The 115,343-nt window shown below is 50.6% G+C and carries 110 protein-coding genes and 1 pseudogene; 1 reads left to right on the forward strand and 110 read right to left on the reverse strand.

Annotation, left to right across the window (positions count from 1 at the left end):
- Positions 1-55: 55 nt before the first annotated feature.
- The 95 genes and pseudogenes from IEY46_RS13210 to sucC all read right to left on the reverse strand — a co-directional run bounded on the left by IEY46_RS13210 (position 56) and on the right by sucC (position 98,409).
- Complete coding sequence (locus IEY46_RS13210; protein WP_308422796.1) at positions 56-1,012, reverse strand: dipeptidase; 957 nt, start codon at positions 1,010-1,012, stop codon at positions 56-58.
- 105 nt (positions 1,013-1,117) lie between these two features.
- Positions 1,118-1,384 carry a stage V sporulation protein S gene (locus IEY46_RS13215; protein ID WP_188992461.1) on the reverse strand — a complete coding sequence of 89 codons (267 nt, stop codon included), beginning with the start codon at positions 1,382-1,384 and terminating at the stop codon, positions 1,118-1,120.
- 147 nt (positions 1,385-1,531) lie between these two features.
- Positions 1,532-2,326, reverse strand: a complete 795-nt coding sequence (locus tag IEY46_RS13220; RefSeq protein WP_188992462.1) for a TIGR00282 family metallophosphoesterase — start codon at positions 2,324-2,326, stop codon at positions 1,532-1,534.
- 72 nt (positions 2,327-2,398) lie between these two features.
- On the reverse strand, positions 2,399-3,943 hold the full coding sequence (gene rny, locus IEY46_RS13225; protein ID WP_188992463.1) for a ribonuclease Y: 1,545 nt from the start codon (positions 3,941-3,943) through the stop codon (positions 2,399-2,401).
- Positions 3,944-4,141: 198 nt separating this feature from the next.
- Complete coding sequence (locus tag IEY46_RS13230; RefSeq protein ID WP_188992464.1) at positions 4,142-4,885, reverse strand: RecX family transcriptional regulator; 744 nt, start codon at positions 4,883-4,885, stop codon at positions 4,142-4,144.
- A gap of 150 nt (positions 4,886-5,035) precedes the next feature.
- Positions 5,036-6,088 carry a recombinase RecA gene (recA, locus tag IEY46_RS13235; protein ID WP_188992465.1) on the reverse strand — a complete coding sequence of 351 codons (1,053 nt, stop codon included), beginning with the start codon at positions 6,086-6,088 and terminating at the stop codon, positions 5,036-5,038.
- Between the two features lie 217 nt (positions 6,089-6,305).
- On the reverse strand, positions 6,306-7,556 hold the full coding sequence (locus IEY46_RS13240) for a competence/damage-inducible protein A (RefSeq protein WP_188992466.1): 1,251 nt from the start codon (positions 7,554-7,556) through the stop codon (positions 6,306-6,308).
- 86 nt (positions 7,557-7,642) lie between these two features.
- Positions 7,643-8,221, reverse strand: coding sequence for a CDP-diacylglycerol--glycerol-3-phosphate 3-phosphatidyltransferase (pgsA, locus tag IEY46_RS13245; RefSeq protein ID WP_188992467.1), 579 nt, complete (start codon positions 8,219-8,221; stop codon positions 7,643-7,645).
- Positions 8,218-9,549: a 30S ribosomal protein S12 methylthiotransferase RimO gene (gene rimO, locus IEY46_RS13250; protein WP_188992468.1), complete on the reverse strand. Its 1,332-nt coding sequence runs from the start codon at positions 9,547-9,549 to the stop codon at positions 8,218-8,220. Before rimO ends, pgsA begins: the two co-directional genes overlap by 4 nt.
- 143 nt (positions 9,550-9,692) lie before the next feature.
- A complete protein-coding gene (locus tag IEY46_RS13255; protein WP_188992469.1) occupies positions 9,693-10,184 on the reverse strand; it encodes a YajQ family cyclic di-GMP-binding protein in 492 nt (163 codons plus the stop codon).
- A gap of 120 nt (positions 10,185-10,304) precedes the next feature.
- On the reverse strand, positions 10,305-11,285 hold the full coding sequence (locus tag IEY46_RS13260; protein WP_188992470.1) for a helix-turn-helix domain-containing protein: 981 nt from the start codon (positions 11,283-11,285) through the stop codon (positions 10,305-10,307).
- Positions 11,286-11,302: 17 nt separating this feature from the next.
- On the reverse strand, positions 11,303-12,067 hold the full coding sequence (locus IEY46_RS13265) for a DUF3388 domain-containing protein (protein ID WP_188992471.1): 765 nt from the start codon (positions 12,065-12,067) through the stop codon (positions 11,303-11,305).
- 131 nt (positions 12,068-12,198) lie between these two features.
- Entirely contained in the window at positions 12,199-12,450 is a 252-nt protein-coding gene (locus tag IEY46_RS13270) for a DUF3243 domain-containing protein (RefSeq protein ID WP_188992472.1), read from the reverse strand.
- Between the two features lie 150 nt (positions 12,451-12,600).
- On the reverse strand, positions 12,601-13,332 hold the full coding sequence (gene ymfI, locus IEY46_RS13275; RefSeq protein WP_188992473.1) for an elongation factor P 5-aminopentanone reductase: 732 nt from the start codon (positions 13,330-13,332) through the stop codon (positions 12,601-12,603).
- A 14-nt stretch (positions 13,333-13,346) separates the two neighbouring features.
- Positions 13,347-14,633: an EF-P 5-aminopentanol modification-associated protein YfmH gene (gene yfmH / locus IEY46_RS13280; RefSeq protein WP_188992474.1), complete on the reverse strand. Its 1,287-nt coding sequence runs from the start codon at positions 14,631-14,633 to the stop codon at positions 13,347-13,349.
- 3 nt (positions 14,634-14,636) lie between these two features.
- On the reverse strand, positions 14,637-15,917 hold the full coding sequence (gene yfmF, locus IEY46_RS13285; RefSeq protein WP_188992475.1) for an EF-P 5-aminopentanol modification-associated protein YfmF: 1,281 nt from the start codon (positions 15,915-15,917) through the stop codon (positions 14,637-14,639).
- 142 nt (positions 15,918-16,059) lie between these two features.
- The gene (gene sleB / locus IEY46_RS13290; RefSeq protein ID WP_188992476.1) at positions 16,060-16,839 is read right to left on the reverse strand and encodes a spore cortex-lytic enzyme; all 780 of its coding nucleotides are present in this window, start codon (positions 16,837-16,839) and stop codon (positions 16,060-16,062) included.
- Between the two features lie 93 nt (positions 16,840-16,932).
- Entirely contained in the window at positions 16,933-19,614 is a 2,682-nt protein-coding gene (locus IEY46_RS13295) for an FtsK/SpoIIIE family DNA translocase (RefSeq protein ID WP_188992477.1), read from the reverse strand.
- A 133-nt stretch (positions 19,615-19,747) separates the two neighbouring features.
- Positions 19,748-19,972, reverse strand: coding sequence for a YlzJ-like family protein (locus tag IEY46_RS13300; RefSeq protein ID WP_188992478.1), 225 nt, complete (start codon positions 19,970-19,972; stop codon positions 19,748-19,750).
- Positions 19,969-20,715, reverse strand: coding sequence for a ClpP family protease (locus IEY46_RS13305; RefSeq protein WP_188992479.1), 747 nt, complete (start codon positions 20,713-20,715; stop codon positions 19,969-19,971). Before IEY46_RS13305 ends, IEY46_RS13300 begins: the two co-directional genes overlap by 4 nt.
- 236 nt (positions 20,716-20,951) lie before the next feature.
- Complete coding sequence (locus IEY46_RS13310; protein ID WP_188992480.1) at positions 20,952-22,631, reverse strand: ribonuclease J; 1,680 nt, start codon at positions 22,629-22,631, stop codon at positions 20,952-20,954.
- A 562-nt stretch (positions 22,632-23,193) separates the two neighbouring features.
- On the reverse strand, positions 23,194-24,072 hold the full coding sequence (gene dapA / locus IEY46_RS13315) for a 4-hydroxy-tetrahydrodipicolinate synthase (RefSeq protein WP_188992481.1): 879 nt from the start codon (positions 24,070-24,072) through the stop codon (positions 23,194-23,196).
- Between the two features lie 116 nt (positions 24,073-24,188).
- The gene (gene dapG, locus IEY46_RS13320) at positions 24,189-25,403 is read right to left on the reverse strand and encodes an aspartate kinase (protein ID WP_188992482.1); all 1,215 of its coding nucleotides are present in this window, start codon (positions 25,401-25,403) and stop codon (positions 24,189-24,191) included.
- Between the two features lie 82 nt (positions 25,404-25,485).
- The gene (locus IEY46_RS13325; protein ID WP_188992483.1) at positions 25,486-26,523 is read right to left on the reverse strand and encodes an aspartate-semialdehyde dehydrogenase; all 1,038 of its coding nucleotides are present in this window, start codon (positions 26,521-26,523) and stop codon (positions 25,486-25,488) included.
- Between the two features lie 166 nt (positions 26,524-26,689).
- Positions 26,690-27,277 carry a dipicolinate synthase subunit B gene (locus IEY46_RS13330; protein WP_188992484.1) on the reverse strand — a complete coding sequence of 196 codons (588 nt, stop codon included), beginning with the start codon at positions 27,275-27,277 and terminating at the stop codon, positions 26,690-26,692.
- A complete protein-coding gene (dpsA, locus tag IEY46_RS13335) occupies positions 27,274-28,173 on the reverse strand; it encodes a dipicolinate synthase subunit DpsA (RefSeq protein ID WP_188992485.1) in 900 nt (299 codons plus the stop codon). The genes IEY46_RS13330 and dpsA overlap by 4 nt, the downstream gene beginning before the upstream one ends.
- Before the next feature lie 260 nt (positions 28,174-28,433).
- Complete coding sequence (dut, locus tag IEY46_RS13340; RefSeq protein WP_188992486.1) at positions 28,434-28,877, reverse strand: dUTP diphosphatase; 444 nt, start codon at positions 28,875-28,877, stop codon at positions 28,434-28,436.
- Entirely contained in the window at positions 28,858-30,123 is a 1,266-nt protein-coding gene (locus IEY46_RS13345; protein ID WP_188992487.1) for a M16 family metallopeptidase, read from the reverse strand. The genes dut and IEY46_RS13345 overlap by 20 nt, the downstream gene beginning before the upstream one ends.
- A gap of 364 nt (positions 30,124-30,487) precedes the next feature.
- On the reverse strand, positions 30,488-31,483 hold the full coding sequence (locus IEY46_RS13350; protein WP_188992488.1) for a polysaccharide deacetylase family protein: 996 nt from the start codon (positions 31,481-31,483) through the stop codon (positions 30,488-30,490).
- A 277-nt stretch (positions 31,484-31,760) separates the two neighbouring features.
- Positions 31,761-33,863, reverse strand: coding sequence for a polyribonucleotide nucleotidyltransferase (gene pnp, locus IEY46_RS13355; RefSeq protein WP_188992489.1), 2,103 nt, complete (start codon positions 33,861-33,863; stop codon positions 31,761-31,763).
- A gap of 235 nt (positions 33,864-34,098) precedes the next feature.
- Entirely contained in the window at positions 34,099-34,368 is a 270-nt protein-coding gene (gene rpsO, locus IEY46_RS13360) for a 30S ribosomal protein S15 (protein WP_188992490.1), read from the reverse strand.
- A gap of 167 nt (positions 34,369-34,535) precedes the next feature.
- Positions 34,536-35,486 (reverse strand): bifunctional riboflavin kinase/FAD synthetase, encoded by a 951-nt coding sequence (locus tag IEY46_RS13365; RefSeq protein WP_188992491.1) that lies wholly within the window; start codon positions 35,484-35,486, stop codon positions 34,536-34,538.
- A gap of 35 nt (positions 35,487-35,521) precedes the next feature.
- Entirely contained in the window at positions 35,522-36,436 is a 915-nt protein-coding gene (truB, locus tag IEY46_RS13370; RefSeq protein ID WP_188993814.1) for a tRNA pseudouridine(55) synthase TruB, read from the reverse strand.
- Positions 36,436-37,449 (reverse strand): DHH family phosphoesterase, encoded by a 1,014-nt coding sequence (locus tag IEY46_RS13375; RefSeq protein WP_188992492.1) that lies wholly within the window; start codon positions 37,447-37,449, stop codon positions 36,436-36,438. Before IEY46_RS13375 ends, truB begins: the two co-directional genes overlap by 1 nt.
- The gene (gene rbfA, locus IEY46_RS13380; protein WP_188992493.1) at positions 37,446-37,802 is read right to left on the reverse strand and encodes a 30S ribosome-binding factor RbfA; all 357 of its coding nucleotides are present in this window, start codon (positions 37,800-37,802) and stop codon (positions 37,446-37,448) included. The genes IEY46_RS13375 and rbfA overlap by 4 nt, the downstream gene beginning before the upstream one ends.
- A 7-nt stretch (positions 37,803-37,809) precedes the next feature.
- Complete coding sequence (infB, locus tag IEY46_RS13385) at positions 37,810-40,578, reverse strand: translation initiation factor IF-2 (RefSeq protein WP_188992494.1); 2,769 nt, start codon at positions 40,576-40,578, stop codon at positions 37,810-37,812.
- On the reverse strand, positions 40,571-40,906 hold the full coding sequence (locus IEY46_RS13390; protein WP_188992495.1) for a L7Ae/L30e/S12e/Gadd45 family ribosomal protein: 336 nt from the start codon (positions 40,904-40,906) through the stop codon (positions 40,571-40,573). Before IEY46_RS13390 ends, infB begins: the two co-directional genes overlap by 8 nt.
- Positions 40,887-41,210, reverse strand: a complete 324-nt coding sequence (gene rnpM, locus IEY46_RS13395) for an RNase P modulator RnpM (protein WP_188992496.1) — start codon at positions 41,208-41,210, stop codon at positions 40,887-40,889. Before rnpM ends, IEY46_RS13390 begins: the two co-directional genes overlap by 20 nt.
- Before the next feature lie 59 nt (positions 41,211-41,269).
- On the reverse strand, positions 41,270-42,367 hold the full coding sequence (nusA, locus tag IEY46_RS13400) for a transcription termination factor NusA (RefSeq protein WP_188992497.1): 1,098 nt from the start codon (positions 42,365-42,367) through the stop codon (positions 41,270-41,272).
- Positions 42,368-42,450: 83 nt separating this feature from the next.
- Positions 42,451-42,912 carry a ribosome maturation factor RimP gene (gene rimP, locus IEY46_RS13405; RefSeq protein WP_188992498.1) on the reverse strand — a complete coding sequence of 154 codons (462 nt, stop codon included), beginning with the start codon at positions 42,910-42,912 and terminating at the stop codon, positions 42,451-42,453.
- Between the two features lie 371 nt (positions 42,913-43,283).
- A complete protein-coding gene (locus tag IEY46_RS13410) occupies positions 43,284-47,591 on the reverse strand; it encodes a PolC-type DNA polymerase III (protein ID WP_188992499.1) in 4,308 nt (1,435 codons plus the stop codon).
- A gap of 135 nt (positions 47,592-47,726) precedes the next feature.
- Positions 47,727-49,175, reverse strand: coding sequence for a proline--tRNA ligase (gene proS, locus IEY46_RS13415; protein WP_188992500.1), 1,449 nt, complete (start codon positions 49,173-49,175; stop codon positions 47,727-47,729).
- 8 nt (positions 49,176-49,183) lie between these two features.
- Positions 49,184-50,464: an RIP metalloprotease RseP gene (rseP, locus tag IEY46_RS13420; RefSeq protein ID WP_188992501.1), complete on the reverse strand. Its 1,281-nt coding sequence runs from the start codon at positions 50,462-50,464 to the stop codon at positions 49,184-49,186.
- 79 nt (positions 50,465-50,543) lie between these two features.
- A complete protein-coding gene (locus IEY46_RS13425) occupies positions 50,544-51,683 on the reverse strand; it encodes a 1-deoxy-D-xylulose-5-phosphate reductoisomerase (RefSeq protein ID WP_188992502.1) in 1,140 nt (379 codons plus the stop codon).
- Between the two features lie 14 nt (positions 51,684-51,697).
- Complete coding sequence (locus tag IEY46_RS13430) at positions 51,698-52,495, reverse strand: phosphatidate cytidylyltransferase (RefSeq protein WP_188992503.1); 798 nt, start codon at positions 52,493-52,495, stop codon at positions 51,698-51,700.
- A 26-nt stretch (positions 52,496-52,521) separates the two neighbouring features.
- Positions 52,522-53,274 (reverse strand): undecaprenyl pyrophosphate synthase, encoded by a 753-nt coding sequence (gene uppS / locus IEY46_RS13435; protein WP_229750383.1) that lies wholly within the window; start codon positions 53,272-53,274, stop codon positions 52,522-52,524.
- An 86-nt stretch (positions 53,275-53,360) separates the two neighbouring features.
- On the reverse strand, positions 53,361-53,915 hold the full coding sequence (frr, locus tag IEY46_RS13440; protein WP_188992505.1) for a ribosome recycling factor: 555 nt from the start codon (positions 53,913-53,915) through the stop codon (positions 53,361-53,363).
- A complete protein-coding gene (pyrH, locus tag IEY46_RS13445) occupies positions 53,915-54,643 on the reverse strand; it encodes a UMP kinase (protein ID WP_188992506.1) in 729 nt (242 codons plus the stop codon). The genes frr and pyrH overlap by 1 nt, the downstream gene beginning before the upstream one ends.
- Before the next feature lie 218 nt (positions 54,644-54,861).
- Positions 54,862-55,512: a translation elongation factor Ts gene (gene tsf / locus IEY46_RS13450; protein WP_188992507.1), complete on the reverse strand. Its 651-nt coding sequence runs from the start codon at positions 55,510-55,512 to the stop codon at positions 54,862-54,864.
- Between the two features lie 226 nt (positions 55,513-55,738).
- A complete protein-coding gene (gene rpsB, locus IEY46_RS13455; RefSeq protein WP_188992508.1) occupies positions 55,739-56,437 on the reverse strand; it encodes a 30S ribosomal protein S2 in 699 nt (232 codons plus the stop codon).
- Between the two features lie 215 nt (positions 56,438-56,652).
- Positions 56,653-57,279: a hypothetical protein gene (locus tag IEY46_RS13460; RefSeq protein WP_188992509.1), complete on the reverse strand. Its 627-nt coding sequence runs from the start codon at positions 57,277-57,279 to the stop codon at positions 56,653-56,655.
- On the reverse strand, positions 57,272-57,847 hold the full coding sequence (locus IEY46_RS13465; RefSeq protein WP_188992510.1) for a hypothetical protein: 576 nt from the start codon (positions 57,845-57,847) through the stop codon (positions 57,272-57,274). The genes IEY46_RS13460 and IEY46_RS13465 overlap by 8 nt, the downstream gene beginning before the upstream one ends.
- 33 nt (positions 57,848-57,880) lie before the next feature.
- Positions 57,881-58,210: a hypothetical protein gene (locus IEY46_RS13470; protein ID WP_188992511.1), complete on the reverse strand. Its 330-nt coding sequence runs from the start codon at positions 58,208-58,210 to the stop codon at positions 57,881-57,883.
- Positions 58,211-58,279: 69 nt separating this feature from the next.
- The gene (locus tag IEY46_RS13475) at positions 58,280-59,686 is read right to left on the reverse strand and encodes a flagellar assembly protein A (RefSeq protein WP_188992512.1); all 1,407 of its coding nucleotides are present in this window, start codon (positions 59,684-59,686) and stop codon (positions 58,280-58,282) included.
- A gap of 19 nt (positions 59,687-59,705) precedes the next feature.
- Positions 59,706-60,491 carry a FliA/WhiG family RNA polymerase sigma factor gene (locus IEY46_RS13480; RefSeq protein WP_188992513.1) on the reverse strand — a complete coding sequence of 262 codons (786 nt, stop codon included), beginning with the start codon at positions 60,489-60,491 and terminating at the stop codon, positions 59,706-59,708.
- A 4-nt stretch (positions 60,492-60,495) separates the two neighbouring features.
- A complete protein-coding gene (locus IEY46_RS13485) occupies positions 60,496-60,924 on the reverse strand; it encodes a hypothetical protein (RefSeq protein WP_188992514.1) in 429 nt (142 codons plus the stop codon).
- A gap of 1 nt (position 60,925) precedes the next feature.
- Positions 60,926-61,420 (reverse strand): chemotaxis protein CheD, encoded by a 495-nt coding sequence (locus tag IEY46_RS13490; protein WP_188992515.1) that lies wholly within the window; start codon positions 61,418-61,420, stop codon positions 60,926-60,928.
- Positions 61,417-62,001 carry a chemotaxis protein CheC gene (locus tag IEY46_RS13495; RefSeq protein WP_188993816.1) on the reverse strand — a complete coding sequence of 195 codons (585 nt, stop codon included), beginning with the start codon at positions 61,999-62,001 and terminating at the stop codon, positions 61,417-61,419. Before IEY46_RS13495 ends, IEY46_RS13490 begins: the two co-directional genes overlap by 4 nt.
- A gap of 37 nt (positions 62,002-62,038) precedes the next feature.
- Positions 62,039-62,500: a chemotaxis protein CheW gene (locus IEY46_RS13500; protein WP_188992516.1), complete on the reverse strand. Its 462-nt coding sequence runs from the start codon at positions 62,498-62,500 to the stop codon at positions 62,039-62,041.
- A 157-nt stretch (positions 62,501-62,657) separates the two neighbouring features.
- The gene (locus tag IEY46_RS13505) at positions 62,658-64,721 is read right to left on the reverse strand and encodes a chemotaxis protein CheA (protein WP_188992517.1); all 2,064 of its coding nucleotides are present in this window, start codon (positions 64,719-64,721) and stop codon (positions 62,658-62,660) included.
- A gap of 48 nt (positions 64,722-64,769) precedes the next feature.
- Positions 64,770-66,038: a protein-glutamate methylesterase/protein-glutamine glutaminase gene (locus tag IEY46_RS13510; protein ID WP_188992518.1), complete on the reverse strand. Its 1,269-nt coding sequence runs from the start codon at positions 66,036-66,038 to the stop codon at positions 64,770-64,772.
- Positions 66,039-66,065: 27 nt separating this feature from the next.
- On the reverse strand, positions 66,066-66,938 hold the full coding sequence (locus IEY46_RS13515; RefSeq protein WP_188992519.1) for a MinD/ParA family protein: 873 nt from the start codon (positions 66,936-66,938) through the stop codon (positions 66,066-66,068).
- Positions 66,931-68,280, reverse strand: coding sequence for a flagellar biosynthesis GTPase FlhF (gene flhF, locus IEY46_RS13520; protein ID WP_188992520.1), 1,350 nt, complete (start codon positions 68,278-68,280; stop codon positions 66,931-66,933). The genes IEY46_RS13515 and flhF overlap by 8 nt, the downstream gene beginning before the upstream one ends.
- A pseudogene (flhA, locus tag IEY46_RS13525) lies at positions 68,277-70,310 on the reverse strand (flagellar biosynthesis protein FlhA). The gene flhF and the pseudogene flhA overlap by 4 nt, the downstream one beginning before the upstream one ends.
- Before the next feature lie 40 nt (positions 70,311-70,350).
- On the reverse strand, positions 70,351-71,442 hold the full coding sequence (flhB, locus tag IEY46_RS13530) for a flagellar biosynthesis protein FlhB (protein WP_188992521.1): 1,092 nt from the start codon (positions 71,440-71,442) through the stop codon (positions 70,351-70,353).
- A gap of 19 nt (positions 71,443-71,461) precedes the next feature.
- Positions 71,462-72,250: a flagellar biosynthetic protein FliR gene (gene fliR, locus IEY46_RS13535; RefSeq protein WP_188992522.1), complete on the reverse strand. Its 789-nt coding sequence runs from the start codon at positions 72,248-72,250 to the stop codon at positions 71,462-71,464.
- 11 nt (positions 72,251-72,261) lie between these two features.
- Positions 72,262-72,531 carry a flagellar biosynthesis protein FliQ gene (gene fliQ / locus IEY46_RS13540; RefSeq protein WP_188992523.1) on the reverse strand — a complete coding sequence of 90 codons (270 nt, stop codon included), beginning with the start codon at positions 72,529-72,531 and terminating at the stop codon, positions 72,262-72,264.
- A gap of 25 nt (positions 72,532-72,556) precedes the next feature.
- Positions 72,557-73,309 (reverse strand): flagellar type III secretion system pore protein FliP, encoded by a 753-nt coding sequence (gene fliP, locus IEY46_RS13545; RefSeq protein ID WP_188992524.1) that lies wholly within the window; start codon positions 73,307-73,309, stop codon positions 72,557-72,559.
- A complete protein-coding gene (locus tag IEY46_RS13550; RefSeq protein ID WP_188992525.1) occupies positions 73,306-73,863 on the reverse strand; it encodes a flagellar biosynthetic protein FliO in 558 nt (185 codons plus the stop codon). The genes fliP and IEY46_RS13550 overlap by 4 nt, the downstream gene beginning before the upstream one ends.
- A 52-nt stretch (positions 73,864-73,915) precedes the next feature.
- Entirely contained in the window at positions 73,916-74,278 is a 363-nt protein-coding gene (locus tag IEY46_RS13555) for a response regulator (RefSeq protein ID WP_188992526.1), read from the reverse strand.
- A gap of 86 nt (positions 74,279-74,364) precedes the next feature.
- Positions 74,365-75,579 carry a flagellar motor switch phosphatase FliY gene (fliY, locus tag IEY46_RS13560; protein WP_188992527.1) on the reverse strand — a complete coding sequence of 405 codons (1,215 nt, stop codon included), beginning with the start codon at positions 75,577-75,579 and terminating at the stop codon, positions 74,365-74,367.
- Positions 75,569-76,570, reverse strand: coding sequence for a flagellar motor switch protein FliM (fliM, locus tag IEY46_RS13565; RefSeq protein WP_188992528.1), 1,002 nt, complete (start codon positions 76,568-76,570; stop codon positions 75,569-75,571). The genes fliY and fliM overlap by 11 nt, the downstream gene beginning before the upstream one ends.
- 41 nt (positions 76,571-76,611) lie before the next feature.
- Positions 76,612-77,094: a flagellar basal body-associated FliL family protein gene (locus tag IEY46_RS13570; RefSeq protein WP_188992529.1), complete on the reverse strand. Its 483-nt coding sequence runs from the start codon at positions 77,092-77,094 to the stop codon at positions 76,612-76,614.
- Complete coding sequence (locus IEY46_RS13575) at positions 77,091-77,318, reverse strand: flagellar FlbD family protein (protein WP_188992530.1); 228 nt, start codon at positions 77,316-77,318, stop codon at positions 77,091-77,093. The genes IEY46_RS13570 and IEY46_RS13575 overlap by 4 nt, the downstream gene beginning before the upstream one ends.
- A 57-nt stretch (positions 77,319-77,375) precedes the next feature.
- Entirely contained in the window at positions 77,376-78,197 is an 822-nt protein-coding gene (flgG, locus tag IEY46_RS13580; RefSeq protein ID WP_188992531.1) for a flagellar basal body rod protein FlgG, read from the reverse strand.
- A gap of 100 nt (positions 78,198-78,297) precedes the next feature.
- Positions 78,298-78,675, reverse strand: a complete 378-nt coding sequence (locus IEY46_RS13585; RefSeq protein ID WP_188992532.1) for a TIGR02530 family flagellar biosynthesis protein — start codon at positions 78,673-78,675, stop codon at positions 78,298-78,300.
- Positions 78,672-79,124 carry a flagellar hook capping FlgD N-terminal domain-containing protein gene (locus IEY46_RS13590; RefSeq protein ID WP_188992533.1) on the reverse strand — a complete coding sequence of 151 codons (453 nt, stop codon included), beginning with the start codon at positions 79,122-79,124 and terminating at the stop codon, positions 78,672-78,674. Before IEY46_RS13590 ends, IEY46_RS13585 begins: the two co-directional genes overlap by 4 nt.
- Before the next feature lie 50 nt (positions 79,125-79,174).
- On the reverse strand, positions 79,175-80,659 hold the full coding sequence (locus tag IEY46_RS13595; RefSeq protein WP_188992534.1) for a flagellar hook-length control protein FliK: 1,485 nt from the start codon (positions 80,657-80,659) through the stop codon (positions 79,175-79,177).
- A 55-nt stretch (positions 80,660-80,714) separates the two neighbouring features.
- Positions 80,715-81,617, reverse strand: coding sequence for a MotE family protein (locus IEY46_RS13600; RefSeq protein WP_229750384.1), 903 nt, complete (start codon positions 81,615-81,617; stop codon positions 80,715-80,717).
- A 147-nt stretch (positions 81,618-81,764) separates the two neighbouring features.
- Entirely contained in the window at positions 81,765-82,211 is a 447-nt protein-coding gene (gene fliJ, locus IEY46_RS13605; RefSeq protein WP_188992536.1) for a flagellar export protein FliJ, read from the reverse strand.
- A gap of 34 nt (positions 82,212-82,245) precedes the next feature.
- Positions 82,246-83,568 carry a flagellar protein export ATPase FliI gene (gene fliI / locus IEY46_RS13610; protein WP_188992537.1) on the reverse strand — a complete coding sequence of 441 codons (1,323 nt, stop codon included), beginning with the start codon at positions 83,566-83,568 and terminating at the stop codon, positions 82,246-82,248.
- Positions 83,558-84,382, reverse strand: coding sequence for a FliH/SctL family protein (locus IEY46_RS13615; protein ID WP_188992538.1), 825 nt, complete (start codon positions 84,380-84,382; stop codon positions 83,558-83,560). The genes fliI and IEY46_RS13615 overlap by 11 nt, the downstream gene beginning before the upstream one ends.
- A complete protein-coding gene (gene fliG, locus IEY46_RS13620; protein WP_188992539.1) occupies positions 84,375-85,388 on the reverse strand; it encodes a flagellar motor switch protein FliG in 1,014 nt (337 codons plus the stop codon). Before fliG ends, IEY46_RS13615 begins: the two co-directional genes overlap by 8 nt.
- An 11-nt stretch (positions 85,389-85,399) precedes the next feature.
- Positions 85,400-86,974: a flagellar basal-body MS-ring/collar protein FliF gene (gene fliF / locus IEY46_RS13625; protein ID WP_188992540.1), complete on the reverse strand. Its 1,575-nt coding sequence runs from the start codon at positions 86,972-86,974 to the stop codon at positions 85,400-85,402.
- Between the two features lie 43 nt (positions 86,975-87,017).
- Entirely contained in the window at positions 87,018-87,326 is a 309-nt protein-coding gene (fliE, locus tag IEY46_RS13630) for a flagellar hook-basal body complex protein FliE (protein WP_188992541.1), read from the reverse strand.
- 28 nt (positions 87,327-87,354) lie between these two features.
- Positions 87,355-87,804: a flagellar basal body rod protein FlgC gene (flgC, locus tag IEY46_RS13635; RefSeq protein WP_188992542.1), complete on the reverse strand. Its 450-nt coding sequence runs from the start codon at positions 87,802-87,804 to the stop codon at positions 87,355-87,357.
- Between the two features lie 5 nt (positions 87,805-87,809).
- The gene (flgB, locus tag IEY46_RS13640; RefSeq protein ID WP_188992543.1) at positions 87,810-88,214 is read right to left on the reverse strand and encodes a flagellar basal body rod protein FlgB; all 405 of its coding nucleotides are present in this window, start codon (positions 88,212-88,214) and stop codon (positions 87,810-87,812) included.
- A 238-nt stretch (positions 88,215-88,452) separates the two neighbouring features.
- Positions 88,453-89,223: a GTP-sensing pleiotropic transcriptional regulator CodY gene (gene codY / locus IEY46_RS13645; RefSeq protein WP_188992544.1), complete on the reverse strand. Its 771-nt coding sequence runs from the start codon at positions 89,221-89,223 to the stop codon at positions 88,453-88,455.
- 32 nt (positions 89,224-89,255) lie between these two features.
- A complete protein-coding gene (gene hslU, locus IEY46_RS13650; protein WP_188992545.1) occupies positions 89,256-90,662 on the reverse strand; it encodes an ATP-dependent protease ATPase subunit HslU in 1,407 nt (468 codons plus the stop codon).
- A gap of 41 nt (positions 90,663-90,703) precedes the next feature.
- Positions 90,704-91,246 (reverse strand): ATP-dependent protease subunit HslV, encoded by a 543-nt coding sequence (gene hslV, locus IEY46_RS13655; RefSeq protein WP_188992546.1) that lies wholly within the window; start codon positions 91,244-91,246, stop codon positions 90,704-90,706.
- Positions 91,247-91,300: 54 nt separating this feature from the next.
- Complete coding sequence (gene trmFO, locus IEY46_RS13660; RefSeq protein WP_188992547.1) at positions 91,301-92,647, reverse strand: FADH(2)-oxidizing methylenetetrahydrofolate--tRNA-(uracil(54)-C(5))-methyltransferase TrmFO; 1,347 nt, start codon at positions 92,645-92,647, stop codon at positions 91,301-91,303.
- A 41-nt stretch (positions 92,648-92,688) separates the two neighbouring features.
- Entirely contained in the window at positions 92,689-94,785 is a 2,097-nt protein-coding gene (gene topA / locus IEY46_RS13665) for a type I DNA topoisomerase (RefSeq protein WP_188992548.1), read from the reverse strand.
- A gap of 26 nt (positions 94,786-94,811) precedes the next feature.
- Entirely contained in the window at positions 94,812-95,948 is a 1,137-nt protein-coding gene (gene dprA, locus IEY46_RS13670; RefSeq protein WP_188992549.1) for a DNA-processing protein DprA, read from the reverse strand.
- 220 nt (positions 95,949-96,168) lie between these two features.
- Positions 96,169-97,101: a succinate--CoA ligase subunit alpha gene (sucD, locus tag IEY46_RS13675; protein WP_188992550.1), complete on the reverse strand. Its 933-nt coding sequence runs from the start codon at positions 97,099-97,101 to the stop codon at positions 96,169-96,171.
- A gap of 147 nt (positions 97,102-97,248) precedes the next feature.
- Complete coding sequence (gene sucC, locus IEY46_RS13680) at positions 97,249-98,409, reverse strand: ADP-forming succinate--CoA ligase subunit beta (RefSeq protein WP_188992551.1); 1,161 nt, start codon at positions 98,407-98,409, stop codon at positions 97,249-97,251.
- 514 nt (positions 98,410-98,923) lie between these two features.
- On the opposite strand from sucC, the gene IEY46_RS13685 reads away from it, so the two are divergent.
- Positions 98,924-100,492: a YifB family Mg chelatase-like AAA ATPase gene (locus IEY46_RS13685; protein ID WP_188992552.1), complete on the forward strand. Its 1,569-nt coding sequence runs from the start codon at positions 98,924-98,926 to the stop codon at positions 100,490-100,492.
- 107 nt (positions 100,493-100,599) lie between these two features.
- Here the strand turns inward: IEY46_RS13685 and IEY46_RS13690 are convergent, their stop codons facing one another.
- The 15 genes from IEY46_RS13690 to smc all read right to left on the reverse strand — a co-directional run bounded on the left by IEY46_RS13690 (position 100,600) and on the right by smc (position 115,287).
- A complete protein-coding gene (locus tag IEY46_RS13690; protein WP_188992553.1) occupies positions 100,600-101,004 on the reverse strand; it encodes a YraN family protein in 405 nt (134 codons plus the stop codon).
- On the reverse strand, positions 101,001-101,294 hold the full coding sequence (locus IEY46_RS13695; protein WP_188992554.1) for an EscU/YscU/HrcU family type III secretion system export apparatus switch protein: 294 nt from the start codon (positions 101,292-101,294) through the stop codon (positions 101,001-101,003). Before IEY46_RS13695 ends, IEY46_RS13690 begins: the two co-directional genes overlap by 4 nt.
- Positions 101,291-103,309: a flagellar hook-length control protein FliK gene (gene fliK, locus IEY46_RS13700; protein WP_188992555.1), complete on the reverse strand. Its 2,019-nt coding sequence runs from the start codon at positions 103,307-103,309 to the stop codon at positions 101,291-101,293. Before fliK ends, IEY46_RS13695 begins: the two co-directional genes overlap by 4 nt.
- A 192-nt stretch (positions 103,310-103,501) precedes the next feature.
- Entirely contained in the window at positions 103,502-104,113 is a 612-nt protein-coding gene (gene rnhB / locus IEY46_RS13710) for a ribonuclease HII (RefSeq protein ID WP_188993818.1), read from the reverse strand.
- A gap of 86 nt (positions 104,114-104,199) precedes the next feature.
- Entirely contained in the window at positions 104,200-105,075 is an 876-nt protein-coding gene (ylqF, locus tag IEY46_RS13715; protein ID WP_188992557.1) for a ribosome biogenesis GTPase YlqF, read from the reverse strand.
- Positions 105,076-105,088: 13 nt separating this feature from the next.
- Complete coding sequence (gene lepB / locus IEY46_RS13720) at positions 105,089-105,790, reverse strand: signal peptidase I (protein ID WP_188992558.1); 702 nt, start codon at positions 105,788-105,790, stop codon at positions 105,089-105,091.
- Positions 105,791-105,933: 143 nt separating this feature from the next.
- Positions 105,934-106,275, reverse strand: a complete 342-nt coding sequence (gene rplS, locus IEY46_RS13725; protein ID WP_188992559.1) for a 50S ribosomal protein L19 — start codon at positions 106,273-106,275, stop codon at positions 105,934-105,936.
- 198 nt (positions 106,276-106,473) lie between these two features.
- Positions 106,474-107,226 carry a tRNA (guanosine(37)-N1)-methyltransferase TrmD gene (gene trmD, locus IEY46_RS13730; RefSeq protein ID WP_188992560.1) on the reverse strand — a complete coding sequence of 251 codons (753 nt, stop codon included), beginning with the start codon at positions 107,224-107,226 and terminating at the stop codon, positions 106,474-106,476.
- A 4-nt stretch (positions 107,227-107,230) separates the two neighbouring features.
- Complete coding sequence (rimM, locus tag IEY46_RS13735) at positions 107,231-107,755, reverse strand: ribosome maturation factor RimM (RefSeq protein WP_188992561.1); 525 nt, start codon at positions 107,753-107,755, stop codon at positions 107,231-107,233.
- 180 nt (positions 107,756-107,935) lie between these two features.
- Positions 107,936-108,166: a KH domain-containing protein gene (locus IEY46_RS13740; RefSeq protein ID WP_188992562.1), complete on the reverse strand. Its 231-nt coding sequence runs from the start codon at positions 108,164-108,166 to the stop codon at positions 107,936-107,938.
- Positions 108,167-108,191: 25 nt separating this feature from the next.
- Positions 108,192-108,464: a 30S ribosomal protein S16 gene (gene rpsP, locus IEY46_RS13745; RefSeq protein ID WP_188992563.1), complete on the reverse strand. Its 273-nt coding sequence runs from the start codon at positions 108,462-108,464 to the stop codon at positions 108,192-108,194.
- Between the two features lie 294 nt (positions 108,465-108,758).
- The gene (gene ffh / locus IEY46_RS13750) at positions 108,759-110,132 is read right to left on the reverse strand and encodes a signal recognition particle protein (protein ID WP_188992564.1); all 1,374 of its coding nucleotides are present in this window, start codon (positions 110,130-110,132) and stop codon (positions 108,759-108,761) included.
- A gap of 23 nt (positions 110,133-110,155) precedes the next feature.
- On the reverse strand, positions 110,156-110,467 hold the full coding sequence (ylxM, locus tag IEY46_RS13755; protein ID WP_229750285.1) for a YlxM family DNA-binding protein: 312 nt from the start codon (positions 110,465-110,467) through the stop codon (positions 110,156-110,158).
- 144 nt (positions 110,468-110,611) lie between these two features.
- Positions 110,612-111,622, reverse strand: a complete 1,011-nt coding sequence (gene ftsY, locus IEY46_RS13760; RefSeq protein WP_188992565.1) for a signal recognition particle-docking protein FtsY — start codon at positions 111,620-111,622, stop codon at positions 110,612-110,614.
- An 89-nt stretch (positions 111,623-111,711) separates the two neighbouring features.
- On the reverse strand, positions 111,712-115,287 hold the full coding sequence (gene smc / locus IEY46_RS13765) for a chromosome segregation protein SMC (protein ID WP_188992566.1): 3,576 nt from the start codon (positions 115,285-115,287) through the stop codon (positions 111,712-111,714).
- Between the last annotated feature and the right edge of the window lie 56 nt (positions 115,288-115,343).

Raw genomic sequence — 115,343 nt, forward strand, 5'->3', positions numbered from 1 at the left:
TAATATAGCTCTTTTCGATTGTATCCATATCGGAAAGAGATTGAATAGGGACTAATTATTCAGCAGGCAGATGTTTAGACAAGAATCGTAGTGTATTACCTGCCAGAAATCCTCTGACCTGCTCTTCCTTATAATGTTTGATGAGCGCTTCTTTCAAATTAACCAGCTCGCCCGGATGCGAGAGTCCAGCTACATGCGATTCGATTCCATCAAAATCGGAGCCGAACATAAGCTGTCTGTCGCCCCCCAGCTCACACACCCGCTCCACATGCAGCAGCACGTCATCAACCGTCGCTTGGCCACCTTCCCGCACGAATTGGGGAACAAAGGTAATGCCGATCAAACCATCCATCGCAATCAGCGCCTTGATCTGCTCGTCCGACAAATTTCTCGGGTGCCTGCAAACAGCCTTGGCATTGGAATGGGAAGCGATCACGGGCTTGCCCGAAACATCTGCCATGTCCCAAAAAGCGCGCTCGCTCAAATGGGAAACATCCAGCAGGAGGCCAATCCGGTTGCATTCCGCCACAAACTCCCTGCCTTTGGCGGTCAAGCCGCCTCCTCTGGGTTCCATGACACCGTCGGCTCCCCAATTCCCATTGTTCCAGGTTAAACCCACCGCCCTGACGCCAAGCTCAAACAGAATCCGCAGCATGGCCATATCGCCTTGCAGACCATCGGCTCCTTCCAAGGAAAGCATGGCGCCTATTCCGCCATCCCGAAGAATAGCCTGAAGATCAGCAGCCGACCGGACAAAACGCATCCCGGGAGCCGTGAGCACTTTCTGGTGGAATAAATCAATGGTCCGCAAAATAGGAAGCATGGAGGGCTCACCGCCACCCGATACAAAAATAGCGAAGGTTTGGAGAATGGATCCCGCCTGCTGCAATCTCGGCAGCGACACATCCAAGTTCAGTTCCGGATTATTCTTAAAAGACAATCGGTCCTGTTCCAATAGCTTCCACAGCACATCGCAATGAAAATCGGTTATTGGCATTGGTATCGTTCTCAAACCATTTTCCTCCTAGCATTCCCAAATTAGCATGCAAAAAAACCTGTCTACAACGTAAACAGGTTTACAATTAACAGGTTCAACGTACAGATTCATGAGGCAACCTTATCTTGGTTCCACAATAAGTTTGATAGCTGTGCGATCTTCTCCATCTATGACGATGTCTGTAAACGCCGGAATGCAGATCAGATCCACTCCGCTCGGAGCCACGAAACCCCGTGCTATCGCAACAGCTTTTACCGCCTGGTTCAATGCACCAGCCCCGATAGCCTGCAGCTCGGCTGCTCCACGTTCACGCAGCACACCCGCCAATGCCCCTGCAACGGAATTAGGATTGGACTTTGCTGAAACTTTTAATACATTTACGTCCATATAAAGTACCTCCTCGGGAATGATGGATGGATACCACTATTTAGATAGTATTCGAGGGAGGCAATAAAATTCCTTCTTTATTGGCGTAACCTTTGCAAAATGTTCTGAATTGTGAGAATTTTCGAACTTTCATAGGAATGCTATAAATCACATCATGACCAGGTCAGTCTCCGTCATGCGTATTTTTTGGATTCGCTTGGCTTGCCCTGTAGTCTCGTCGATATCGATCAGAGCCGCATGAAAATGCCAATCTCCTTCATCCACAATAAAACGGGTCGGCATCTGCGTCCTGAATTTATACAGGACCGCTTCGCGTTCCATCCCAAGAACGCCTTCCTTGGAGCCTACCATGCCTACATCGGTCAAATAGGCGGTTCCACCCGGCAATATCGTATCATCATTGGTTTGTACATGGGTATGTGTCCCCACGACGAATGAAGCTCTGCCATCCAGATACCAGCCCATCGCAATCTTCTCCGAAGTAGCCTCAGCATGAAAATCAACCAGGATACATTTGGTTTCCGTTCTGATCTGATCAACCAGCTCATCCGCTTTGCGGAACGGGCAATCGATTGGCGGCAGGAATGTCCGGCCTTGAAGATTGACAATCGCCAATTCTTTGCCGTTAGCTTTAATGATTGCGGCCCCCCGCCCCGGTGCTTCCTCGGAGAAATTGGCTGGACGGACGATACGCGGCTGGTCATCGATCCATTCAAAGATATCTTTGTTGTCCCAGGTATGGTTGCCCATAGTTATTCCGTGGACCCCCGCCTCCAACAGCTCTTTGACAATTGCGGCTGTAATCCCCCGTCCTGCTGCCGCATTCTCACCATTGGCAATGATGATATGGGGATTGTATTTGCTTTTGAGCGCAGGCAGAATTTTTTTGACCGCTGTGCGGCCGACGCTGCCGACAATATCACCGATAAATAAAACGTTCATCTCTTAACCCCTCTTATATAGACCAGAAAAGTGGCCGCAAGCAGCCACTTTTCCAGTTTCTTTCTGATTTTGTTATTTGGCGTACTCGACTGCACGCGTCTCGCGAATGACTGTCACTTTAATATGACCCGGATAATCGAGTTCACTCTCGATTTTCTTCGTAATGTCACGCGCCAGGCGGAATGCTTCGGTATCGTCTATCTTGTCCGGTTGAACCATGACACGAACCTCGCGTCCTGCTTGTATTGCATATGATTTCTCTACGCCTTCAAACGACTCGGAAATGCCTTCCAGTTTCTCCAGACGTTTGATATACGTTTCGAGCGTTTCACGCCTTGCTCCAGGTCTAGCAGCGGACAATGCGTCTGCAGCTCCAACAAGCATGGCAATGACCGATGTCGCTTCGCAATCGCCGTGATGCGATGCGATACTGTTGATGACAACCGGATGTTCTTTATATTTCTTGGCCAGCTCCACGCCAATTTCAACATGTGAGCCCTCAACTTCATGGTCAAGCGCTTTGCCGATATCATGAAGCAATCCCGAACGTTTTGCGAGCGTTATATCTTCTCCTAGCTCCGCTGCCATAAGTCCGGTCAAATAGGCGACTTCCATGGAATGCTTTAATACGTTTTGACCATAACTCGTCCGATATTTCAATCGGCCTAAAATTTTGATCAAATCCGGATGTAAACCATGCACGCCAACCTCGAAGGTGGCTTGCTCCCCGTATTCGCGGATTCGTTCATCCACTTCCTTGCGTGATTTCTCGACCATCTCTTCGATGCGGGCAGGATGGATACGGCCATCTGCAACCAGCTTCTCGAGCGATGTGCGGGCAATCTCGCGGCGTATCGGATCGAATCCGGACAAGATGACCGCTTCCGGTGTATCGTCAATTATGAGATCGATACCGGTCAACGTTTCCAGGGCACGAATATTACGGCCTTCGCGTCCAATAATACGGCCTTTCATTTCTTCATTCGGCAACGTTACGACGGATACGGTAGTTTCCGCCACGTGATCCGCTGCACAACGCTGAATGGCTAGCGAAATGATGTTGCGGGCTTTCTTATCAGCTTCTTCTTTTGCCTGCTGTTCAATCTCTTTAATCATTTGAGCAGTTTCATGACGAACTTCCAACTCAACATTGTTCAGGATAATCTGTTTGGCTTCATCCATTGTTAAATTAGAGATACGCTCAAGCTCACTAAGCTGCTGCTTGTAGAGAGAATCGATCTGTTCCTGTGTCTCCTCGATCCGTTTCTCTTTGTTGGCTACTTGTTCTTCTTTGCGCTCCAGCGTTTCTATCTTTTTATCCAACGACTCTTCCTTTTGAACAAGCCGTCTTTCAAGACGCTGTACCTCATTACGACGTTCGCGAATATCTCTCTCGGCCTCGGTACGGAGCTTGTGGACTTCGTCTTTCGCTTCAACGACTGTTTCTTTCTTGAGCGCTTCTGCTTCTTTACGCGCACTGTCAACGATCTGACTTGCGGCTTGCTCGGCGCTAGAAATCTTGGCCTCGGCGATTGACTTTCGAATAAAATACCCGATACCAAAGAAAATCACACCAACAACGAGAACGATCAGGATCCAAACCCAATCTTCTGGCATCTTCTCACCTCCTCGTTGCTCACCAAAGCAAACGCTTGGGACTATTTTGTTTTCCAGCCGGTTTTTAACCCGATCCATACATAGCATTTTGACGAAATAAATCGTTTCGAATCAATTTTTGGAAGAAAAATCGACTCTGGAAGTAAGAATACATATTCATTTTATCTGTTGTGAAAATCACTTGTCAAGGGTAAGCCCTTATTCATCATCGCTGCCAGGCCGGCTTGCCTCTTTAACAGCCTGTTTAACAACAGTACCCGGGAAGCCCCGCCTCAGCAAAAATGCCATCAGTTTCCGCTTCCTGTCCCGCACTTCTCCTTTTATATACGGCCATTTCTTCTTGGCGGCGCGAATAGCCGTCTCGGTCTCCATATCCAGATCGAGCCCTGCGGACGCTTCCTTGGCCGTTTCCCTGCTTATTCCGCGATGCTCCAGCTCCTGCTGGAGAAGGCGTCTCCCCTTTAATTGGCTGCGCATTCTTTGTGCGGCGAATTGATTGGCATAGGAAACATCATCGACCAGCCTTTCTCCCTGCAATCTCTCAAGCGCTTTGGCGATCGCGGATTCTTCCATTCCTTTGCGAATCAGATAACGGGATATTTCCTTCTCCGTACGCGGGCGGGCCCCCAAATAAGTCAGACCCAAAATATAAGCGCGGTGATCGTTATCTTTATCTGCAATTTGCTTCAACTCGCCGGGATCAATCTGCCTTCCCTTGAGAAGTCTGTAGCTTATGACCAAATCCTCATGAACGGAAGTCAGCGGTTCATCGCTTCCATTCATATAGAGATGATAACGGCGCTTTTCTTTCTTGTCCTGTTCAATTCCGGTTATGAGCAGCATGCCTTCCTCCACAACTTCTTCAAAATCCAATGATTCATCGAATGGCTGTGATGGTTCAGACTCATCATGCTTTTGCTGCCCCCGTTTTCTATCCTTCATTCCCTGGCTGCCCCTCTCCTGTTTGTTTCCTTGAGCTTCACCCGAAATGAATGGCCTTCAAAACAGCTCCCGTTCTGTATCATGCAGAAAAGCACCTATAAAGGTGCTCTTCTGGTTTCTATTCATAAATAAGAATGGATGACGTCTGGATTATTCCAAGTCAAGGTCCAACTCGTCTTCATCCTCATCGTCCTGAGCAGAAGCAGCGAGCGCGGCTGCAGATAAATGGCTCGCTTCGCGAATCTGATTCTCAATGATTGTGGATGTATCAGGGTGATCCTTCAAGAACTGCTTGGCATTCTCCCGGCCTTGACCCAAACGTTCCCCATTGTAAGAAAACCAGGCTCCGCTCTTCTGCACGATATCCATTTCGACTCCGATATCGACAATGCTGCCTTCCTTGGAAATACCTTCACCGTACATAATATCAATTTCAGCCTGTTTGAAAGGCGGAGCCACTTTGTTCTTGACGACTTTAATCCGCGTCCGGTTACCCACCATGTCATTGCCTTGTTTGATGGATTCAATACGGCGAACATCAAGCCGAATCGTGGAATAGAATTTCAATGCGCGTCCACCCGGCGTTGTCTCTGGGTTACCGAACATGACGCCAATTTTCTCACGCAATTGGTTGATGAAAATCGCAATTGTCTTGGATTTGCTGATCGCACCCGACAGCTTGCGCAGTGCCTGCGACATCAGCCGCGCCTGCAAGCCGACATGGGAATCGCCCATCTCGCCTTCAATTTCGGCTTTGGGTACAAGCGCTGCCACGGAATCGATAACGACAATGTCTACCGCGCCGCTGCGAACCAGGGCTTCCGCAATTTCAAGTCCCTGTTCCCCTGTGTCAGGCTGCGAGAGCAGCAGTTCATCGATATTAACGCCAAGCTTGCTGGCGTAAAGCGGATCAAGCGCATGCTCCGCATCGATGAAAGCAGCTTGTCCACCCACACGCTGCACCTCTGCAATGGCATGCAGAGCTACTGTCGTCTTACCGGAGGATTCCGGTCCATACACTTCAATAATCCGGCCTCTGGGCAATCCACCGATCCCGAGGGCGATATCAAGAGCTAAGGAACCGGTAGATACCGTTTCCACTTTCATATGATTGGATTCACCAAGCTTCATAATGGAGCCTTTACCAAATTGTTTCTCTATTTGACGTAATGTCGTTTCAAGCGCAGCGCGACGATCTGACAACGCGTTCACATCCTTCATTGTTTATAATGTAATAATACCTTGTTTTTCATATAAAAACAATAGTTTTTGCGAACATATATTCTTATTTTTTCTCATCGGCCGATGAATAAAAAAAGAACCGCAGCAAAGTAATCTCCGCTACGGTTCTTCCGTCAACTAAGGTTAAGTATAAGCTATTTTCCGATATCTGACAAGTAGTACTCGCAGGCGGATCCTCTCAATCGACAGACAGCAGCCGCCAGAACCTGTAGAGAATCGCCTTGGCCGAGCGAAGTCTGATTATGTCCCGGTTACCGCTCAGCATCGCCTTGTGCACCACCGTCGGCTTACCGCGCTCTGCAATGCCGAAGAAGACCGTCCCAACGGGCTTGCCTTCTGCTTCGCTAGGACCGGCCACCCCGGTGAGCGACAAGCCGAAGTCGCAATCCGTCAGTTCGCGCACCCGTTCCGCCATCATGGCCGCCGTTGACTCGGAAATCGCTCCCGGCGCATCTGTACCCTCCAGTTGGGCCAAAGGAATTCCCAGCAGCTTGTGTTTCATATCATTGGTGTAGGTAACGACTCCACCAACAAACTCCCCGCTGCTCCCCGGCAATGAAGTCACCAGCTCCGCAAGCATGCCGCCGGTCAGACTCTCTGCTGTGGCAAACCTGCGCCCTGTCACCCTTAACAGGCGCAATACGGCTTCCTCTAGCGGAATATCCTCAGTGGCAAACAGATACTGGCCGACACGCTGCTTGATTTGCTGCTGTGCAATGTCCAGACGGGCGACCGCTTCATCCAAGGAAACCGCCTTGGTGGAAAGACGGATAGCAACCTCACCTTCTTTGGCATAAGGAGCGATTGTAGGATCGGACTGTGAATCGATCAGATCAATAATCGCCTGCTCCAGGCTGGATTCCCCGATGCCGGCAAATTTAAGCAAGCGGGAGAATAGTGTCTGCTGCTCCCCCATTACGCTGCGCAGCCACGCTTTAGCAGGGCCGTCAAACATCGGCTTCATCTCACGCGGAGGTCCGGGGAGCAGCACATAGTGCATGCCACTTTCAAGCAACGCATTGCCGACTGCAAGTCCCGCACTGTTCTCCAGAGGATCGCTGTCTTCAATTTGATTGGCCTGCCTGCGATTGCTTTCAACCATATGTATGCCGCGCGATGAGAATAGCGCTTCAATTTTCACCATGGAAGGCTCATGTATGTGAATGCCTCTGTTCAAATAGCCGGCGAGAGCATCCTTTGTAAGATCGTCCTGGGTAGGTCCGAGACCGCCCGTAAAGACGATCAAATCGGCACGCTGACGCGCGATTTCGATGGCTTGAACAATTCGGGCTGCATTGTCCCCCACGACGGTCTGGAAATATACATCGATGCCGAGTTCAGCCAGCCCTGCGGAAATATAAGTAGCATTCGTGTTCACGGTCTGACCCAGCAGCAGTTCTGTCCCTACGGCAATAATTTCAGCGCGCATGCACTCCACTCCATTCCATTCCATTATGTAATTTAAAAACATCATTCCCGGTATGAACAGAGAATGATGTTTCATAAATCATACATTTACTCCGTTAGTGGAATAAGATTCTTGTTTTTGAGGAAATAATCGATACCGGAATAGACGGTGATCAGGGCTGCTGCCCAGCTTGAAATAAGGTCGAACCGGAAGTCGAGGAAAGTAAAAGGGAAATTATTCAGCAGCAAATCGATAATCATCGTAATTTGGACCGCTGTTTTCCATTTGCCCCAGGTGCTTGCAGCAAGGACCTTACCCTCCAGAAGGGCGATTTGACGAAGTCCGGTTACCGCAAATTCCCGGCTGATGATTACGATGGCGATCCAGGCGTCGAGCTTATCCATTTCGACAAGCGAAATCAGCACGGCTGCCACAAGAAGCTTATCCGCTAACGGATCAAGGAGTTTTCCCAGGTTCGTCACGATTTTGTTCTTGCGGGCAATATAGCCGTCAAGCCCATCCGTACTGGCCGCTACGATAAAAATCAACGCAGCCAGTATCTGATTCCAGGTAATCGAGAAATCATCAAACGTAAGTGGCTTCAAATCCACATTAATGAGCAACAAAAACATTATAATCGGAACCAGGAATATCCGTATCAATGTGATCCGATTGGCTATATTCACGAGGATAGCCCCTCCCCGGACATATCAAATTCATAAGCATGCGTAATTCGCACTCTCTGAATTTCACCAATTCCAGCCGTGCAATTGGAAATGAAAACTTCACCGTCAATTTCCGGCGCGTCATACGGTGAGCGGCCCACATAGATGTCGCTTCGTCCGTCATAACGTTCCACGAGCACCTCAATATCGCTGCCGATATGCCTGCCGCTAATTTCCTTGGAGACCTGGCGCTGGATTTCCATGAGCGTGTTGGCTCTCCACTCGATTACATCGCTTGGCACATGGTCGGGAAGCCGGACAGCCGGAGTATCTTCCTCGCTTGAATAGGAGAAAACGCCCAAGCGGTCGAATTTCATTTCCCGTACAAAATCACAAAGACGATTGAAGTCTTCTTCTGTTTCACCCGGGAAACCAACGATAATGGAAGTCCGAAGCGCGACATCCGGAATTCTTGACCGGATTTTGGCGACGAGCTCGCGGGTATCCCGCTGGCGGCCAGGTCTGCGCATCCGCTTAAGAATGGAATCTTCGCTGTGCTGCAAAGGCATATCGATATAATTGCAAACCTTCGGATTGGATGCAATCGTATCGATCAGCTCATCCGTAAAAAATCCGGGATAAGCGTAATGCAGTCTGACCCATGCGATACCTTCCACCTCGCTGACACGATTTAGCAGCTCAGGCAGCATGAACTTGTCATATAGATCCGTTCCGTAATTGGTCGAATCCTGGGCAATCAGGCTTACTTCCTTCACGCCCTGATCAGCAAGCTGCTGGACCTCGGCAACGATGGATTCCATTGACCGGCTGCGGAATTTTCCCCGCATAATCGGAATCGAGCAGAAAGTACAGGCATTGTCACAGCCCTCTGCTATTTTGACATATGCCGTATAGCGGGGAGTCGTAACCAGCCGCGGAAGCTTCTGATCATAATCAAAAGCGGGATTGCCCACCTTAACCGGCCTTTTTCCGCGCAGTGCCTCATCGACAATATCATTGATATGGTGAAAATCGCCTGTCCCGACAATACCGTCAATTTCCGGCATTTCCTCCATCAACTGTTTCTTGTAACGCTGGGTCAAACAGCCCGAAACGATCAGCGCCTTCAAACGTCCGGTCTGTTTAAACTCAGCCATATCCAGAATCGTATTAACCGATTCTTCCTTGGCAGCGTCAATAAATCCGCATGTGTTTACAATGATTACCGTAGCATCATCAGCCTGATCCACCAGCTGATAGCCCCGTTCATTGACTAATCCAGACATAATCTCTGAATCGACTAAATTTTTCTCACAGCCTAATGTTACTACTTTCACTCGTTCTGTCATCATGTATCCCCCAGATTCCTCCGAAAAGCTATCTCAACAAGTATAATACAAGGCATAAAGCGTGTCAAAATAGGAAAGAGTCCTCCCGCGCAAAGGTATGCGTCAATAAGAGGACTCTCACCGCTGTTACGGTCCATTCAGCTTTACCGGTAGTTAGTAAATTGCAATTCAATTTGCAAATCCGCCCCGCGCAGCAACGCCATAACGGCTTGCAGATCATCGCGGCTTTTTCCGGTAACCCGGATCTGATCTCCCTGAATCTGGCTTTTCACTTTCAGCTTGGAATCCCGGATCAAAATATTAATTTTTTTGGAGATGTCCTGCTCGATACCCTGGCGCAATTTAACCCGCTGTCTGACGGATGAAGCAGAAGCCGATTCAATCTTGCCGAAATCCATATTTTTGATGGGCACGCCCCGTTTTACCATCTTTGATTGCAGGATATCGATGACGCTTTTGAGTTTGTATTCATCATCGGATACGATCACGATATCTTCTTTTTCCAGGGAGATTTTGCTTTTGCTTCCTTTAAAATCAAAACGCGTCTCAATTTCCTTTTCTGCCTGGGTGATCGCATTCGTCAATTCCGCCATATCCACTTTTGAAACAATATCAAATGCGCTTTCCGAACTCATTATCGCCAGCAGCTCCTTTTTCCAATGATTTCTGAACGTATTATAACCGATCCTTATGAATAAGAAAAGACATCCTTACACATGTCTTGTTGAGCATGGCGGATGTCTTCCTCATTTTTTCTATTGACTTTCCGGTGCATTGTTCTGGTTTTGGTCCGTCTTGCCGGTAGCGGTATCCGTGTCTTCCGCCGGAGTCAGCTGCATTTTATGGGATCCTGTTTGATCCTTGTCTTCGATTAGAACCCCGTCAATTGTAACTTCGACCAGATTGGCATGGGCTATATTGATATAGATCTGACCCTCCACCTCAGCGGAATCGCTCTCTCCGTCCTGAAGTGTCTTCTGGTATAACGATTTGCCCGATTTGGAATTCTGGTTGATTCCCACCCAACTGCTACCACCTGTGAGTTTGAAGGTAATCGTGTGCTTGCCCGCTCCCGGAGAATATATATAATAATCTGTTTTGCCAGTCGAACGATCCAGCGTCAATGTCATCGTCTGGGGTGTCTGGCTGTTATCCGGACCCTGCGGAGTAGAACCGTCGGTGCCATTGCCAGTGTCCGTGCCTGGCGTCTCGCCGTCATTCGTATCAGGTTCCTTGCCGGCATTCGTGCCGCCATCCTCCGGCTTTTTGCCGGTGCCTCCCGATACGGGCGGCTCGGTCTTATCTGTCATTCCTGTCTGATCGACAGACTCCATATCCTTCCCGCCAGGGCGGTTTATAGCAAATACATACACGACAATAACGATAAGCAGAAGAAATGACCACATCAGTATACGGAATCCGAATCTGCTCCAGCCGTCGGAGGTTGGCGTTTGGGAACGGCGCGGCCGCTGTACGGGTTCGGTAATTTGCTCAGGGGCGGCAGATGGAATTTCCTTCTGATACAAGCGCAGCACTTCATCCGCATCAAGGCCGACGTTTTCAGCGTAGTTTTTTACAAAAGCACGCACATAAAACGTCCCGGGGAGAACGGAATAATTTCCTTCTTCAATAGCTTCCAGATAATGCTTGCGTATTTTTGTCAAATCTTGAATGTCATCAAGCGATAATCCCCGCTGATCCCGTGCTTTGCGCAATAAAGCGCCCAAATCCGACATGATCACACCTCCTGTTCTTAATATTCATGAAATCCCGATGTAATTAAGTCATAAGAAATTTCTTCGTCAGGCGTATTGCGCAGCTCAATGATATAATCAAAAGCACTGTAGTCATATTCCGATTCTTTAATAAACATATCCGGGTGTTCAATGACCTTTGTGCAGGGCATCGCCATGATTTCCTGAAGCAGCGCATGATGTTTCTCATTGGACCGCACCGTGCTGACGATTCCGTCAATGATAAAGATATTATTGGGATTCATTTCTTCTTCGGATAATTGGCTGCGAACGGTTTGACGGAGCAGTGTTGACGAAACGAAGGTCCATCGTTTATTCGAGCATACGCTTCCCGCAATAATAGATTCCGTCTTGCCTACCCGCGGCATTCCACGAAGTCCGATAATCTGGTTGCCATCCCTCTTGAATACTTCACCAAGGAAATCGACAAGCAAACCAAGCTCGTCCCTTGTAAAACGAAAGGTCTTGCGGTCATCGGAATCGCGTTCGATATATCTGCCGTGGCGTACAGCCAAAATATCAACCAGCTTAGGCTCTCTAAGCTTCAGTACCGTTATATTATCAACCTTCTGCAGCATTCTGCCGAGAATTTCGATTTTTTCCTCATCATTGGTCTGCAGCAGCATGCCCCGCGTGCGGTTCTCAACACCATTGATCGTCACGATATTGACTTCAAGCATTCCCAGTAATGACGCGATATCCCCCAAGAGACCGGGACGGTTTTTATGTATTTTATATTCCATATACCATTGTTTTACTTCCATATGACACCTCATCCGAGGAAATAAGTTCAAGAGATTATTCTACAATATTCGTCAAAATCCTGCAACAAACAAACGAAGAGAAGATTGCAGAAAAGCCTCCATGAAGGGAGGCTCTTCCGCATTGCAAGCTGCTACGATTTTTGTACAAGCTTGACCATCAGCCCAGCGATGGTTTTGCGTTCTTCTTCATTACCAACTTCCCATATTTCTTTAAGCGCTTGTTCCTGTTCATTTTTGGGATCGACCTTTTCGCCAAGAAATGAGCCGATCTCATAAGCAAGATCCGAAATGGAATCCTCGCTCAGACCGATGTTCTTTCCGTGCTCCACCCGCTCAGCCAAAAACTTTTTCCATGTTTCGAAATTAGAAAGGACGTTTGCCATGATATTGCCGCCTCCTTATGCGTGTTGACCGTTACCCGGTAACATAACGTATTTTGCACGCAAAGGCTCTTTCTTATACGACGAGGCGAGTGTCAAATAAGTTTCAAAATCCTTTAAATTTCGCCACATACGGCTATTAAGCAGCAGGTTTCATGTCAGCCAGCCGCCGTTCGGACTAATAATCTGCCCGGTAATGTAAGCCGATTCCGGAAGAGCCAGAAAATAGACAAGCGAAGCAATTTCATCCGGCTGTCCAAGACGGCCCGCAGGAATTTCCATCTCCAGCGCTGACAATTCCGCAGCTTCAAGATTATTCAGCATGACGGTATTGACAGCTCCTGGAGCCACAGCATTAACCGTCACACCTGAAGGCGCAAGCTCTTTGGCCAGCGCCTTGGTAAATGCATTCATTCCGCCTTTGGTCGTCGAATAGAGCACTTCACACGATGCCCCTGACAAGCCCCAAATCGATGAAACGTTTATGATCCGTCCAAAGCGCTGCGTCACCATGGCGGGCATAAATAGCTGTGTACACAGAAACATGCCTTTCAAGTTTACCGCCATTACGTCTTCCCATTCTTCTTCCGAAACATCCGCAAGCATGCCCGTGTGGGCAATTCCGGCATTATTCACAAGGATATCCGGAATTAATCCGCGCGCATCAAGCTTCTCCTGCATACGAATTAAATTCTCCTTCGAGCGGATGTCGGCGGAAACCGTCATCACATTTGCCGCGCCAAGGCGAAGGCAGCCTCTGGCTGTTTCATTGGCCGCTTCATGGGCTTCGTTGTAATGAATAACAACGTTCATGCCTTCCTTGGCAAACCGGTGCGCCACTGCAGCGCCGATTCCGCGGCTTCCCCCCGTCACCAGCACTGTCATTTCATTAAAGGTTTTCAAGGAGAAGTTTTGGCCACAATGGATACTGCCATCCGATCCCAATTGAAATGTTCCCGCAGCCTTTCATTGGCTTCCGCAAGTGTGATGTCCTCGTAAATCGGCAGCAGCTTGAACAAGTCGGCGCCACGGAAACGGTACCGGGTGAACTCGCCGGCAATCGCTTCAGGGGAATTCAGCATCCGCAAGTACCCGCCAATTTTCTTGCGTCTGGTTCGTTCAAATGTCTGTACATTAAGCCCGGTTGCCTTAGCGGCTTCAATGGCTTCCTTCAACCGCTCCAGCAGCTTGTCGGGATCCGGCGTTTCCCCGCCGATAACTGAAAACCCGTAATCCTCGCTGCTGTTGTATTCATAACCGAAGGAATCAGAGATCAGATTGTCATCGTACAATGCGTTATAAATCGGCGAGCTTGAACCAAGCAGCGCATCCAGCATTAATTTGGTCGTCAGCTCCTTGCGCATCAAAGCGGCCGGATCCTGAATCCCCGGGATTTCCTTAAAGCCAATCATGCACTTGGGCATGGAAACGGGCAGCACCGCCGTTTTACGGGCGTCCCTGACGAACTCCGGTTCGGGATCAAAGAACCGGTTAATAGGACCTTGAGGCTCATAGGACTTTTGCGCCTGGTTGTTGCGGACAAGCTCTATGATTTTGCCGGCATCGACACCGCCTACAATAAACAAGAACATATTGGAAGGATGGTAAAAGGTTTCATAACAAGTGTAAAGGGTTTCCTTATCGATCTTGGCAATCGATTCAGCCGTTCCCGCAATATCGATATGAATAGGGTGGGTATTATACAAGGCAGCGATTAGCCCGAAATAGACCCGCCAATCTGCATTATCGCGGTACATGTTGATTTCCTGCTCAATAATACCTTTTTCTTTCTCCACATTCTCATCCGTGAAGTAAGGATTTTGCACAAAATTCAACAGCGTCGCAAGGTTCGCCTCGATTTGCTCGGTTGCGGAAAACAGATACACGGTCCGGTCAAAGCTTGTATACGCATTTGCGGATGCACCTTGCGAAGCGAATGTTGCAAATATGTCGCCCGTTGGTTCTTCAAACATTTTATGCTCAAGAAAATGGGCAATTCCGTCCGGAACGGATACGGGCTTTTGGTCGCCCACGGAAAACCGGTTGTCGACAGAGCCGTATCGGGTTGAAAATGTCGCATAGGTTTTGCTGAAACCTTCCTTGGGCAAAACAACAACCTCAAGCCCGTTCGGAAGAACCTCACGGTAGATCGTTTCTTGTACGCCTGGATAAGCCAATGTTTCCATCGCTTAACCCTCCTTCCTGTCACGCAGGAAATAAATCGTATCCAGTTCGGTTTTTTGAGCGATGGCGGCGATCTGCCCGGCAGTAACCGCCTGCACCTGATTCAGCAGCTCGTTTGCAGAGCGTTCACGTCCTGTCAATACAGCATTGAAATCAAATCCAATCATTTCATTGGCGGAATCCTGCAATTCACGAAGATGATTGGCGATCATCGCCTTGGTCTGGTTCATTTCCAGATCGCTGTATATCCCGGTTCGCATGCTTGCCAGCTGCTCCTCAATTATCACTTTCGCTTTGTCGAAATTGTCAATTTCAATGCCCGATTGAACGGTGCAAATTCCTTGATGGCCATCCAGCCTTGATGCGGCATAATAGGCCAAACTGGCTTTCTCCCTGACATTCAAAAACAGCTTGGAATGCGGGTACCCGCCCAAAATGCCGTTATACATCAGCGCAGCAGGGTAATCCTCATCTCCGTATGAAGTATTGATGCGAAGACCCATGTTCAGCTTGCCTTGACTGACGTCCATCTCTTCAATAACGGTCCTGACTTCCCCGCTCTTCCCTGCAACAGCCGGCATCTTGTAGGAAGACGGCGTACCGGACTCCATCTTGAAGGCTTCCGCAACAAGCGATTTCACTTCCTCAAGCGTCGTATCCCCCACGACATACAAATCAAATGCCGCTTCGGACATTAGCTTGCGGTAGCTCTCCGTTAAGGATCGCGGCGTAATCACATCGATATCGGCCAGCTGGCCCAGCGGGTGAAGCCGGTAGGGCTCATTCACGAACATTTCTTCCAGACACCGCTCCGCAGCATACCGGATTTTATCATTAATTATGGCTTCCAGACGTTTGCGGAGCGTATCTTTCTCGGCTTTGACGTATTTATCGCGAAAATGACCGTTCTCTTCGGCCGGAGCGGTCAGCACCTCGCCGAGAAACTTCAGCGAAGAAGCCAGAAGCGGCTGATCGGAAGAAACAAAACGGTCGTTGATAACATCCATGCGGAACTGGATGATTTGCGAGTCTCCCCGCTTATACACATCGAAACCGAAACCGGCTCCATAGAGCTCATCCAAACGCTCCCGAAACGCGATGGTTTCCGGTGTGGATGACGTGCCACGCCGAAGCACAAAAGGAATCAGAGCGTTGGAAGTGACGGTCTCTTCCCTAAGCGGCGTACCCATATAAAGCGAGATGGAGAATGTCTTGAAACGTTGTGTAGGCAAGACATGCAATCGTATACGGTTAAACTGCCCTCGTTCAAATGCAGATTTGGTCACGCCTCGCGTCCCCTTCCGCCTTATAGTTTCTTTAAACCTAAGTAATCTATTCCAATTTCTGATGCTCTATTCCATTTTACCCGATGGGAAATGGAAGAAGCAACCCGCATTCATAAACGGGCTGCTTCAGGTGATGCTTGTGTTACATGCAAAAAATGTGTTTGCCGATCGTCTTAACCTGCGGCCGAGTCCAAATCCATTTGGAGGTCGCCGTCACCGGGTTGAAATAATAAAGACAGCCGCCGGAAGGATCCCAGCCGTTAATGGCGTCATCCACAGCTTTTCTGGCATTTTCGTTAGGCGTCAGCCAAATTTGACCGTCAGCCACGGCCGTGAAAGCGCCGGGTTGAAAAATAACGCCCGATACTGAATTTGGAAAGCTTGGCGATTTGACGCGGTTCAAAATTACGGCTGCCACAGCTACCTGACCGACATACGGCTCGCCTCGTGACTCGCCGTAGACAGCATTGGCCATCAGCTTCAAGTCGTTAGCGGAAAAACCCAGCTTGGAGGATTTGGTTTCATTCGAATCATTGTCGGATTTACCTCCACCACCGCCCCCAGTAGAAGGAGCAGCAGGTGTTTCTTCCGCGGTAGGTTTCCAGCTTTTGGTCGCTTCCCATAGCTTCAGCTTGGTTTTCGCTCCGACAACACCATCGGATTTCATACCGAATTTCCATTGAAACCAAGTAACGGCATTTTTAGTCGTCGGACCAAACTGACCGTCAATCTTGCCGTTAAAGAAACCCAGATACTTTAAACGGCCCTGCAGCTCATTGACATCCTTACCCGAAGAACCGGACTTTAATGTTGCACTGCTGAAAGTTTCGGCCGTTTCTCCGCTGTTGGCGTGCTTTAGGGTAAACGCGCCGAACACCAGAAGGACGATGACAACTGTCAACGTTATCAAGCGATTTCTCATCTTAGGAATCTGCCTTTCTATTGCGGATTCTAAAAGCAGCGGAGCTTATTCCTAGTATGAGAAATCAGATTGCCTTCTATGCACGAATTTAACTCAGGAGCTAATCTTTCCTGCATCATACTGATCAATGGTAAGAAGAACCTCACGCGGCTTGCTGCCTTCATAGGGCCCGATAATATTGCGGGCCTCCATTTGGTCTATCAGGCGCGCCGCGCGTGTATAGCCGACGCGCATGCGCCTCTGAAGCAGTGACACGGAAGCTTGCTTGGCCTCCAGAACAATCCGGACCGCCTGGTCATACAACTCATCGATCTGTTCGTCCACATCCGGTAGGGAATCATCCACCTCGGGAACGAGATCATCCGTATACTCCGCTTCGGCCTGTCCGCGCGAATAATTGACGACAGCTTCCACCTCCTGATCCGATAGAAAGGCGCCCTGCACGCGGATGGGCTTGGACATTCCGACCGGCAGGAACAGCATATCCCCCCGACCGAGAAGCTTCTCCGCTCCGACCATATCCAGTATGGTTCTGGAATCGACTTGAGACGATACGCCAAAAGCTATCCTTGAAGGAATATTCGCTTTGATCAGTCCCGTGATAACATCTACTGACGGTCGCTGCGTGGCGATGATCAGATGAATGCCTGCGGCACGCGCCATCTGCGCAAGACGGCAAATGGCATCTTCGACGTCATTGGCGGCGACCATCATCAGGTCGGCCAATTCATCTACGATAACAACAATATAAGGCAGCACTGCGGACGGATTCTCAACCATCAGATTGTTGTATCCCTCAATGTTGCGTGTGCCGGACTTGGAGAAAAGCTCATAACGTTTTTCCATTTCCACTACGATTTTCTTCAAAGCCAGCGAAGCCCTTTTGGGGTCGGTCACAACGGGTGCAAGAAGATGGGGAATGCCATTGTAAACGTTGAGCTCAACCATCTTCGGATCAACCATGAGAAACTTTACCTCATCCGGTCGTGCCTTATATAGAATGCTTGTAATAATGCCGTTGATACAAACGGATTTACCGGAGCCAGTAGCTCCGGCTACAAGCAAATGGGGCATTTTAGCAAGATTACCGACGATCGTCTGTCCCGATATATCTCTTCCGAAGGCAATGGACAGCTTCGAAGGCGCATTCAAAAAGGCCGGCATTTCCATAACCTCACGCATGGTGACGACCGACACTTCGGTATTAGGCACTTCGATACCGATAGCAGATTTTCCGGGAATAGGAGCTTCCATACGAATATCCTTCGCAGCCAGAGCAAGAGCGATATCATCGGTCAATCCCACGATCCTGCTGACTTTCACTCCCGTTGCGGGCTGTACCTCGTATCGGGTAACGGCAGGCCCGCGCACGACATCAAGTACCTTGGCGCGTACCCCGAAGCTCTCAAGCGTTGCTTCCAGCTTTCTTCGGGAGTCGTTGGCGTCTGCTGCTTCCCCTGCTCTGCCGCTGCCGCTAGGCTTGACCAGGAGGGAAAGCGAAGGCAGTTGGTATGGCTTGGCTGCAGGCACACGGGGAACAGCAGCTCCCTGTGCCTCCCCGCCTTCCAAGGGGTCGCCGGTTTCGATTGCCGGGCTGACCAGCGGTGAGCTCGGCGATGCGATACTGGAGAATTCTTCTTCTCCATCTTCATCTTCGGCAGCAAATTCGTCAGCCTTATCGCTGTTCAAATGTGCCTTTGCACTCATTTCCGAGGCAAATTTTCCGTGCACCTCTCCACTGCTGTCAAAAGCCGGGGACTGCCCCCCACGAAGGAGCTCGTCCAGCTCATCCGGGATTGCGGCGGAGTCAGATTCGGATGCGTTGTATGCTCCCCACTTATCAACGCCTTCCTCCTCCTCAATCTCCCACTGCATGGCTCTTTTGCGATTAGCTCCGCTCCCTTCAACGGGTGGTTCATCTTCCATCTGCCATTCGTCTTTACCCTGGGGATCCTCGGAACCGGATTTATCATTGAACCATGAGAAAAAAGCAAGCTTCTTCCTTGCTCCCGTTCGTGGTCTCGGCCGGTAAAGATCCTCGTCCTCGTCCTCGTCATCCAGATCCCCGCTTTGAATAAGCGCAGCTCCTTTGACACCGCCAGCCTGTTTGGCCGGAGAGGCAGCAAGATGAGAAGCACGTTTGGCCGCCAGCTTCGCGCTAAGCAGGGAGAGCAATCGTCCGCCGCGCACACGCAGTGCTTTGATTAAATCCACATAGGATTTGCCCGTCATCAGCATAATAGAAATGGCAAACATGACGATCATGATGAATTTTGCGCCAAAATATCCAAACAGCCAGTACAACAGCGTGTACTGAATGGCACCTGCATACCCGCCGCTTACTGCCCTTGGCGCTATGCTTCCATCATCAATGGCCGGAGAATCGATCAGGGATGCACGGATATCGCCGCCCAGCTGCGTTAATATGTAACCGGAGGTCAAGCCGCCGGTAGGTTCTGTTTTCTGATCCATGACCGTAATGGAGCTCATCAGCGTAAAAGCCAGCACAAGCAGCAGAATCCCGGTCTTCCTTGTGGACCATCCGGAAGGCCACACACGCTTGATCATTACGGACAAACCCACGTATATCCCCACAAGAGCCAAAACAAAATAAAACTTACCCAGCATCAAGCCAAACAACTTGGATAAAGAACGTCCAACCGTCGCTTCACCCGAAAGGGCGATGACAGATAAAGTAATCAGCAATATGCCGTATACCTCATATTTAAGGCTCGTTCCGATCGAGCTCTTTTTTCTTCGTTTTTTTTTCGCCAACTTCAGTCACCTCTGGATGACATTATACCATACGAGCTCCCCCGCTGCCGCTACTAATCGCAAGACCAAGAAGACATATGCCCAGAGCAGCTAAGCGTACATATCAAACAACGAGCTCCCATTAATAATGAGATCAGGAAGAGAATTCTCCGAAAGCAATAACCGTACCCGGAGCAAAATCCGGCTTTAAATAGGCGTCCAACGGGCATTCCAGCAGCCTGACGATTTTACCGATACCTGGCGAAAGCGGTTCGATTTGCATTTTCACTCCGCTCATGGTTATTTCCACATACGGACCGGGCTGTTCATTCATTCCGTCCAGGACAAGCTCCAGCGGCATAGTCGTATACAAGGTCATTGCGGCAGCCCCCCAAGCCCAATCTTCTTGCGTTCTTCGATAAAACCGTTTAGCTCGATCAGCGCCTGCCCGATTCCGCCGACAGCGTCAATCAAGCCATGTTTTACCGCATCAGCCCCGATAACCGTTGTTCCGATATCCCGATTGAGCTCTCCGGTTTTGAACATCAATTCCTTGAATTTCTCGGTAGTTACATTGGAGTGTGAGGTTACAAAACGTACAACCCGCTCCTGCATCTTTTCCAAATATTCGAACGTTTGCGGAACACCGATCACCAAGCCGTTCATGCGGATGGGATGTATCGTCATGGTCGCCGTCTCGGCAATAAAGGATTTATCGCCGGCAACGGCTATCGGCACCCCAATGGAATGCCCTCCGCCCAGAACGAGGGTAACGGTGGGTTTGGTTAGAGACGAAATCATTTCGGCGATGGCAAGGCCGGCTTCGACATCTCCGCCCACGGTATTCAATACGACGATCAGGCCCTCGATTTTCGGATTCTGCTCCGCTGCGACCAGTTGGGGAATGATATGCTCATATTTGGTTGTTTTGTTTTGCGGAGGAAGCACGAGATGGCCCTCCACCTGGCCGATAATGGTCATGCAGAACACATTTGATTCCGCGGACGGCACCGTCGTTTGACCCAATTGTTGAATAACCTCTACTGCCGGGTTCGAGATTTTCCGGTCGCCTCCCGCCGGCTCCGGCTGCTCCGATTTCTGAAGTATATCGAATTCACTCATCTTCATCGTCCTCCCTGTACTCTGATCCTAATCAGTGCCTGTTTGAAACTTGCTCTGCATAGTATGGAAGGACAATCAATTATTATACGGGTTTTTCTGAAAAGAGACTAACGAATGCCGTATTTCAAATAGGCTTCATACAAACGCAAAAACGGCTTTCTCTTAAGACTGGCACAGCTGCCAGGTCCAAGAGAAAGCCGTTTGAGAAATTTCGATCAGAATCGAAGAGGATACAATTACACTTCCATAATGATCGGAAGAATCATGGGACGACGGCGCGTTTGCTCATACAAGAAACGGCCAAGCGCATCCTTCACGTTTGTTTTCAGGGAAGCCCATTCGTTGACTTTATCATTCATCAGCTTATGCAGCGTAGATGTCACGATGCGGTTAGCCTCTTCAAGCAGCCCTTCGGATTCGCGCACATACACGAAACCGCGGGAAATAATATCCGGACCTGACAGGATGGTGCCATCCTGTTTGCTAAGCGTAACGACAACCACCAGAATCCCGTCCTGTGACAGAAGCTTGCGGTCGCGAAGTACGATATTTCCTACATCTCCAACACCAAGACCATCTATCAAGACATTACCCGCAGGAACCTTGCTGCCTTTACGGGCTACTCCGCCCTGGACATCGATCGTATCTCCATTGTCGATAACGAAAATGTTTTCGCGTTCGATGCCGACAGCCTCGGCCAGCAGGGAATGCTGACGGAGCATGCGGTATTCGCCATGGATAGGAATAAAATATTTGGGTCTGATCAAATTCAGCATCAGCTTCAATTCTTCCTGGCTTCCGTGTCCGGAAACGTGTACGCCGGATACGGATCCAGGACCGTAAATCACGTTTGCGCCCAAGCGGAAAAGCTCATCGACGGTACGTCCAACATAACGCTCATTACCCGGGATTGGCGTTGCCGCGATAATAACTGTATCACCTGGCAGGATATCCACTTTACGGTGCGTGGAGCGCGCCATACGGGTAAGGGCCGACATTGGCTCCCCTTGGCTACCAGTAGAAAGAACGACTACGCGGTCAGCCGCCATTTTGTTGATTTCCTCAGGCTCAATCAGCATTCCTTCCGGAATGGTTAAATAACCCAGTTCAGAAGCAATGGACACCACATTGACCATGCTGCGTCCAACGACTACAATCTTGCGTTTGGTAGCCATAGCCGCATTAATGACCTGTTGTATCCGATGAACGTTGGAGGCGAATGTGGCAATAACGACCCGCTGTGTCGCTTTACGGAAAATATCCTCAAGAGATGGCCCGATCATGCTTTCAGATGGCGTAAATCCCGGGCGTTCCGCGTTTGTACTGTCCGACAGCAAAGCCAGAACTCCGCGGCGGCCGATATCGGCAATTCGCTGAAGATCCGCATATTGGTTATTGACCGGAGTATGGTCGAATTTGAAATCGCCTGTATGAACGATTGTACCTTCCGGCGTATCCAGACATACCCCAACAGAATCGGGAATACTGTGATTGGTTTTGAAAAATGATGCTTTGATGGTGCCGAGCTGAATTTCGGAATCGGCATTGATCAGAATCCGTTTGGTTTCTCCCAGCAAGCCCGCTTCTTTCAGCTTGCCTTCAATCAATCCCAGGGTCAGCTTCGTTGCATAGACAGGCACATTCAAATGCTTTAATACATAAGGCAAACCGCCAATATGATCCTCATGACCGTGAGTGATCAGAATAGCCCGTACTTTGTCCTTATTTTCAGTTAAATAGGTAATATCCGGAATAACGATATCAATACCCAGCATATCTTCCTCTGGAAACTTCAAACCTGCATCCACTACGACAATGTCGTTCCCATATTGAACGACATACATATTTTTCCCAATTTCGCCGACGCCGCCCAAAGCAAATATGAGCAGCTTATCTTGGCTGTTTTTCTTTGACAATTGTATCCGTACCTCCTAATTTTTACGAAGTAAAACCAAATTCATAAGTGTAGAATCAATCACCCTCACGAAATAAAGTCGCTTCGTTTGCATGTTATATTTTTTACGAAGTAAACTTCGTAACCATGGTCCATATTGAAAGTGCCCCGTGAAATGCAAAGCAAAAATAGCGTCCGTTGACCTGAGCTTCGCGCTCTGGCATGACAATTCTCGCTTCCTAAGCTGCAAATCTTCCCGTGGAAGCAGACACCTACTGACCCGATCAGATGGGAAATCATCTATCAGAAAAGTATGTCCATATGCAGTTGTATGCCGCTCAATCATAGAAAAAAGGAATTCATTACTATTTGCCGCACACCATCACTTGTTCCCATTATACATGATTGAAATTATGAAACACAAGTAACGTGAAGAAACTGTTTGAAAAATGAATGCTGCAACTTGCCCTGCCAGATGTCTGCAGAGGTATGTATCACTACTGATCTGACCTTAGAAAAAATAAAAAAACCGATGCAAACGCACCGGCTTACAGGTGAGTGCTGCATAAAGAGCTGCAAGCAACTCAAGTTTTCAATAAAGCGCGAAGGGAGGCAAGCTCTTCTTCCGTAGGGGCCACAAGGGGCAGGCGTACCCCGCCTACAGGAAGCCCTCGCAAAGAAAGTGCCGATTTGATCAGAACCGGATTCGGGATCGGGTGGGGAAGCTCGAACATTCCTTTGAAAATGGGCAGACAAGCCCCATGTATACGGGCTGCTTCAATAACATTGCCCTCCAGGAAAGCTTCAATCATTTGTTTCATTTCCTGGCCAATGATATGACTGGTTACACTGACAACCCCATATGCGCCAACGGCCATCATCGGCAGGGCTGCGCTGTCGTCACCGCTGTATACGCGGAAGCCTTCCGGTGCTCCGGTTACAATTTGAGTGACCTGGTCGGTTGAGGCACACTCTTTGGTTGCCACAACATTCGGGATTTGCGCGAGTCTGAGGGTAGTATGTGCGTTCATGCTTACGACAGTGCGGCCCGGAACATTATACAGCATCACAGGCAGCGTTGTCGCCTCGGCAATGGCCTTAAAATGCTGAAAAATACCCTCCTGGCTAGGCCTGTTATAGTAAGGCACGACAAGGAGAATGCCGTCAACCCCGCACTGTTCGGCCTGCCGGGTCATCTCAAGAGAGTGGGCAGTGTCGTTATTGCCTGTTCCGGCGATGATTTTACAGCGGCCTGCAGCGTGTTTAACGACAAATTTGAAGAGGTCCAATTTCTCTTCATCGGTTAATGTAGGTGATTCTCCGGTTGTTCCGGAAACGACGATGCTGTCGCTCAGCTGTTCCTCAATTAAATAATCGACGACCCGGCCGGTTGCGTCCCAATTAATCGCTCCTTCCGCATCGAACGGAGTTACCATAGCGGTAACTAATCTTCCGAAATCCATTATGACTCCTCCTAGGATCGTTTAAAAATAAAGCAGGTCGTGTGTCTCCTGCTACACGCAAATCTCAATAAGGATAAAAGAACCCGTATAAAGGGTCTATAAAAAGACGGAGAAGTTTATTCGTGCAAGGAAAATTTCGCATGAAGCGCCCGCAGCGCATCTACCATGAAATTCTCATGCACCAGTACCCAGATCGTAGTATTGGAATCCGCTGATTGCAAAATCTGAATTCCTGATTCGGTCAGCGCCTCCACGATCTTGGCCATAATGCCGGGTACACCGTTCATCCCTCCGCCGATGACGGATATTTTGGCGCATCCGGTCACCACGGCCGGATCGTATCCGATTGCCTGCAGGACAGCGACAGCCTGTTCCGCATCCTGATCAAAAACCGTATAAACCGCCCCTCCAGGGGTCACGTTAATAAAATCCACACTGATGTGATGTCGAGCCATTGCCTGGAAAACCTGAAGCTGCACATCGTTATGCCCGTCCTGCGCATGGACTGTAATTTGCGTTACTCCGCTTACATGGGCAACACCGGTCACATGACGGTCGCGCACAGCCGCCCTTTGGTTGAAATCCAGCGAATCCGTAACGAGCGTTCCCTCATCCTCCGAGAAAGTTGAACGTACGCGAAGAGGGATCCTGGCCTGTTGGGCAATCTCCACAGCGCGGGGATGAATGACTTTAGCCCCCTGCCGGGCCATATTGCAAATCTCGGTATAGCCAACAACCGATAAAGCCCTGGCATCTTTAACGATCCGGGGATCAGCTGTCAGTATACCGTTCACATCGGTATAGATATCGACTCTCTCCGCCTTCAGGGCGGCACCGATCGCGGTTGCAGAAGTATCGCTTCCACCGCGTCCAAGGGTTGTCATTTCACCGGCTTCCGTCATTCCCTGAAACCCGGTGACGATCAAAACATGACCATCCTGCAGCGATTGCAGCATTCGATCCGTGCGTATTTCGACAATACGAGCACGTCCGAATTGACTATCCGTTATAATCCCCGCCGCACCGCCCGTCAAAGCTACGGCTGGTATCGAATGGGCATGCAAGAGTCCGCAAAGCATCGCAGCCGAGATTATTTCTCCGCAACCAAGAAGCATATCGCGTTCTCTGGCTGGCAAGCCTGCGCTATGATTGGGCAAAAGCGAGAGCAGCGTGTCCGTAGCATAAGGATCACCGCGCCGCCCCATTGCAGAGACGACAACGACGAGCTGGTGCTGTCGTTGCCGCTCTCTTTCAATATGACGAACAACAAAGGCTCTAGCTTCATCAGTGGAAAGCGAAGTCCCACCAAATTTCTGGACGAGGATGCGCATTGTCAAACCTCCGTATCCGTTACTTTAAAGAAAGGAACCGGATCGTTCTCGTTTGACCAACCGCTCACGTGCACATCTGTTGTTATTTACCGATTGCGATATATTCCGCAATTTGAACTGCGTTCCAGGCTGCACCCTTGAGCAGATTGTCGGAAACGATCCACATATTGAGACCGCGGGGAGACCCGAAATCACGGCGCAGACGGCCCACAAACACATCGGGTTTGCCAACTGCATCCGTAGCAAGCGGGTACTTCTGATTGGCAGGATCGTCGACCAGAACAAGACCTGGAGCGTCTGCCAGCAGTTGCTTAACTTCTTCCAGATCATAATCGTTTTTCAATTCCACATAAACCGACTCCGAATGACCATTAACAACAGGAATGCGTACACAGGTTGCCGTTACGTCGATCGATTCGTCATCCAGAATTTTTTTGGTTTCGCGGATCATTTTCATTTCTTCCAACGTATATCCGTTGTCCTGAAACTTATCGATCTGGGGAATAGCATTAAAAGCGATCTGATGCTTTACCGGAAGCGAGCCAACTGGCAGAATATCCGGAACCAGCTCGTTGCCCTCCAGCACTTCGCGCGTTTGACGCAGCATCTCGTCAATTGCCCGGCTGCCTGCCCCGGATACGGCTTGATACGTTGAGACGATAATGCGGGATATGCCGTATCGGTCCAGCAGCGGCTTAAGTGCTGCTACCATCTGAATCGTCGAACAATTGGGATTCGCAATCAGACCCTTGTGCTCGCTTACCTTATCAATATTCACTTCTGGCACAACGAGCGGGGTTTCAGGATCCATCCTGAACGCATTGGTGTTATCGATGCAAATCGCTCCATGCTCAATCGCATGAGGCGCAAGCTCCTTGGTAACATCGCCGCCGGCACTGAACAAGGCGATTTCCACACCCTCAAAGCTTTCCGGCTTTGCTTCTTCCACTATATGCTCCTGTCCCTTGAACATAATCTTCGTGCCGGCTGAGCGTTTTGAAGACAGCAGTTTTAATCCGGCAATCGGAAAGTTCCTTTTCTCAAGCAGACCCAAGATTTGTTCCCCTACTGCGCCTGTTGCCCCAACGACGGCAACGTTAAACAATTTTTGATTCGACATGTAGTCGTCTCCTTTCAAAATGAAACTTATGTCAAGGATTGCTCCAATTGCATACGAAATATAAATAAAAAATAATCCTCATTGCGCCGCCGTAATTAAGCGTGCGGGTTCTCACGATCAACCCTTGAGCGCTCAAAAAATTTAACGTTTGCATCCCGTATGGAAATCAGGCTCGTTCTATCAGCAAAGGCTGGAGCTGCTTCCCTTGCAGCGCCGCTTCACAGGCCTCAGGGACGAGTTCCATCTTCGCGACAAGCGAGTTCGGCTTTTGCACCGGATTATCTTGACCGAACGGAACAAAATATACATTCTTGCAAACAAGTAGTTTGGCGATATTTGCCGCATTCAGCCCGAGGCCGTCATTGGTGGAGATGGCGAGGACCAGGGGACGTTGATTCCGCATTTGAGCTTTGGCTGCCATGAGTACGGGACTGTCCGTCATCGCATTGGCCAGCTTGCTGGTCGTGTTGCCCGTGCAGGGCGCGATAACCATCACATCAAGCAGCTTGGAGGGTCCAAGCGGCTCAGCATCCACAATCGTCGAAATAATATCATTGCCTGTTATCGCCTTCAATTGACGCTGCCAATCTGCGGATGTGCCGAACCTTGTGTCTGTGGTCATCAACGTCTGCGTAACGATAGGAACCACATTGGCTCCCTCGTCGATAAACCGCTGAATAACCGGCATGACTTCCGCAAACGTACAATGTGATCCCGATAAGGCATAGCCTACCGTTTTGCCTTGCCATTTCATTGCTCATTCCCCCGTTGCCTGGTATCTTCACTGATCAACCGACTTAAACAATCCGCAATGATTCGTCCAGCGGTTTTCGGTGCGACGATACCTGGTAGACCGGGGGCGAGCAACGCTTTAATGCCCCGCTTCTCGGCAAAGCGAAAATCCGTTCCGCCCGGCTTGGAAGCGAGGTCGATAATGACCGCTCGCGAAGGCAAATTCGCTATAATTTGCGCTGTGACTATCATAGTCGGAATTGTATTAAAAAGCAAGTCAATATTACTCACATACTGTTGTAAACTCGTGATATAAAACGGCTCAAAACCCATCTCTGAAGCTCTTGCAAAATGCTCTTCCCGTCTCACTCCAACCTTCACTTTCGCACCCAGTCCTTGCAGCGTTCTCGCCATCGTCATACCCGTCCGGCCCATGCCCAGCACCATGCACGAGGAGCCATGCAGCGTAATATCCGTGTTCTGGATCGCCATCATGACGGCGCCTTCTGCTGTCGGGATCGAATTATAAATGGCCACATCGTCACGATCGAACAGCTCCACAAGAGCAATTCCCTGCCTCTCGCAAGCCTGACGCAAATAAGGTTTTGCCATTCCCGCATAAATCTTGCAATGCTTGGGCAGCAAAGCGATGTGATCTTCCGTCAAAATCAGCTCGCGATCACTGAAAACAGCCGTGATTGTACCATCATCATCGGTCCCGACCGCTGGAAGCACCAGGGCGTCGGCATTCACAAATAAATCGCCGCTCAGTTCGGCGCGTATGGCTCCATCGAGCGGGGTGTGAAGCTGGTCAAAGCCAGCAACCGATACGGTCGCATCCAATTCGGTCAGCTTGCGGATAACCTCAAGCTGCCTCGCATCGCCACCCAGCAGCACGACCTGAACCCCTGTCAGCATAAGGGTATCACTCCTTTCTCCCTTCATCCTTAACGACACCATAGTCCCCTCGGATATAGATTATCTTATGCCGCCGCCCAAAAGGGGTGAAAACCAAAATGAATCCAATGCGGGCTTGCCTCTTCCCCAATCAGCGAAACTTCAGGAATTTACCTGATTCCCGGGCTTATGAAGACAAAATAAAAAACCCGATACGGCGTATCGGGCCCCTGCTGAAATTATATAATTTGACGTATGCATCCATTCAAATGAACAGACCATTAAACTCCGGTATGTCCAAAGCCGCCTGTCCCGCGTACAGTGTCCGGCAGCTCATCGACTTCCGCAATCTGTACAGCCGGAACAACTTGAAACAGCATTTGGGCGATTCTTTCGCCCCGCTCGATAATGAATGGCTCCTGGCCCAGATTAATGAGGAGAACCTTAACTTCTCCCCGGTAATCCGCATCGATTGTGCCGGGCGAATTCAAGCATGTGATACCATGCTTGTATGCCAGTCCGCTGCGGGGACGAATCTGGGCCTCCAGCTCAGCCGGCATAGCCATGGAGAAGCCGGTCGGAATCAGCTTGCGCTCACCGGGATTCAGCGTTACAGGTTCGGCCACAGCAGCATGAAGGTCAAAACCTGCTGCCCATTCTGACATTTTGCGTGGAAGCGGCACTTCTTCCTGGCCTGGGAGCCGTTTAAACAATACTTGAAACAAGGCTATCCCTCCCCAATGCGGCAGCCGCTTTATCACTGGTTCCTACCATAGCAACTGCAAATGGCACACTGAGCATTCTTTTAGTGACGGCCTGGATATCACTCATTTGTACCGAATCGATACGTGAAAGCATTTCATCCAGCGTATAATGCCGGCCGAGCATCAGCTCGTTCTTGCCGAGCCGGTTCATCCGGCTGCTGGTGCTTTCTAAGCTAAGAATCAGGCTGCCCTTCAACTGCTCTTTGCCCCGGTGGAGCTCGCTGTCCGATAAGCCCTTGGAGGCCAGATCATGCAGCTGTTCCAGCGTGAGATCCAGCACATCTTTGGTCTGTTTCGGAGCGGTTCCGGCATATATCGTGAACAAGCCGCTATCCGCATAAGATGTATGATACGAATAAACAGAATACGCCAAGCCGCGTTTTTCGCGGATTTCCTGAAACAGTCTCGAACTCATCCCGCCGCCCATGGCATTGTTCAGCAGAATCATGGCATACAGCTGGGGATCTGCAATCGAGCAGCCCGGGAACGAGAGGCAGATATGATTTTGTTCCGTTTTTTTCTTATGAAATAAATATTGGCCGTTAAAAGCCGGGACGCCCAAAGCGTTTTCCGTGCCTTTATTCGTAAACCTGCCGAACTGCTTCTCAAGCAGCTCCAGCAGAGGGCCTTCCTCGACATTGCCGGCCACACTAATAACCGTATTATCGATGCGGTAGTGATCGCGCATGTAGCTGCGCAGCGAATCGCCGTCCATTGCATTCAACCGATCTTCCAGTCCCAAAATCGAATAGGCAAGCGGATGGTCGCCATAAGAGGCGCGCGATGCTTCGTCATGGACCTTATCATCCGGCGTATCTTCATACATCGAGATTTCCTCAAGAATAACATTTTTCTCTTTGCTTAGTTCACCGGCATCCATTTCCGACTCAAAAAACATGTCCGCGAGCGCATCAACCGCTATCGGCAGATGCTGATCCAGCACCTTGGCAAAATAGCAGGTGTACTCTTTCGCTGTGAAGGCATTTACGTTACCGCCGATGCCATCAAATAAATCGGCAATGTCCTTGGCGCTTCTTCTGGGTGTCCCCTTAAAGAGCATATGCTCGATGAAATGGGAAACCCCGTTGTTTTCCGGCGTCTCGTTGCGCGAACCGGTCTTGACCCAGATGCCGAAAGCTACGGAACGAAAAGTCGGGATATATTCCACAACCACGCGCAACCCGTTGCTAAGTGTATAATTGTTCACTTTGTTTCCTCCTAAAAGTTATGCGAAGCAAAACTTGCTTCGTAAGCATTTGCCTAGAGTTTTCTGCTTTCTTCATGGAATGCTTCTCTGCAAGCAGAAAAATCACTTCGAAAGCGTAATCTGAAGTTATGCGAAGCAAAACTTGCTTCGTAAGCATTTGCCTAGAGTTTTCTGCTTTCTTCATGGAATGCTTCTTAAGCAAGCAGAAAAATCACTTCGAAAGCGTAATCTGAAGTTATGCGAAGCAAAACTTGCTTCGTAAGCATTTGCCTAGCGTTTTCTGCTTTCTTCATGGAATGCTTCTTAAGCAAGCAGTCTGCTTTGCTCCAAGCCCCTAAAAATCAATGACTCCACTATATCAAAATTAAGTCCCCGCCTCAACCAGGCGAACTCTTTTCGTGGATAAGGTTTCACTGACTGTCCCCAGCAGCAAGCCTTTATGTTTGATCGCGGCGATCATACCAGGCAGCGCTTCGCTTGAGGAATCGGTAGGATGCAGAAGAATAAGTGAGCCAGGCTCGACGCGAGTCCTGATTTTATTAACGATAGAAGCTGCTGGAGGATGCTGCCAATCGACAGTATCAAGTGTCCATAACACGGTTTTAAGCCCCTGTTCGGCCGCAACTTCGACCGTCATTTGATTAAAGTCCCCCGAAGGCGGCGCAAACCATACATTGTTCACGTTCAGCGTGGACTTCAGCAGCGCTTCGGTTTTAGCAATTTCATTGTAAGCGGTCTGCCGGTCCAGCCTGCTCATATTAGGATGCGTGTAGGCATGATTGGAAAGCTCATGTCCGTAGGACTGGATCAGGCGGGCCATATCGGTATTTTTTTTCAGCCATGTTCCATCCAAAAAGAAGGTGGCTTTCACATTATGCTGCTCCAGCGTCTTGAGCATCGGTTCCAAAAATTCATTGCCCCATGCCACATTGATCATAAGCGCAACCATCGGTTTATTCGGATTGCCTTTATAGATGGGCTGCCGGCCGAGCTGCTCCAGACTGACAGCCGGCGTAATTTCTCTGTACATATATCGGATCGGAGCATGCTCCGGTGCATCCTTCATGAGCCGATAGGTTTGATCAACATCAACCTCCAGGCCGTTATAGCCTGGAATGGCCTTCCACACGTGATCGAGCTTTGCGTCAACGGGATCGATACGGCGTTTGATGGCTTCCTTCTCGATGGTTTCCTTCAACAGTCGTTTGCCAGGATCTGCGGCAATATCCGAACCGAGGGTGGAAGTAAACGTCCCCTGCTTCAACGCCGCCACATAAGCCGACAAATCGCCATTCATCCCGAAGACCAGCAGCAGCGTACACATGAAAACGGCCATGATGATCGATTTTTTCAGCTTCATCGCTTCTCCCACCCTTCTTATTCATCCTATTATGGCTTGGTCCACAATATGTGAAGGATAAGAAAGAAACGTGTTTTCTTTATGTCACGCACCGCAAGCTCGGGTACAAATAAAAAAAGAGACAGATGGAATCTGACTCTTCTGGGACATTCAGAAAAGCGATGCTTACGCATATGCACCCTTTCCTGAGTGTGGGTATAAAAGAAACGCGTACAGGCGATTAACCGGCATACCCGCTTCTTCCTGATTTAACGGTTCTATTGTGCTGGTGTCTCGACTAGGATTGTGCTGGAGCTTCCGCCGCCAAAATCGCTTTACGGGAAAGGTTCACGCGTCCCTGCTGGTCGATCTCAGTCACTTTAACCGTGATCTGATCGCCAATCTTAACAACATCCTCAACCTTAGCAACACGTTCGCTGGACAATTGAGAAATATGCACCAAACCATCTTTGCCTGGCAAAATTTCAACAAAACAGCCGAACTTCTCGATACGTCTTACCGTTCCCAAATAAATTTCTCCGACAATAACCTCACGGACAATGCCTTCGATAATTTGTTTGGCCCGGTCAATCGCTTCCGCATTGGAAGAGGCAATAAAGACGGTTCCATCCTGCTCGATATCGATTTTCACGCCGGTTTCGTCAATAATTTTGTTAATAACTTTACCGCCGGCACCAATCACATCACGGATTTTGTCCGGATGAATGTTCATAATCACGATTTTTGGAGCATAAGGCGACAATTCCTTACGCGGCTCCTGCATGATTTCAGTCATTTTTCCGAGAATATGCAAACGTCCCTGGCGTGCCTGTTCCAGTGATTCTTCAAGAATGGCACGGTCGATACCGTTTATTTTGATATCCATTTGAATGGCGGTAACACCCTTAGCCGTACCCGCAACTTTAAAGTCCATATCCCCGAGATGATCTTCCATACCCTGAATATCACTCAGAATGGCAAAATGATCGCCATCTTTGATCAGGCCCATGGCAATACCCGCAACAGGAGCTTTAATCGGCACCCCGGCATCCATCATCGCCAGCGTGCTTGCGCAAATACTTGCTTGGCTGGTGGAGCCATTGGATTCCAGAACCTCAGATACAAGGCGGATCGCATACGGGAATTCCGTTTCCGATGGAATGACTTTCGACAAAGCCCTTTCGCCAAGCGCGCCATGCCCAATCTCGCGGCGTCCCGGAGGACGGAGCGGTCTGGCTTCGCCTACACTGAACGGAGGGAAATTGTAATGATGCATGAAGCGTTTGGTTTCAGCCAAATCGATTCCGTCCAGAATCTGCACATCCCCAAGCGGGCCAAGCGTACAAATACTTAGAGCCTGCGTTTGTCCGCGGGTAAACAATCCGGATCCATGGGTACGCGGCAGAATGGCAACGTCGCAGTCGATCGGACGGATTTCACTCAAGGCTCGTCCATCCGGACGTACTTTATCATGAGTGATCAAACGTCTTACTTCTTCTTTGACGATATCGTACAGCACTTCTTTCACATCACCCAGCAGCTCAGGAGTTTCCGCGTATTGCTCTTCAAAGTGAGCCACAGTCTGAGCATTGACTTGATCGATAGCTTCCTGTCTGGCATGCTTCTCGATAATGCGGACGGCTTCCACCAGTTGAGCGGACGCGTAATCACGAACGGCTTTGCTGACCTGCTCGTCACTCGCATGCAGCTTGACTTCCATTTTGGTTTTGCCGGCCAAGCCGTGGAGCTCCTCGATGGTCGCGACAATCTTCTTGATTTCGTCATGACCAAACATGATCGCTTCCAGGATAACCGATTCGGGTACTTCATTCGCTTCCGCTTCAACCATCATAATGGCATCCTTCGTTCCGGAAACGACGACATAAACCTCGCTTACCTTCTCCTGTTCAACGGTAGGGTTAATAATAAACTCCCCGTCAATACGGCCGACAATAACCCCGCCGATTGGTCCGTTGAAAGGCAGATCCGAAATGGTCAGTGCAGCGGATGTACCGATCATTGCCGCGATTTCGGGAGTGCAATCCTGATCCACGCTCATGACGATATTGGCAATCTGCACATCATTGCGGAAACCGTCAGGAAACAAGGGACGAATCGGGCGGTCAGTCAAACGGCTGGAAAGAATCGCTTTTTCGCTGGGGCGTCCTTCCCGTTTAATAAATCCTCCAGGAATTTTGCCGACTGCATATAAACGCTCTTCATAATTGACTGTTAACGGAAAAAAATCGAGCGGTTTAGGCTCATTGGATGCCACGACTGTACACAATACAACCGTCTCGCCATATTTAACCGTAACTGCTGCGTTTGCCTGTTTGGCCAGCCGCCCCGTTTCCAGTATGAGCGGACGCCCGCCTAACGTCATTTCTACACGTTGTAACATTAAACCCCTCCTCACCGCAACCGTCAACCCATAGGTGGGCCCGGCTGCCGGTCTATTAAATTTCATTCGACAGCTATATAGGTTCTCCTGCTTCAAGAAAACTTCCCAATAAGATAAGATAAGTTTCTTGAGAGGTTATGAATAAATACCTTTACATTTACAAAAAGCAACCCGGAGCAGCCGAACCGGAACACCGGACGGCTGGACAGCCAGGTTGCTTTTATCCACGCATCTTTTATCGGCGAAGGCCGAGTCTTTCGATCAATGCGCTATAACGTCGTACATCCTTGTTCTTCAGGTATGCCAACAGCTTACGGCGTTGACCGACCATTTTGAGCAGGCCGCGACGGGAGTGATGATCTTTCTTGTGCACCCGAAGATGGTCTGTCAAGTTGACGATGTTTTGCGTCAGGATAGCGATTTGAACTTCCGGAGATCCGGTGTCGTTCGCATGGGTTTTGTGCTCGTCGATCAATTGATTTTTACGCTCTTGAGTAAGTGCCATCCTTGTTCACCTCCTTTATCATAATCGCCATTAGCCTCGCCGCCGCCGGTGATATCGAGCAGGCCAAGCCAAGGTTCCGTCAGCGCAGTAGTTGGATCGGAATCCAGCTCTACGCAACGACTAGAAGTATATCATATCTGCTTGTATAAAGTAAATGCCAAGAGCCACTATTTAAAAGCGGATAACACGGATTTGGCCTGTTCGGCATCCGCATGAATCTGTGCGACCAATTCATCGATGGAATTAAATTTCTTCTCGGTACGGAGGAATGAAATAAAATGAATCGTTATGGATTGGCCATAAATGTCGCCGGCAAAGTCCAATAAATGAGCCTCCATCACCGGCTTTGTAAGGTTATCGTGAAAGGTTGGCTTCACTCCGATATTGAGCACACCCGGAATCCGCTTGCCGTCCCATTCGGCCATAATGGCGTAAACACCCTGCCGGGGAATGACATAGGCCGCTTTCGTCTCCAGATTGGCAGTAGGAAATCCGATCTTGCTGCCTCTTCCTTCCCCGTGAACGACTGTCCCCTGTACATGGTAAGGTTCACCCAAAAGCTGCTCGGCCTGCTCCGGCTTGCCTTCCGCCAATGCTTGGCGAATGAGGGTGCTGCTTACTTTCTTGCCGTCGATCAGAAGCGGGTCCACAATTTCTACTGAAATATCCGGTCCACCCATTTCGGCAAGCGTGTCCGCTTTTCCGGCACCGCGCGCTCCGAAGGAAAAATCAAATCCTACAACAGCTTTCCTCACCTGCAATGGCCGCAGTACATGTTCCACAAATTGAGCCGGCGTAACTGCCGAGAAATCCAGATTGAATTGAACGATATATGTCACATCCACGCCAAGAGAACGAAAGCGGTTGACTTTCTCCTCCAAGGGTGTCAGCCCGTTCACATATTGCTCCCCTTGACCCAGCACTTCCTTGGGATGCGGGTAAAAAGTCATCACTGCCGACTGCAGGCCCGCCTTGCGCGCCGCTTCGACAGAACGCCGGATAACGTTTTGATGCCCCTTATGCACGCCATCGAAATAGCCGATCGCAAGCGTCTTTGGAAGAGCTGTCTTTACAGGTTCAGTGTCTTGAACCGGGTATTGTAATGAAATTATTTTCACTGCCGTCACACCTGCTTTATGAGCTTCGCTTTTGATTAAGCGGACGTAAACACCTTGACCGCTTTCAATTCGTTTGTTTCCCTGTCTGCTTCAAAAATACCGAGGAACAATCCGTCATTCCGATATAAACAAACCAATCCTTGCCCCTCTTCAAGCACCAACGCCTCTACATCTTGCAGAGGGATCCGCTTGCCTTGATAGGCATGCTGGGCGGTGCTTGCATTAACCATTCCGCGTGGCAGGTGCCCGAGCGCTGAATCAGCCGGCAGCAGTTTCGATGCAAGTTCCCCGGTGGCTTGAAGGCTCCGGATCTCCTCCATCGTCAGGCAATCTTCCTGACTGAAGCCTCCCGACATGGTGCGAGTGAGCTCCGCCATTGCCGCTGGAACACCCAGCGCTTTGCCAATATCCACACACAAGGTTCGGATATAGGTGCCTTTGGAGCATTGAACCGAGAATCGGATCCGGGGATGGTCCCGATCGAGCTCAAGATCAAGCAAATCGAGCGTATAAATCACCGCCGGTCGGGCTTTTCGCTCAACCACTTGTCCTTCTCTGGCAAGCTCGTAAAGTCTTTTGCCATCGACCCGTACGGCAGAATACATGGGCGGAACCTGCATGATTTCACCGACAAAAGAGGAAAGAGTTCGGCGGATTTCCGATTTTTCGATGACAACCTTATCGATCTGCGAGATTACAGTACCCGTCAAGTCCTCCGTATCCGTAGCCAATCCCAATTGCAGAACAGCCTCATAAGCTTTGGGGCGTTCCTGAACGTATTCCACAACCCGGGTCGCTCTCCCGATGCAAAGTGGCAGAACACCCGTTACCTGCGGATCAAGAGTCCCGGTATGGCCGATGCGCTTCACTTTAAGGATTCCTCGTACCTTTGCGACTACGTCATGAGAGGTCCAGCCGGCGGGCTTCCAAACAGGCAAGATACCCTCCATCATTTGGCCAACGCCTCTCTCACCGCATTTACAACGGTTTTCATGGTATCAGGCATAGGGCCGTCAAGCTGACAACCGGCTGCCCTGACATGACCACCGCCACCGAAAGATTTGGCAATTGCCGCGACGTCCGCCAGACCAGCAGAACGCATGCTGACTTTGACATGACCCTCCATTGTTTCTTTAAACAGGATGCCAGCTTCCACCCCTTCAACATTAAGCGCGTAATTAACGAGGCCTTCCAGATCGTCGCCGACTGCGCCAGTCTCTGCCATATCGCCATAAGCGATATACAGCCATGCAATCCGGTTATCCTCCGAGAATGTCAGTCTGCTTAATGCGCGCTGCAGCAAAAGAAGCTGGGGTTTGGTCATTCTTTCCAACAAGCGGTCCGCAATACAATGACCCTCAATGCCATGCGCAAGCATTTGCGAGGCAACCTGCATCACATAGGGGCTCGTATTGGAATACCGAAAACCGCCGGTATCGGTGAGCAACCCTGTGTAAATGGCCGTGGCCGCTTCGTAATCCAATGTTAGTCCAGCATGTATGATCAAATCATATAAGATCTCCACCGTCGCTGCCGCGTCGGTCCGAATCAGATTTACGAGGCCAAAAGCATCATTGGTTGGATGATGGTCAATATTGAGGAGTTCTGCCCCTTCGGCAAATAGACCGGACACGAGGCCGATGCGCCGAAAATCGGCGCAATCGACCGCGATGATCCGGTTATAGCTGTCTGCCGCGGGTTGCAGTTTGCTCCAGTTTATGACAGCAGAGGCATTTTCCAAAAAGTCCAGCCTTGCCGGTATGGCGCCTTCATTCATCATGACGACTTCTTTGCCAAGCTGACGCAAAATCCAGCCGGTTACAAGCGTCGAGCTGATGGCATCGCCATCCGGCTGAACATGGGAAACAACGAGGAACCGCTCTGCTCCTTGGAGAAACTGTAACGTTTGATCCAGCTTCCGGGCATAATCAGCAGGGAAAGCAGAAGCTTGCCCCGCGATCATTGGCCACCGTTGCCATTATTGATTTTTTCCAGCAGCGATTCGATCCGGCTGCCGTACTCGATGCTCTGATCGAACTTGAAGATCAATTCAGGCGTATGGCGGAACCGGATCCTTTTGCCAAGCTCCGAACGAAGAAAACCCGTACCGCGCGCCAGCGCCTTTAACGTTTCTTCCTTTTGTTCATCATTGCCCAGTACGCTCAAGTACACACGTGCCTGTGATAAATCTCCTGTTACTTCCACACCAGTGACCGTAATAAAACCAATTCGCGGGTCTTTGAGCTCCATCTGGATCAGTGTGCTTAGCTCTTTCTTGATTTGTTCACTTACACGTCCTACGCGAACCTTCGCCATAGGTCAATCACCTCTCTACTGTTTCCATAACGTAGGCTTCGATCGTGTCGCCTTCTTTAAGCTCGAAGTTTTTCTCCAGCGTAATTCCGCATTCATACCCTTGCGCAACTTCTTTGACATCATCCTTGAAACGTTTGAGCGATTCAATCTCAGTCTCAAACACCACGATACCGCCGCGGATCAGGCGTGCTTTGGCCGAACGCGTAATTTTACCCGATGTAACCATACAGCCGGCAATCGTACCCACTTTGCTGACTTTGAAGATATTGCGGATTTCAGCCTGGCCGATGACTACTTCCTTGAAGACCGGATCCAGCATCCCCTTCATAGCATGCTCAATTTCGTCAATTACATTGTAGATAATGCTGTGCAAGCGGATATCGACTTTTTCCTGCTCGGCAGTCGCAAGCGCTTGTGGCTCAGGCCTTACGTTAAACCCGATGACAATCGCATTTGAAGCTGAAGCCAGATTGATATCGGATTCCGTAATGGCACCAGCGCCGCTGTGAATAATTTTAACGCGAACGCCTTGAATATCGATTTTCGCAAGCGAACCTTTGAGGGCTTCGGAAGAGCCTTGAACATCGGATTTAATGATGACATTCAGGTCTTTAATTTCACCTTCAACGATATGTTTGTACAAATCTTCCAGCGTTACGCGAGAATTCGCTCCAAGCTCTGATTCACGCTGCTTGATCGCTCTGCGGTCTGCAATCGCTCTGGCTTTGCGCTCATCCTCGAACACGAGGAACGGGTCGCCGGCAAGCGGAACCTCTGTCAAGCCTGTAATTTCCACAGGCATACTTGGTCCTGCTTCTTTGAGCCGTCTGCCTTTGTCATTGACCATCGCACGCACGCGACCGAAGCAGTTGCCCGCTACAAAAGCATCGCCGACCTTCAACGTTCCGTGCTGCACGAGAATACGGGCAACTGGACCTTTACCTTTATCCAGTTCCGCTTCAATGACCGTACCGCGAGCCCGTTTGTTGGGATTCGATTTATAGTCATTCACTTCCGCAACCAGAAGAATCATTTCCAGCAGCTCTTCCAGGCCAATCCGTTGTTTGGCCGACACATTGACAAAGATCGTATCGCCGCCCCACTCTTCCGGCACGAGCTCGTAAGGAGTCAGCTCCTGTTTGATCTTATCCGGGTTGGAATCGGGTTTATCAATTTTGTTGACTGCGACAATAATCGGCACGCCAGCCGCTTTGGCATGATTGATTGCCTCTACGGTTTGCGGCATAACGCCATCATCGGCTGCAACCACAATGATTGTAATGTCGGTAACTTGCGCACCGCGCGCCCGCATGAGCGTAAACGCTTCATGGCCAGGTGTATCCAGGAAAGTGATTTTCTTGTTGTTGATCTCGGCTTGATAGGCTCCGATATGTTGGGTAATGCCGCCTGCCTCGCCAGTTGATACGCTTGTATGGCGAATGGCATCAAGCAGTGTTGTTTTACCATGGTCGACGTGACCCATGATGGTTACAACCGGAGGACGGGTTTCAAGATTCTCTTCTTCATCCGTCTCTTCAAACGTTTCGAAGGCATCCTCTTCAACCGGAATCTTGACTTCAACCTCAACGCCGTATTCGCTTGCGATCAATTGAACCGTATCCAGGTCGACCTCCTGGTTAATGGTAGCCATTACACCAAGAACAATAAGCTTCTTGATAACCTCGGACGCATCCTTATGAAGCAGTTTCGCCAAATCGCCAACCGTCATCGTACCGCGTACGATAATCTTCTTCGGCGTGTTGTCGACTTTTTCTCTGCGTTCCTGCTGCTGGCCGCCTCTTCCGCGCTGGTTTTTGCCGCCTCGGCCTTTGTAATTGCTTGAACGATTATCGTCAAATCGTTTGCCGCCCGCACCAGGACCTCCTGGCTTCTTCTTGGCGCCGCCTCTATCGTCTGTGCCTGTTGCAGGACGCGAGTCGAATGAACGCCCTTGAGGACCGCGATTCTGCGGCGGCGTGTTTGAGCGCGAACTGCCTTGTGCTCCCTGGCTGCTTGGTCCGGAGCGTTGGCCGCCTGGACCTCCGCTGCTTTGACCCGGACGTTGCCCGCCCTGGCCTTGGCCGCCTGGACGCTGGCCGCCCTGACCGCTCGGACGTTGGCCACCCTGGCCTTGGCCGCTAGGTCGCTGGCCGCCCTGACTGCCTTGACCGCTTGGACGTTGGCCGCCCTGGCCTTGACCGCTAGGTCGCTGGCCGCCCTGACTGCTGCCTTGACCGCTTGGACGTTGGCCGCCCTGGCCGCTCGGACGCGGGTTGCTGCCTTGATAGGAGGAAGGGCGCTGCTGCTGACTTGACTGCTGTTGTGCTGGTTGCGATGATTCCGTTTGGCTCGTGTTTGCTGGTGGCGTATTAGATTTAGTTATTGTCATATTCCCCTGTCGTTCCTGATTATTTTTGTTGGCATCTGTCTGTTCTGTCGTGCCTGGTTGCGCCGCGCCACTGTTTTGCGGCTGGCTGTTTTGCTGCGGTTTGCGTTCAAGCTGCGGCTGGGAAGGACGGTTGGACGATTGAGAAGATGCCGATACAGTCGCATTCTCCTGAGCCCGCTTGGCCGCGGCATTAGATTTAATATCGCGGAAAAATCCTTCAACTTTGCCTACCATTTCATTTTCCATGACACTCATATGGTTATTGACGGGCAGATTGAGGCGCTTCAAAATCGTAATAATTTCTTTGCTGCTCATATTGAGTGATTTTGCATATTCGTAAACCCTTAATTTATCTTTATTGTCCTTGCTGTCTGTTTGTTTAGTCAATATACTCCACCTCCGAAGGTTGGGTTAAACTTTGTATAATGATCTTGGAGAACCCCGCTTCCGTTACAGCAATTATTACCCGCTCCGGTTTGCCGATCGATTCTCCCAGCGTGATTCGGTCAAATATCTCCACCAGCTTCACATTATAGGTTCCACACTTGTCCTGGAATTTCTTCTTTGTGTTTTCCGAAGCGTCTCCCGCAACGATAACAAGCTTAGCTTTTCCCTGGCGTACTGCCTTTAGAACGATCTCATCACCAGAAATCACTTTACCTGCCCGCATGGCCATTCCCAGCGTCGACAATGCCTTATGCTTCTGATTCATCATCGTCATCCACCTGATTCATATCGGCAATAAACCGGTCTTCCACTGCGATAAAATCCCGCTCGAGCTGATCGTATATTTCCGGGCCCACCGATTGTTTAAGTGCACGGTCAAGCGCTTTGGTTTTTTTCGCCAGCTTGAAGCAGGCAACTTTGCCGCACAAGTAAGCGCCGCGGCCGGCCTGTTTACCCTTCAAGTCAATCATAATCTGCTCGTCGGGTGTGCGGACGACACGAATTAATTCCTTCTTGGGTTTCATTTCCTGGCAAGCCACGCATTTGCGCAGCGGAATTTTTCTAGGTCTCATCTCTCATCCCTCCTGTGGCGCAAGGCGCTTCGTAATGGAATCGCCTATCCAAGCTTTCGCTAGTCGACGGAGACGGAATCCTGATGCATCGTGCTCATAGCAGATTTCGGACGGCCATATTCCTGCTCGGCTTGCGTTTCGCTTTTGATATCAATTTTCCAGCCTGTCAGCTTGGCGGCCAGACGTGCATTCTGCCCTTTGATGCCGATAGCAAGCGATAACTGATAATCCGGCACGATCACGCGCGCCATTTTTTCCTGCTCGTATACGATAACTTCCAGCACCTTGGAAGGACTCAGCGCATTCGCGACATACTCTTCCACGCTGTCCGACCACCGGACGATATCGATTTTCTCCCCTTTGAGCTCCGTTACGATCATCTGAACACGCATGCCTTTTTGGCCAACGCAGGAGCCGACGGGATCTACCTCTTCATTGCGCGAATGAACCGCGATCTTCGAACGGAAGCCCGCTTCCCTGGCTACCGAGCGAATTTCTACGACACCATCGTATATCTCCGGCACTTCCAGCTCAAACAAACGCTTCAGCAGGCCGGGATGCGTACGGGAAAGGAAAATTTGCGGCCCTTTTGTGGTGTTCTCGACTTTGGTTATAAACGATTTCACACGGTCGCCGTGCTTGAATTTATCTGTCGGCATCAATTCGGTAAGCGGCAGCACCGCCTCCACCTTGCCAAGGTCGATAAACAGATTGCGCACATCCTGACGCTGCACGATCCCGTTTACGATATCTTCCTCTTTATCGATAAACGCATTATAAATGAGCCCCCGCTCCGCTTCGCGGATACGCTGGGTAACGACTTGTTTAGCCGTTTGAGCGGCAATACGCCCAAAATCACGCGGCGTTACTTCAATTTCGGCAATATCGTCCAACTGATAATGCGGGTTCAGTTCACGGGAGGCCTCCACTGAAATTTCAAGACGGGGATCGAACACTTCATCCACGACCGTCTTCCGCGCATAAACCTTGATCACACCTGTGAAACGGTTTATATCGACCCTTACATTTTGTGCTGTATTAAAATTGCGTTTGTAACTGGAAATTAATGCGGCTTCCAGTGCTTCTATTAAAATATCTTTGCTGATTCCCTTTTCACGCTCGATTTCCGACAGCGCTTCTATAAAATCCATGCTCATTGGAAATGAGTTCCCCCTTTCAAATCGTTCCTTGTTGGTTAAGGCAATGCTTGCGACATTTGGAAAAAGCGGCTGCCGCTCTTTTAGAAAACGATTGCCAGCCGGGCGCTTGCCACTTTGGTATATGGAATGCTTTGTTTCTTTTTGCCGATTTCAATGACAACTTCTTCGCCGTCAAACGAAAGAAGCGTACCCTCAAATTCTTTGGCTCCGCCCACCGGCTCATAGGTTGTAACAAAAACATGCTTGCCGACTGCTTTGGTTACGTCTTCGGGCTTCTTGAGCGGTCTTTCCGCCCCGGGCGAGGATACCTCAAGAAAATAAGCCTCTTGGATGGGATCGCTCTCGTCGAGCTTCTCGCTTATGAACTCGCTGATCCGACCGCATTCATCGATATCGATATTGCCTTCTTTATCGACAAAAATGCGCAGGAACCAGTTACTGCCTTCTTTTACATACTCCACGTCAACCAATTCAAATCCATGCTCGTCAAAAAAAGGCTGTACCATTTCTTCGATAACGGTTTTGATTTTTGCAGTGCTCAAAAATGCTGTACCCCCCACTGCAACTGCTAGCTGCTTCTAAGTGCAGCTCAGTCGTCAGTCAAATATCTGCAACTGCTCCTTGCATATACATGCAATTCAGCTGCTTTTAATCTATTGCTGCAACTGTTAATTGCGTACATATGCAATTCAATTGTCAGTAAACATTATAACTGCTGGCCGGTTATAACCGGTCCATCCGTTAGTTGTAACCACAAAAGTGCTTTGACAAAACGTAAAGAGTGGGTTTCCCCACTCTTCTGCGAAAAAGTCGTATCATCAGCATTGCCAGAAAAATTATACCATAACCATGTAGTGGTGACAACAAATGAATTACTTATACAGCCGATAAAGCGCTGCGTTCGGGACTATTTTTAAAATAATGAGAGCTGGTTGGATTCGGGAAGACCGCGGAAGCAGCCCATACCGTTCAACACTTCAACGATGGTTTTGGAAGCCTTGGACTTCTGTTGAAAATCCTCGATGGAAAGAAACTCTCCATAATCCCGCGCGGCGGCAATGTTGCGAGCTGCATTGTCACCAATCCCGGCTATAGCAGCAAACGGGGGAATAAGCGAATCCCCGTCAATGATAAAGCGGGTTGCATCCGAGCGGTAGAGATCAATCGGCTTGAACGAATAGCCGCGTGCCGTCATTTCCAGTGACATCTCCAACAGGGAAATGGAGCCTTTCTCTTTCGGCGTTGCCGTAAAACCCTTTTGCTCAATTTCAATCAGCTTGCGCAAAATCGCATCATACCCTTGGCAGAGCAGCTCCAGATCGAAATCTTCGGCACGAACCGTAAAGTAGGTCGCATAATAGGCAATTGGATGATAAAGCTTGAAAAAAGCCGTCCGGACTGCGGAAATAACGTAAGCGGCGGCATGCGCCTTCGGGAACATATACTCGATCTTCAAGCAGGAATCAATGTACCATTGCGGAACTTTGCAGTTCTTCATTTCCTCGATCCATTCCGGCGTAAGTCCTTTGCCCTTCCGTACGCTTTCGGTTATTTTGAATGCAAGTCCGGCATCCATTCCTGCCTTATAGATGAGAAAAAGCATGATATCGTCCCGGCAGCCGATAACCGTTTTGATTGTACACGTCCTGTTCTTAATCAGTTCCTGGGCATTGCCAAGCCACACTCCCGTACCGTGGGACAAGCCTGAAATTTGCAGCAGGTCGGCAAACGACGATGGTTTTGTTTCCTCGAGCATCTGACGGACAAACTTGGTGCCCATCTCCGGTACGCCATAAGTTGCGACAGGTGTGCGGATTTTCTCCGGCATGACGCCCAGCGCTTCCGAAGAATTGAACATGCTCATCACCTTCGGATCATTCATCGGGATGGTCGTCGGATCAACACCCGTTAAATCCTGCAGCATTCTCATCATGGTCGGATCATCATGACCGAGGATATCAAGCTTGAGCAAATTGCTTTCAAAGGCATGGTAATCAAAATGAGTCGTTTTCCATTCGGCATTTACATCATCCGCCGGAAACTGGACAGGTGTAACGTCCTCGACTTCCATATAGTCCGGAACAACCACGATACCGCCGGGATGCTGGCCCGTGCTTCGCTTCACGCCGGTACAACCGCCTGCCAGCCGCAGGATTTCAGCATTACGCCATTTTTTCCCGTGGTCTTCCTCATACTTTTTCGTATAGCCATACGCCGTCTTCTCAGCGATTGTACCGATGGTGCCTGCCCGGAATACGCATTTGGGACCAAACATCTCTTTGGTGAAATTATGGGCGATCGGCTGATATTCCCCGGAAAAGTTAAGATCGATATCGGGAACCTTATCGCCTTTGAACCCAAGGAACGTTTCGAATGGAATGTCCTGGCCTTCGCCTTTGAGCGCCTTGCCGCAATTGGGACATTTTTTATCCGGTAAATCAAAGCCGCTCGGATAGCTGCCATCGAGAAACCATTCGCTGTATTTGCAAGCTTCGTCAAGGCAGCTGTAATGGGCAGGAAGCGGATTAACCTCGGAGATTCCCAGGAAGGTGGCAACTACGGACGAGCCTACCGATCCCCTGGAGCCTACGAGATAGCCGTCTGCATTCGATTTTTTAACCAGGCGCTCGGAAATCAGATAGTTGGCAGAGAACCCGTATTTGATGATCGGCACAAGCTCTTTCTCCAGACGGGCAACAACAACCTCCGGCAGTTCATCCCCATACAGCCGCTTGGCCGTAGCATAACATGTGCTGCGGATTTCCTCTTCTGCCCCTTCAATTATAGGGGTAAAGAGTTGAGCCGGAAACATATCGAATGGCTCGAATCGATCGGCCAGCTCCGAAGTATTCTTGACCACTACTTCATAGGCGCGCGCTTCTCCGAGAAAAGCGAATTCCTCCAGCATTTCATTCGTCGTCCGAAAATGGGCATCCGGCTTGCGCAGATCTTTAAGCGGACTGAAGCCGGTAATGCCATGAATGGTAATTTCCCGGAACAGCTTCTGCCTTGGCAGCAGATAATGTACATTTCCCGTTGCGATTACGGGCTTGCCCAGCTTGTCGCCGATCTCGCAAACACGACGGAGCGCCTGTTCAATCTCGGCCCGGCTGGCAACGAATCCTTTGTCCACCAGATGCATATAGAAGCCGATTGGCTGAACCTCCAGCACATCGTAAAAATGCGCCACTTCCTCCGCTTCCTCCTGCGATTTATTCAGTACCGCTTCGAAGAACTCGCCCTTCTCGCAGCCGGAAATAACCAGAAGCCCTTCTCTATGATCCGTCAGCTTGCTCTTCGGTATAGTCGCAACGCGCTTGAAATGCTCCGTATGCGACAGCGAAATCAGCTTGAACAAGTTTTTCTTGCCGGTGGCATTAAGCGCGTAGATACAGCAATGGAACGGCCTCATATTCGATAAATCAAGCCCCACATAATCGTTCAGCATATGCAGTCCGGTCACGTTGCGTTTGGCCGCATCGCCGATCAGCCCATAGAGAATGCCGCCCAGAGCAATGGAATCGTCAATCGCCCGGTGATGGCTTTCGAGGCTTGCTTTATATTTGTCCGCCAAGGTGTTCAGTCTGTGGTTCTTCATCGTCGGATGAAGAAAGCGGGCCAGCTCCAGCGTGTCCAGCACCGGATTATTAAATTCCGGCTTTCCGCTGCGCTTGCAGGCTGCTTGTATAAAGCCCATGTCAAACCGGGCATTGTGGGCGACAAGCACGGCATCGCCGACAAAATCGATAAATTCGATCAGTTTGGGTTCCAGCTCCGGAGCGTCGGACACCATTTCGTTCGTAATGTTTGTCAGCTGCTGAATATGATAAGGAATCGGTTCATGCGGATTGATAAAAGTGGAGAAACGTCCGATTTCCTTGCCGTCCTGCATTTTGACGCCGGCCAGCTCGATAATCTTGTTGTTCACTACGGACAATCCGGTCGTCTCGATATCAAATACGATATAAACCGCTGTTTGCATATCTTCCTCGCGGGAATTCATCACCATCGGGACAGCATCATTGACAACATTGGCCTCCAGGCCGAACAGCACCTTGATCCCATGCTTCTTGGCCGCCTTGGCCGCTTCGGGATAACACTGCACATTGCCGTGATCGGTGATGGCAACCGCTTTATGCCCCCATTTGGCCGCCTGCTTGATATAGGCGTCAACGGGTGTGACAGCGTCCATTGTGCTCATCGTCGAATGAAGATGGAATTCGACGCGTTTTTCCGCTGCCTCATCCTTGGGTTCCTTGGGCGATACCACCTCATGGAGATCCGAAGGCATCATAACAAGCTCAGGCTCCTGCATGAAACGGTCGTACTCCACACGCCCGCGCGCCTTGATCCATTTGCCATTGGAGAGCTGGCTGAGCACTTTCACATCATCTTTCGTTTTGGCAAACATCTTCATGGCGATGGAATCAGTAAAGTCCGTTACGTTGAACGTAAACAGGGTGCTGCCATTACGCAGCTCCTTCACATCGAGACCGAAGACGGTACCTTGCACGGTAACCTTCTTCTCCTCTTCCAAAACGTTCATGATCGGCACCGCTTCTTCACGGATATCATAACCGACCACCAGCCGTACATCGCCTTCAGCCACATCAGGAACCTCGGCAGCGGCGCTTGTCATCATTTGCTGGATCACTTCACGCTCTTCCAGGTCACGCTTCTGGGCGAATTGGTCGTATTCTTCCTGATTCTTCTGTCCGACCGAGAGCTTCAATCTGCATGCACGGCCAAACTGCTCCTCAAAAAATTGCACAGCCATTTCATCGATCTTCTTCTTGCGCGCAAGCTCAAGACCCATCTCATCCGGCAAAGCCAAAGTGGCCATACCGTTTTCGATTTCCAGCTTGGCCCGTCCAAGCCATCCGTTTACGGATGCGTTCTGCTTCTGGACCCATTCGACAAAAGCCGGCCAATATTCAATCATCAGCTCATCATTCGTTACTCCTTCATCGTAGGTGAATGAAAAAGTAACTTCCGCCAAATGCGCGAACTTGGACTGAACAGTCCGGCAAAAAACGCCAAAAGCCTCTAGAGGAACCAAAGACGTTTTGCATATGCAAAACGTCCATTCCCGGTTGCTCCGGCTTACGATCACTTTGTCGATATATCCGTCCCCAAAATGCTCATCGGTCAGTTGCTGCGGCAGCTCCGCCTGCTTCATCATCAGTTCGAAGCGATGCCGCTTTTCCCCGGTTTGGCTCATCGTTTCCTCCTAAAAGTTTCTAGTGCAACTTTCTGGATTACCCCACAGCGAGCTGGAAACTCACTTCGGAAGCATAAGCTCTATCCATACATGTTCAATTTTCGTCCGTGTTCAAGTCCCCGTTAACTTGAACAATCAGTATGCTCGGGCAAAAACAACCGTATGCTGTGCTTTATCGCCGCATACCAAACATGTGGTTTTGTGTTCGGCCGGCTCAAACGGAATATTCCGGCTTGTTGCGCCGGTTTCTTCCTTCACCTGCTTCTCACAGGCTTCCGAGCCGCACCAGCCAGCCAGTGCGAAGCCTCTTTTCTCTTCCAGCAGCGCCTTCATCTCGTCCAGCGTCTCCACGGAATGGGAATGATCCGCGCGGAACTGCTTCGCGCGCTCCAGCATACCGCTCTGAATCTCAGCAAGCATGCGCTCCACTTCCACTGTCAGATCAACTTGAGCAACCATCCGCTTCTCGCCGGTCAGACGCGAAACAAGGACGACTTGTCCGTTCTCCATATCACGGGGTCCAAGCTCCAGACGAAGCGGAACGCCGCGCATTTCATATTCGTTGAATTTCCAGCCGGGGCTTACTTCGCTGCGGTCATCCACTTTCACGCGGACGCCGGCCTTTTTCAACTCGGCATACAGCTCGTCTACTCGGCCGATAACCTGCTCCCTCGTCTTCGGAGGACCGATCGGAATCATCACGACTTGGGTTGGTGCTACCTTCGGGGGAAGCGCCAGCCCGCGGTCATCCCCATGCACCATAATAAGCGCACCTATCAGGCGGGTCGTTACGCCCCAGGAGGTGGTATGGGCAAACTGCTGGGTATTCTCGCGATCCAGAAACTTGATATCAAAGGCAACGGCAAAATTAGTGCCCAGATAATGAGACGTACCGGCCTGCACGGCCCGTCCGTCTTTCATCATCGCTTCGATGGAATAGGTATCCACCGCGCCTGCGAACTTTTCTGATGGCGTTTTTTGCCCTACGATTACGGGAATCGCCAGAAAGTTCTCGGCAAAATCCTTGTAAATCGCCAGCATTTGAGCTGTCTCGGCTCTTGCTTCCACTTCTGTCTCATGGGCGGTATGGCCTTCCTGCCAGAGAAACTCCGTTGTACGCAGGAAAGGCAGCGTCCGTTTCTCCCAACGCACTACGTTTGCCCATTGATTGATGAGCAGCGGCAAGTCGCGGTAGGACTGCACCCATTTGGAATACATATGTCCGATAATGGTCTCGGATGTCGGCCTGATCGCCAGCCGCTCCTCAAGCTTCTCCCCACCGGCCTCCGTCACCCAAGGAAGCTCGGGATTAAAGCCCTCTACATGCTCCTTCTCTTTCTGGAAGAAGCTTTCCGGAATCAGCATCGGGAAATAAGCGTTGCGATGTCCTGTTTCTTTGAACCTTCGGTCCAGCTCGTCTTTCATATGCTCCCAAATCTCAAAACCATCCGGGCGGAACACGATACAGCCCCGTACCGGCGAGTAATCCATCAATTCGGATTTCTTGATGACATCGATATACCATCTGGAGAAATCCTCGCCCTGCGGTGTGATTTCCGTAACAAACTGCTTCTCTTTCGACATAACCGGATTCAGTGCTCCCCTCGTACCAATCGCAAAATGTCATTATAGGTTACGGCAAGCATGAGCAGCATCAGCATCGCAAAGCCGATAAAATGCACCATGCTTTCCCGGCTCGGATCAACCGGACGCCCGCGGACAGCCTCAACCCCAAGGAAGATCAGGCGGCTGCCGTCAAGCGCCGGTACCGGCAGCAGATTGAATATCCCCAGGTACAGGCTGAGAAGTGCAGCCCACGAGGTCAATTGCGCTATACCCTGCTCGGCGATCTGGCTGGTTACTTGTGCGGTACGAACAGGTCCGCCCAGATCATCCAGCTTAAACTCACCGAATATTAATTTCTTGAAGCCTTGAAAAATACTGACGGTCATGGATTTCATCATTTTCCCGGAAAGGGTGATGGTTTCCCCGACACCCACAGACCGCATAGGATAAGCGGCTGTTATTCCTACTTTGCCATCCCCTGTAGTCGGGTCCGGCTCCGGTGTCATTTTGAACTCCATGGGCTTACCGTCACGAATCACGCCAAGCGTAATCGTTTTGTTGGGCGATTCGCTAATCAGCTTGATCATTTTGTCATAATCAATGCCGACTTGCTGTCCATTCACGGAATCGATGACGTCACCAGACTGCAGGTCGGTCTTGGATGCAGGCATGCCTTCTCGAACATCACCGATCAGCAGTCGATCCGGGTTATCCATCGGCACGCCGGCCATTTGGAAATAAAGCGCAAATAGCACAAAAGCCAAAATAAAATTCATCATCGGTCCGGCAAAGATCGCCAGCGCCCGCTGTCCGACTGTTTTACTGCCAAATTGGCGGTCAACCGGCGCAATCTGCGTTTCTCTGCTTTTGGCTATCAGCAGTGCCTTCGGATCAATCGCAAACGTCTCCGATACGCCATCCGAAAGCAGTGTCAGCTTAAGGCTTCGCTCAATATCAATGGATTCGACCTCACCGCGAACGACGTTGGCCCGCTCGTCAAGCCGATCCAGATACATTCTGGTCACGACATCATTAACCACCCGGACCGCAATGGTCTGACCCGGCTGAACTTCCACAAGCTCGGGATCCTCGCCTGCCATCCTCACAAACCCGCCTGCCGGTATCAACCGCAAGGTATAACGGGTCTCACCGCGTTTAATCGAGAACAGCTTCGGTCCAAATCCAATGGCAAATTCTCTCACTAAAATTCCGGCCCGCTTCGCGAAATAAAAGTGACCCCATTCATGAATGGTCACAATGACGAAGAAAACCATTACCGTCAAAAAGACGACTTGTATCATATGCATCGCTGCTCTAGCCTCCTGTCCGTAACGGCCTGTACTAAGATTATCATTATTCTCACGTCCGTTACAAGAGAACTAAACGTCAGATCGATGCAGCTTCTATTCGGGCCCAAGCATCCACCTCGCCAATCGCCGCTACATCCGGTACCGCAGCAACCGTATGCCGTTCAAGCACTTGCTCGATAACGCGTTCAATATCCAAAAATGAAATCGCCCCAGCCAGAAAACGGGCGACCGCCGTTTCATTGGCTGCGTTAAACACGGTTGGTGCCGATAGCCCGGCACGTCCGCATTCATAGGCAAGTCTCAGACAAGGATACCTTGCAAAATCCATCTCGCGAAATTGCAGTTTCCCAATCCTTCTCAAATCAAGGGCTTCGGTTTGCGTTGGCTGCCGCTCCGGATACGTCAGCGCATATTGGATCGGCACGCGCATATCCGGCATTCCAAGCTGGGCAATAACGCTATTGTCTACATATTCAACATACGAATGGATAATGCTTTCCGGATGGATCAGAACATCAATCTGATCATAATCCAAATCGAATAACCAATGGGCTTCAATTACTTCAAGTCCCTTGTTCGCCATCGTTGCAGAGTCGATCGTGATCTTGGCTCCCATCGCCCAGTTCGGGTGGTTCAGGGCCTCATCCACGGTCACGCCTTCAAGCTGCGCTCTGGTCCGATCGCGGAATGAGCCTCCTGAAGCGGTCAAGGTAATCCGTTTGACCGCTGAGCGTTTTTCACCGTTCATGCATTGAAAAATAGCGGAATGCTCACTGTCAATCGGGAGTATCGCAACCCCCTTTCGGGAAGCGCGCTTCATCACGATATGCCCGGCTGTCACAAGCGTTTCTTTGTTTGCCAGCCCGATATCCTTCCCTGCATCGATGGCTGCAAGCGTCGCATTCAAGCCGCGGCTGCCCATAATTGCCGTTACCACTGTATCCGCTTCGGCTTCAGAGGCGATTTCAATCAGCCCTTCCTCGCCATAGACCACCTTTGTTCCAAATGGGACATGAAGTTTAGCTTCATCCGCAAGGGGCTTTGAAGCCAAGCAAACAACACGGGGTCGAAACCGCCTCACTTGTTCAATCAATAATTCGACATTGCCGCCTGCAGACAGACCGACAATTTCATAGGCATCAGGGTTAGCCTCGACAACGTTGAGCGTTTGTGTGCCAATTGAGCCGGTAGAGCCCAGAATCGTTAGTTTCTTCATCCTACACCATCCTTCTAAGCTAGCGGCAGCAGGTCAGTCAGCACCAGCAGCGGAAAGACCACAATCCAGCTGTCGCAGCGGTCAAGCACCCCGCCGTGGCCAGGAAGTATGGATCCGGTATCCTTAATGCCGCGCACCCGTTTGTAGGCAGATTGAATGAGATCGCCCAATTGACCCGCTACAGCGGCGACAAATCCGATAAGCAGGGCATGTCCGAGCCCGATGGCATCGGGGTAAATCACTGCAAAGACAGCGGCGACAAGCAAGGACAGCACAACGCCTCCCAGCGAACCTTCAATCGTCTTATTGGGGCTGATCGCCGGCCACAGCTTATGTTTGCCAATCGCCTTACCAATAAAATAAGCACCAATATCGGATGCCCAGATCGTTCCGAATGCCAGACATGTCGTCAAAAGGCCATTAGCATCGCTGCTTCGAACCTCGTACATGGCATCGAATCCAAAACCGACATAGAGCGCACCCAGAAGGAGCAGCGCCGCATTGTCAATCGTCATTTTGTTTTTCGTAAGAACCGTAACGGTCAGTACCAAAAACATCAGGAGCCAAAGTATATGTAGCGTTGGCGGGGGTACGCGATCCAGTTCCTCCCAGGGAACAAGCAGGAATAGCATGCCTGCAAATCCAATCAGTGAAGCCGGATGATACCAGGCGAGACCATTCATTCTGGTGAACTCCGCAAACCCGATTACAGCGAGCAGAAGCAGAAGACCATAAAAAAACCAACCGCCAAGCACGGTAAGAACAATAAATAGGGCGCCACCAATGACGCCGGTTATGATACGTTGTTTCAAGGTTTGGCACTCTCCCGTAAAGCCGTTTACACTCCGCCATACCGACGTGCTCGACGTTGATATTCGCGAACGGCATTATAAAAATGCTCATCTGTAAATTCAGGCCAATAGACGTCCGTAAACCACATCTCGCTATATGCCAGCTGCCACAGCATGAAGTTGCTTAACCGCAACTCCCCGCTGGTCCGTATCAACAGATCGGGATCAGGCATACCGGCGGAAAGAAGACGGCCCGCCATATGGGATTCATCAATATCCTGTGGATTCAGGGCACCGGTTTGCACCGCTTCCCCAATTTGTCGGACGGCTTCGATCATTTCCTTGCGGCTTCCATAATTCAGAGCGAAATTAAGAACAAGTCCGGTATTATTGGCCGTTTGTCGAACAGCCTCTTCCACAGCATCAAGCGTATGTGAAGGCAGCGCTTCTTTGTAGCCCATCATACGCACCTGTACATTTTTTTCAATAAGTTCGTTTAACTCTATCGCGAGAAATTCCTGGGGAAGCTTCATCAGAAACTCCACTTCCGCTTTGGGGCGTTTCCAGTTCTCCGTGGAAAAAGCATAAAGGGTTAAATATTTCACGCCGAGCCGGTCTGCGGCCATTGTAATCCGCTTCACCGCCTTCATTCCGGAATGATGGCCGGCCATACGGGGCAGGCCTCGGCTTTTGGCCCATCTTCCGTTGCCGTCCATAATGATCGCGATATGCTGCGGTATGTTGTCAGTATCGGGCGTCTGCAACGGTGTCGCCGGCGCTTTACCGAATAAGGCTCTCAGTCGCTGAAACACATGTTCGTCCTCCCACCGCTAAACGTCGATTTATGCAATAAACCCCACCTGTCGGAGGGGCCGGTGAGCTTGCATTATACTTCCATAATTTCTTTCTCTTTGGTGACCAGAACTTTATCGACTTCCGCGATAAATTTATCAGTTACCTTCTGAACATCGTCCTGATGACGGCGTGATTCATCTTCGGAAATATCGGTTTTCTCCATCTTCTTGATATCGTCATTCGCATCGCGGCGAACATTGCGGATGGCCACCTTGGCTTCTTCCCCGAAACGTTTGGTCATTTTGACGAGCTCCGTACGGCGCTCTTCTGTCAGCATTGGAATTCCGATCCGGATTGTGCTTCCGTCATTGGATGGCGTTAAGCCCAAATCCGATTTCAAAATCGCTTTCTCGATCGCTCCCAGAGAGGTTTTGTCCCACGGCTGGATGAGAAGGGTCCGGGAATCCGGCGTATTAATATTAGCCAATTGGGTAACCGGGGTCATGGTTCCATAATATTCCACCTGAACACGGTCCAGCAGAGCAGGTGTAGCCCGTCCCGCGCGGAGCGTGGAGAGATCGCGCTTCAGGGCGCTGATCGCTTTGTCCATCCGTTCTTCAGCATTTTTCTTAATGGCTTGAGGCATTAATCGACACTTCCTTTCACGATGGTTCCGATTTTCTCGCCCAGTACGACTCGTTTAATATTTCCCTGCTTGGTAATGGCAAATACGACAAGAGGAATATTATTGTCCATACATAAAGAAGTTGAGGTTGAATCCATAACGCCGAGATTACGGTTAAGTACATCCAGGTAAGTAAGGGTATCGAACTTCTCTGCTGTCTCATCCTTAAACGGATCTGCGGAATAGACCCCGTCCACTTTGTTTTTGGCCATCAGAATCACTTCGGCTTCAATCTCGGCAGCCCGAAGTGCGGCCGTTGTGTCCGTAGAGAAGAACGGATTGCCAGTGCCTGCGGCAAAAATAACGACCCGTCCTTTCTCGAGGTGGCGAATCGCCCTGCGGCGTATATAAGGCTCGGCAATTTGCTGCATGGCAATCGAAGTTTGTACCCTTGTAGGAACTTCCATCTGCTCCAGGGCATCCTGAAGGGCCAGCGAGTTCATGACCGTAGCTAACATTCCCATATAATCGGCTGTCGCCCGGTCGATGCCTTTGGCTGTTCCTGCAATCCCCCGCCAAATGTTACCGCCGCCCACGACAATCGCTACTTCAACCTTTAATTCTACTACTTCCTTGACCTGCTCCGCAATCGATGCGATAACTGCAGCGTCAATTCCATATCCATTATTACCCGAAAGCGACTCTCCGCTTACTTTTAGCACAATACGTTTGTATACGGGACTTTGCATTCGTGGTATACCTCCATCTTTGGCCTTGTTTCCAAGGCCATATACTTTGCTTGGATACAGCATCCGTCACTTTCGTTCAAGAGCTGTTTAACATCAGATAAATCGGAACATGGTCCCGTACATTCAGCAATACGTTCTTTCGCGGCAGATGTCGTAAAATCTGTATTCAAAACAACAGGCGGGGCGTACGCCCCGCCCCACCCGTGGCACGCTTGGAATTATTTTTTTACTTGCGACATAACTTCAGCTACAAAGTTGTCTTCTTTCTTTTCCAGGCCTTCGCCCAGCTCGAAACGAGCAAAACGACGGATCGAGATGTTTTCGCCGATCGTGCTGATTTTCTCATTCAGCAGGTTGGCAATCGTTTTGTCAGGATCTTTAATGAATGGCTGCTCAAGCAAGCAAAACTCTTCATAGTATTTGCCGATGCGGCCATCAACCATTTTTTCCACGATGTTAGCCGGTTTGCCTTCGTTAAGGGCTTGAGCTTTCAGAATCTCGCGCTCTTTATCCAGCTCGTCCTGTGATACTTCGTCGCGGCTGACAAATTTCGGGTTGGCTGCGGCGATTTGCATCGCGATGTCGCGGGCAAACTCGCGGAATTGATCGGTTTTGCCGACAAAGTCAGTTTCACAGTTGATTTCTACCAAAACGCCGATGCGGCCTCCGGCATGGATGTATGATTCAACAACGCCTTCAGTCGCAATACGGCCTGCTTTGTTCGCAGCTGCGGAGAGGCCTTTCTCTCTGAGAATGTCGATCGCTTTGGGAATATCGCCGTTTGCTTCTTCCAGAGCTTTTTTGCAATCAAGCATTCCTGCCCCTGTTTTTTCACGTAGTTCTTTGACCGCACTAGCATTAACCGCCATAATGATAAACCTCCTATTGTTCTTAAGTATATGCAAGCTTGTTTGGCATTCTTTCGCTCAAGAAGAAACGGCTAACGCTGTCTATTACGGCTAGCCAAGTTTCTTCCCTTGGAAACATAAGACTGGTATAGATGAAAACTTAACCATTCTTATATTTCAAAAAAAGGGCGGTGAGAGGTTTTTCACCGTCTGACCACCCTTTCTTGCTGACTCTATGAAACGAAGCCTAAGCTGTCGTTTGTTCGCCTTGGTTAGCTTCGACGATGGCATCTGCCATTTTGGCCGTAAGCAATTTCACTGCGCGGATCGCGTCATCGTTACCCGGAATTACATAATCGATTTCGTCCGGATCACAGTTCGTGTCCACGATGCCCACAATTGGAATGCCCAATTTGCGTGCTTCAGCAACTGCGATACGCTCTTTGCGTGGATCAATGATGAAAAGCGCGCTAGGCAGGCTTCTCATGCCCTTGATGCCGCCGAGGAATTTCTCGAGGCGATCTTTCTCTTTGCGGAGAATGATAACTTCTTTCTTCGGCAATACGTTGAAAGTACCGTCTTCTTCCCACTTCTCAAGTGTGCGCAGACGATCGATACGTTTTTGGATGGTTTGGAAGTTAGTCAGCGTTCCGCCGAGCCAACGTTGGTTGATGTAGAAGTTGCCGCAACGCTCTGCTTCTTCTTTAACCGAATCCTGTGCTTGTTTTTTTGTGCCGACGAAAAGCATGGTGCCGCCTTCTTCCGCTATAGAGCGTACGAAGTTGTAGGCTTCTTCGACTTTCTTGACTGTTTTTTGCAAGTCAATGATGTAAATTCCGTTTCTTTCCGTGAAGATATAACGATCCATCTTTGGGTTCCAGCGACGAGTCTGATGACCGAAGTGCACCCCAGCTTCAAGCAGCTGCTTCATGGATATAACCGCCATACTTCAACACCTCCTGTAAATTGGTTTTTTTGGTTTCCTCCGCAAATATCATTTCCCGTTAAAACTTCGGCCGGGCCGAAGCACCATTAACGAAATTAATCTGCGTGTGTTTTTAACACCGTCAATTAATATACCATATCTGCATGTCCACGTGCAACACTGTTTACATTGAACATTTCAACCTTTTCAATAATTTAAAAAACGGGGGCAAGGGTTTAGCCGCGGGCTTGTTTATCCATCTCCGCCTCTGCTTCCTTCGGTGGAATCGGCTCGCCGGTAATAATCTTCTTGACCTGCTTTACAGAAGGGGTGCCTGTAAATCGAAAATAGCCCGCACGCACTTTAACATTACGCATCAGGTCTATAAACGCCTTCTTATCTGCAATAATATTGTTCTCGGCCAGCAGCTGAGCCGTATCCGTCAGATTGGTATTGGGAGGGATGCGGACAATGATGCGCTTTGCCTCCTCCTCCTGGGAGCTTTCTGCTGGCTTGTCCGAATTCGGCTTTACTGAACCGGGCTTCGTTTCCGGCTGCTTGCCTGCCCCATTCTCTGGCTTCACGGACTCTCCGGTATCGCTCTTCTGCGCCGGATCCGGTATTGTTTGCTTATCCTCCTGCGCCGCAGAGGCCTGCTTATCAAGCTCAGCTTTGTGTTTCGCGCGTTCCGAGTCCAGCAGCTGGTCGAGCTCAGACTGGGAATATAGCTTTTCATCATCGTTTTGCTGTTCATAATTTTGAAGTCCATCGGCCTGCTTTTCGCCGACGAGCATCAGCTGCAGCAAAACCGCACCGATCATAATGCCAACACCGAGTCCAAATAGAAAGGGCCTTTTATCCATGATGAGCCTTTTCCTCCTGTTTGGATAACTGGAGAATCAGCTGCACTTCTCCTTTATTCATAGCCAGCTTCCTGGCGATCGCTTCTACGGATTTCCCGCTGTCATGCTGCTCGAACAGCTCCGGATACCGGCTGCGTATCGTCGGCGGTCTTGGGACGGATACCTCAGGCTCGGAAGCTTCGGGAACAGGTTGCTGTTCCGTTGTTGTCTCCTGAATCGGAGCGGCAGCGTTCGTGACGGTCTGATTAACCGGTGCAGCTGAAGCTGCGGCTAACAGCAGCTTGGCCTGGTCGGCAAGCGATTTCTCCAGTTCCTTACACCGCAGCTCCAGCTCCTCGATCCGGTTGTCGCGGCGGACTGACTGCTGATTGGCATCCTGCTGTGCCTTGGTCACGAGACTTGCGAGGTCGCGGTTGTCCGCTTCCATGTTCTCCATAAACTGCTCAAGTGCTGTTTCCATATTTCGTACCGTCTGGGTTTGAACGCCTTGTCCGCTTCGGCGCGGCAGCAATACTGCTCCAACAATAGAGAGCGCCCCTAGAAGTACAATGATTTGCCATGATTCCATAACCTTCACCTGCAATCCGCTGTTCTGCCAACATCATAGCGAGATATCAATATGCTTGCCCTTATAAGGATGATCTGGAGCAGCGTGTGAATTTGCCGCTTCATCCAAGGCGGATTCTTCTTTCTCTTCCCCCGGCCTCTTCCGCTTGGAGGAATATCCCGGCTGCTGCTGGTTATGGATGCCGGGCTTCGCGCTCTGCTCGATTTCGGTGTTTCTGGACCGCTGCTGTTCCGTCTGCTTGACCGTGTCGCCTTCAAGCTGGGCCTGGTCAAGTATCGGCTTTTGGTTCATTTGACTCTGAAGGTTCCCTTTTTCCGGGGTTCGTGGAATGGATACTTGCAAATCAATGGACCTATAAGTCATCCTTTTCCCCTCCAATCACGCCTCAGCCACTGGTAAATAGCTGCGCATAATAATTATCAGGCGAGTTAATTACTTAAGAGGGACCGTGATAATATCCCCTTCCGAATACCGGAAAGAAATTCGTTCGATCGCATCCTTAACAAAACGCGTGTAACGGCCAATCACGATTTTGGTTCCGCCATAAATAATATTTACAGCGTCTACCCTGGCGTTATCCGTATCCTCCAGCGATTTTTCGATATCCAGTATCCGTTCCCGGTAACCGGCCACCTCTTCCGTCGTTTGACGTTTTGTTGCCCCAAGCTTGATGCGCATTCCGAGCTTATCAGGAGCCAACTGGCCGACCGCCGCAAGCTGATCGAGAAGCGTCAGCGCTTTCTCGGTCTTGTCCAAATTATCGTACAACTGCTTAACCTGGCGGCGCAAATCCAGCAATTCGGTTCTTAACTCCGGCCGGACGCCAACCTCGATTGCCGTTACAGTAGACATCGTATTGCCGATAACCCGCGCTACAACGCGCTCCCCTGCCTGTATCGTTCCGCCGACGATCAAGCCTTTTGCTCCGCTGCATATCACATTCATCCCCGCCTTTACATGGGAATGCATAATGCTTTGCGTCACCAGGACATCCTCCGCCGCAGTGACATTGCCATCTTGAATAAAGGAGCTTTTCACATTTTTGCCTGCCCGTACATAACCTTTGTTACTGGCCAGAATTCCGCCCGTAACTTCTATAGATCCATCAGAGTCCAGCTCTGCGCCTTCGACACCCCCGATAACACGGATGTCCCCCGCGGCTTTTATACGAAATCCCGTCAGCACATTTCCTCTTACTACTACTGTGCCGACAAAATCAATATTTCCGATCTTGTAATCAATGTCCCCGTTAACCTCATAGACCGGGAATACATTGATTTTGGTTTTGTCCGTCATGGTGATTAGCCCGTCAATTGCGGCGTAGAGAGCGTTTTGTTCCGGCCCCAGAACGACATTTTTACCCATTTTAAAATAAGCCTCTTTGCCGTTCTTGCAGGGAATGTCCTCCCCGGTAACGGATTTGCCCATCCGTCCTTCCGTTGCGGGAACTTTCTCCGCAATCAGCTGGCCGCGCTTGACGTTCTTTAATGCATTCACTTCTTTGAAATCGACTTTTCCGCCTTCAATTTCAGCAGGCTTGTGCTGTTCTTCTTTCATGCTCTGAATGAAACGAATCGATCCGTCTACCCCGTTCCGGGGTTCAATTCCGCGCGCGATGACGGTTTGGGTATAGAAATATTTGCCGGGTTGTTCACAGATCTGCCGAATAACATCTGATTTGATTCCATAATGGATTCCATTGCTGCGTATATATTCTTCAAGCTGGCTTGGCGTACAGGCGAATTTCTCGTCCGCTACGTTGAATTGCAACAATGCTGTCAGTTTGTCCTGTGACAACTGGACGACAATGTGAGCTTCGAGCGTTTCGGAAATTGACACTGCTGATCCCCCTTCAAAGCTAATTTTGCATCAGTTGATCCTTCTGTTTATCAAGAACCCCCCGTAACCGTAAAATAGCTTTGGAATGAAGTTGAGATATGCGTGATGGCGATAAAGACATGACTTCAGCTATTTCACTTAACGAAAGCTCTTCATAATAAAATAATGAAATAACAGTTCTTTCCTTCTCTGTTAGACGCTCAATGCCGCGCACAAGCGATTCTTTCAAATAAAACTCATTGACCTTGTGGTCGGGGTTTTTGGCTTTTTCATCCACTAGCAGTGAAAGTCTTGTCTCCGACTCTTCCTCACGGATAGGATCCTCAAGCGAGCAAACGGTCGTAACCGCAATTTCCTGAAGCATATGTCCAAATTCCTTCTCGCTGACATTCAGATAATCGCTGATTTCAGCATCCGTAACAGAGCGAAGCACCTTCTGCTCGAGTATTTGGTACGCTTCCTCGATTTTTTTGGCTTTCTCCCTTACGGAACGCGGAACCCAGTCCCCCTGGCGCAGTCCGTCAATAATGGCTCCTCTTATCCTCCAGGAAGCATAGGTCTCAAATTGCAAGCCCCTGCGGTAATCGAACTTCTCAATCGCATCGATCAGGCCCATAACGCCGTTGCTGGCCAAATCGTCTTTCGACACATTCTTCGGCAGACCAATTGCCATTCGGTTGCTGACATACTCCACCAGCGTCAAATAAAACTCAATCAGCCTTTTTTTTGCTTCAATGTCTCCGTCTTCTTTCCATTTCCGCCAAATCTCGATGTTAGACAAATGAGGCGCTTTCGGCTCAATCATCGTTTCACCCTCCTGTCAGGTGACGAATGGCTTTTGCCAATTCTTCAGGCTCTTTGTTTTGCGTTGATACGAGCTTTGGAGGCGTAAGAGGCTGAAAAGGCACTTGCTCATCCGTATCCGTCTTTACGTTCCCATCCAGCTGCATTCTCAACATCTCATTCAATTGATCGGTTTCATCCGGTGTCGACATATCAACGGTGCTGCCCTTATTTTCATCCATTGTCTCAGGTTCCTGCACAGGCTTCGTGACGATTTCCCGAAAAACAGCGGCTAATACAATTCGAAACAGGTACGCGAGTACAAAAAAGGCGATAAAGGCATACACGGACCGCACCGCGCTTACGCCAAGCCCATTGCTGTCTAGCGAAAATAAAAAGGTTAGCACGACTCCGAACAGGCCGAGTCCGACATTCCAGCGCCAAGATCCCATCATGCTAAATCTCCTTTATACCAAACTGGACGCTTCTGATGCTTAAAACGCCGCTAAAGCTGTCAAATTCGATGGTTCTTCCATAATTACCGCCCGTATCCTCCGAATGAATCGGTATGGAAAATTTCGCCAGTACAAGTTTGCATGACTCTACATTGCGCGGGCCAATCCGCATGGCATCGTTCTGCGATGCAAAAGCAAACATTTGGGCTCCGCCTGCCATCTTGGCGATTAATCGGGCAGAAACTGCTCCCGCTTGCTTCATTCGGGCAATAAGTTCAGGGATTGCCGTATCCGCGTATTTAGCCAGATTGATGGATGCTTCCCGCGCAATATCGGAAGTTGGCAGCATCACATGCGCCATTCCAGCAACCTTTGCTCTTTCGTCAAACAAGGTAAGGCCTACACATGATCCAAGTCCGGATGTCTTGAGTGTGCTTCCATCGAATACGATATTCAGATCGGCCATACCTACTTTTACCACATTTTGCTGTATCATTCGATCGGCACTCCCAAAGAGCTGAAGATTTTGTCAAAAGATTCCGGGTCCGGTATGAGAAAAAAATGGCCTTCAAGCTCTTCTTGCCCTTCCAGAAACGTGGTATCAATCAAAAGAGCCGAGTCTCCCATTTCCCCGTACGTGGTAATTCCGTAGCTCATAATCGCGCCCGCCATATCGACAGTAATAGCCGGGACGGTAGGTGTCATGGTGAGCTTCGTGAAATCGGCCAGCGAGGAGAGATAGGAACCCGCAAGAATGTTGCCGATCTCGGATAAGGCTGAGTACTCCATCTCCGAGTAGCCGGAATCCTCTACCGGCATGGAAAGCAAAGTCCGCAAAAGCTTCTTGGCAGAGTCCTCTTTAATAAGAAAGAACATGCTGCCGGGAGCATCGCCCTCCACCCGGAGAAAAACCGCGACCACAACCTGCTCGAATCCCCCGACCTTGTCCGCAACCTGTTCGAAAGGAATGAGGCTGACTGTCGGAACATTCATATCGACTGGCTTGTCCAGAAGCCTTGAAAGTGCCGTAGCGGCGTTCCCGGCGCCGATATTGCCGACTTCCTTCAAGACATCCATTTTAAAGCCCTCTAATTTCAGCAGTGGGTTCACTTTATTAATCCTCTAGCTGCTCAAGCTGGATAATTTCCTTTTTGCTCAGCACCTCGGACAAATTCAGCATAATAAGCAGCCGGCTGTCTCCAATTTTGGCAACCCCGCGCAAGTACTTCGCTTGAATGCCACCGACAACCTCGGGAGGACTGTCAATATTGTCCGAATCAATGTCAATGACGTCATTAGCTGCATCAACAATGAAGCCGACCTCCAGATCATCTACCGCAACGATAACAATCCTGGAGCTTTCCGTCGTTTCCGATTCTTTTAGGCCAAAGCGGCCCCTCAAGTCAATGACAGGCAAAACGATCCCGCGCAGATTGATGACGCCTTTGATAAAGGCGGGTGTTTTGGGAACCCGGGTAATCGGCATCATACGTTCAATGGTCCGGACTTTTTCAACTTCAATCCCGTACTCTTCCGATGCTAGTCCAAATACGATCACTTTAATTTCCTCACCCATGCTAAATTCCCTCCTAAGAGTTTTCTTGTACTTCCTTGAATATGCTCCTCTGCAACAAGAAAGCTCACATCGGAAGCATAAGCTTAAGTTTTCTTGTACTTCCTTGAATATGCTCCTCTGCAACAAGAAAGCTCACATCGGAAGCATAAGCTTAGCTTTACTTAATAAGCGCATTCGGATCGATAATGAGTGCCACCTGTCCATCGCCAAGAATCGTCGCTCCCGAAACAGCTTCGATATTCGTCAAATACTTGCCCAGCGATTTTAATACGATCTCGCTCTGGCCGATAAATTCATCCACCATCACCGCACCGATTTTATCGCCTTTGCGGATCACCACGATTTCGGTCTCATCCTCCTGGTCCTCAAAGAAGGAGGTGGATTCCATCACCTGGCCCAGAGAGATCGCCGGTATGACCGAACCGCGATATTCAATCATCCGGTTTCCGTGGATTTTACGGATATGCTCTTTGCGGATGATACCAGTCTCCACAATAGATGAGAGCGGAATCGCATATTTCTCATTACCCAATTTGATCAGCATGGCTGAGATGATGGAAAGAGTAAGCGGCAATTGAATGGAGAATTTGGTTCCCTTGCCCAGCTCCGATTCTATGCTTACATGTCCGCCCAGCGTGGTAATTTTAGACTTTACGACATCAAGCCCGACACCACGTCCGGAAATGTCCGAAATTTTGTCAGCGGTACTAAAGCCTGCCGCGAAAATAAGCATATTTACTTCGCTGTCGGTGAGTCTGTTGGCTTCTTCAGGAGTCACGATACCATTCTTGATCGCCGTTTGCTTGACTTTCTCTCTGTTGATGCCATTACCGTCTTCCTGGACTTCAATGAAGACATGGTTGCCGCTGTGAAAAGCCCGCAGATGGATCGTCCCGATTTCCGGCTTGCCTGCAGCGATCCGGTCGGCGACCGATTCAATCCCGTGATCCAGTGAGTTGCGGAGCAAATGGACCAGCGGATCGCCAATCTCATCCACAACCGTCCGGTCAAGTTCCGTATCTGCCCCGGTAATAACGAGATCCACTTTCTTATCCAATGATTTGGCAAGATCGCGAACCATACGCGGAAAACGGTTGAATACGGATTCCACCGGTACCATCCGCAGCTTGAGCACGATGTTTTGCAAATCTCCGCTTACCCGCGTCATATGCTCCACGGTTTCCGTCAGATCATTGCGCCGGATTTCACTGGCTAGCTGCTCCAGGCGCACCCGGTCAATAAGCAGCTCGCTGAACAGGTTCATCAGTGCGTCCAGCCGCTCGATATCCACACGGATGGTGCGTGATAAATTATTGGCTGAGGCGTCTCGTGTTTGAGCAGCTCTTGCGGCCACAGGCGTCTCCGATTTCGGTGTAGCCGGCATGGCGGCAATTGCAGGTGCGGCAGCCTGGACGGTGGCGGCTGTTTGAACAATAGCGCCGCCAATCTGTACCAAGGTCTCATGATCCAAAGCCGTGATTACAGCGCCTTCAATCTCGGATACCGACTCGATACCTTTTTGAAGCTCTTCACCGCTGATGCTGGATATGGTAAAGACGGTAAACGAGCGTTCGAATTTCTCTTGCTCAATCTCCTGCACGCTCGGTGAGGATTTAACGATCTCTCCGCTGCGTTCCAGAAAATCGAATACCATATATGCACGGGCTGCTTTGAGCAGGCAATCCTCACGGATCGTAACCACGACATGAAAGGCGGACAAGCCGCTTTCAATGGACTGCAGCAGAATCGAGGACTGGAACTCATCCAGCATAGCCGAACTCTCGCCGGCTCCGGTCTGTTGTGCCTGGGCGTCTGAGCCCGCTAGCTGGTCCTTTTGGTAGTCTCCTTTGACAATCGCCTTCAGCGAAGCAACGATTGGAGTAACATCGGATTTTCCGGTTCCTCCTCCGATGATATCCTGAACCATCGATTCAAGAGCATCCAGACCTTTAAACAGGGTATCAAATATAAAGCTGTCCATTTTGAGCTTGCTGTTGCGGACCAGGTCCAGAACATTTTCCATCTCATGGGTCAGGGACGCCAAATCTTCATACCCCATAGTCGCGGACATTCCCTTCAGCGTATGAGCCGAGCGGAAAATGATCTGCACGATGCTGATGTCCTCAGGGTCACCTTCCAGCTTTAGCAGATTTTCATTAAGCGACTGCAGATGATCATTCGATTCATCAATAAACATTGATAAATAGGCATTCATATCCATTCCAGACACCTCCTGTTGAAATATTTTCCAGGCGAATAAAAGTTGCGTTTACCCCCTGACCGCTTCGATAAGCGCAGGTGCGATTTGCCTCAGCGGCATGACCGATTTGGCAACGCCTGCTTCTACCGCTGATCGGGGCATCCCGTAAACGATGCATGATTCCTCCGCTTCGGCAATTGCGTTTTCACCGCCGCTCTCGTTGATGGCCCGCATGCCTTTAACCCCGTCGCTCCCCATGCCGGTCATAATAACGGCATGCCGCTTCAGCTCAGGGAAAGCAGCACAGGATTCAAACATGATATCAACCGATGGACGATGTCCGCCTTGCGGCGGTTCCTGTGAAAGCTTGATGAGATAACCGCCGGCATCCTTGGAAAGCCTCATGTGATAGCCTCCAGGGGCAATATACACGGTCCCCGCATAAACGCGCTCATTATGCTCCGCTTCCCGGACATGCACGGAGCTGAAGTTGTCCAGCCGCTGGGCGAGAGAGCGTGTGAATTTAGGGGGCATATGCTGGACAACCAACACAGGAGCGGGCAAATTTCCCGGCAGCGCGGATATCACCTCATGCAGCGCACGGGGACCGCCAGTCGACGTACCGATAGCAATCAAATGCCGGAATGTGCTTGTCGGCTTCAACATCGCTTTCGGACGCGGAGCGTCTAGCTCCATGTCATCAAAGGAATCAAGAGAAAAGGATTCATCCGGCTGCAGCACGGAAAGCTTGGCGGCATCCGGTTTTTTAGCCGTATCCTTTGTTTTTTTCGTTGCCGGCGGAGCCTCTTCTATTTCTTTATTTGAAAAAGGTGGTTTAGCCGGTTTGCGTGGTTTCAGAACCTTCTTTAAATTTTCCATCGCTTTGGCTGCCGCTGCTGCAGGCTTCTGCGGCGTTTGGGATACCGGAGTCTGCCGTTTGGTCATAACGGCAATCCGCAATTTCTCCAACAGCTGCTCGCCAACGCTATGAATATCGGGTGAAAGCGGTCCGGACGGCTTGCGTATAAAATCGAATGCTCCGTACTGGAGCGCTTTGATCGTTTCTCTGGCCCCATCATCGCTTATGCTGGAAAGCATAATGACCGGGGCGCGGTAGATACGCATGATTTGCCTTAACGCCTCCAGACCGTTCATCTCCGGCATTTCCAAATCCATCGTGATGACATCCGGCTTCCACTGAGTCACGGATTCAAGGGCTTCCCGTCCGTTGGCCGCTGTGGCGACGATCTCGAAATTGGGATCGGCGGAAATGATATCGCTAAGGATTTTGCGCATAAAAGCGGAATCGTCAACCACAAGCACGCGATGGGCGTTCATTGGTGTTCCCTCCTCGTAATCAAAGGATCATTTCATCAGTCTGAACATCTTGTGTAAAAATCCTTTGACTCCATTGTTGGCCGAATTACCAGTTTCTGGAACCGCCATGAAACGACTCGCGATATCCATGATGGATTTTGCAGCATCGCTTCCCGGATAGGCAATGGAGAACGGAACCTGTTTTTTGACCGCCTTGGTCACATTGGGATCATCCAGGACAATGCCAAGCATAGGCAGCTTAATATCCAGGAACCGCTCCGCCACCATATTGATTTTATCTGCCGCTGCCTTGCCTTCTTTCTGATCCATAGCACGGTTCACTACAAGCTTGAAATTAATGTCATGGTCCATGGCTTTCACCATCTTAATTAGCGCGTAGGCATCGGTTATGGACGTAGGTTCCGGCGTTGTCACCACGAAGGTTTCCTGGGCGGCTGCGATAAACTTCACCGTTTCTTTGGAAAGTCCGGCGCCCGTATCAAATATAATGACGTCGTATTCACCATGAAGCTTACCGATCTGTTCCTCAAAATAATCCAGTTCAGCAGCAGACAGATCGAGCAAATCCTTGAATCCCGATCCACCCGCGATAAAATGCAAGCCTCCTGGCCCGCTCTGGATAATATCCCAGATCGTTTTTTGCTGTTTAAGCAAATGGTACAGATTGTAAGGTGCGGATATGCCCATCAGCACATCGATATTGGCCATGCCGATGTCAGCGTCGAAGATCAGCACCTTAAGTCCAAGCTTCTGGAGAGCAAGTGAAAAATTCAAGCTGAAATTCGATTTCCCCACTCCCCCTTTACCGCTAGTAACGGTAATGACGCGGGTTATTTTACCTTCCTTCTGCAGCTCCCGGCTGCGCACCATGTGCCGGAGCGCTTCCGCCTGATCATTCATTCCCTGACGCCCCCAGTAATTGTTCGATATATCGGTCTGTGCGGAATGGCGTTATATCATCGGGAACCGTTTGTCCGTGAGCCAGATAAGCGGGTTTAAGGCCATACTCCATAATCAGATTGAGAATGGCGCCATAAGCACTTGTTTCATCCTGTTTCGTAAATACAGCGCTTTGCACGCCATACTTGGCGAAATTCTCGGCAACAGCCGACATATCCTTGTATTTCCCGGTCAAGCTCAATACCAGAAAGGTTTCGGATTGCCCGCTCGATTGAAGCAGACTGTTTACTTCGGATACATATAGCTCATTGCGGAAATTCCTGCCTGCCGTATCCATAAAGATCAGTTCCCGGTCCTGAAGCTGTGTAAAGGCCCTGACAACTTCCGCTGGTGAGAATACCACTTCAAGCGGCACATTCAGGATCGTGGCATAAGTCCGCAGTTGATCGACCGCGGCAATCCGGTACGTGTCGGATGTGATGAACCCGACTTTTCTTCCCGCCTTTAGCGTCTGCTCGGCCGCCAGTTTGGCGATGGAGGTTGTTTTTCCGACACCGGTCGGGCCAACAAAATGAACGACCCGGGTAGAAGGGTGAATGCCGGCGCCATCATATCCCTGAAGCCATTTACCAAGGGTCTGTACCGCCGCGGCCCGGACCGTCCCCGCATTCGGCTCTGTCACCTGCTGCTCCTTCAGCAGCTCCTGGACAGCAGACATACATTTATCGATCCAGACCCCCTCCACCTCCTGATCATTCAGGCGGTTATAGAGATTCTGAAGCGGTTCCGGCCAAGACTTCAGCTCCTGCTGCTTGGACATTTTGACAATCCATTGCTTCATGTCCTTGAGCTCGTCCATCACCTCGTTCGAAATCGCCGCAGCTTCGTCCTGCTTCTCCTTGAACGCTCTCTCGTTTAGCCGCTCCTCCGCCTGCGGTTTCTGCAGGTCAATTGGCGAATCGTCGGGAGGAGGCGGAGCGGGCCTTGGCGAAAGCGAAGCTGGTTTTGCCGCGGGCTTCTGAACGGCATTTGCATATTGAGCGGCAGCACTATTCCTGCTTGTCGTCTGCTGCGAGCCCAGAGCTGTGATCGTGCCTATCGCCGCATTCACCGATGCCTGCTTGTGCTGTGCCATCTGCGGCCGGGCCGCAGGCGGGGGCTTCGCTGTGCTGTTATTATCGATGGCGGCGATCACTTCCATCTTTTTTTTCCCGAACATCCCGAGGAAGCCGCCGACGCGTATCACCTTGGTGCCCAGTATGACAGCATCTGCGCCAAGGTCGCTGCGGATCATCGGCAGGGCATCAGGCACAGCGTTCACGACATAACGTTTTACCTTCATAGATTCACCACTCCGATGCTTTGGACTTCGACGCTGGGCTCAAGCTCGCTGTAGGAAAGGACTGGAATATCCTGCATCGTGCGCTCCACAATTTGTCTCAGATACATCCTGATCGTCGGCGATGCCAGAACAATCGGCTGGTAACCGGATTGAATCTGCTTATTGACCTGTTCGTTCAGCTTCTGATAGATCGTCTGGGTTGCCATGGGATCCATTGCCAGATAGCTCCCCTGTTCGGAGCTCTGAACCGATTCCGCAATCTTCTTCTCAAGAGAAGGACCCACTGTAATCACACGCAGTGTATCTCCGTTTTGCGAGAACTGCTGGGTAATCTGCCGCGACAGCGATTGTCTGACATATTCGGTAAGAATATCGGGATCCTTCGTATAATTGCCGTGATCAGCCATCGTTTCAAAGATGGTGACCATATCACGGATAGAGATTTTCTCACGGAGCAGCTTGGACAGCACCTTCTGGATATCGCCGATGGTCAAAATCGATGGGATAAGCTCATCCACAAGCGCCGGATAAGCTTCCCGCACATTGTCCACAAGCACTCTCGTTTCCTGCCGTCCAATCAGTTCATGCGCATGACGCTTGATAATCTACGTCAAATGCGTGGCCACCACGGAAGGCGGATCTACCACGGTATAGCCGGTCAGCTCTGCCCGTTCCCTTGTGGCTTCATCTATCCAGATGGCCGGAAGGCCAAACGCCGGCTCCATCGTTTCGATCCCGATGATGGACTCGTCGTCAAATCCGGGGTTCATCGCCAGATAGTGATTCAGCAGCAGCTCGCCCCTGGCCACCGTATTTCCTTTGATCTTAATCACATATTCATTGGGCTTGAGCTGAATATTGTCACGGATACGGATCACTGGAACGACCAATCCGAGCTCCAGCGCGCACTGCCTGCGGATCATAATAATACGATCCAGCAAATCGCCTCCCTGCTGCGTATCGGCAAGCGGGATCAGGCCATAACCGAATTCAAATTCGATGGGGTCAACCTGCAGCAGGCTGATCACGCTTTCCGGACTGCGCACCTCTTCGATCTGCTGTTCTTCCACCATCAATTCTTCCTCAGCATGACGTTTGACAAGCGCAGTTTGCATACGGTATCCGGCGAAAGCCATCAATCCTGCAAACGGCAAGGTCGCAACCGGACCGATTGGCGTAAAAATTCCCAGCAGCGCGATCGTTCCCGCAACAATATAGAGAAGCTTCGGATAACGGAATAATTGCAAGGTCAGGTCCGAGGCGAGATTTCCTTCGGAAGCCGCCCGAGTGACGATCAGACCGGTTGCCGTGGAAATCAGCAGCGCCGGAATCTGGCTGACCAGACCATCTCCAATCGTAAGGATAGAGAAAGTTTGCAGCGATTCCGAGAACGACATGCCATGAATCGCCATCCCGATAATAAAGCCGCCAATCAAGTTAATGAAGAGAATGATAATGGATGCAATGGCATCCCCTTTGACGAATTTGCTCGCTCCATCCATAGAGCCGTAGAAATCCGCTTCCCGCTCGATTTTTTGACGGCGATCCCGGGCCTGCTGTTCGTTAATGAGACCAGAATTCAAATCCGCGTCGATACTCATTTGTTTACCCGGCATCGCATCGAGGGTGAAACGCGCAGCTACCTCCGCTACACGCTCCGAGCCTTTGGTAATGACAATGAACTGGACGACAACGAGAATGAGAAAAACGATAAAACCGATGGCAATTTCGCCGCCGGCAACCCAGGATCCGAAGGTATGGACAACCTTACCCGCTTCCCCATGCTGCAGAATATTGCGGGTTGTCGATATATTCAATGCCAGCCGGAATAACGTAGTAATGAGCAGCAAAGCGGGAAATATTGAAAATTGCAGTGCATCCTGCGTATTCATGGAAATCAACAAAATTGCGAGCCCGGCGGAAATGTTGATGATCAACAACACATCGAGCAGTCCGACGGGTATCGGGATGACCATCATGAGAACGATGCATATGACTCCGATTAAAATGGTCAGGTCCCTAACCTTCATGAATTTCCCTCCCCACTAAACGATAAGTTGAAACGAGCCATTAGTTCACTTTGCCTTTTAGCTTATATACGTATGCCAGTACTTCCGCCACAGCTTGGAATAAGTCGGCAGGAATCGTTTCTCCGATTTCCGCTCTTTCATATAGCGCTCTGGCCAGCGGCTTATTTTCCATCGTAATAACGCCGTGCTCCTTTGCCGTTTCCCTGATGCGCAAAGCGACAAAATCCATACCCTTGGCGAGGACTGTTGGAGCTTCCATTTTAGAGCCGTCATACTGCAGCGCGATTGCAAAGTGAGTCGGATTGGTGATGACGACATCGGCTTTAGGCACATCCTGCATCATTCGCTGCAGCGCCATTCTTCGCTGGCGTTCGCGGATTTTGCCTTTAATTAACGGATCGCCCTCCGATTTTTTGTGTTCATCCTTGATGTCCTGTTTGGACATTTTCAGGCTTTTCTCGTGCTGGTATTTCTGATAAAAAAAATCGAATACGGCAAGTGCAATTAAAATGGCGCCAATTTCCAGACCCAGACGGATCGCGACACTGGCCACGTAGCTGAAAATACTGCTGACCGGAACGCGCGCAAGCGATAAAATATGGGCTCGTTCATTCCAAAGTGTTAAAAAAACGATAAGACCGATTAACAGCAGTTTGAGAATATTTTTCACAAACTCGGCAACCGACCGCATGGAGAAAATATTTTTAAATCCTTTTAACGGACTGAGCTTGCCCAGATTCATCTTCAGGGACTCGCCGGTAAATAAAAAACCAAACTGCACATAATTGCCGATCAGGGCTACAACGATAGCAATGGCAAACATCGGAGCAAGCAGCATCAATCCTTGCATAATCAGATCCGAAAACAAGCTCATGACATTGCCCATGGACACTTCCATCAGGAGATCCTGTTCCAGGATAAGCCCGAACATTAAAATTAACCGTTGTTTGTAATAACTGCCTAACATGAGAAAGCTGCAAAAAATGAACAACATGATAAACGCGCCCGGCAGCTCCGCACTTTTGGCGACTTGCCCTTTTTTACGGGCATCTTCCCTTTTTTTAGGAGTGGCGCGCTCTGTCTTTTCTTGTGAGAACAGCTGCAAGTCGAGCGGGTAGCGGTACAATTTCATTATTAACAGCCCCCTTGCCTCAAGTTGCGGGATCTCGGATGATGCCTAACAGTTCCTGCATGGCAGCAAATAATTGCGTGAATAAATGCTCAAAAATGGCCAGCATGCCCGGAAGCAAAACTACCAGCATCAGCAGCCCGACAATGATTTTAATCGGTATTCCGATAACAAAAATATTATATTGGGGAGCTGTACGGGCGAGAAAACCAAGCCCGACATCGGTCAAGAACATAGCAACGATAATCGGTGCGGACATCTGCAGGGCCAGCATGAAGGTTTCGGCAAATGTATGGACGAGAAAAGTGGAAATATTGCCTTTATAGATATGGCTGAACAAAGAATTGGAAAGCGGGACCCATTGATAGCTGTCCAGCAAAGCCGTAATAAAAAAATGATGGCCATTGACCGATAAAAAGATTAGCGTCGCCACCATAAACTTCAAATTTGCAAGCAGCGGTGACGAAGCCCCTGTCATAGGGTCAATCACATTCGCCATGCCGAATCCGATTTGCAAATCCATAAAGCCCCCTGCTGTCTGTATCGCAGCAAAGAACAGATACGCAGTAAACCCGAGCAGGACGCCAACCAATATTTCCCGGATGATGGCCAGAATATATTCCGCATCCGGTACAATGGTCTGCTTCAAGCCATAAGTCATAAAAACCATCAACGATAACATAAAGCATAATCCGATTTTGAAGATAGTCGGCACCGTTCGAGTGGAAAAGACAGGAGCAACGACGAAAAACGAAGTTATTCGACAAAAAATAAGCAAAAAAATAGGGAATCCCTGTACGAACACCTCCATCGATTCACAGCCTATCCGATGTATTTATATAAATTATTCAGCAGATTGTAAGTGAAATCGACCAGCGTGTTCAATATCCATGGACCAAACAGTATAATGGAGAGCAGGACAGCAACGATCTTGGGAATGAAGCCCAGTGTCTGCTCTTGAATCTGCGTTGTCGCCTGGAAGATACTTACAAGCAATCCGACGGCTAGTCCAAGCACCAGCATAGGCGCACTAGCTTTCAGCACCGTGTATACCGCTTGCCCTGCCAGTGTAATAATGAAGTCTGAACTCACGGCTGCACTCCCTCCCTGACAGACATCATGTGTTGAAACTCAGCAGCAGTGACCGGACAATCAAATACCACCCGTCGACAAGAACGAATAGCAGAATCTTGAACGGTAGCGAGATCATCACCGGCGGCAGCATCATCATCCCCATCGCCATCAGTGTACTGGCCACAACCATGTCGATAATCAGAAATGGAATGAATATCATGAAGCCCATTTGAAACGCAGTACGCAGCTCGCTTAGAGCATAAGCCGGAACAATAACCGTAATCGGAACGTCCTCGTAGGTTTCTGGTTTTTCTGTTTTGGTGTAATTCATGAACAAAAGCAGATCCTTTTCCCTGGTCTGATTGAACATGAACTTCTTCATTGGCACAGCCGCTTTGGAAAGCGCCTCGGTCTGTGACAATTCACCCTTCAGATAAGGCTGCAGAGCGACCTCGTTGACCTGTCCCAGCGTAGGGGCCATGATAAAGAAGGAAAGAAACATGGCCAGGCCAATCAATACCTGATTCGGTGGCATCTGTTGTGTTCCCAGTGAGGTACGGACAAACCCCAGTACGATAACAATGCGTGTGAAGCTGGTCATCAATACCAGAATCGCTGGAGCCACGCTGAGCACGGTAATGATCAGCAGCAGCGAAAGAGCGCTTGTACCCGGAGCCTCATCGCCGCTGCCGATGTCCAGGTTGATACTGGGCAAAGGCTCGGCATACGCCTGTGAATGAAGCAGCAGTACTATCGACTGAATCGCAAAAAGTGAAAGTAAGATTTTTTTGTTCATTCATCCAACAACCGATCATTATGATTTTGCTCGTTAAGGAGATCTTCGACCCTCTGCTTTTGAGCCGATTGACGTTTCATCTTGCTCTGGAGCAAATCCTGAAAGGACGATGCAGCCTGCCAAGGTTCATTTGATGGCTCGGAAGTATCTTTCCGGTTCCTGAACCGGTTGAGTAAATCCATAACTGACGGTGAATTCCACTGGCGTCCGTTCTGCAGTTCAATCGCCTCCAGAATGGCCAATGCGGCATCGGGATCATCGATTTTGTCGAGCAGCGTGATGTTTTCTCCGACACCAACGACATAAATGCGTCCGGATAGCTCGACAATCTGCAGAGATTTGTTTTGACCCAGCGGAATTCCGCACAGGGAGCGAAGCGCCCGGCTGTTACCCCAGCCCCGGTTTTTTTTGGAAAGCCACTTGATCAGAAGGACAATTAAGCCAATTACGAGTGCGAGAGCGACAATAACCCAAATCAGATAACCGATGCCGGGACCGGAAATCGCCTCCGGCATTTCTTCATTTGCTGCCGCTGCCGACACCTTTGACATCATGATCCATCCGCCGCATGTAAATCCCGCAAGCCTGAAAGGTTTCATAAGCCAACTAACCGAGTGTTTTCTTGATGGCTTCAATTACCCGGTCAGCTTGGAACGGCTTAACAATAAAATCCTTGGCTCCTGCTTGAATGGCATCGATAACCATCGCTTGCTGCCCCATGGCGGAACACATGATGACTTTGGCATTGCCATCGATTTTCTTGATTTCCTTCAGAGCCACAATGCCATCCATCTCGGGCATCGTAATATCCATGGTGATCAGATCCGGCTTCAGTTCCTTATATTTCTCAATTGCCTGCGAACCGTCCTGCGCTTCTCCTACTACCTCGTAACCATTCTTGGTCAAAATATCGCGTATCATCATTCTCATGAACGCTGCGTCGTCTACTATCAGAATTCGGTTTGCCATCGTTTTGTTCCCCCTAAAATGTTTGTGCAACTCCCCTTGAACGGCGGCATCGCAGCCGCTGCGGACCAAGGAAGCTATCCCCGTTGTTATTGAAGCTTTTGAATACGGTCCCACTGGCTGACTATGTCTGTGACCCGAACACCAAAATTCTCATCAATGACGACAACCTCGCCTTTGGCGATCAGTTTGTTATTGACCAAAATATCGACCGGCTCGCCTGCAAGCTTGTCCAGCTCAATAATCGAACCCTGTGACAACTCAAGAATATCCTTAATTTGCTTCTGGGTTCTTCCTAATTCTACTGTGACTTTGAGCGGAATGTCGAGCAATAAATTTAAGTTCGAATCCTCCGGTTGAATATACGGCGAACCTTGAAAATTTGCGAATTGTACCGGTTGAACATTCACGTTCCGATTCGGCATTCCGCCATAGGTTTGCGGACCGTTTTGTGGCGGTGCTGCGTACTGCTGAGCGGCAGGAGGAACTTGACCGGCTTGCGGCGCCATCGGTGCCGGCGATGGTTCAGGTGCAGCGTATACGGGCTGCTGAACCGGTTCCACATACGGTGCAGAAGGAGCTGGAGCGGCTTCAACCGGTGCCTGCTCGCCGACTCCCCCCATGAGCGTATCGACCATTTCCTTGGCAAAAGGAATAGGGAGCAGCTGCATGATTGTGGAATCGATCAGATCGCCAATCGTCAGACGGAACGCGATTTTGATGAAGGTATCGTCCGGAGGGAGCTGTTCCACTCCTTCTCCGTTTGAAATGTTCAATATATCAATACCCGGAGGCGAAATATTAACAAAACGGTTGAAAATCGTCGACATCGAGGTTGCCGATGACCCCATCATCTGGTTCATCGCTTCCTGTACGGCGCTGATGTGAATCTCGTTCAAAGCTTCTTCCGCCGGGTTGCCTTCTCCTCCCAGCATGAGATCCGCGATGATTTGTGCATCCTTGGTTTTAATAACCAGAGAATTAATCCCTTGAAAGCCATCCACATAATGAACGGAAACTGCTACATGCGGTTTGGGAAACTCATCGTCAAGCTGACTGCGCCTGATGAGCGAAACCTCAGGCGTGGTAATATCGACCTTCTTGCCCAGCAGCGTGGATAACGCAGTGGCCGCGCTTCCGAAGGTAATATTGCCGATTTCTCCGAGAGCATCCTGCTCCATCGGATTCAGATACTTGTCCAGCTCTTGTCCGCCCCCGGCGTTATCCGTCATATCAGGCTGATCGGAGGACTGACGCAGCAGGGCATCAATTTCTTCTTGCGATAAATAGTCTTTACTCGTCATAGTCGTCTTCCACTCCTTCACTGACCACTTCATCGATCTGTACAGCCAAGCGGTCCTTGACGGAACCCGGACTGCCGATAAATTTCAACTTGTCGCCGACCTTCAAATCCAGACCTTGTCCAATCGGTTTGTTCAATGCGATTACATCGCCGACCGCAAGACCCAGAAACTCGCGGATTGAAATACTGGATTGACCAAGCTCCGCCACAATCGGCAGCTTCGCTTTACTGACACGCTGCTTCAGCACCTCTACTTCTTCCGGCGCGCGTGTCTTTTTCTGTGAAACAAACCAATGGTGTACAGAAAGTCTTGGCATAATCGGCTCAATAACAACATGCGGAATACATAAATTAATCATCCCCGTCGTATCACCGATTTTAGTGCTTAATGAAATCAGGGCAATCGTTTCATTCGGAGAAACGATTTGCATAAATTGCGGATTGGTCTCGAGCGCTTCCAGTCTCGGTGAAATATCGACAATCGTCTTCCACGCCTCCTGCAAGCTCTCAAACGTTCTACTGAAAATCCGTTCCATAATAATCGTTTCAATTTCAGTCAGCGCGTTGATCTTGGACGGTGCTACGCCTTGGCCGCCAAGCATCCGATCCAGCATCGCATAAGCTACGTTAGGGTGAACCTCCATAACCATCCGGCCTTCAAGCGGTTCCGCTTCAAAGATATTGAGAATCGTCATTTTGGGGATGGAGCGGATAAATTCATCATAGGGCAGCTGTTCCACCTGGACGACACTAATTTGAACAAACGTACGGAGCTGCGCCGAGAAATAAGTCGTCAAATATCGCGCGAAGTTCTCGTGTATCCGGGTCAAGCTCCGGATATGATCCTTCGAAAAACGGACCGCACGCTTAAATTCATACGAGCGAATTTTCTTCTGCGTATCTTCCTTTTTCAGTTCTTCAGCATCCATCTCACCGGACGATAAAGCAGCAAGCAACGCGTCAATCTCGTTCTGCGATAAAACATCAACCAACTATTTCACCCCCTTCAATGGAAGGCATATCTGCCTTGTACTTATAGTCCGGTCACAATAAAGTTCGTAATTTCCACATTCACAAGGGTTCCTTTGGGAAGCACGGGATTAATCAAATTCAGCAGCTTCGAGCACAGCTCGTCTTTGCCTTTGGAACCATTAATCTGTTCTTTCGTCATATCGGACAGCGTACGGATAATAATCGGCCGGATTTGGATTTCTTTAATTTTTTCGAAATCCTCTTTTGTCGCTTTCTTATCCAATTGAAAGGCCAGACCCATCTTCACAATGTACTCGGGTTCGGATAAATTGGTCATAATATCGGTCAGCACGCTGGTCACTTCAACCCGCTCGTCGGCTTTAAGCTTTTCCACTTTCACGCTTTCGGCATTGCTTGCTGCTTTGGCGGCAGAGTCTTTAGGCTCGTCCCCGCCCATTAAAGATTTGAATAAAATAACAGCAACAACAGCGATAAGTGTAATTGCGAGCAAAATCGTTATTAACCAGGGCAGCATTTTCTTCATGTCAAGGGTCCCTCCGTTTGTCCGCTCTTTACATTCGCCGCATAGACGCCAATAGAACGAAGATAAACTTGTATGGAGGAAATCACGTCGGCCGCTTTCTCCAATACTAATATTTTCTTGCCTGTCGTTAGCGTTATAAGCGTATCCGGTGTTTCTTCAATCGTTTCGATCAACAGTGCATTCATGTAAAACCGTGTTCCGTTCAATCGCGTTACGTCAATCATGGGCTCCCCCCCTTAACCTGCCGGGGAGACATCATGTCTCCCCTACGGCGTTCTTACCTATCGTTTCAAATTAACAACCTCTTGAAGTATTTCATCAGAAGTGGTGATAATCCGCGAGTTGGCCTGGAATCCGCGTTGTGCCACGATCATCTCGGTAAATTCCGAGGTGAGGTCCACATTGGACATTTCCAGCTGCCCGGCGATCAGAGCCCCCGTACCCGCTTCAAGATCACCGGCGAATGTCAGGGTTTGGTCATCGCCTTCCGGATTGGCATTCTGCGTTACCTTGTACAAGCTGCCTCCGACCTTCTCCAGACCTGAAGGATTGACCACTTTCATAACGCCAAGCTGGGCAATAACGGAACTTGTGCCGTCCGCAGCCACACCGATAACAGAACCATCCTGCGAGATCGAGAATGCTTTGACGGCTGCCGGATCTACAATGATAGGAGCTCCGCCTGTATCGAGGACAAACAATCCGTCGCTGTTCACCATCTGTCCAAGCGCATCCACGGTGAAATTACCGGCACGCGTCAGAAAGCGGTTTGTGCCATCATCAGGGGAAACCACAAAAAATCCATCCCCATCAATCCGGACATCGGTCGGGACGTTCGTTGTCATGGCGCTGCCGGGGGTATGAATAGTATCAATCGCACTGATCGACACGCCCAGACCAATCTGCTTGGCATTCACGCCGCCTGTAGTGCCATCCTCCGGGCGGGTCACGCCCGATACCGATTGGCTCAAAATATCCTTGAACATAACGCGTCCAGCTTTGAAGCCTACCGTATTGACATTGGCGATATTGTTACCGATCACATCAAGCTTGGTTTGAAATCCGCGCATACCCGACACACCGGAATACATCGATCTTAACATCGTTATTAACCTCCATTAATTTCTAGTTTTATTGAAGCATGCTGCCGGCCGCTTCGGTCGTTCGGCGGCCTATAGGCTTCCTCATAGGAGGTCCAGCCGTTTAGGAAACGATTACTGCACTATCAATCTGGGTGAACACATTGCCTTTAAGCGCGCTGCCTTCAAGGGCAGTGACCACCGTACGGCTGGGAATATTCACGATCATGGCAATGTCGCGGTAGACAACCAGGGAATCCTTCGCCCCTTTGGTTGCTGCCTGATCGATGGCATCCACGATCTTGGTCAGCGTCTCTGGCTTGAATGATATTCCACGCTGCTCCATCCGCTGCTGCGCATGGCTGCTGAACTTCAGAACATTGCGGTCCAGCACTTCCTTGAATGAGAGCGGCGCTGCCGATTTTTCCTGGGAAGAGGTTTTGCGTAAACCCGCGTTAGAGCTGGTCAAGCTCAAATGACCAATCTTTATTCCGTCATTCACTCCGACTGTGCACCACCTTCGGTGATCGCTACAATACTGTCCAAATCGATATCCTTATCGCCCACTCTGGCGTATTGTACGCCGCCACTTAAGATGATGGAATCGACTTTTCCGATCATGGGCAGCAGCTCGCCCGTTTCGGCGGTTTCAAACCATTGGATTTCCTTCCCGATCATCGTCGAGGCCATCCCAAGATTCTGCCGGAGTTTGGTTAATTCCCCCGTCATGTTCATCAGTTGCTCTACAGAAGAGAACTGAGCCATCTGGGCAATAAAATCCTTATCTTGCAGCGGCTGCATGGGATCCTGATTTGACAGCTGAGTGACAAGAATTCGCAAAAATTGATCTTTCCCTAGTGTATCGTCTTTCGGTTTGACCGCAGCGGTCTGCACATTGCTGGATGAATAGTACGGCCATACATTACTGGTCGAGATCGCTTCATTCGACATTCTCGTTTCACCTCCAATCCTACGAGCATGGCATTATCGCCTGACACTTCCTAAGCTGTGGTATGAATTCCCCGGCCCAGTCCCATATGACGGTCAACCGCCTGGTCTTGCGCTGATTCTTCCAGATCCGTTTCAAAGCTTGCAATTCCATCTATTGAATCTTCTTTTGTTTTGTTGCGTTTGCCTTCCTGTTGTTCTCTGCTGTTTTGTCCCTGACGGTCCTGGAACAGACTGGTTTGGACCGTATTTTGCGAAACTTCAAGCTTGTCCACTTGAAGCCCCTGGGATTGCAGTGAAGCGCGAAGTTGAGCCATCTGATTCTCCAGTATATCTCTGGCAGCCGATGTATCGGTCAGAAACACGGCAGTCAACAGTCCGTTTTGAACGGTGATCCGCACGTCAACCTGTCCAAGATGATCCGGTGTCAACGTTAGGCGCGCTTCCGACATGCCGTTAACGGAAGAAACATTAAACTGCTTCACAATCAGATTCTGCATATTCTCGGCAAACTGGTGAACCGGTACAGGCTGGACCACAAGCGGTCTTGCTGCCTGCATCTGGCGCTGAAGCTCGTGATTCGCCGCGGCTACCGGCATCCCGGTGTCCGGACTATCCATACTCACAGTTCCCGCTTCTTCTACAGCTGACTGGTCTTCAGACACATTGCGACTCGTCAGTGCTCCGACATGGAACAACTGGTGAGCCATTCGCTGCAAATGTATATTGGCTGCCGGTACTGTTTGCGTTGTTCTGATGGTGTCAAGTCCCTCCTCAACGGTTGCAGATGCCGCTTGAGTCTGGAAAACTCCCTGTATCCTGCCATCAAGCTTCTGTTCCACTTCAGCCAGTTGATTGCCTGCAGCTGCAAGAAGGTCCCGGTTGGTTCTGCTGTTCTTGTTCTGCTGCAGAAGGCTGCGAAGATCAATCAGGGCATCCTGAAGTCCGGTCTTGAGCACAGCTTCCGTTTCTTCGCTTCCGGATTCCGCTGCAGCGATTTGCACCACAGCCAATTGGACGTTTGTTGCAGCTGCAACCATTGGGCTTGCGGACGATACAGGATTCGCGGATTGAGTGACTGCTTCCGCCGAATTCTGTGAATCAGAAACAGGAATCGGGCCCTTGTCTTCGCCATCCACTGGAACAACGGTCTCCAAAACGGGAGGTGTGATCATGGGAACTGCTCCGAACAAGGCAAGCAAATTTTCCACCTGCTGCAGCGCATCCGATAAATGTTCATTGGATACGGTTGAATCGCCTTCTTGATCATTCAAAGCATCCAGCTTCTTGAGCATTTCCGTGATCGCCGAAATCAGATCGGCAGTTGAAACATTCTCACCGAGCAAGGAGGTCAGCTGACTGGCGGTCACCACCTTTGTCGCAGGCGATCCGTTAGCTGCGGTTTGCGTCGATCCTGTGCCGCTTATACTTTGGACCAAAGTCTGGACGAAACCATCGCCCCCGGCCGATTTTACGGATGTCCCGCCCGCCGGTGCCGATGATGCGCCAGGTGCTGCTTGAGAAATTGGCATTTGCATTTTTATTTCACCTCCTTTCTTAGAAGATGCTCGCTTTCCTTCATCGTGCAGGTTCCTATTTGCCGACCATCAGTTTCGAAACAAGCTGTGCGGTTATCTTGTTGTTCAGACCGGACATTTCGGCCACGATTCTGGAGCGTGCGGTGTCGTCCACCGCATTTAATATCCGCAGCACCTTGCTTGGGCTCACATCGGCCATCTTGAGCAGCAGCTCAGCCGCGCTTTTCGCATCCATTGAGTTGAAGGTTGCTTTGAGCTGCTGTTTATCCAGTATGGTTTCCGGCTGTGCGGTGGCTGACTCCTGCTGTTTGATCCGTGCCTGCAGAGCGGCAATCTGACGGTCCTTGGAGGTTTTGCCATCCTTGAGCATCACGGTTGCGTTGGCCGCAGCCTTCGGCGTCATTTTTTCCAAAATCCTCACCCGGTCATCCGGACGCATCGCGTCGAGCACGAGTACCGCTTCCTCCAGCGCCATGCTTTCAAGAATCGGTGCCGCTTTGCTTGGCGTAATCTTGGCATACATATTAGCCAATTCTGTTATTTTGCTTTGATATTGTTCATCATCAAGCTGTTTGTCCTTGCTGGTTTCTTTCAGCTGATCAACCTCTGCCTGCAGATCCTTGATTTCCTGATCCAGCTTTGACTTGGTCTCGCCGGCCTGCTTGAGCGCCGCTTCCTTTGAAGCAATCGCTGCGCTTAGCTCGGCAATTTTGGCCGCATTGTTCTTATTGGCGGTTTGCCCGTCGGATTCGCCAGCAGTCTGGTTATCCACCTCTGCCGGTTCGGGAAGAACATCCCTCAGAAAGGGAATAGAATTTCCCAACTCCAGCGCCTTATTTCGCAGATTGAAATCGAATAAAGTAACCAATACGCCAAGCAGCACAATGGTAAATAAAATGGGTGTAACAAAAAACATTAACCGCTCAAAACCGCTGTATCCTTGCTTTTCAATCTCCATATCCGCCAAGTTAATCCCTCCCTCGGGCGTTATTATCCCGACCGGCTGATGCCGTTTTTTTGCGGCGGCACGATTTTCTTCACTGTTAAATATCAGAGCCAACTAGTACTGCGCAAGTTAGTCTCCTATATTTCCAGCTTTTCATCGTCATCGGGCTGCAGCTGCGAAGCGAACCGTCGCCATTTCATCGAGTTCATTCTGTTCTTTTGTCTGCATGATGGAGCGAAAGCGGCCCAAAGCCCGTTCTTTTGATTTTTGCCAGACCTTCTCGTCCATCATTTTATCGGTCAACACCACCCGGCTGTCATCAACATGCCGCTGGGCATGCTTGACATCCATCTGCTTCGTCTGAATGCATGTATCCACATATTCGATATACTGCTGCATGACCATCAGCTCCGATAATGTCACGGCAGTCGAGGACGCCACATGCAGGCGCTCGCTCCAGGAAGCCCGTTCCTGAAAGTATTGATTAAGGGACATTTCTTCCGTTTGCAGTTTGCCTACCGCCGTCGAGAGCAGCCATTCCGCCTGGGTTTTCTCGCTAGACTTGAGATCGACGATTTTCTGATATGCATACTGGAATCCTGCCATTATCAACCATCAACTCCTTCATGTCGTAAAAAGTTTATGCATTATAAAATTCGGCGATCAGCCGGGCTTGCGCTTCCTGATAATCGACCTTTTCCGATGTTTTCTGACGGGTGAATGCTCGTATCGAATCATTGGCATCAATGGCTTTATCAATTTCTGTATTGGATCCGCGTTGGTACGCCCCAATATTGATCAAGTCTTCCGAATCCTTAAATACAGCCATTAGTCTTTTCATTTCATTAGCGGCATCCTGCTGCTCTTCCGGTACGATTTCTTTCATTACCCGGCTGACGGACGAAAGAATATCAATCGCAGGGAAATGGCCCTTATGGGCTAAATCCCGGCTTAGCACAATATGTCCATCCAGGATACCGCGAACCGCATCGGCAATCGGCTCATTCATATCGTCACCATCAACCAGCACGGTATAGAAAGCAGTAATCGAACCTTTCGGTCCCGTACCTGCGCGTTCCAGCAGCTTCGGCAAATTGGCAAACACAGAAGGCGTGTAGCCGCGGGTCGCAGGTGGTTCGCCAATGGCCAGTCCCACTTCGCGCAGCGCCGTTGCGTAACGGGTCACGGAATCCATCATCAGCATCACATTCAGTCCGCGATCGCGAAAATATTCTGCAATACTCGTAGCAATCAAAGCTCCCTTAATCCGGATAAGCGCCGGTTGATCGGAAGTCGCAACAATGACGACCGAACGGGCCAGTCCCTCGGGACCGAGATCCTTCTCGATGAACTCGAGCACCTCGCGGCCGCGTTCCCCGATCAGGGCGATGACATTAACATCAGCCGATGTATTGCGGGCTACCATGCCGAGCAGGGTACTTTTTCCAACACCAGAGCCTGCAAAGATCCCTACCCGCTGTCCTTGCCCGATTGTGAGCAGGCCGTCAATGGCGCGAACGCCGACACTGAGCGGATGCAACACCCGAGGCCGGCTAAGCGGATTGCTGGGCACATTATGCGTGGAGTAATGCGGCATGCGGCTTGGGACAAAGGATCCGTCAAGCGGCTGTCCAAGACCGTCCAGCACTTTTCCCAGCAGATCGGAGCCCACCTGAACGGTAAGCGGTTTTCCTGTTCCGACCACATCGCAGCCCGGTCCAATCGACTGAAGCTCGCCAAGCGGCATCAGAATGACTTTATTATTGCGAAATCCGACAACCTCTGCCTTAAGCGGCTTGGAGGATTTGACTGGATAGATGTAGCATACATCCCCGATACTGGCATCCGGGCCTTCGGATTCTACTGTGAGTCCGATGACCTGCGTAACTTTACCGTTTACGCGGACCGGATCAATCGTACGCATATGCTCGATATATTTGGAGGCATCCAGCTTAGTTCTCATCGTCTTGGCCCCGCTCTTCCGCCTGCAAGGTCAGCTGAATCAGCTCGCGCTTGATTTCGGAGAGCTGCGTGTCGATTCTGGCATCGATGCTTCCAAAAGAAGAACGGATGACGCAGCCAAAATCCTTGACCGATACGTCGGGAACAATTTGCAATTCGGCCTGCGAGTCGATTACAAGGCTCAGCTCTTCTCTCGCTGCCTGTACAAAGGTCAGCTGATTGGGAGAAATACACAGAATGATGACTCCCTGCTCTCTTCTGCGCTCCAACGACTTGCGGATCAGATCCAGCGACCATTCCGGTGAAACCGTTAGCTGCCGATTAATGATCTTCTCTGCGATTGCGGCGCTTAGCTCTACCAGAAAAGGCTCGGATTCCTGAATGATCTGTTCCTTGGTCTGATAAGCGGAATCCAGAATGGACCTGGCCTCCGTAAGCATGGTTTCCCATTGAGCCCGTACTTCCTGCTCCGCATTCTGCCGGCCTTCCTCATGTCCCTGCTGAAAACCATCCCTCCGGATTTGTTCCATCAGCTCTTCATCCTGCAACCGCCGTTCAAGCCACCAGCCGTCTATCTGATCATTAGCCTGCTTGAACATCTCCTCGATCTGTTCGCTGGATTCCTCGATACGCTGCTTGGCAAATGACTCCGCATCCGTTAAGATCTGATCCCGAAGCGAGATGGTTTCTTCATCGGCTGCAGGAGCAACCGGTTCTTCTTCCACTTCCTGCTTGGAAGCATATTTATTTAGCCATTCCAACCGCTTGAGCTCTTCAACTGAAACAACATGAGAGGACTTATACAGCTTAGACAATGATGTCATCTCCTCCGCCACGCGCGATGATGATCTCTCCTGATTCTTCAAGTCTGCGTATTGTAGCTACGATACGGGTTTGAGCTTCTTCCACGTCACGCAGCCTGACAGGTCCCATATATTCCATCTCTTCCTTGAACGTCTCCGCCATGCGCTTGGACATGTTCTGGAATATCGCTTCGCGAACTTCTTCACTGGCAACCTTAAGCGCAAGCTGCAGATCGGCATTCTCGATGTCCCGGATAATCCGTTGGATGGAGCGGTTGTCGATATTGACGATATCTTCGAAAACAAACATTCTTTTTTTGATTTCCTCGGCCAATTCCGGGTCCTGGATCTCCAAGGCATCGAGGATGGTGCGCTCCGTCCCCCGGTCAACACCATTTAATATTTGAACAATTGATTCAATTCCACCCGCACTGGTGTAATCTTGAGTAACGGTAGCAGAAAGCTTCTGTTCAAGTATGCGTTCCACTTGGGAAATCACCTCTGGCGAGGTGCTGTCCATAAGCGCGACTCTCCTTGCCACATCCGCTTGTTTATCCTGCGGAAGTGAAGAAAGTATCTGCGCGGATTGCTCCGATTGCAGATACGAAAGTACCAGCGCAATAGTCTGTGCATTCTCATTCTGAATAAAGTTCAGAATCTGACTTGCCTCCGCCTTGCGTGCAAAGTCGAATGGCCGAACCTGTAAAGTAGCTGTCAGACGGCCGATGACCTCCGAAGCTTTCTGCTCGCCAAGCGCTTTCTCCAGAATTTCCCTTGCGTAAGCGATACCTCCTTGCGAGATATATTCCTGAGCCAGACAGATTTGATGAAACTCACTGAGAATGGTTTCTTTATCGATCGTGTCGACCTTGCGCACATTGGCAATTTCAAGGGTAAGCTGTTCGATTTCCTCATCCCGCAAATGCTTGAAAATTTGAGCGGATACTTCCGGCCCGAGTGAAATTAACAAAATAGCTGCTTTTTGCCTGCCACTGAATCCTTGCGTTGCTTTTGCCACCAGGGCCACCTCTATTCATCAACGAGCCAGGTACGGAGTAGATTAACAAACTCCTCTGGTTTACGTTTGGCAAGTGTCTCCAGCTGCTTGCGTACCTGGCTCTCATTATTAACCGCATCGAGATCGATTGTCGGATACTCCACCTTACCGGGTACGACCATATCATCTTCTTGCTCCATAGCAGCTTGCTTGCGGCGGCGAAGCACGACATATACCAACCCGCCGATAATGGCGAGCGCTGCCAGACCAATTCCGACGAGCCATCCTGTGGATAGTCCGGTTGCCGAAGAAGAACTGCTGCCATCGGCAAATGTTTGGCCGAGTATGGCCACCTTTTTGGTGATCAACAGGTCATCATTAACATCTTGACCGGATTCAACCAATTGGGAACGGACAAGTGAAACAAGGAATTCATTCATGCCTGCTTTTGTTTCGTCGTCCAGCCTTGTTTTATCCACACCGACACTAATGGACAAATCTTTAATCACATAAGGACCGGATTCGATCTGGTTATTGATCCGGTTGACTTCATAATTGGTAGTTCGAGAATTTTCTTCAGAAGTTCCTGCGCCGCTTCCTTCTGTTGCCTGGTATCCAGGAACATCCGTTTCGCCTGTTCCGGCAACTCCACCCGCAGCACCAGCGCCTGTGGTCGATTTGTTGTCGGTCTGCTCGCTGATGATAATTCCGTTGTTGCTATTGTCCGGAAGCGGTTCGACAAGCTGCTGGTCTGATTTTTTCTTGTCAAAATTGATGGAGCTTTGGACGTTGACCACCAAATTATCCATGCCGACCATCCGGCCCAGAAACTGCTGAATATTGCGTTTAAGATCAGCTTCGTACTTGTGCTGAATCTGATAGTGGGTTTCCAGCGCCAGCGCGCTCCCCCCATTGCTTCCGCCGAGTGCTGTGGAAGCGAGCAATTCGCCTTCGGGACTGGAAATGGTGATATTATCGATGCTTAAATTGGGGACGGCTGTTTTAACCAGATTGTAGTATCCGTCTACTTCTTTTTGTGATGGTCGGTAACCTGGCTTGAAATCCATCATTATTGAGGCGGATGCTTGTTCCTTCTCTTCTGTGGAAACAAACACACTTTTTTCTGGTAAATTGACCAGAACACTGGATTTCTGAACACCCTGCATATTATTGAGGAGTCGCTGAATCTCACCGTTTAAGGCATTGCGGTACTTTACGTCGAATTCCCGATCAGTGGACCCGAACATCGAACCGCCGTCATTGAAGGCTTCAAATCCGATAGATCCGTTTTGCACCAGTCCCTGGGAACCGGCTTCCACCTTTACCTTGGCAGCATTTGCAGAAGGAACGGATATCGTTTTGCCTGCATCATCAAGCTTATACGCAATCTTGTTGGTATCCAGATAATTCATAACCGCTGCGGAATCCGTACTGTCCAAATCCTGAAAAGCGACTTCATACTGCGTTCTTGAAAAAAAAGTTGTCAATAAAATAACGGAAAGCAGAAGAATACCTAATGTCGCGCCAAGCCAAATCTTTTGATTTCTACCCATTGAATTCCAATATTGGGCTAACTTCCCCCTATATTGGGTGAATTTCTCGTTCACAATTCCACCCCAATCATGTGCTATGACTCCTCAAGAAGTTGAATTATACTTGCATTCGCATGATTTCTTGATAAGCGTCTATCACCTTATTTCTGATTTGTGTGGTTAATTGCAAACTGATTTCAGCTTGCGAAGCTGCGATCATGACCTGGGAAACATCCACTTTTCCGACCATAAATTGATCCGTTAATGCCGAAACATTCGATTCCTGTGCACTGACGCTGTCCAGCGCCTTTTGAAGAAAATCACCGAAGTTTTGCGTCATTTCTGCCGGCGTAGACTTTTCGCTGACGGCATTCGCGTTCGCCGAGCGAGTAGGCAGTACCTGACTAAGTGTTGTTTGGTTAATCACTGGAATCCCTCCGGTTTATCTTTTTTAGCTAGTTTCTGCCAATCTCAAGGGCTTTCGTAAACATGCCCTTCGTTGCGTTTAATGCTGTAACGTTCGCCTCATATGAACGCGATGCGGAAATCATATCGACCATTTCTTTGGCAATATCAACATTCGGCATATTTACATAGCCGTTGGTGTCCGCGTCGGGATGGGTAGGATTATAGACCAGCTTGGAAGGGCTGCTGTCTTCCATAATTCGAACCGCTTTGACCCCGTTATTTCCGGTTCCGTTCAACTGTCCGTTTAAAACACTCGAGAATGAGGGCTGATTCGGTTCAAGCACAACCATCTTTCGTTTGTAAGGCTCGTAGCGTCCATTGACGAAATTTGCCCGGGTTGTCTCAGCATTAGCAATGTTGGAAGAAATGACATCCATTCGCAATCTCTGGGCGGTAAGGGCCGATGCGCTTGCATTAAAACCATTAGTAAGCTTCATCTCATCTATCTCCCTTCAATGGCTGTTCGCATCATTTTAACATCGTGGTTGAGCTGCTGGATGTAAAAATTATAGGATAGTTGGTTTTCAGCAAGTAACGACATTTCCCGATCAATATCCACATTGTTTGAATTATTGTTCATGACACTATGCTCATCCGTTACAATTTTTGCTTCGGGCAAGGAAGATGAGGCGCCAATAGGTATGTGGCGGGTATCGGTCCGTTTGCCCGCGAGAACAGGCATTCCATTGCTTAGAGTCTGATCCAGAAGCTGCTCGAATGTAACGTCAGAACGTTTGAATTTAGGCGTGTCGTCATTGGCTACATTATTTGAAATGACTCGTTGACGCATTTCCGCAGCACTAATGGCACCCTGCAGCCGGTGAAATCCCGGGCTGTTCAATAACATGAATGAAACCCCGCTTTCTTATCTAATCTGCTCCTGTTATTATTCAACAGGTTTTCCCTCATTCCTGCTTCTTTCGACAAAAGATTATTAAAAAAATGAGAACAACTTGTCGATAAATGCCGCTAAATTAATATTCCTTAATTTCCTAAATTATTACAATAAGAAAAAAGCCCTATCTTTTTGAAAGATAGGACCTCAAACCGGGATATAAGAACTGTTTTTTGCATTTTTTGCGCCTTCAGGCTTTGTTTTTTTCCAATTCTTGGAGGAGCATCGTATTTAAAGTTTTGATGTAAGTGCCTTTCATGCCTAAAGACCGAGTTTCAATCACTCCTGCGCTCTCCAGCTTTCGCAGCGCGTTCACGATAACCGATCTTGTGATGCCCACACGGTCGGCTATCTTCGAGGCAACCAGCAGGCCTTCCTTGCCGTCCAGCTCATCGAAGATATGCTCAACTGCCTCAAGCTCGCTAAAGGACAACGAACCTACCGCAACGGCGACAACGGCTCTGCTTCTTGCCTCAAGTTCAATTTCTTCCGCGCGCTCGCGGAGAATTTCCATACCGACTATCGTTGATCCGTACTCGGCAAGGATCAGATCGTCATCGCCAAAAGGTTCCGCGCTTCGAAGCAAGACCAACGTCCCAAGCCGGTCCCGTCCGCCGACGATGGGGACAACCGTCATTTTCTCGTGTCCGGCCATCATCGGAAACGCATCGCATACGCCTTCATCCGGTTTGGTATTGGTTACCGTTTCCTGCATGCTCATCAGACGGTCGTTGCATGCCGTAGAAAAACGCAAATCTTCGACCGGCAACGCCCGAAGCTGCTCGTGTTGATAAGGACCAACTGCAGCGCATCCCAACACCTTACCTCTGCGACTGACCACAAATACATCCGCTTGTATGGTTGTGCACAGCACCTCCGCCATCTCCCGGAAATTGAGTGCGCCTCCGGCCGCACGCTGCAGCAGCCGGTTCAGCGTCCTCGTTTTTGCAAGTAAAATCATTACCTTTTCCTCCTACTTTCCACTCCGAGCCTTTACAAAATATATTGACTCAAATCTCTGTTTTTCGCAATGTTGCCCAGCTTCTCCCGTACATATTCCGGTGTGATGGTCATCTCGTCCAGGGAAAGCTCAGGAGCTTCAAAAGACAGATCCTCGAGCAGCTTTTCGAGTACGGTATGCAGCCTGCGGGCACCGATATTCTCCGTATTCTTGTTTACCTCTGCGGCAATGGATGCCAGCTCCTGAATCGCTTCTTCCGAGAACTCAATCCGAATGCCTTCCGTTTCGAGAAGGGCCGTATACTGTGTCGTTAGCGCATTTTTGGGCTCTGTTAAGATCTTCACAAAATCTTCAAGCGTCAGGTTGGTCAGCTCTACCCGAATCGGAAATCTGCCCTGAAGCTCCGGAATAAGATCGGAAGGTTTGGCAATATGAAACGCGCCGGCGGCAATAAATAACACAAAATCTGTTTTGACCGGACCGTACTTTGTCATTACCGTCGACCCTTCAACGATTGGCAAAATATCACGTTGAACGCCTTCGCGCGAAACATCCGGGCCAGAGCCCCGCGAGCCGCTGGCGATTTTGTCAATTTCATCGATAAAAATAATACCTGATTGCTCGGCACGGGTTACTGATTCTGAAATGACATCGTCCATGTCGATCAATTTATTGGCTTCTTCCTGCGTAAGCGCCTTGCGCGCTTCTTTTACAGGCAGCTTTCTTTTCTTCGTCCGTTTCGGCATCAGCTGGCCGAACATCTCCTGGATGTTCATCCCCATGCCCATTCCTTCGTTGCCTTGGCCAGAGAGCATGTCAAGCATATTGGGAGACGTATCCTCCACTTCGATTTCGATGACTTCCTTCTCCAGCTTGCCTGCCATAAGCTGCTCTTTTACCTGTTTTCTGCGATCCAGCACGGATTCGCTTTCCTGTGGCTCCTCTTGCGGTTCCTTGGTTCCCGCATTTCCGCCGAACAACATTTCCAGCGGGTTCTTCTGCGATTTGGATTTGGACGCACTGGGCACCAGCATCGACACGATGCGTTCATTGGCCAGCTCTTCCGCACGATCCCGGACCTGTTCGGTCTTTTCGGCTTTGACCATCCGAATCGAGGTCTCCACGAGATCACGGACCATGGATTCCACATCACGGCCAACATACCCGACTTCAGTGAATTTGGTTGCTTCCACTTTCACGAACGGCGCATTGACAAGCTTTGCCAAACGTCTTGCGATCTCGGTTTTCCCGACGCCCGTCGGACCGATCATCAAAATATTTTTGGGCACAATTTCGTCGCGCAAAGTCTCATCCAGAAGATTTCTGCGGTAGCGGTTGCGCAGTGCAACGGCCACCGATCGTTTCGCCTGCTTTTGACCTACAATATATTTATCCAGTTCCGTGACGATTTGCCTCGGCGTCATCGCTTCGTTTACCATCGATTATCCCTCCACATAGGACCTCTCACGGGCCGCGCTGCTTAAATTTCTTCTACAATAATGTTGCGGTTCGTAAATACACAAATATCTGCAGCAATCTCCAGTGCAGACCTGGCCATATCCTTGGCCTCCAGCTGTGTGGCATGCTGAGTGAGCGCACGCGCGGCTGCAAGGGCAAAGCTGCCTCCCGAGCCGATTGCCAATATGCCGTCATCCGGTTCAATGATCTCGCCGCCTCCGGAAATCAACAGCATACCCGTTGCATCCATTACGATCATCATAGCCTCCAGCTTGCGGAGCACGCGGTCCGAGCGCCAGTCTTTGGCCAGCTCGACGGCTGAGCGCTGCAAATTGCCGTGATGCTCCTCCAGCTTGGTTTCGAATTTTTCGAACAATGCGATCGCGTCAGCCACGGATCCGGCGAATCCCGCCACTACCTGGCCGCGATACAACCGGCGGACCTTCTTCGCCTGATGTTTCATAACCATGCTGTTGCCGAAAGTTACCTGACCATCTCCTGCAATGGCTCCTTTGCCATTATGGCGGACCGCACAGATCGTCGTCGCATGAAACTGCATTTCCATCAGAATCATCCCCTTATTTCATTTCCTCTTATCGGTCATGAAGCCCTCTAAAGCCTATTCGCCGGGAACGCCTGCTGGCGCGCCGGTTATGTATTGATCTTTAAACTGTGCCAGTTGATCGAGCGCCCGCGTCGCGATCGCTTCATTTTTTTCTTTCTTGCTGCGAACCCGTTTCTCAAGAGACGGGAATAACCCGAAATTCGCATTCATCGGCTGAAAATGCTTGAAATCGGCGGTCGTTATATACTGGGCCATGCTGCCGAGTGTCGTATCCGCCGGGAAGATGAGCGGGTCCATTCCTTTCGCCAGCCTTCCGGCATTCAGACCAGCGATCAAGCCTGATGCCGCCGACTCCACATACCCTTCCACCCCGGTCATTTGACCTGCGAAAAATAAGGTTTCCCGGTTAATCAGCTGATACGTGGGTTTGAGCAGCTTTGGCGAATTGATGAACGTATTGCGGTGCATCACCCCGAAACGCACGAATTCGGCCTGCGCAAGACCTGGTATTAAAGAAAGGACGCGTTTTTGTTCGCCCCATTTGAGATGGGTCTGGAACCCGACCAGATTATAAAGGGTGCCCGCCGCATTATCTTGCCGCAGTTGAACCACAGCATGGGGCAGCTTGCCAGTATGCGGATTAACGAGACCGACAGGCTTCATCGGACCGAAAAGCAAGGTCTGCTTGCCGCGGCTGGCAATCACTTCAACAGGCATACAGCCTTCAAAATATTGCTCTTGCTCAAATTCCTTCACTTCAGCTTTTTCCGCTGTGATAAGGGCTTCATAGAAGATTTCGAACTCTTCCTCCGTCATGGGGCAATTGAGGTAAGCCGCTTCTCCTTTATCGTACCGGGAAGCCAAATATACCTTGCTCATATCGATCGAGTCTTTCTCCACGATTGGCGCGGCGGCATCGTAGAAATAAAAGTACTCCTGACCCATCAGCTCCTGAATTTGCCCGGACAGCTTGGGTGCGGTTAAAGGTCCTGTCGCGATCACCACGATTCCTTCGGCCGGGATATCCGTCACTTCTTCGCAGCGCACCTCAACAAGGGGATGCTCATGCAATCGTTTGGTTACCTCTCCCGAGAAACCGTCGCGGTCGACGGCAAGCGCTCCCCCGGCGGGGACCGCATGCAGATCGGCACTATCCAGTATAAGCGAATTCAGGCGCCTCATCTCTTCTTTCAGAACGCCTACCGCATTGGCAAGCCCGTTCGCCCGCAGACTGTTGCTGCATACAAGCTCCGCAAATTGATTGGTATGATGTGCCGGCGTCTGGGTTTGCGGTCTCATTTCGTACAAGGTTACCGGTACACCCATCGATGCAATCTGCCAGGCCGCCTCGCTTCCGGCCAATCCCGCTCCGATGACTGTAACGCGTTGTATTTCGGACAATGAACTTACCATCCTTTCCTGAATGCATTTGCGATCTATTGTTATTCAGCCTGATCCTGATCTTCCAATACCTCTTCTGTGTGGTCGCATTGCGTACATTGAAGGCGAGCTCCGCTTCTGTTGCGTTTCTCTACCATCAAGCCGGCACACTGCGGACAAGGCTTTATGGATGGTTTATCCCATGAGACATAATCGCAGCCAGGGTACTGATCGCAGCCATAGAAGAAGCGCCCTTTTTTGCTCCGTCTTTCAATAATTTTACCGACAGCGCATTTCGGACAGGAAACGCCAATATCCTTGACAATCGGTTTGGTATTGCGGCATTCCGGAAATCCCGAGCAGGCAAGAAATTTACCGAAACGTCCCATTTTATACACCAGATGACGGCCGCATTTCTCGCAAATTTCATCGGATACTTCATCCTGAATTTCGATTTCCTTCATTTCTTCTTCGGCAACTTCCAACCGTTTCTCGAATGATTCGTAGAAGGATGCGAGCACGCGTACCCAATCCTCTTTGCCATCCTCGACATGGTCAAGATCCTCTTCCATATGAGCGGTAAATTCGGCATTAAGGATTTCCGGGAAAAACTCCTCCATCAACTGGATGACCAGATCACCAAGCTCCGTGGGGATAAATTTCTTCTCTTCCATCGCCACATAGCCGCGCTTTTGTATCGTTTCCAGGGTAGGAGCGTAAGTGCTTGGACGTCCAATTCCAACTTCCTCCATCGTACGCACAAGGCGTGCTTCCGTAAAACGCGGGGGCGGCTGTGTGAAATGCTGCTTGGGATCTACGGCTTCCGGCTCGGCGACGTCGCCGACTGCAAGCGGAGGAAGAAACTTCTCTTCATCCGTGGCCCCATCGTCATTGCCTTCAACGTAAATTTTCATAAAACCCTGAAACTTCACTTTGGAGCCGTTCGCCCGGAATACGGCCGCTCCCACGTTCAGATCCACCGTCATCGTATCCAATACCGCCGATGTCATTTGACTGGCCACAAACCGCTCCCAAACCAGCTTGTATAAACGAAACTGATCGCGGCTCAGATATTCTTTCATGGAATCGGGATCGCGGAGCACAGAAGTCGGTCTGACCGCTTCATGCGCATCCTGGGCATTGCTGTTTTTTTTGCTGTATATGCGAGGCTGATCCGGCGCAAAGGAAGAGCCGTATTTCTCCTCGATATAACCCTTGGCTTCTTCCTGGGCTACCGGTGAAATACGGGTCGAATCGGTACGCATATACGTGATAAGACCAACCGTACCTTCCTTGCCGAGCTCAACTCCTTCATAAAGCTGCTGGGCTACCGACATCGTCTTGGAAGCGCGGTAACCAAGCTTGCGCGCAGCTTCCTGCTGCAGCGAGCTTGTAATGAACGGGGGCGCGGGATTACGCAGTCTCTCCTTTTCTTTCACTTCCGCAACGGTATATGCGGAGTCACCCATTGCAAGAATTACCTCTTTGACGTCCTGCTCACTCCCGAGCTCCTTCTTCTCGCCGTTCAGAGAATGAAACTTGGCTTCGAATGCTGCATCGCCATGCTTCAGCTGCGTAGTAATCGTCCAATATTCCTCGGGGATGAACGCATCGATTTCATTCTCACGATCAATGATCAGCTTCACTGCAACGGATTGCACCCGTCCAGCGGAAAGTCCTTTTTTTACCTTCTTCCAAAGCAGCGGACTGATCTTGTAGCCGACAAGACGGTCCAATATCCGGCGCGCCTGTTGGGCATTCACCAGATCCATGTTAATCGGCCGCGGTGTTTTGAACGCATCCTTAACCGCCTGCTTGGTAATTTCATTAAATACGACGCGGCAGGAATCGCCTTCGTTGATTTCCAGGTAATGCGCCAAATGCCAAGCGATTGCTTCCCCTTCGCGATCCGGGTCAGCCGCAAGATAAACTTTCTTCACTTTCTTGCTGGCGTCCTTTAACTCTTTGAGAACGCTGCCTTTGCCGCGGATCGTGATATATTTGGGATTAAAGTCATTTTCGACCTCAACGCCGATTTGGCTTTTCGGCAAATCGCGTATATGTCCCATTGACGCTTTTACAATAAATTTGCTGCCTAAATATTTTCCGATCGTCTTCGCTTTTGCCGGTGATTCGACGATTACTAGTGAATCCGCCATTCATGCGTCCCCCTTTCTGCTGCATATTACCTAACACTATATATGGAACCAGGATGCTGTTCAATCATATGTTTTAAAGTTAAATTTATCAGAGTTGCATGTAAAAGTCCAAAAGGGAACGAGGTCAACACATGCAGTTCATCCGTAGAGAGAGGTTTTTCCTGCAGCAGACGGCATATAAAAGCCTCATGATCCGTAAGCGCAGAGGACCCGGACATCTTGCGGCTTCTGTCATCCGCGCTTCCATGAAGTGGAAGATCCAATCTCCCTTCATATTCTTCAAGCACATGGGCGACAGTGGAGACGAGCTTCGCGGTTCCTGTGCGGATAAGCTTATTTGTGCCTTCGCTTTTGGGCGATGAGATCGGCCCCGGAATGGCAAACACCTCTCTGGACATATCAAAGGCTTGATCAGCCGTAATGAGCGAACCGCTTCTTTCCGCCGCTTCAATGACGATCGTACCGAGCGACAAACCCGCGATGATGCGGTTGCGCAGCGGGAACAGCCCCCGATGAAAGGGTGTTCCAAATGGTACCTCCGACACAATCAATCCATTTCCGCCATAACCGATCTCACGGTAAAGCGACCGGTTCTCGGCTGGATAAATCTTGTCGGCAGGTGTACCCAGAACAGCTATGGTTCCTCCCGCAAGGGGCAGGGCTCCTTCATGGGCAATGCTGTCAATGCCCCTTGCGAGCCCGCTGACCACAGTCAGGCCCCGCTCCGACAGTTGACTTGCCATATCGGCTGCGGCCCGTCTCCCGTATGCCGTAGGGCCTCTCGTGCCTACGATTGCCATCGTGGGACGGTACAACAATTCTATTCGTCCTATCATGTACAATACCCAGGGAGGCTGCGGCGTTTGTGCCAGAAGCTCTGGATAACCGGAATCGAAAGATGTCAGTACTTTAACACCAAGCTGTTCCATTCGAGCGCTGCGGGCTGCGGCGTCCATTTGCCGGAAAGCAGCCGTCACTTTCTTCGCCTGTTCCGGTTTGAGCCCGACAGACGAGCACCAGGCTTCCTCCGTAAACCGTTGATAGGAAGACCAGGCGCCGAATGCAGCCGCTTTCTGAATGGTATGCCAGCCAATACCCGGTGTTTCATGCAGGGTAATCAGTAATTCTCTTCGTATCTCTTCATTAAAGCTGTCCTTGAACATGTCATCGTCGCCCCTTCGTTAGCGGGCTCACATCCTTACCCTATTTTGCTCGACATGGAATCAGAATGCAAGCCGCTGTTGAATAATAGAAACAAAAAAAGCAACCTTTCGGGCCCTGTAAGGGCTGACGAAAGGTTGCTTACCTTCAGATAAAGCTTATTCAAATGAACCTGGACCTGTCCTATCAATTGCATTCATGTCCTGTTTCGTGAGAAAAAGCTTATTTTTTGGTGGTGCATTTCTCCAGAAGACCTTGCTCTTCCAGTACGCTTACCAAGGTTGAACCCATTTCCGAAGGTGTAGGTGCAACTTTGATGCCGCATTTCTCGAGAGTCGCAATTTTTTCAGCTGCTGTCCCTTTTCCGCCGGAAATGATCGCGCCGGCATGACCCATCCGTTTGCCCGGAGGCGCCGTTGCGCCGCCGATGAAACCAACGACAGGCTTCTTCATGTTGGCTTTAACCCACTCGGCCGCTTCTTCCTCGGCCGAACCGCCGATCTCCCCGATCATAATAACCGCATAGGTATCGGGATCCTGATTGAACATATCCAGAATATCGATAAACTCGGATCCTTTGACAGGATCTCCGCCGATACCGATTGCTGAAGATTGTCCGATGCCGCGAGTCGTCAGCTGATGAACCGCTTCATAAGTAAGCGTTCCGCTCCGTGAGACGACGCCAACGTGGCCTTTTGTATGAATGTAGCCGGGCATAATCCCGATTTTGCACTCGTCGGGAGTAATAACGCCTGGACAGTTGGGACCGATCAGACGGGTTTTGCGTCCTTCCAGATACCGGCTTACCTTGATCATATCAATGACCGGTATGCCTTCTGTAATACAAATGACCAAATCCAGCTCAGCGTCTATCGCTTCCAGAATGGAATCAGCCGCAAATGCCGGTGGAACATAGATAACAGATGCCGTTGCGCCTGTTTTGGCAACAGCTTCAGCTACGGTATTGAATACCGGCAGGGAAACAACCTTGCCGTTTTCAAGCGTAATATCCACGTTTGTGCCGCCTTTGCCCGGCGTTACGCCGCCGACCATCTGAGTGCCGTATTCAAGGGCGCCTTTCGCATGAAACAGCCCTGTAGCGCCTGTAATACCTTGGGTGATCACTTTTGTATTCTTGTCTACCAAAATACTCATGGAAACTCACATCCCCTAAAATGAATTCGTATGCCGCAATGCTTTATGAGAATACCAGACCCTGCATCCGCAATCTGATATTTCAGTATGAAGAAACCTGCTCCGCCGCCAAGAGCGGGAAACCTATATTTCTTCTTAGAAAAAAGACTACTTCACCAGCGCGACGATTTTTTGTGCGCCGTCGGCCATGGAGTCTGCGGCCACGATGTTCAATCCGGATTCATTGAGCATTTTTTTGCCCAGCTCCACATTTGTTCCTTCAAGCCGGACAACGAGCGGACGATCCAGACCCAGATCCTTGGCAGCTGCAATGACGCCATCAGCAATGATGTCGCACTTCATGATGCCGCCAAAAATGTTAACGAAAATGCCCTTCACTTTTTCATCGGAAAGGATGATTTTGAAGGCTTCCGTTACTTTTTCTTTGGTGGCACCGCCCCCTACATCAAGGAAGTTGGCCGGGTCTCCGCCATAATATTTGATAATATCCATTGTTGCCATCGCAAGTCCAGCGCCATTGACCATGCAGCCAATATTGCCATCCAGGGCAATATAGCTCAGATCGAATTTGGAAGCCTGGATTTCTTTGGCATCCTCTTCGTCCAAATCGCGAAGCTCCAGGATATCCTTGTGACGGTATAGCGCATTGGAATCAAAATTCAGTTTGGCGTCAAGCGCCATAACATTGCCGTCTCCTGTAACAACCAGCGGATTGATTTCGGCAATCGAGCAGTCCTTGTCCACAAAAGCCTCATAAAGAGCAAGCATGAACTTGGCTGCTTTGTTGACCAGTTCGTTCGGAATATTGATGGCATATGCAAGCTTCTTCGCCTGGAACGGCGCAAGACCGATTGCCGGATCAATAACTTCCTTGAAGATTTTTTCCGGGGAATGCTCGGCGACTTCTTCAATCTCCGTTCCGCCCTCTTCGGAAGCCATCATAACAATACGGCCTGTAACGCGGTCGACGACGACGCCGACGTAATATTCTTTCTTAATGTCGCAGCCTTGCTCGATGAGCAGGCGCTTCACTTCTTTGCCTTCTGGCCCGGTCTGGTGAGTAACCAGCACTTTGCCTAGAATTTCGCTTGCATAGGCACGTACCTCGTCCAGATTCTTAGCGACCTTGACGCCGCCCGCTTTACCGCGTCCACCTGCGTGGATTTGAGCTTTAACCACTACAATCTGTGTTCCGAGATCCTTGGCAGCTTCTACCGCTTCATCGACAGAAAACGCTACTTTACCCTCTGGAACGACGACCCCGTACTGTTTCAAAAGCGCTTTACCTTGATACTCATGGATATTCATTACGAGAATCCTCCTATCCGCAGTCAAATCCTACGATATGTAGACAAAAGAATAACAAGCAAAGTGCAGCCGGGCGGCTTCGTCCGATAATCAGGACTGCCTGGTCCTTGCTTATATTTCCGCGAGAAAAAAACTTGCCCGCCCCTTTATAGAAGCACAAAGCGTTTTCTCTTGTCTTCCGCATAAACCCTTCCTATTGTAGCACGTTTCCTCAAGGCTTTCCTAATTATTTGTGATAAAGATCGAGCCTTTTTGATATTAGTACCATCTCGAAACGAGATGGAATCAGGAGCAATAGACCAAAAAAATGAGTGAATTGAACCTATAAATTCGGCCATTCGTATTATAGCCTATTCCCGGGATTATATCGCTTCTGCAAGCTGCTTTATTGCTCGCAAAAGAGCGATTATTGACAGCTTACGGGTGGTTGAACTAATATGAGAGGATAAAGAAATCGATACGGACTCGTGAGGAAGCACCTTCATCCGATACTATGATGGAGGTGTATTTTTGTATGTATGGCAGCATGTTCAGCGCCAGTGTTTACGGAGTGGAAGGCAGATTAATCACGGTGGAGGTCGATATCGCTAATGGTTTGCCTCAGGTAAACGTAGTCGGACTCCCTGATCCGGCGGTTCGCGAATCCATCGAGCGGGTAAGAGCCGCCGTCAAAAACTGCGGATTCAAGTTTCCCATGGAGCGTATTACCGTTAATCTTGCCCCGGCGGACCTGCGCAAGGAAGGCACCGCTTTTGACCTGGCAATTGCCGCAGGCATTCTATCCGCAAGCGGGCAGCTTCCCTCTGAGCTGTACCAGGGCACTCTCATACTGGGCGAATTGTCTCTCAGCGGGGAAATCAGGCCGGTTCCGGGGGTGCTTGCCATGGTCGAACAGGCCAGGACAAAAGGTTTGGGGCGGGTTCTCCTTCCTTTGAGCAATGCGGCGGAAGCAGCTTGCCTCGAAGGTCTGGAGCTGTTCGCTATCAGCCATCTCAAGGAGCTCTCCGTCTCAGGAGCAAGCGGGGAGCTTCCTCATAATTGGGAAGCCTTGCGCTATGACGCCGATACGGCTCATCAATCCCGCCGACAGCAGGCAGGCGCGGGAGACCAGGTATTTGCCCAAGGCGATTACGGCGATGTTCTGGGCCAGCACCACGCCAAGCGCGCGCTGCTCATTGCCGCTGTCGGCCAGCATAATGTTCTTTTGTCCGGTCCACCGGGCACCGGTAAAACCATGCTTGCCCGCAGGCTTCCCGGCATTATGCCTCCTTTGGAGGAATCCGAAGCGCTTCAGGTGACCAAAATTTACAGCGCCGCCGGAAAGCTGGGAAGTAGAGGGCCGGCATTGATCATGGAGAGGCCATTCCGGACCCCTCATCATACCATTTCCGCCGCCGGACTAATCGGCGGCGGCTCTATCCCGAGGCCCGGTGAAGTGACGCTCGCCCATCATGGGGTACTTTTTCTTGACGAGCTTCCCGAGTTTACCAGGTCCGCGCTCGAGGTGCTCAGGCAACCGCTTGAGGATCGCGAAGTCACCATCGCCCGGTCCAGAGCGGTATTCCGTTTTCCGGCGCGCTTTCTCCTGGCAGCTTCGATGAATCCTTGCGCATGCGGATATTACGGTCATGAAACGGATGATCAGCGCTGTCTGTGCAGCCACCTGCAAATAACCCGCTACCGTACCAAAATATCGGGCCCGCTGCTAGACCGCATCGATATGCATATCGAGGTGCCACGGCCCTCCAGCTCCGAGGGGCTGACAAGAGGGATGAACTCGCTCCAAATGCGTGCCATCGTTCTGGATGCCTGCGCCCGCAGACGGCAGCGGATGGAAGGCCTTCTTCCCATCAACGATCTTGCGGGGGAATCACTCCGGCAAGCTGTGGCGTTGACGGGGGAAGCCGGCCAGATGCTTAAGCTGGCTTTTGATACGCTTGGCGTCAGCTTGCGCGCCCATGACCGGATATTGAAGCTCGCTCGGACCATCAGCGATATTGAGCAGTCTGACCTTGTGCAGGCAGAGCATATAGCAGAAGCAATCGGATACCGCAGCCTTGACCGTAATCTGCAAATTCTGTAGCGCGCAGCTGCCCTTCGATTTCCGGTGTGTTCCAATCGCAGCAGACAGCAATCAGCCTCCGGCAAACGACCTGATCTGGTTAATGCCGGAGGCTGATCAGCGCTCTTCTAGAATGCCGCTTCGATATGTTTCAGCTCCACAACGGCTGCGCTCCGCCAATCTACTGTAATGGCCACCACGTCGAAACGGACAGGCTTTCCATGCAGCCTGAACGTCTGCAAATAAAACGCCGCGATCGTTCTGACCTGCCGCTGTTTGCGCGCATCCACAGATTCCGCCGCCGTCCCGAAGCGACCTCCGCTTTTTCTTGTTCTGACTTCCACGAAAACAAGCTCCCCGCCTTGCAGGGCGATGATATCCAGCTCTCCGAAGCGGCACCGCCAGTTGCGGTGCAGGATCGTATAACCGCATTTCAGCAAATATTCTGCTGCAGCTGTCTCGCCCTGCCTTCCGGTCTTCCCTCTGTCATCGCGTTTGGGCGGACCAGGGACAGGTCCATCATTTTCGCTCATTTCCGAATCTCCCCCGCTTTTCGGTCCGAGCGGTATACGAAGGATAATATTTCCGCAACCAGCGTATACAACTCCGGGGGGATTTCCTGGTCGATATCCAGCTTGGAGAGCACCTCGACCAGAGAGGAATCCTGCTGGACGGGGATCCCGTTCTCTGCCGCTTTGCCTAGAATCGCTTCCGCTATCGAACCGCTACCTTTGGCGATGACGACAGGAGCCTGGCGCTCGCCCGGCTCATATTTAAGAGCTACCGCTTTCTTGACTCTTTCCGTGTCTGTTTTTTGTTTCATGCCCGGAAGTCCACTCCTTTGTATGGCTTCGAGGACCAAGCGGGAAAGGCAACCGCTGCGCCATCATGTGGCGACTCGTCGTTGCCGTGAGCCTGCAGGCTTCTGTCCGGCATCGGAGTTGATCGCAGGGACAACAGCTGAAAACCGGCTTTCTGCAAGGCCTCGTTCATTTCAAGGCGGGAATCTTCCAGAAGTTCCGCGATGGCGGGATGGTCATTCCAGAGGTTCAGGCTGACGATTTTATTGACCACCTGTACGTCGACAACCGTTTCACCCAGCGTCTTCATGCGCAAATCGAAGAGCAGCCGGCAGTTATCCGCATCCAGCTCCCCCTTCCGGCCGCGGCGCGTCTGGATATGCACGGATGCAGTTTGGCTGCCGTCCTGCCCCTGCATGGGAATAAACAGAGTCACATGGGAAAACAGGGAAGCGGTCCGCTCGGGCGTCAGCAAGAGCTGCTGCCCGGTAATATGCTGCACGAGCTGCTGCGCAGTATCCTTCAGCCCCTGAGGAACATCGTCCGCGGCCGCAAGCGTCAGCAGCGCGCTTTTGAGCGTATCCGCGGCCGCAAGCTTGTCCCCGAACGGCTGGGCTGCCGCCAAGGGGCTGTCCTCGAATGCCAATTGGCCCTGCGGTGTAGCAGGGGCATGAGAACGGGAGTGGTCCGCCAGGGAAATCGTGCCGGCGCCTCCGCGCTCCAGCTGGACAAGCCCCTCCGGCGCCGGCGACCCCGTGCGGGGAGCCAGTTGGCCGTTCTCCTGCGGCGTGAATGCCGCCGCCTTGCCATTGGCAGACTGCGTACTTGCCCCCGGCGTTTCCGATTTTGGCGCCTGGCCGCTTGCTGTCGCCAGAAGATGCTCGTGATCGACGCCAAGCCATTTAACCAGTTGGCCTACCCAGTTTCCGGTGCGCTGTGGATTGCTGGCGGTTAGCCCCGCCGCAGACTCCTGGGACCCCGGAGCGGGGGTTTGCTGCGCCGGGTCCGCACTGCCTGCAGCGGTTCCAGGCGCCTGCCCGGCAGCTGGAGCCGGCGAGCCCGCGGCCAGCTGCTGCGCGGCAAACGCAGGCCCGGCGCCTATTGCGGCTGCCGAGGTGCCAACCCCGGTTCCCCCCGCAGCCGGCTGTGCGGGGGCCGATCCTGCTGCGCTGCCGGGAACCGGCGCAGCTGCCGCGGCTGTGCTCCGCGCAGCGGGAGCTGCGGCTCCTTCCGCTGGGCCCGCTCCAGCCGCGGCTGCGGCGGCTCCCGCTCCGGGCGCGGCGGCCGCTCCCGTGCCTTGCCCTGCAGCGGGCGGCTGCGCCCCGCCCGCGCTCTGCGCTGCGCGCATCAGCGCTGCCCCTTCGGGCAGCAGCGCCTGCAGCTTCGCTGCGGCCGCCTGCGCCGCCGTACGCGGCGCTGCCGTCTCGTCCGCGCCAGTCCTTGCGTTCCCGCCGTTCCAGGCGGCAAGCCCCTGCTCCAGCGCTTCCAGAAGAGCATGCGCCTGCGTGCCCGTCAATACCTGCTGCAGCGAGCCGATCGTCGCTGCCGTCATTGGCAGTCCGCGCTTAAACGCCAGCGCAGCTGCTTGCATCCATAACTTCGCATCGCCGCCTGCAGGCATGGCGGCCTTGGCCAATTGAAACTGCGCAGCGGTCTCCTTCATGGATGCCGCGCTCTCACCGCGCAAATCCCGAATCAGCGCCTGCGACCATTTCTGGTCAGGCAAGCCAAGCGCCTTCGCCCACTCTTTCAGCGTTCCCTCTGGCAAGTCTGCCGCCTGCTGATCCACGGGCTTCAGGACAAGCGTCCCACCGCCGGACTGCGGCTGCACCTGCAGCAGCGTGGATTGACCGGGCTGCAGCGGCACCTCCAGCTTGGCACGGACCTGGACCCCGTTGATCTGGACAAGGGCTTCCTGATTGTCCATTACCTGAAGAAGAACCCCGCGTACGATTTGGCCGACCTTCAGCTCCAGCGCTTTGCTCTCTGCCGGCTGCGTTTCGCCCAGCAGTCCTCTCATCAATTGCCCGATATTCATCCGCTGCCGCTCCCTCCCTTGTAACCGGTAAAATGCCGGCCGTGTCTGTCTCTCCAGACCGGACCGCTATCGAAAAAACCTGTTCTATTATTATCGGCTTCATCCGCTTTGGGCATTAACCTGTATCGGAGCATGTTGGAACTGCTATTGAAATCAGATCCGCTTTTGCTTCTTCGCACACGATGAAAAATATTAAAATAATACCTGCTGCTCCATAAACAGCTTGCCCAGAAACGACTGGCGGTGCATGGGACTGGGGCCGTACTCCAGCAGCTTTTCCCGGTGGTGCTTCGTCGCGTAACCTTTATGCAGAGCGATGCCATAAGCGGGGTACAAAGCATCCCATTCGCCCGCACAAAGCCGGTCGCGGGTAACCTTCGCCAAAATGGAAGCCGCGGCTATCGACTGGCTTCTGGCATCGCCTTTGATGATCGCCAGCTGCGGAATATCGCAATCCACCTTCTCCGCGTCCACCAACAGATGGCCTGGCTGGATCTGGAGCATGGCAACCGCCTGCTTCATGGCCAGGCGGGCCGCCTGTTTGATATTAATGGCGTCCACCGTCGCCGCATCCACCCGGGATACCGCCCATGCGGCCGCATGGTCAATAATAACGGCGTACAGCTCCTCGCGTTTTTTCTCCGACAGCTTTTTGGAATCGTTAATGCCTTCCAGCACCAGCCCTGCGGGCAAAATAACGGCTGCAGCCACCACATCACCAAACAGACATCCTCTTCCCACTTCATCAATCCCGGCTATGTAAGGACAGCCCTGCTCCCACAGGGGCTGCTCAAATTCCAGCATCCGCTTCTCCCCATTTCTGCTCATTCCCCATTGATAGTTCCCCAAATAACATAAACGGCCGCCTTCATCAACCAGGCGGCCGTTCTTTAATACAACAGGTCTTCCGGCGATTCCAGTGATATACGGCCCAGGCTGCCTGAACGCAGCTCCCGTAATATAATACCGGATACCTTCTCCAGATCGACGCGTCCTCCGCTGATCAGACAGCCGCGTTTGCGGCCGATATCCTCCATCACCCGGACGATTTCATCGGCATCTTCCAGATCCTTCGGAGGTTCGGTAACCCCGAACCGCTCTGAGGTTGCGTCCCAGTAACGCTTGGCTAATACCTTGACCGCAAAAAAAGCGACATCCTCCACGTTGAGGATTTGTTCTCTTATGGCCCCTGTCATCGCAAGGCGGTACCCGACCAACGGGTCCTCGAACTTGGGCCATAATATCCCCGGCGTATCCAGCAGCTCCATCTCTGTACCGACCTTGATCCACTGCTGCCCTTTGGTGACGCCGGGACGATCCCCAGTCGCGGCTATATGGCGTCCAGCCAGCCGGTTGATAAGCGTAGACTTCCCCACATTGGGTATGCCCACAATAAGGCCACGGACCGCTCTCGGGTTCACACCTTTGGAAATCTGCCGCGCAATCATTTCATGCAGAATTTGTTTGGCGCGGACCGGAATTTCATTCACGCGCGTCCCGGTCGAGGAATCAACGGAAATGGCGGCATGTCCCGCTTTGTTGAAATAAGCGATCCACTGTTCCGTTGTCCGGCTGTCAGCCAGATCCGCTTTATTCAGCACAATCAGCCGCGGCTTCCCTTTCAATATTTCGTCAATCATCGGATTGCTGCTGGATATCGGAATACGCGCATCCAACAGCTCAATCGTCAGGTCGATTAATTTAAGCTTCTCTTGTATTTGCCTCCGGGCCTTCGTCATATGGCCGGGAAACCACTGAATTGTCATGCTGTAAGCCACCTCATCCGTGTTTCACAAACGTAATCTTGCTCATCGGCCAGAAGATCACATCGGCTCTGCCTATAATCTGCTTGTCCGATACATAGCCGATCATCCGGCTGTCCCGGCTGTTCCGGCGATTGTCGCCAAATGCCAGAATGGTATCATCAGGCACGATATCAGTCTGGAAGTTCCCATTCGGGAAATTACTTTCCGAACCCTGACTATTGAAAATTTCGCCTTTTGCCTTGGCTGCCTCAATGGACTCCTTCAAGTAAGGCTCTTCCACTTTCTCGCCATTTATGTACAAATTATCGCCATCATACTTCACTTTGTCTCCAGGCACGCCGATGACCCGTTTAATGAAATCACGATTTTCCTCCGGGACGTGGAAAACAACGACCTCGCCATGCTTCGGCTGGCGGATATCGTAAATGATCTTGTTTACAATCAGTCGCTCACCCGTGTAGAAATTCGGTTCCATGGAGGGACCGTCGACAATAAAAGGAGCGAATAGAAAGTAACGGATGACTATAACCAGCAGCGCAGCTATCGCCAGTGCCTTGACCCATTCAAAAACTTCCTTCTGTGCCTTGCCGCCTTGCTTGGGTGGTGGGGTTATCGTTTCCCCTTCCTTCTGTTCGGAAGTGCGGGTTTCATTCAAATTTGTCGTAGTTTCATCACTCGGCCTGCCATTCTCACCAAGGCGATGCGGTTGATCCATTATTTACACCCTCTTCTGCAGCAAGTTCAGGTAAAAATCCCATACAATCAAGATAACACAGTCAACAAACAAATCCTATGTGTCCTGATATTTTGAAAAACGAAAAGGGACTTGTTTGAGCAAGCCCCTCTCCAGTCGTTTCATTAGCGAATTTCTTTAATTCTTGCAGCTTTACCGCGAAGACTGCGAAGATAATACAATTTGGCGCGGCGAACTTTACCACGACGCATTACTTCGATCTTCTCGAGCTTCGGCGAGTTAAGCGGGAACGTTCTTTCCACGCCTACACCATACGAAATTTTACGCACGGTAAAGGTTTCGCTGATGCCGCCGCCGCGACGTTTAATAACGACGCCTTCGAAAAGCTGGATCCGCTCACGCGTTCCCTCGATAACCTTAACGTGTACCTTCAACGTATCGCCCGGGCGAAAGTTAGGAAGATCGCTACGTAAATTTTCTTGAGAAATCAGTTGAACTAGATTCATTGTAATCACTCCTTCCACCATAGACGTTCATATAAGCTCATCGGCCCTTCATATGGACCGGATCATCGCTTAGTAGCGGACCGTCCGACTTTACAAAAGCAACACCAGAAATTTTACCACATCTGCGAGTATAAAACAACGCTTTTGTTTCTGGTCTTTTCTCAATTTTCATTTCTGCTTCGCCGGGACCTTAGGCTTTCATTCCTTTTCCAAAGACTCCCGTTCAGCCATCAGGCGGCGTAACCACTCCCGTTCCTTCTTGCTTAGCTCCGCCTGCTCCAGGAGCTCGGGACGACGCTGCAGCGTACGAAGGAGAGATTGCTCGCGCCTCCATGCATCCACGTTCGCATGATGGCCGGACAGGAGCACATCCGGAACCGCATAATCGCGAAAAACAGCCGGACGCGTATAATGCGGATATTCAAGCAGCCCTGTGCTGAAAGAATCTGTAACTGCCGAATTCTCATTGCCAAGTACCCCGGGAAGCAGCCGGACGACACTGTCGATCACGGTCATCGCAGGCAGCTCGCCGCCTGTCAGCACATAGTCGCCAATGGATAATTCATCCGTCACCAGATGCTGGCGGATGCGCTCATCGTAACCTTCATAATGGCCGCACACAAATACAAGATGCTCGGCAGCCGACAGCTCTTCAGCTTTCCGCTGCGTGAAGGTCTCTCCCTGCGGACACATCAGAATAACCCGCGGAGGCTCCGATCCTTCGGGCATCAGGTCCTCAACGGCTGCGAATATCGGCTCGGGCTTAAGCACCATCCCGCCGCCGCCGCCATAGGGGTAATCATCGACCGTATTATGCTTATTATTGGCATAATCGCGAAAATTAACCGCCTGCAGGCTCACCAGGCCCTTGTCGCGCGCCTTCCCCAGGATGCTGGCGCCGAATACACCTTCGAACATTTCCGGGAACAGGGTTAATACGTCGATTCGCATAACGTTAAATCAACCCTTCCATCAGCCGTACCGTAACCGTTTTGGTCTCCACATTCACATCCATAAGGACGTCATCAATGACCGGGATGAGAATTTGCCTGCCTTTGATTTTCTGCTCCTGCACGACCCAGACATCATTGGCGCCGGGAACGAGAATTTCCGTAATCAGGCCAAGCTCCTCGCCTTCCTCAGTCAAGACCCTGCATCCTATGATTTGATGCTGGTAATATTCGCCCTCTTCCAATTCAACCATATTATCTTTGGTAACGGAGAGGATCCAGCCTTTGTATTTCTCAACATCGTTGATGTTGTCGTAGCCTTTGAGCTTCACGATGAACATGTTCTTCTGCGGCCGTGCGGACACAATTTCCACCGTCAGCTTCTGCTGAGTCTCCGGATTTCGCAAGGTCAGCTGACTGCCCGCCGCAAAACGCTCCTCCGGAAAATCCGTTTGGGAAAACACCTTTACTTCGCCCCGGATACCATGTGTGTTGACCAATTTGCCAACCGTTAACCATCCTTGTTCCATATTACTAACCGTCCTCTTTCTTTTGTCCAATCGTTCAAGAAGAAACGACTATCGCCGTCCTTTGCAGCTTTGCCATTCCCTTAGAAATATAAGCCTCGTATAAGTCAAAACTTAGACGTGCGTATATTTTAAAAAAAAGAGCTAGGATGTTGGTCCTAACCCTCACTCGATGTACGATTGCTATGAAATAATATCGACCATGACACGTTTTTGCGATTTCACTGCAGCAGATGTGACCACTGTCCGCAGCGCTTTCGCAATACGTCCCTGCTTGCCGATCACTTTGCCGATATCGCTGGCATGGACCGACAGCATATAGACCGTGCCGCGGTCGTCTTCCTTCACCTCGACGCGCACATCCTCCGGGTAATCCACTAAAGCCTTAGCTATGACAAGAATCAAATCCTTCATCGTCTAGGCCCCCCGTAAAAGTGTTCTACTTCTGAAGTTTCAGCTCATGAAGCTTCGTCATAACACCGGCTTTGGAAAGCAGGTTACGAACGGTATCGGATGCTTGCGCTCCGTTTTGAAGCCATTTCAATGCCTTCTCTTCATCAATGTTCACCTGAGCCGGTTGGGAAACCGGATTGTAAGTGCCGATCTCTTCAATAAAGCGACCGTCACGCGGGGAACGGGAATCGGATACCACTACGCGGTAGAAAGGCGCTTTGTGCGCTCCGATACGTTTCAAACGAATACGTACTGCCAAGAAAATCACCTCCTTATCAAAATGTTTAAATATTTAAGTCGTTAGTGTATTGAGTGTTCTAAAATGTTGTAAATATAAATGAAAGTTCAAAAGTTCGAAATTCAGCACCGAGAAGGTTGAATGAAGCTAGGGAATTTGGAGCGCAGCGTAGGGTAACCTACGTGAGCATCTCAGGGTTTTCGTAAGAAAACCAGCTTCGAAAGCATATGCTCTTTCCCGGCTGAATTCAAGATTCGACGTCGAATCCGCTCCCCTGAGTCACTTCGTGATCAATATCGGACTTTTGAACCTCCGCTAGAAGGGGAATTTCATTCCTTTGGGGAGCATCCCTTTAAGCCCCTTCATCCCGCCCTTAGGCCCCTTAGGTCCCATCATGGAGGAGAACTGTTTCATCATTTTGCGCATATCGTCAAACTGCTTGATCAGCCGGTTAACATCAGCTACCGTCGTTCCACTTCCGGTCGCAATCCGCTTCCGGCGGCTGTGATTGAGAATCTCGGGCTTACGCTTCTCGTCCTTGGTCATCGATTTCACAATCGCCTCGACCCGGTTGATCTGCTTTTCATCCACCTTGAGATTTTTCATTTCTTTCATTTTGCCCATGCCGGGCATCATATCCATTAGCTGATCCAACGGTCCCAGCTTACGGACCTGATCCATCTGTTCCAGAAAATCATCAAAGGTAAATTCAGCTGTGCGCATCTTGCGCTCCATCTCGGCTGCTTTATCCGCATCAATGCTGGTCTGGGCTTTCTCGATCAGGGACAGCATGTCGCCCATACCGAGAATCCGGGAAGCCATCCGCTCTGGGTGAAACGGCTCAAGCGGTTCGATCTTCTCTCCGGTTGCCACAAATTTGATGGGACAGCCCGTTACAGCTTTGACGGAGAGCGCGGCGCCGCCTCTTGTATCGCCATCAAGCTTGGTCAGCACAACACCGGTCAATTCCAGCTGTTCATGGAAGCTTTTGGCCACATTAACCGCTTCTTGTCCCGTCATCGAATCTACAACAAGCAGCACTTCATCCGGTTTGGCCACTTCATGGACTTGACGAAGCTCCTCCATCAGCGCTGCATCAATATGAAGCCGGCCGGCCGTATCGAGAATCACATAATCCAATCCGTTATCCTTTGCATGCTGAAGTCCGGAGCGGGCAATTTCGACCGGAGAGGTCTGATCGCCAAGCGTAAAGACAGGCACTCCGATTTGCTCCCCCAGCACCTGCAGCTGCTTGATGGCAGCGGGACGGTAAATATCTCCCGCCACCAGAAGCGGCTTGTGATTGCTTTTCTGAAGCATTTTGGCAAGCTTTGCTGAAGAAGTCGTTTTACCTGCCCCTTGGAGACCGGCCATCAAAATAACCGTCGGAGGCTTGTTGGCTTTGGCGAGCTTGCTTTGGGTTCCGCCCATCAATTCCGTTAACTCTTTATTGACGATATCAACGACTACCATGCCGGGGGTAAAGCTTTTGGCCATTTCCTGACCGATCGCGCGATCCTTGACCTTGGCGATAAAATCTTTAACGACTTTGAAGTTAACGTCGGCTTCCAGAAGCGCCAGACGTACTTCGCGCATTGCTTCGTTTACGTCGTCCTCCGACACCTTGCCTTTGCCCCGGAGCTTGCCGAACACATTCTGCAGCCGGGTGGATAAGCCTTCAAACGCCATCGTCATCACCTCTATAGTTCATCTTACGTCTCCCGGATGCCCTGGGCAATCCGGCGCAGCTCATCAGCAAGTCCGTTCATCCCGCTAACACTGTCCGCGCATGCGTCCAGCCTGACCAGCCATGCCTGTCCGGCTTCATGCTTTTGCAGCAGGTGCAGCTTGCTTTCATAACTCTCAAGCATGGACTGGGCCCGCTTGAGATGCTCGTATATAGCCTGACGGCTGATTTCAAACTCTTCAGCAATTTCGCCAAGCGAATAATCATCGTGAAAATAGTATTTTAGAAATGTCCGCTGCTTCTCTGTGAGCAGCAGCCCGTAGAAATCAAACAGCATGTTGATCCGATTGGTTTTGGTCAGGGCGTCAGGTTCAATTGTGCTCAGACTCAGCCACCTCTTCCGTCAAGGGAAAAACCTTTACATCTTATCTGTCGTCTATCATAGCCCAGCAGATACCTTGCTGTCAAGTATATTCCCTTGTCACCTGTTTTCAGCCGTTTCGTCCTCATCAGCCTCTGCCTTCTGGATCAGGCCGGCAAACAACGCATGCACAAACTGCTCGGAATCGAATTCCTGCAGATCGTCCATCTTCTCTCCCAGACCGACCAGCTTCACCGGCAGATGAAGCTCATTGCGGATCGCGATGACGATCCCGCCTTTTGCCGTTCCATCCAGCTTCGTCAGCACCAGACCCGTTACACCGCTTTTCTCGCCGAAAAGCTTCGCTTGGCTGAGCGCATTTTGCCCCGTTGTCGCATCAAGCACAAGCAGCACTTCATGAGGGGCGCTTGGAACCTCGCGTTGAATAACACGGTATATTTTGTTAAGCTCGTCCATCAGGTTGGATTTGTTTTGCAGCCTTCCCGCTGTATCGCACAGCAGCACATCGACTCCCCGCTGCTTGGCGGCCTGAACGGCGTCGAACATGACCGCCGCTGGATCTGATCCGGCCTGCTGCTTGATGACATCAACGCCAACGCGCTGGCCCCACACTTCAAGCTGCTCTATCGCACCGGCGCGAAATGTATCCCCCGCCGCCAACAGCACCTTTTTGCCTTCGGATTTAAACTTGTGGGCAAGCTTGCCGATCGTCGTTGTTTTGCCGACACCATTCACGCCGACAAACAAAATAACGGTCATTCCTGAAGCCGCCATTTGCAGTCCCGCTTTTTCATTGCTTTTCAGCAAATCGACCAGTTTCTCCGACAGCACAGGCTGAAGATCCGCAGCATTTTCGATCTTGCGTTTCTTCACCTCTGCCCGAAGCTCCTCGATCAGCTGCATGACGGTGTTCACGCCTACGTCGGCACCGATCAGAATCTCTTCAAGTTCCTCGTAGAATTCCTCATCGATTTTCTTGCGCCTGGTGATCAGGTCCTCGACCTTCTCGACGAATGCCGTTCTGGTTTTGGTCAGCCCTTCCTTAAATGCATTGGTAACCGCTTCTGTCTTGCTTGAAATACTTTCCTTCAGACGTTTAAAAAAACTCATCGGTTTTCCTCCAACTTCATGTCTTGTTTGTAAAAGCCGGAATTCAGACGCCAAGCTGGCGCGCCCCCGGTCGGTTTGTTCAGGCGTCGTCAAGCGGAAACGGCTTCCTCGTCCTCGAGACGCACCGAAACTAGTTTGGAGACCCCGCCTTCTTCCATGGTCACCCCATAAAGCACATCCGCCTCTTCCATGGTGCCTTTGCGGTGTGTGACAACAATGAACTGCGTCAGCTCCGAAAACTCGCGCAAATACTGGGCAAACCGCGATACATTGGCCTCATCCAAAGCCGCCTCAACTTCATCCAGCACACAGAAAGGAACGGGCTTGACCTGCAGGATGGCAAACAACAGAGCGATAGCGGTGAGAGCCCGCTCGCCTCCGGAAAGAAGCTGAAGATTCTGGAGTTTCTTACCCGGAGGCTGCGCTACAATATCGATTCCGCTGTCGAGCACGCGATCCGGCTCCACCATGACAAGATCCGCGCGTCCGCCTCCGAACAGCTTGGCAAAAACAACAACAAAATGTCCGCGGATCGCTTCGAATGTCGTTTTGAACCGTTTGCTCATCTCCTCATCCATTTCGCGGATGACCTGGTAGAGCGTCGTTTTTGCTTCAATAAGATCATTCTTCTGATCGTTCAGAAATGTATAACGTTCCTTCACTCTTTCGTATTCTTCTATCGCTCCGAGATTGACTTCGCCCAGAGCGGAGATCTTGCGTTTGAGCTCGCGCACCTGATTTTGTGTCTCCTGAACATCCTCGGGAAGGGGGTAGCGCTCTTTGGCCAGTTCATAGCTCAGCTCGTATTCCTCGCTTAGCTTGCGAAGAAGGTTATCCAGCTCCACGTCCAGCCGGTTAGCCGCGATTTCCGTCTGCCGGAGCTGATCGTCGACCGAGCGCAGCTGTGTTCGCTGCTCCTTCGTTTCGCTTTCACCCTGCTCCAGCTCGCGGGTGAGCTCCGCCCGCTGTGCGCGTTTAATATCGGTCTGCTCCGAGCAGGAGTCCTTCTGCAGCTTCAACTGGTTCAGCTGCTCAATCTGCCTGACACTTTCCTCCATATGCAGCCCTGCTTCTTCCTCCTGGCGGGCCAACATCGTACGCAGTCCCGCAAGCTCCTGCTTGGCCCGGCCAATATCGGAACGCACCCTCGCCGCCTGGTCTTCGAAGGAATGCTTTTCCTGGTCTGTTTTGGCTGCGGCGATTTTCAAATCCGTCAATTGATCCTGAAGCTGCTCCTTCGCCGACTCCCCTTCCTTGCGGCGGGTCTCCGCGATACGGATCGCTTCCTGCAGCTTGGTTTCTTCCAGCGACAATTCAGCCAGGCGTTCCTTCGCTGCAGCTTCCGCATTGGCAATGTTCTGCCGCTCGGCTTTCTGACCGTCATTATCGGCATCAAACAGCTGACGCTGCTCATTCAGATAACGTCCCTCATTATCGAGCTGCTGCAGCTCGGCCCGGACCTGCTGCTCCTCGATACGGCGCTGCTCGCCCTGGGCACGCAGCTCATCCACATTCTGGTTGCGGATCGACTGTTCCTTGCGCAGATCGCTAATTTTGTCGCGCAGCTTGCCAAGCTGATCGTCCGTGGTTTTGATTTCTTCGCTCAACTGCTCAATTTGACGCTGCCGGCCAAGCAGATTGGCGCCTTTCTTCTGCAGGCTGCCACCTGTCATAGATCCGCCGGCATTGACCACGTCGCCCTCCAGTGTAACTACCCGGAAACGGTATTGGCATTTGGCCGCGATGCGGTTGGCATGCTCCAGCGTGTCGGCCAGCAGTACATTGCCGAGCAAATTATTGATAATCGAAGAATACTTTGGCTCGCAGGAGACGAGCTCTGCCGCAACGCCGACAAAACCTTCAATGCTCTCTATCATCCTCTTGTCATGTTCGGGAATATTCCGCCCCCGAATCACATCAAGTGGCAGGAAAGTCGCCCTTCCCAGCTGACGCTGCTTCAGAAATGCAATTGCCGCCCGGGCGCTTTTCTCATCTTCCATAACGACATGCTGCAGCGCGCCGCCGAGCGCCGTTTCCACGGCCAGCTCCACCTTCTCCGGCACACGTACAAGCTCCGCCACAGCGCCGTGAACGCCCTGAAGCCCGCCAGCGGATCGGCGCGATGCCTTAAGTACCTCACGGACTCCCTGCATGAACCCATCCAGGTCATCCTGCATTTCCTTCATCGTATCCCGGCGCGAACGGAGCCCTTCCAGCTTCTGCTCCCACTTCCGCGCGGCTCCCTGTGCTTCTTCCAGCAGCTTAACACCGGATTGCAGCTGCTCGCCTTCATGAATATAACGATCGCGAAGCGCCGTTATTTCAGCGAGCGTCTTCACCAGACGCTGCTCCAGCTCCTGCTTGCGGGCGGTGAGTTTCCCGTGCTGCTCCTGCCATTTCGCATGCTCCTCGCCAAGTCTTTCCACCCGGCGCTGCAGCGCTTCCTCCTGCTGGGCTGCATAACGTATTTCGTTGCGCAGCTGGGCCATGGAACTAAGCACATCAAGCAATTCGCTCTTAAGCGATTCCTCAGCATCGCCTGACGCTGAAGCGGCGGTTCCCAATAACCTTGCCTCTTCATTTGCCAGCTTCGCACGAATGGTCTGAAGATCATTCTCAAGCGCAGCCGCTTTGCCGCGGTACTCCGCTTCTTCCTTCGTCAGCTGGCCGATCCGCTCATTCTGTGCGGCCAGGGATGACTCCAGTTGGGAACGGTTCTGCTCCAAATTGCGTTTTCGTTCTTTAAGAACTTCTCCGTAACCTTCGCATTTCTCGTAATCCTCGCTGTACTGAAGCATTGACTCATGCAGCCGGTCAAGCGCTTCCTCAAGCTCCCGCAGCTTCTGCCTGTCTTTCTCCAGTAAAGCATCATGCTTGCTGACAACCGTCGATAAGGTAAGATGCTCCTCTTTCAATCGGGTCATGCGCACGCTAGCTTCGCTCCAGGAGGTGTGAACGGCTTGAATATTATGTACATACATCGATATTTCGGATGTTTTCAGCTGCTCTTTGAATTGCTTAAAGCTTATTGCTTTCTCCGATTGGATACGAAGCGGCTCCACCTGGTCCTCAAGCTCCGAGACCAGGTCATGAATGCGCAGCAAATTCTGCTCGGTATCATCGAGCTTCTTCTGCGCTTCGCGTTTGCGCGATTTATATTTTACGATCCCGGAGGCTTCTTCAAAAATACCCCGGCGATCTTCTGAGCGTGTGCTGAGAATTTCTTCAATGCGTCCCTGTCCGATAATGGAATAGGCTTCCTTGCCGATGCCCGTATCCATAAACAATTCCGTTATGTCCTTCAGTCGGCAGGGTTGTTTGTTGATCATATATTCGCTGTCGCCGCTGCGATGGACTCGCCGGGTTACCGTCACCTCATTGAATTCCAAGGGCAGCGCATTATCTGAATTATCGAGCGTCAACGATACTTCGCCGAAATTAACCGCTTTGCGCGCATCGCTTCCGGCAAAAATAATATCTTCCATTTTGCCGCCGCGAAGACTTTTGGCGCTCTGTTCGCCCAGCACCCAACGGATGCTGTCGCTTATATTGCTTTTGCCGCTGCCGTTAGGACCGACCACAGCCGTGATGCCTTGAACGAATTCAAGCTCCGTCTTGTCGGCAAATGATTTAAACCCTGCTAATTCAATCCTTTTCAGGAACATATCTTAGCCTTCACCTCATCGACTATTGTATCATATTTGTCCGAAAAGGACAGGTT

Source organism: Paenibacillus nasutitermitis (assembly GCF_014641075.1).
GTDB classification, from domain to species: domain Bacteria; phylum Bacillota; class Bacilli; order Paenibacillales; family Paenibacillaceae; genus Paenibacillus_Z; species Paenibacillus_Z nasutitermitis.

Coding starts and splice junctions, on each gene's coding strand:
- IEY46_RS13215 (WP_188992461.1), bottom strand. CDS start 1,384: ATGGACGTAAATGTATTAAAAGTTTCAGCAAAGTCCAATCCTAATTCC.
- IEY46_RS13220 (WP_188992462.1), bottom strand. CDS start 2,326: ATGAACGTTTTATTTATCGGTGATATTGTCGGCAGCGTCGGCCGCACA.
- rny (WP_188992463.1), bottom strand. CDS start 3,943: ATGCCAGAAGATTGGGTTTGGATCCTGATCGTTCTCGTTGTTGGTGTG.
- IEY46_RS13230 (WP_188992464.1), bottom strand. CDS start 4,885: ATGAAGGATAGAAAACGGGGGCAGCAAAAGCATGATGAGTCTGAACCA.
- IEY46_RS13240 (WP_188992466.1), bottom strand. CDS start 7,556: ATGCGCGCTGAAATTATTGCCGTAGGGACAGAACTGCTGCTGGGTCAG.
- rimO (WP_188992468.1), bottom strand. CDS start 9,549: ATGACAGAACGAGTGAAAGTAGTAACATTAGGCTGTGAGAAAAATTTA.
- IEY46_RS13255 (WP_188992469.1), bottom strand. CDS start 10,184: ATGAGTTCGGAAAGCGCATTTGATATTGTTTCAAAAGTGGATATGGCG.
- IEY46_RS13260 (WP_188992470.1), bottom strand. CDS start 11,285: ATGTCGGATTTGGGCGCTTTATTGCGCAAAGCACGGGATCAGCGGGGA.
- IEY46_RS13265 (WP_188992471.1), bottom strand. CDS start 12,067: ATGGAAGTAAAACAATGGTATATGGAATATAAAATACATAAAAACCGT.
- IEY46_RS13270 (WP_188992472.1), bottom strand. CDS start 12,450: ATGGCAAACGTCCTTTCTAATTTCGAAACATGGAAAAAGTTTTTGGCT.
- ymfI (WP_188992473.1), bottom strand. CDS start 13,332: ATGACAGTGCTGGTGACGGGGGGAAGCCGCGGAATCGGCGCTGCAGTG.
- yfmH (WP_188992474.1), bottom strand. CDS start 14,633: ATGGAAACATTGGCTTATCCAGGCGTACAAGAAACGATCTACCGTGAG.
- sleB (WP_188992476.1), bottom strand. CDS start 16,839: ATGAGAAATCGCTTGATAACGTTGACAGTTGTCATCGTCCTTCTGGTG.
- IEY46_RS13300 (WP_188992478.1), bottom strand. CDS start 19,972: ATGACCTTGTATACGACTATGCCGCTGGAGCTTGTCCTGGACGGAATG.
- IEY46_RS13305 (WP_188992479.1), bottom strand. CDS start 20,715: ATGAGTGAATTCGATATACTTCAGAAATCGGAGCAGCCGGAGCCGGCG.
- dapA (WP_188992481.1), bottom strand. CDS start 24,072: ATGGATTTCGGAAGATTAGTTACCGCTATGGTAACTCCGTTCGATGCG.
- dapG (WP_188992482.1), bottom strand. CDS start 25,403: ATGCGCATCCTCGTCCAGAAATTTGGTGGGACTTCGCTTTCCACTGAT.
- IEY46_RS13325 (WP_188992483.1), bottom strand. CDS start 26,523: ATGTCGAATCAAAAATTGTTTAACGTTGCCGTCGTTGGGGCAACAGGC.
- IEY46_RS13330 (WP_188992484.1), bottom strand. CDS start 27,277: ATGAAATGGCAAGGCAAAACGGTAGGCTATGCCTTATCGGGATCACAT.
- dpsA (WP_188992485.1), bottom strand. CDS start 28,173: ATGCTGACAGGGGTTCAGGTCGTGCTGCTGGGTGGCGATGCGAGGCAG.
- IEY46_RS13350 (WP_188992488.1), bottom strand. CDS start 31,483: ATGAAGCTGAAAAAATCGATCATCATGGCCGTTTTCATGTGTACGCTG.
- pnp (WP_188992489.1), bottom strand. CDS start 33,863: ATGTTACAACGTGTAGAAATGACGTTAGGCGGGCGTCCGCTCATACTG.
- rpsO (WP_188992490.1), bottom strand. CDS start 34,368: ATGGCACTTACTCAAGAGCGTAAAAATCAATTGATCGACGAGCACAAA.
- truB (WP_188993814.1), bottom strand. CDS start 36,436: ATGGAGGGTATCTTGCCTGTTTGGAAGCCCGCCGGCTGGACCTCTCAT.
- IEY46_RS13375 (WP_188992492.1), bottom strand. CDS start 37,449: ATGATCGCGGGGCAAGCTTCTGCTTTCCCTGCTGATTATGCCCGGAAG.
- rbfA (WP_188992493.1), bottom strand. CDS start 37,802: ATGGCGAAGGTTCGCGTAGGACGTGTAAGTGAACAAATCAAGAAAGAG.
- IEY46_RS13390 (WP_188992495.1), bottom strand. CDS start 40,906: ATGATGAATCAGAAGCATAAGGCATTGTCGACGCTGGGAATGGCCATG.
- rnpM (WP_188992496.1), bottom strand. CDS start 41,210: ATGAGACCTAGAAAAATTCCGCTGCGCAAATGCGTGGCTTGCCAGGAA.
- nusA (WP_188992497.1), bottom strand. CDS start 42,367: ATGAGCATGGATTTTATAGAAGCGCTGTCGGAAATCGAGCGTGAAAAG.
- IEY46_RS13410 (WP_188992499.1), bottom strand. CDS start 47,591: ATGAGCCAAACCGGGGAAAAGCGGCATCGCTTCGAACTGATGATGAAG.
- proS (WP_188992500.1), bottom strand. CDS start 49,175: ATGTCGAAAGAGAAGCAGTTTGTTACGGAAATCACACCGCAGGGCGAG.
- rseP (WP_188992501.1), bottom strand. CDS start 50,464: ATGCATATGATACAAGTCGTCTTTTTGACGGTAATGGTTTTCTTCGTC.
- IEY46_RS13425 (WP_188992502.1), bottom strand. CDS start 51,683: ATGAAGAAACTAACGATTCTGGGCTCTACCGGCTCAATTGGCACACAA.
- frr (WP_188992505.1), bottom strand. CDS start 53,915: ATGCCTCAAGCCATTAAGAAAAATGCTGAAGAACGGATGGACAAAGCG.
- pyrH (WP_188992506.1), bottom strand. CDS start 54,643: ATGCAAAGTCCCGTATACAAACGTATTGTGCTAAAAGTAAGCGGAGAG.
- tsf (WP_188992507.1), bottom strand. CDS start 55,512: ATGGCGGTTAATGCTAGTGCGGTCAAAGAACTACGTGAAAAAACAGGG.
- rpsB (WP_188992508.1), bottom strand. CDS start 56,437: ATGGCGGTTATATCCATGAAGCAGCTGCTTGAAGCTGGGGTGCACTTC.
- IEY46_RS13460 (WP_188992509.1), bottom strand. CDS start 57,279: ATGGATAAAAGGCCCTTTCTATTTGGACTCGGTGTTGGCATTATGATC.
- IEY46_RS13465 (WP_188992510.1), bottom strand. CDS start 57,847: ATGGAATCATGGCAAATCATTGTACTTCTAGGGGCGCTCTCTATTGTT.
- IEY46_RS13470 (WP_188992511.1), bottom strand. CDS start 58,210: ATGACTTATAGGTCCATTGATTTGCAAGTATCCATTCCACGAACCCCG.
- IEY46_RS13480 (WP_188992513.1), bottom strand. CDS start 60,491: ATGATTGAGCCGAAAGCGCCTCATTTGTCTAACATCGAGATTTGGCGG.
- IEY46_RS13485 (WP_188992514.1), bottom strand. CDS start 60,924: ATGATGGGATCTTGGCGCTGGAATGTCGGACTCGGCCTGTTCGGAGTC.
- IEY46_RS13490 (WP_188992515.1), bottom strand. CDS start 61,420: ATGATACAGCAAAATGTGGTAAAAGTAGGTATGGCCGATCTGAATATC.
- IEY46_RS13495 (WP_188993816.1), bottom strand. CDS start 62,001: ATGGATGTCTTGAAGGAAGTCGGCAATATCGGCGCCGGGAACGCCGCT.
- IEY46_RS13500 (WP_188992516.1), bottom strand. CDS start 62,500: ATGGGTGAGGAAATTAAAGTGATCGTATTTGGACTAGCATCGGAAGAG.
- IEY46_RS13505 (WP_188992517.1), bottom strand. CDS start 64,721: ATGGATATGAATGCCTATTTATCAATGTTTATTGATGAATCGAATGAT.
- IEY46_RS13510 (WP_188992518.1), bottom strand. CDS start 66,038: ATGAACGCCCATCGCGTGCTTGTGGTTGACGATTCCGCTTTTATGCGC.
- IEY46_RS13515 (WP_188992519.1), bottom strand. CDS start 66,938: ATGAATGATCAGGCGGAAGCGCTCCGGCACATGGTGCGCAGCCGGGAG.
- flhF (WP_188992520.1), bottom strand. CDS start 68,280: ATGAAGGTAAAACGTTATGTCGTGAACGCTGTGCCTGATGCCCTGCCG.
- flhB (WP_188992521.1), bottom strand. CDS start 71,442: ATGAAATTGTACCGCTACCCGCTCGACTTGCAGCTGTTCTCACAAGAA.
- fliR (WP_188992522.1), bottom strand. CDS start 72,250: ATGGAGGTGTTCGTACAGGGATTCCCTATTTTTTTGCTTATTTTTTGT.
- fliP (WP_188992524.1), bottom strand. CDS start 73,309: ATGAACAAAAAAATCTTACTTTCACTTTTTGCGATTCAGTCGATAGTA.
- IEY46_RS13550 (WP_188992525.1), bottom strand. CDS start 73,863: ATGATGTCAAAGGTGTCGGCAGCGGCAGCAAATGAAGAAATGCCGGAG.
- IEY46_RS13555 (WP_188992526.1), bottom strand. CDS start 74,278: ATGGCAAACCGAATTCTGATAGTAGACGACGCAGCGTTCATGAGAATG.
- fliY (WP_188992527.1), bottom strand. CDS start 75,579: ATGACGAGTAAAGACTATTTATCGCAAGAAGAAATTGATGCCCTGCTG.
- IEY46_RS13570 (WP_188992529.1), bottom strand. CDS start 77,094: ATGAAGAAAATGCTGCCCTGGTTAATAACGATTTTGCTCGCAATTACA.
- IEY46_RS13575 (WP_188992530.1), bottom strand. CDS start 77,318: ATGATTGACGTAACGCGATTGAACGGAACACGGTTTTACATGAATGCA.
- flgG (WP_188992531.1), bottom strand. CDS start 78,197: ATGTTAAGATCGATGTATTCCGGTGTGTCGGGTATGCGCGGATTTCAA.
- IEY46_RS13590 (WP_188992533.1), bottom strand. CDS start 79,124: ATGTCGAATGAAGCGATCTCGACCAGTAATGTATGGCCGTACTATTCA.
- IEY46_RS13595 (WP_188992534.1), bottom strand. CDS start 80,659: ATGCAAATGCCAATTTCTCAAGCAGCACCTGGCGCATCATCGGCACCG.
- IEY46_RS13600 (WP_229750384.1), bottom strand. CDS start 81,617: ATGGAGATTGAAAAGCAAGGATACAGCGGTTTTGAGCGGTTAATGTTT.
- fliJ (WP_188992536.1), bottom strand. CDS start 82,211: ATGGCAGGATTCCAGTATGCATATCAGAAAATCGTCGATCTCAAGTCT.
- fliI (WP_188992537.1), bottom strand. CDS start 83,568: ATGAGAACTAAGCTGGATGCCTCCAAATATATCGAGCATATGCGTACG.
- flgC (WP_188992542.1), bottom strand. CDS start 87,804: ATGAAGCTTACTAATGGTTTTAATGCAAGCGCATCGGCCCTTACCGCC.
- flgB (WP_188992543.1), bottom strand. CDS start 88,214: ATGTTATTGAACAGCCCGGGATTTCACCGGCTGCAGGGTGCCATTAGT.
- codY (WP_188992544.1), bottom strand. CDS start 89,223: ATGATTTTACTTGCAAAAACGAGGACGCTGAACCGGCTGCTGCAGCGT.
- hslU (WP_188992545.1), bottom strand. CDS start 90,662: ATGGTAAACGAAGCGATGACGCCGAGGCAAATCGTCACGGAACTGGAT.
- hslV (WP_188992546.1), bottom strand. CDS start 91,246: ATGGAAATGCAGTTTCATGCGACGACGATCTGTGCGGTCCGCCATAAT.
- topA (WP_188992548.1), bottom strand. CDS start 94,785: ATGGCGGATTCACTAGTAATCGTCGAATCACCGGCAAAAGCGAAGACG.
- dprA (WP_188992549.1), bottom strand. CDS start 95,948: ATGTTCAAGGACAGCTTTAATGAAGAGATACGAAGAGAATTACTGATT.
- sucD (WP_188992550.1), bottom strand. CDS start 97,101: ATGAGTATTTTGGTAGACAAGAATACAAAAGTGATCACCCAAGGTATT.
- sucC (WP_188992551.1), bottom strand. CDS start 98,409: ATGAATATCCATGAGTATCAAGGTAAAGCGCTTTTGAAACAGTACGGG.
- IEY46_RS13685 (WP_188992552.1), top strand. CDS start 98,924: ATGTATGGCAGCATGTTCAGCGCCAGTGTTTACGGAGTGGAAGGCAGA.
- IEY46_RS13690 (WP_188992553.1), bottom strand. CDS start 101,004: ATGAGCGAAAATGATGGACCTGTCCCTGGTCCGCCCAAACGCGATGAC.
- IEY46_RS13695 (WP_188992554.1), bottom strand. CDS start 101,294: ATGAAACAAAAAACAGACACGGAAAGAGTCAAGAAAGCGGTAGCTCTT.
- fliK (WP_188992555.1), bottom strand. CDS start 103,309: ATGAATATCGGGCAATTGATGAGAGGACTGCTGGGCGAAACGCAGCCG.
- rnhB (WP_188993818.1), bottom strand. CDS start 104,113: ATGCTGGAATTTGAGCAGCCCCTGTGGGAGCAGGGCTGTCCTTACATA.
- ylqF (WP_188992557.1), bottom strand. CDS start 105,075: ATGACAATTCAGTGGTTTCCCGGCCATATGACGAAGGCCCGGAGGCAA.
- lepB (WP_188992558.1), bottom strand. CDS start 105,790: ATGGATCAACCGCATCGCCTTGGTGAGAATGGCAGGCCGAGTGATGAA.
- rplS (WP_188992559.1), bottom strand. CDS start 106,275: ATGAATCTAGTTCAACTGATTTCTCAAGAAAATTTACGTAGCGATCTT.
- trmD (WP_188992560.1), bottom strand. CDS start 107,226: ATGCGAATCGACGTATTAACCCTGTTCCCGGAAATGTTCGAAGGTGTA.
- rimM (WP_188992561.1), bottom strand. CDS start 107,755: ATGGAACAAGGATGGTTAACGGTTGGCAAATTGGTCAACACACATGGT.
- IEY46_RS13740 (WP_188992562.1), bottom strand. CDS start 108,166: ATGAAGGATTTGATTCTTGTCATAGCTAAGGCTTTAGTGGATTACCCG.
- ffh (WP_188992564.1), bottom strand. CDS start 110,132: ATGGCGTTTGAAGGCTTATCCACCCGGCTGCAGAATGTGTTCGGCAAG.
- ylxM (WP_229750285.1), bottom strand. CDS start 110,467: ATGCTGTTTGATTTCTACGGGCTGCTGCTCACAGAGAAGCAGCGGACA.
- ftsY (WP_188992565.1), bottom strand. CDS start 111,622: ATGAGTTTTTTTAAACGTCTGAAGGAAAGTATTTCAAGCAAGACAGAA.
- smc (WP_188992566.1), bottom strand. CDS start 115,287: ATGTTCCTGAAAAGGATTGAATTAGCAGGGTTTAAATCATTTGCCGAC.